This window comes from Psychrobacillus vulpis (assembly GCF_006861825.1).
GTDB classification, from domain to species: Bacteria; Bacillota; Bacilli; order Bacillales_A; family Planococcaceae; genus Psychrobacillus; species Psychrobacillus vulpis.
Genome location: NZ_VDGI01000016.1, coordinates 1 through 95,968, shown reverse-complemented (window position 1 = coordinate 95,968; position 95,968 = coordinate 1). Strand labels below are relative to the sequence as shown.

General features: G+C 36.2%; 96 protein-coding genes, 1 tRNA gene, 1 pseudogene and 2 other annotated features. Of the genes and pseudogenes, 84 read left to right on the top strand and 14 right to left on the bottom strand.

All coding sequences use genetic code 11. The features are described 5' to 3' along the window. The first annotated feature begins 1,112 nt into the window (after positions 1-1,112). From FG384_RS14335 to imm47, 5 genes are all read left to right on the top strand, one after another. Positions 1,113-2,963: a T7SS effector LXG polymorphic toxin gene (locus FG384_RS14335; RefSeq protein WP_142643289.1), complete on the top strand. Its 1,851-nt coding sequence runs from the start codon at positions 1,113-1,115 to the stop codon at positions 2,961-2,963. Between the two features lie 16 nt (positions 2,964-2,979). Next, positions 2,980-3,696 carry a PoNi-like cognate immunity protein gene (locus FG384_RS14330; protein WP_142643288.1) on the top strand — a complete coding sequence of 239 codons (717 nt, stop codon included), beginning with the start codon at positions 2,980-2,982 and terminating at the stop codon, positions 3,694-3,696. A 226-nt stretch (positions 3,697-3,922) separates the two neighbouring features. Continuing rightward, the gene (locus FG384_RS14325; RefSeq protein ID WP_166462453.1) at positions 3,923-4,765 is read left to right on the top strand and encodes a hypothetical protein; all 843 of its coding nucleotides are present in this window, start codon (positions 3,923-3,925) and stop codon (positions 4,763-4,765) included. 11 nt (positions 4,766-4,776) lie between these two features. Continuing rightward, the gene (locus FG384_RS14320; protein ID WP_142643286.1) at positions 4,777-5,196 is read left to right on the top strand and encodes a hypothetical protein; all 420 of its coding nucleotides are present in this window, start codon (positions 4,777-4,779) and stop codon (positions 5,194-5,196) included. A 422-nt stretch (positions 5,197-5,618) separates the two neighbouring features. Further along, positions 5,619-6,419 (top strand): Imm47 family immunity protein, encoded by an 801-nt coding sequence (imm47, locus tag FG384_RS14315; RefSeq protein ID WP_142643285.1) that lies wholly within the window; start codon positions 5,619-5,621, stop codon positions 6,417-6,419. 151 nt (positions 6,420-6,570) lie between these two features. On the opposite strand, the gene FG384_RS14310 is transcribed toward imm47, so the two are convergent. After that, positions 6,571-6,643: transfer RNA gene (locus tag FG384_RS14310), tRNA-Val, on the bottom strand. Positions 6,644-6,863: 220 nt separating this feature from the next. Next, positions 6,864-7,087: a binding site (T-box leader), on the top strand. Positions 7,088-7,143: 56 nt separating this feature from the next. On the opposite strand from FG384_RS14310, the gene FG384_RS14305 reads away from it, so the two are divergent. The 3 genes from FG384_RS14305 to FG384_RS14295 are packed head-to-tail and all read left to right on the top strand — an operon-like array spanning position 7,144 to position 8,925. Further along, positions 7,144-7,599: an HIT family protein gene (locus FG384_RS14305; RefSeq protein WP_142643293.1), complete on the top strand. Its 456-nt coding sequence runs from the start codon at positions 7,144-7,146 to the stop codon at positions 7,597-7,599. After that, entirely contained in the window at positions 7,589-8,404 is an 816-nt protein-coding gene (locus FG384_RS14300; protein WP_142643284.1) for a PP2C family serine/threonine-protein phosphatase, read from the top strand. Before FG384_RS14305 ends, FG384_RS14300 begins: the two co-directional genes overlap by 11 nt. 17 nt (positions 8,405-8,421) lie before the next feature. Next, positions 8,422-8,925: a GNAT family N-acetyltransferase gene (locus FG384_RS14295; protein WP_142643283.1), complete on the top strand. Its 504-nt coding sequence runs from the start codon at positions 8,422-8,424 to the stop codon at positions 8,923-8,925. A gap of 252 nt (positions 8,926-9,177) precedes the next feature. Here the strand turns inward: FG384_RS14295 and FG384_RS14290 are convergent, their stop codons facing one another. Further along, entirely contained in the window at positions 9,178-9,342 is a 165-nt protein-coding gene (locus FG384_RS14290) for an aspartyl-phosphate phosphatase Spo0E family protein (protein WP_142643282.1), read from the bottom strand. Positions 9,343-9,610: 268 nt separating this feature from the next. Between FG384_RS14290 and FG384_RS14285 the strand changes: the two genes are divergently transcribed. The 5 genes from FG384_RS14285 to FG384_RS14265 all read left to right on the top strand — a co-directional run bounded on the left by FG384_RS14285 (position 9,611) and on the right by FG384_RS14265 (position 13,529). Further along, positions 9,611-10,054: a hypothetical protein gene (locus tag FG384_RS14285; protein WP_142643281.1), complete on the top strand. Its 444-nt coding sequence runs from the start codon at positions 9,611-9,613 to the stop codon at positions 10,052-10,054. A gap of 173 nt (positions 10,055-10,227) precedes the next feature. Next, entirely contained in the window at positions 10,228-11,010 is a 783-nt protein-coding gene (locus tag FG384_RS14280) for an aminoglycoside phosphotransferase family protein (RefSeq protein WP_142643280.1), read from the top strand. A gap of 114 nt (positions 11,011-11,124) precedes the next feature. Then, on the top strand, positions 11,125-11,667 hold the full coding sequence (locus FG384_RS14275) for an NUDIX hydrolase (protein ID WP_142643279.1): 543 nt from the start codon (positions 11,125-11,127) through the stop codon (positions 11,665-11,667). 19 nt (positions 11,668-11,686) lie between these two features. Next, entirely contained in the window at positions 11,687-12,721 is a 1,035-nt protein-coding gene (locus FG384_RS14270; RefSeq protein WP_166462452.1) for an aldo/keto reductase, read from the top strand. Between the two features lie 223 nt (positions 12,722-12,944). Continuing rightward, positions 12,945-13,529 (top strand): histidine phosphatase family protein, encoded by a 585-nt coding sequence (locus FG384_RS14265; RefSeq protein WP_142643277.1) that lies wholly within the window; start codon positions 12,945-12,947, stop codon positions 13,527-13,529. A 570-nt stretch (positions 13,530-14,099) separates the two neighbouring features. On the opposite strand, the gene FG384_RS14260 is transcribed toward FG384_RS14265, so the two are convergent. Further along, the gene (locus FG384_RS14260) at positions 14,100-15,014 is read right to left on the bottom strand and encodes a tetratricopeptide repeat protein (protein WP_142643276.1); all 915 of its coding nucleotides are present in this window, start codon (positions 15,012-15,014) and stop codon (positions 14,100-14,102) included. A gap of 694 nt (positions 15,015-15,708) precedes the next feature. Between FG384_RS14260 and FG384_RS14255 the strand changes: the two genes are divergently transcribed. From FG384_RS14255 to FG384_RS14235, 6 genes are all read left to right on the top strand, one after another. Further along, positions 15,709-16,233: a hypothetical protein gene (locus tag FG384_RS14255; protein WP_142643275.1), complete on the top strand. Its 525-nt coding sequence runs from the start codon at positions 15,709-15,711 to the stop codon at positions 16,231-16,233. 17 nt (positions 16,234-16,250) lie between these two features. Beyond that, a complete protein-coding gene (locus FG384_RS14250; protein ID WP_142643274.1) occupies positions 16,251-16,688 on the top strand; it encodes a GNAT family N-acetyltransferase in 438 nt (145 codons plus the stop codon). A 43-nt stretch (positions 16,689-16,731) separates the two neighbouring features. Further along, positions 16,732-16,935, top strand: a complete 204-nt coding sequence (locus tag FG384_RS19855; RefSeq protein WP_166462451.1) for a hypothetical protein — start codon at positions 16,732-16,734, stop codon at positions 16,933-16,935. A gap of 10 nt (positions 16,936-16,945) precedes the next feature. After that, a complete protein-coding gene (locus tag FG384_RS14245; protein WP_240793440.1) occupies positions 16,946-17,482 on the top strand; it encodes a DUF1572 family protein in 537 nt (178 codons plus the stop codon). 803 nt (positions 17,483-18,285) lie between these two features. Next, entirely contained in the window at positions 18,286-19,005 is a 720-nt protein-coding gene (locus FG384_RS14240; protein WP_142643272.1) for a hypothetical protein, read from the top strand. A 92-nt stretch (positions 19,006-19,097) separates the two neighbouring features. Continuing rightward, positions 19,098-19,655 (top strand): AAA family ATPase, encoded by a 558-nt coding sequence (locus FG384_RS14235; RefSeq protein ID WP_240793439.1) that lies wholly within the window; start codon positions 19,098-19,100, stop codon positions 19,653-19,655. Positions 19,656-19,807: 152 nt separating this feature from the next. Here the strand turns inward: FG384_RS14235 and FG384_RS14230 are convergent, their stop codons facing one another. Further along, positions 19,808-20,989 carry a sigma-54 interaction domain-containing protein gene (locus tag FG384_RS14230; RefSeq protein WP_240793438.1) on the bottom strand — a complete coding sequence of 394 codons (1,182 nt, stop codon included), beginning with the start codon at positions 20,987-20,989 and terminating at the stop codon, positions 19,808-19,810. Between the two features lie 462 nt (positions 20,990-21,451). Between FG384_RS14230 and FG384_RS14225 the strand changes: the two genes are divergently transcribed. From FG384_RS14225 to paaX, 23 genes are all read left to right on the top strand, one after another. Beyond that, entirely contained in the window at positions 21,452-22,198 is a 747-nt protein-coding gene (locus tag FG384_RS14225; protein ID WP_142643270.1) for an SDR family NAD(P)-dependent oxidoreductase, read from the top strand. 420 nt (positions 22,199-22,618) lie between these two features. Beyond that, positions 22,619-23,398 (top strand): SDR family NAD(P)-dependent oxidoreductase, encoded by a 780-nt coding sequence (locus tag FG384_RS14220; protein WP_142643269.1) that lies wholly within the window; start codon positions 22,619-22,621, stop codon positions 23,396-23,398. A gap of 29 nt (positions 23,399-23,427) precedes the next feature. Continuing rightward, on the top strand, positions 23,428-24,819 hold the full coding sequence (gene gcvPA / locus FG384_RS14215; RefSeq protein WP_420849968.1) for an aminomethyl-transferring glycine dehydrogenase subunit GcvPA: 1,392 nt from the start codon (positions 23,428-23,430) through the stop codon (positions 24,817-24,819). A gap of 25 nt (positions 24,820-24,844) precedes the next feature. Continuing rightward, positions 24,845-26,422 (top strand): aminomethyl-transferring glycine dehydrogenase subunit GcvPB, encoded by a 1,578-nt coding sequence (gene gcvPB, locus FG384_RS14210; RefSeq protein ID WP_142643267.1) that lies wholly within the window; start codon positions 24,845-24,847, stop codon positions 26,420-26,422. Between the two features lie 75 nt (positions 26,423-26,497). Next, positions 26,498-27,220: an amino acid ABC transporter ATP-binding protein gene (locus FG384_RS14205; RefSeq protein WP_142643266.1), complete on the top strand. Its 723-nt coding sequence runs from the start codon at positions 26,498-26,500 to the stop codon at positions 27,218-27,220. Positions 27,221-27,264: 44 nt separating this feature from the next. Beyond that, entirely contained in the window at positions 27,265-28,074 is an 810-nt protein-coding gene (locus FG384_RS14200; RefSeq protein ID WP_142643265.1) for a transporter substrate-binding domain-containing protein, read from the top strand. A gap of 43 nt (positions 28,075-28,117) precedes the next feature. Further along, entirely contained in the window at positions 28,118-28,819 is a 702-nt protein-coding gene (locus tag FG384_RS14195; RefSeq protein ID WP_142643264.1) for an amino acid ABC transporter permease, read from the top strand. Positions 28,820-28,867: 48 nt separating this feature from the next. After that, on the top strand, positions 28,868-30,520 hold the full coding sequence (locus FG384_RS14190) for a M20/M25/M40 family metallo-hydrolase (RefSeq protein ID WP_142643263.1): 1,653 nt from the start codon (positions 28,868-28,870) through the stop codon (positions 30,518-30,520). Positions 30,521-30,939: 419 nt separating this feature from the next. Further along, the gene (locus FG384_RS14185) at positions 30,940-32,244 is read left to right on the top strand and encodes a phenylacetate--CoA ligase family protein (RefSeq protein ID WP_142643292.1); all 1,305 of its coding nucleotides are present in this window, start codon (positions 30,940-30,942) and stop codon (positions 32,242-32,244) included. A gap of 26 nt (positions 32,245-32,270) precedes the next feature. Beyond that, complete coding sequence (locus FG384_RS14180) at positions 32,271-33,290, top strand: NAD(P)/FAD-dependent oxidoreductase (protein WP_142643262.1); 1,020 nt, start codon at positions 32,271-32,273, stop codon at positions 33,288-33,290. Positions 33,291-33,312: 22 nt separating this feature from the next. Next, positions 33,313-33,552, top strand: coding sequence for a ferredoxin (locus FG384_RS14175; RefSeq protein WP_056832132.1), 240 nt, complete (start codon positions 33,313-33,315; stop codon positions 33,550-33,552). Positions 33,553-33,672: 120 nt separating this feature from the next. Next, positions 33,673-34,626 (top strand): 1,2-phenylacetyl-CoA epoxidase subunit PaaA, encoded by a 954-nt coding sequence (gene paaA, locus FG384_RS14170; RefSeq protein WP_142643261.1) that lies wholly within the window; start codon positions 33,673-33,675, stop codon positions 34,624-34,626. Positions 34,627-34,644: 18 nt separating this feature from the next. After that, on the top strand, positions 34,645-34,992 hold the full coding sequence (paaB, locus tag FG384_RS14165) for a 1,2-phenylacetyl-CoA epoxidase subunit PaaB (RefSeq protein ID WP_053589221.1): 348 nt from the start codon (positions 34,645-34,647) through the stop codon (positions 34,990-34,992). Continuing rightward, positions 34,989-35,801 carry a 1,2-phenylacetyl-CoA epoxidase subunit PaaC gene (gene paaC / locus FG384_RS14160; protein WP_142643260.1) on the top strand — a complete coding sequence of 271 codons (813 nt, stop codon included), beginning with the start codon at positions 34,989-34,991 and terminating at the stop codon, positions 35,799-35,801. Before paaB ends, paaC begins: the two co-directional genes overlap by 4 nt. A 26-nt stretch (positions 35,802-35,827) precedes the next feature. Then, positions 35,828-36,328 (top strand): 1,2-phenylacetyl-CoA epoxidase subunit PaaD, encoded by a 501-nt coding sequence (gene paaD / locus FG384_RS14155; protein WP_142643259.1) that lies wholly within the window; start codon positions 35,828-35,830, stop codon positions 36,326-36,328. A 16-nt stretch (positions 36,329-36,344) separates the two neighbouring features. Continuing rightward, positions 36,345-36,647 (top strand): EthD family reductase, encoded by a 303-nt coding sequence (locus FG384_RS14150; protein WP_056832140.1) that lies wholly within the window; start codon positions 36,345-36,347, stop codon positions 36,645-36,647. Further along, positions 36,647-37,423 carry an enoyl-CoA hydratase/isomerase family protein gene (locus FG384_RS14145; protein ID WP_142643258.1) on the top strand — a complete coding sequence of 259 codons (777 nt, stop codon included), beginning with the start codon at positions 36,647-36,649 and terminating at the stop codon, positions 37,421-37,423. Before FG384_RS14150 ends, FG384_RS14145 begins: the two co-directional genes overlap by 1 nt. 12 nt (positions 37,424-37,435) lie before the next feature. Further along, positions 37,436-38,209, top strand: coding sequence for an enoyl-CoA hydratase-related protein (locus FG384_RS14140; RefSeq protein ID WP_142643257.1), 774 nt, complete (start codon positions 37,436-37,438; stop codon positions 38,207-38,209). Positions 38,210-38,223: 14 nt separating this feature from the next. Beyond that, complete coding sequence (locus FG384_RS14135; RefSeq protein WP_142643256.1) at positions 38,224-39,741, top strand: aldehyde dehydrogenase family protein; 1,518 nt, start codon at positions 38,224-38,226, stop codon at positions 39,739-39,741. Positions 39,742-39,818: 77 nt separating this feature from the next. Continuing rightward, the gene (locus FG384_RS14130) at positions 39,819-40,691 is read left to right on the top strand and encodes a 3-hydroxyacyl-CoA dehydrogenase (protein WP_142643255.1); all 873 of its coding nucleotides are present in this window, start codon (positions 39,819-39,821) and stop codon (positions 40,689-40,691) included. After that, a complete protein-coding gene (locus FG384_RS14125; protein WP_142643254.1) occupies positions 40,688-41,893 on the top strand; it encodes an acetyl-CoA C-acyltransferase in 1,206 nt (401 codons plus the stop codon). Before FG384_RS14130 ends, FG384_RS14125 begins: the two co-directional genes overlap by 4 nt. A 159-nt stretch (positions 41,894-42,052) precedes the next feature. After that, positions 42,053-42,829, top strand: coding sequence for an enoyl-CoA hydratase-related protein (locus FG384_RS14120; RefSeq protein WP_142643253.1), 777 nt, complete (start codon positions 42,053-42,055; stop codon positions 42,827-42,829). Between the two features lie 85 nt (positions 42,830-42,914). Further along, positions 42,915-43,793: a phenylacetic acid degradation operon negative regulatory protein PaaX gene (gene paaX / locus FG384_RS14115; protein ID WP_142643252.1), complete on the top strand. Its 879-nt coding sequence runs from the start codon at positions 42,915-42,917 to the stop codon at positions 43,791-43,793. Positions 43,794-44,756: 963 nt separating this feature from the next. On the opposite strand, the pseudogene FG384_RS14110 reads toward paaX, so the two are convergent. Beyond that, positions 44,757-45,126: pseudogene (locus tag FG384_RS14110) on the bottom strand (transposase); the annotation flags it as partial. A gap of 542 nt (positions 45,127-45,668) precedes the next feature. Next, positions 45,669-46,190, bottom strand: coding sequence for a gamma carbonic anhydrase family protein (locus FG384_RS14105; RefSeq protein ID WP_142643251.1), 522 nt, complete (start codon positions 46,188-46,190; stop codon positions 45,669-45,671). Positions 46,191-46,273: 83 nt separating this feature from the next. On the opposite strand from FG384_RS14105, the gene FG384_RS14100 reads away from it, so the two are divergent. The 23 genes from FG384_RS14100 (at position 46,274) to FG384_RS13990 (ending at position 67,831) form a co-directional block, all read left to right on the top strand. Further along, complete coding sequence (locus FG384_RS14100) at positions 46,274-47,239, top strand: NAD(P)H-dependent flavin oxidoreductase (protein WP_142643250.1); 966 nt, start codon at positions 46,274-46,276, stop codon at positions 47,237-47,239. Between the two features lie 250 nt (positions 47,240-47,489). Beyond that, positions 47,490-47,915 (top strand): thioesterase family protein, encoded by a 426-nt coding sequence (locus FG384_RS14095; RefSeq protein WP_142643249.1) that lies wholly within the window; start codon positions 47,490-47,492, stop codon positions 47,913-47,915. A gap of 33 nt (positions 47,916-47,948) precedes the next feature. Then, complete coding sequence (locus tag FG384_RS14090; RefSeq protein ID WP_420849967.1) at positions 47,949-49,091, top strand: Leu/Phe/Val dehydrogenase; 1,143 nt, start codon at positions 47,949-47,951, stop codon at positions 49,089-49,091. Between the two features lie 15 nt (positions 49,092-49,106). After that, positions 49,107-50,162, top strand: a complete 1,056-nt coding sequence (gene pdhA, locus FG384_RS14085) for a pyruvate dehydrogenase (acetyl-transferring) E1 component subunit alpha (protein WP_142643247.1) — start codon at positions 49,107-49,109, stop codon at positions 50,160-50,162. A 3-nt stretch (positions 50,163-50,165) separates the two neighbouring features. Further along, positions 50,166-51,182 carry an alpha-ketoacid dehydrogenase subunit beta gene (locus FG384_RS14080; protein ID WP_142643246.1) on the top strand — a complete coding sequence of 339 codons (1,017 nt, stop codon included), beginning with the start codon at positions 50,166-50,168 and terminating at the stop codon, positions 51,180-51,182. A 12-nt stretch (positions 51,183-51,194) separates the two neighbouring features. Then, the gene (locus FG384_RS14075; protein WP_142643245.1) at positions 51,195-52,415 is read left to right on the top strand and encodes a dihydrolipoamide acetyltransferase family protein; all 1,221 of its coding nucleotides are present in this window, start codon (positions 51,195-51,197) and stop codon (positions 52,413-52,415) included. 1 nt (position 52,416) lies between these two features. Continuing rightward, positions 52,417-53,859 (top strand): dihydrolipoyl dehydrogenase family protein, encoded by a 1,443-nt coding sequence (locus tag FG384_RS14070; protein WP_142643244.1) that lies wholly within the window; start codon positions 52,417-52,419, stop codon positions 53,857-53,859. Between the two features lie 400 nt (positions 53,860-54,259). Beyond that, positions 54,260-55,234 carry an ABC transporter substrate-binding protein gene (locus FG384_RS14065; protein WP_142643243.1) on the top strand — a complete coding sequence of 325 codons (975 nt, stop codon included), beginning with the start codon at positions 54,260-54,262 and terminating at the stop codon, positions 55,232-55,234. Positions 55,235-55,251: 17 nt separating this feature from the next. Continuing rightward, on the top strand, positions 55,252-56,301 hold the full coding sequence (locus FG384_RS14060) for an ABC transporter permease (protein WP_142643242.1): 1,050 nt from the start codon (positions 55,252-55,254) through the stop codon (positions 56,299-56,301). After that, complete coding sequence (locus tag FG384_RS14055; protein ID WP_142643241.1) at positions 56,279-57,076, top strand: ABC transporter ATP-binding protein; 798 nt, start codon at positions 56,279-56,281, stop codon at positions 57,074-57,076. Before FG384_RS14060 ends, FG384_RS14055 begins: the two co-directional genes overlap by 23 nt. A 208-nt stretch (positions 57,077-57,284) precedes the next feature. After that, the gene (locus FG384_RS14050) at positions 57,285-58,076 is read left to right on the top strand and encodes a fumarylacetoacetate hydrolase family protein (RefSeq protein WP_240793437.1); all 792 of its coding nucleotides are present in this window, start codon (positions 57,285-57,287) and stop codon (positions 58,074-58,076) included. Beyond that, positions 58,073-58,831 (top strand): fumarylacetoacetate hydrolase family protein, encoded by a 759-nt coding sequence (locus tag FG384_RS14045; protein WP_142643239.1) that lies wholly within the window; start codon positions 58,073-58,075, stop codon positions 58,829-58,831. Before FG384_RS14050 ends, FG384_RS14045 begins: the two co-directional genes overlap by 4 nt. A gap of 19 nt (positions 58,832-58,850) precedes the next feature. After that, a complete protein-coding gene (locus tag FG384_RS14040) occupies positions 58,851-59,240 on the top strand; it encodes a 5-carboxymethyl-2-hydroxymuconate Delta-isomerase (protein ID WP_142643238.1) in 390 nt (129 codons plus the stop codon). 86 nt (positions 59,241-59,326) lie between these two features. Further along, positions 59,327-60,808, top strand: a complete 1,482-nt coding sequence (hpaB, locus tag FG384_RS14035; protein ID WP_142643237.1) for a 4-hydroxyphenylacetate 3-monooxygenase, oxygenase component — start codon at positions 59,327-59,329, stop codon at positions 60,806-60,808. A gap of 62 nt (positions 60,809-60,870) precedes the next feature. Next, complete coding sequence (locus FG384_RS14030) at positions 60,871-61,341, top strand: flavin reductase family protein (RefSeq protein WP_142643291.1); 471 nt, start codon at positions 60,871-60,873, stop codon at positions 61,339-61,341. Positions 61,342-61,400: 59 nt separating this feature from the next. Then, positions 61,401-62,324, top strand: coding sequence for a 2,4-dihydroxyhept-2-ene-1,7-dioic acid aldolase (hpaI, locus tag FG384_RS14025; protein WP_142643236.1), 924 nt, complete (start codon positions 61,401-61,403; stop codon positions 62,322-62,324). 40 nt (positions 62,325-62,364) lie between these two features. Then, complete coding sequence (gene hpaE / locus FG384_RS14020; protein ID WP_142643235.1) at positions 62,365-63,876, top strand: 5-carboxymethyl-2-hydroxymuconate semialdehyde dehydrogenase; 1,512 nt, start codon at positions 62,365-62,367, stop codon at positions 63,874-63,876. 20 nt (positions 63,877-63,896) lie between these two features. After that, a complete protein-coding gene (gene hpaD / locus FG384_RS14015) occupies positions 63,897-64,880 on the top strand; it encodes a 3,4-dihydroxyphenylacetate 2,3-dioxygenase (protein ID WP_142643290.1) in 984 nt (327 codons plus the stop codon). Positions 64,881-65,180: 300 nt separating this feature from the next. Then, positions 65,181-65,666: an NUDIX hydrolase gene (locus tag FG384_RS14010; protein WP_142643234.1), complete on the top strand. Its 486-nt coding sequence runs from the start codon at positions 65,181-65,183 to the stop codon at positions 65,664-65,666. Positions 65,667-65,719: 53 nt separating this feature from the next. Beyond that, positions 65,720-66,154 carry an SRPBCC domain-containing protein gene (locus FG384_RS14005; protein ID WP_142643233.1) on the top strand — a complete coding sequence of 145 codons (435 nt, stop codon included), beginning with the start codon at positions 65,720-65,722 and terminating at the stop codon, positions 66,152-66,154. A 38-nt stretch (positions 66,155-66,192) separates the two neighbouring features. Next, the gene (locus FG384_RS14000) at positions 66,193-66,738 is read left to right on the top strand and encodes a GNAT family N-acetyltransferase (RefSeq protein ID WP_142643232.1); all 546 of its coding nucleotides are present in this window, start codon (positions 66,193-66,195) and stop codon (positions 66,736-66,738) included. Between the two features lie 84 nt (positions 66,739-66,822). After that, positions 66,823-67,236: a GNAT family N-acetyltransferase gene (locus FG384_RS13995; RefSeq protein WP_142643231.1), complete on the top strand. Its 414-nt coding sequence runs from the start codon at positions 66,823-66,825 to the stop codon at positions 67,234-67,236. A 79-nt stretch (positions 67,237-67,315) separates the two neighbouring features. Continuing rightward, the gene (locus FG384_RS13990) at positions 67,316-67,831 is read left to right on the top strand and encodes a DUF6886 family protein (RefSeq protein ID WP_240793436.1); all 516 of its coding nucleotides are present in this window, start codon (positions 67,316-67,318) and stop codon (positions 67,829-67,831) included. Between the two features lie 274 nt (positions 67,832-68,105). On the opposite strand, the gene FG384_RS13985 is transcribed toward FG384_RS13990, so the two are convergent. Beyond that, the gene (locus tag FG384_RS13985; RefSeq protein WP_142643229.1) at positions 68,106-69,125 is read right to left on the bottom strand and encodes an NADH:flavin oxidoreductase/NADH oxidase; all 1,020 of its coding nucleotides are present in this window, start codon (positions 69,123-69,125) and stop codon (positions 68,106-68,108) included. 305 nt (positions 69,126-69,430) lie between these two features. Here FG384_RS13985 and FG384_RS13980 point away from each other — a divergent pair, with 305 nt between their 5' ends. Together FG384_RS13980 and argH are read left to right on the top strand one after the other, a co-directional pair. Next, positions 69,431-70,639, top strand: coding sequence for an argininosuccinate synthase (locus FG384_RS13980; protein ID WP_142643228.1), 1,209 nt, complete (start codon positions 69,431-69,433; stop codon positions 70,637-70,639). Continuing rightward, positions 70,636-72,009 carry an argininosuccinate lyase gene (gene argH / locus FG384_RS13975; protein ID WP_142643227.1) on the top strand — a complete coding sequence of 458 codons (1,374 nt, stop codon included), beginning with the start codon at positions 70,636-70,638 and terminating at the stop codon, positions 72,007-72,009. The genes FG384_RS13980 and argH overlap by 4 nt, the downstream gene beginning before the upstream one ends. Before the next feature lie 197 nt (positions 72,010-72,206). On the opposite strand, the gene FG384_RS13970 is transcribed toward argH, so the two are convergent. Beyond that, positions 72,207-72,623, bottom strand: coding sequence for a ribosomal maturation YjgA family protein (locus FG384_RS13970; protein WP_420849966.1), 417 nt, complete (start codon positions 72,621-72,623; stop codon positions 72,207-72,209). A 424-nt stretch (positions 72,624-73,047) separates the two neighbouring features. Here FG384_RS13970 and FG384_RS13965 point away from each other — a divergent pair, with 424 nt between their 5' ends. The 3 genes from FG384_RS13965 (at position 73,048) to FG384_RS13955 (ending at position 75,615) form a co-directional block, all read left to right on the top strand. Continuing rightward, positions 73,048-73,581 (top strand): GNAT family N-acetyltransferase, encoded by a 534-nt coding sequence (locus FG384_RS13965; RefSeq protein WP_142643225.1) that lies wholly within the window; start codon positions 73,048-73,050, stop codon positions 73,579-73,581. 127 nt (positions 73,582-73,708) lie between these two features. After that, positions 73,709-74,797: a metallophosphoesterase gene (locus FG384_RS13960; RefSeq protein WP_142643224.1), complete on the top strand. Its 1,089-nt coding sequence runs from the start codon at positions 73,709-73,711 to the stop codon at positions 74,795-74,797. Between the two features lie 20 nt (positions 74,798-74,817). Further along, positions 74,818-75,615: an aminoglycoside adenylyltransferase domain-containing protein gene (locus FG384_RS13955; RefSeq protein WP_142643223.1), complete on the top strand. Its 798-nt coding sequence runs from the start codon at positions 74,818-74,820 to the stop codon at positions 75,613-75,615. A 274-nt stretch (positions 75,616-75,889) separates the two neighbouring features. Here FG384_RS13955 and FG384_RS13950 read toward each other — a convergent pair whose 3' ends face one another. After that, positions 75,890-76,417 (bottom strand): GNAT family N-acetyltransferase, encoded by a 528-nt coding sequence (locus tag FG384_RS13950; RefSeq protein ID WP_142643222.1) that lies wholly within the window; start codon positions 76,415-76,417, stop codon positions 75,890-75,892. A 116-nt stretch (positions 76,418-76,533) separates the two neighbouring features. On the opposite strand from FG384_RS13950, the gene FG384_RS13945 reads away from it, so the two are divergent. From FG384_RS13945 to FG384_RS13935, 3 genes are all read left to right on the top strand, one after another. After that, positions 76,534-77,577 (top strand): ArsR/SmtB family transcription factor, encoded by a 1,044-nt coding sequence (locus FG384_RS13945; RefSeq protein ID WP_142643221.1) that lies wholly within the window; start codon positions 76,534-76,536, stop codon positions 77,575-77,577. A 13-nt stretch (positions 77,578-77,590) separates the two neighbouring features. Then, positions 77,591-78,817 carry an MFS transporter gene (locus tag FG384_RS13940; RefSeq protein ID WP_142643220.1) on the top strand — a complete coding sequence of 409 codons (1,227 nt, stop codon included), beginning with the start codon at positions 77,591-77,593 and terminating at the stop codon, positions 78,815-78,817. Between the two features lie 926 nt (positions 78,818-79,743). Further along, the gene (locus tag FG384_RS13935) at positions 79,744-80,991 is read left to right on the top strand and encodes a M48 family metallopeptidase (protein ID WP_142643219.1); all 1,248 of its coding nucleotides are present in this window, start codon (positions 79,744-79,746) and stop codon (positions 80,989-80,991) included. Positions 80,992-81,062: 71 nt separating this feature from the next. Here the strand turns inward: FG384_RS13935 and FG384_RS13930 are convergent, their stop codons facing one another. Then, a complete protein-coding gene (locus FG384_RS13930) occupies positions 81,063-81,287 on the bottom strand; it encodes a hypothetical protein (protein WP_142643218.1) in 225 nt (74 codons plus the stop codon). Between the two features lie 293 nt (positions 81,288-81,580). Then, the gene (locus FG384_RS13925) at positions 81,581-82,981 is read right to left on the bottom strand and encodes an HD domain-containing protein (protein ID WP_142643217.1); all 1,401 of its coding nucleotides are present in this window, start codon (positions 82,979-82,981) and stop codon (positions 81,581-81,583) included. A gap of 230 nt (positions 82,982-83,211) precedes the next feature. Here FG384_RS13925 and FG384_RS13920 point away from each other — a divergent pair, with 230 nt between their 5' ends. The 10 genes from FG384_RS13920 (at position 83,212) to FG384_RS13880 (ending at position 91,660) form a co-directional block, all read left to right on the top strand. After that, positions 83,212-83,511, top strand: a complete 300-nt coding sequence (locus tag FG384_RS13920) for a hypothetical protein (RefSeq protein WP_142643216.1) — start codon at positions 83,212-83,214, stop codon at positions 83,509-83,511. A 373-nt stretch (positions 83,512-83,884) separates the two neighbouring features. Then, positions 83,885-84,727: an ABC transporter permease subunit gene (locus FG384_RS13915; RefSeq protein WP_142643215.1), complete on the top strand. Its 843-nt coding sequence runs from the start codon at positions 83,885-83,887 to the stop codon at positions 84,725-84,727. Beyond that, positions 84,724-85,749, top strand: coding sequence for an ABC transporter permease (locus FG384_RS13910; RefSeq protein ID WP_142643214.1), 1,026 nt, complete (start codon positions 84,724-84,726; stop codon positions 85,747-85,749). Before FG384_RS13915 ends, FG384_RS13910 begins: the two co-directional genes overlap by 4 nt. 102 nt (positions 85,750-85,851) lie before the next feature. Next, positions 85,852-86,119, top strand: a binding site (T-box leader). 75 nt (positions 86,120-86,194) lie between these two features. Then, entirely contained in the window at positions 86,195-87,655 is a 1,461-nt protein-coding gene (gene lysS, locus FG384_RS13905; RefSeq protein ID WP_142643213.1) for a lysine--tRNA ligase, read from the top strand. A gap of 194 nt (positions 87,656-87,849) precedes the next feature. After that, positions 87,850-88,299 (top strand): GNAT family N-acetyltransferase, encoded by a 450-nt coding sequence (locus FG384_RS13900; protein WP_142643212.1) that lies wholly within the window; start codon positions 87,850-87,852, stop codon positions 88,297-88,299. Positions 88,300-88,492: 193 nt separating this feature from the next. After that, positions 88,493-88,786 (top strand): hypothetical protein, encoded by a 294-nt coding sequence (locus tag FG384_RS13895; RefSeq protein WP_142643211.1) that lies wholly within the window; start codon positions 88,493-88,495, stop codon positions 88,784-88,786. A gap of 195 nt (positions 88,787-88,981) precedes the next feature. Next, entirely contained in the window at positions 88,982-89,452 is a 471-nt protein-coding gene (locus FG384_RS13890; protein WP_142643210.1) for a DinB family protein, read from the top strand. Between the two features lie 302 nt (positions 89,453-89,754). Next, positions 89,755-89,880, top strand: coding sequence for a hypothetical protein (locus FG384_RS20335; RefSeq protein WP_276612769.1), 126 nt, complete (start codon positions 89,755-89,757; stop codon positions 89,878-89,880). Positions 89,881-90,010: 130 nt separating this feature from the next. After that, a complete protein-coding gene (locus tag FG384_RS13885; RefSeq protein WP_142643209.1) occupies positions 90,011-90,466 on the top strand; it encodes a GNAT family N-acetyltransferase in 456 nt (151 codons plus the stop codon). 306 nt (positions 90,467-90,772) lie between these two features. Then, positions 90,773-91,660, top strand: coding sequence for an alpha/beta fold hydrolase (locus tag FG384_RS13880; protein WP_142643208.1), 888 nt, complete (start codon positions 90,773-90,775; stop codon positions 91,658-91,660). Positions 91,661-92,000: 340 nt separating this feature from the next. Here FG384_RS13880 and FG384_RS13875 read toward each other — a convergent pair whose 3' ends face one another. The 3 genes from FG384_RS13875 to FG384_RS13865 all read right to left on the bottom strand — a co-directional run bounded on the left by FG384_RS13875 (position 92,001) and on the right by FG384_RS13865 (position 94,076). Beyond that, positions 92,001-92,186, bottom strand: a complete 186-nt coding sequence (locus FG384_RS13875) for a hypothetical protein (protein ID WP_142643207.1) — start codon at positions 92,184-92,186, stop codon at positions 92,001-92,003. Between the two features lie 555 nt (positions 92,187-92,741). Next, on the bottom strand, positions 92,742-93,056 hold the full coding sequence (locus tag FG384_RS13870; RefSeq protein WP_142643206.1) for an ArsR/SmtB family transcription factor: 315 nt from the start codon (positions 93,054-93,056) through the stop codon (positions 92,742-92,744). Positions 93,057-93,128: 72 nt separating this feature from the next. After that, entirely contained in the window at positions 93,129-94,076 is a 948-nt protein-coding gene (locus FG384_RS13865) for a cation diffusion facilitator family transporter (RefSeq protein ID WP_142643205.1), read from the bottom strand. A 463-nt stretch (positions 94,077-94,539) separates the two neighbouring features. On the opposite strand from FG384_RS13865, the gene FG384_RS13860 reads away from it, so the two are divergent. Then, complete coding sequence (locus FG384_RS13860) at positions 94,540-95,769, top strand: transglycosylase SLT domain-containing protein (RefSeq protein ID WP_142643204.1); 1,230 nt, start codon at positions 94,540-94,542, stop codon at positions 95,767-95,769. Positions 95,770-95,968 lie beyond the last annotated feature (199 nt).

Sequence of the window (95,968 nt, the reverse complement as noted above, 5' to 3'; positions counted from 1 at the left end):
ATCCAGCGAAAGCTGTCAAGTACGTTCTTTACTTGACTGGTTTCGCTGGATGCAGGACGCTTCATGAATGGATGCCGTTCTGAAACGGACTTAACTTTTTTGTGTCCAAGATATTGACGTAGATCCATAACATAAAGTAGTCACTATGAGAGACCAACTAAATTAAAAGGGGGTCTTTTTTTATTTGAAGGATAAATAATAAACGAGTCGAATAATGGCGTTTATTATTTATCTATAAACAAAAGCAGCATCTCTATTTTGAGATGCTGCAATCAATACTACTCTACACTTCGTAAATAAATAATAAAGAACTTGCCCACAACAACGCTATTTTAAACTAACCTTAGTCATCGAATTTTAAAGTTCCCCGAAAACATTTTATAAAGCTTGATGATCCCGACTGGGTTCGAACCAGCGACCCCCACCTTGTCGAATTTGTAACCCTTAAATAACCAGGTAAAACTGAATTCAATTTTGTTAAATAAGTCTGAATTAATAGGGTTTTGGAGACAGTTAAAGTCATTTCAGTAAATTAAAATCGGTACAAAAAATAAATTATGCGGACAAATTGCGAACAAAAGAGTGAACAGGTGGTCTGTATGACTCATTTAATGAAAAGAGGTTACTACAGTTTCAGTAATAGCTAATCGTTAAGATGGTTTAATTAAAGTATTTCCTTTGTTACATATATCTTGTAGATTTCTCCAATTAGAATCCCCGCTTAATGAATTAACAACATTCATTAGAATTCAGCACTTTCTATTACAACTTGTCCTTTTCGAATTGGCAAATTTCTCCTTAATAATGTTTATAATTAATAGAAGATAGTACTTAATTTAACTACATATTAGTTCATATCGATATAACCACTATTTTCCTTTGGTGGTAGTATAAGAGACACAAAGTAATTTATTTTTATTAATTCATAAGCATTATTTTTTGAAAATACCGACTTTTACCTTTACCTTCTTGTACTAAAATGGAATATTATAACTATCGATAGTTTACTAGAGGAGGAGAAGAATGTTCACCTGTGGGGTATTATTGTATAATCAAAAATATTGCTATTATTTTAAAGTGGTTGATTCTAAACTCTTGATGAGGCATTGTCTATGAAAGTGTTGGACGTAGATTTATTTCAAGATTGGTTACATCGAAACTTAGCTATGCTAGACAGGTTAGGAAGTGAAATAGAGGTAATCCACCGTGCAGTGTTGGGGTTAGTGCAAATGGAGGATCAATTAAAAGGAGAAGGTGGGAATGCTATTCGCTCCTTTTATGGGGAGTGTCATTTGCCATTTCTTCAATTTTTCCAGTTGTTTTCCGAACATTATAAACAAGTGCTACAACAGATGGAGGCAGCTCTTTACTCACTCGAACCTGATTCGGCAGGCTACATATTAGAGCAATTCTTAGAGGGAGAACTGGAGCAGGGACTTACGCTTATAGGCAAACTCACCGCTAATTTGACGGATGAGACAAACAATATTATGGATCAAGTGAGCGATATTGTTGGGCTACCACATCTCGACGATAGTGGAGTTCAAGAGGGAGTCATTCATTCGAAAAGGAAACGTGATGACACGGTCACGCATCTTCACGAATTTGATGCAACTCAAACAAACGCACTAAATCCCATTGAACAAGATTTGCAGGCAATGGGAACTTGGCTTACGGATATAGAGGGGCTTTTCAAAGCAGGGGTAAGGGATATAACCTTCGAGTCAAACCAGTGGGATGTCCTTACGTTTAGAAGTGAAATTAGAACGGAACTGTTCCCAAAAGTGTACTTAAATCCTAGTAACCTATGGATAGAGGAACATGAACAGCTGATCGGTACGATGATTACTGCAACCACTTTCCAAACCCTTGAAGGGAAAAAAGTGAACACTGTCGAAGAGAACTTAGATGAAAATATAAAATACCATCTATATGAAAATGGTTTACTCATTAAAGAGTATAGTGTAGGCCAAACAGTTTTCTATGAAGTTGTTTCCAAAGTTGAATATAAAGAAGAGAGTGGTCAAGCGGAGAAACCGAAGGGAAGTAATGGACTAGACCACTTCCAGACTGGATTAGATTTAGCTGGACTTATACCAGGCGTTGGAGAAATAGCGGATGGTGTAAACGGAATTATCTATTCGTTTAGAGGAGATGCAACGAATGCAGCACTTTCTTTTGGAGCGATGATCCCCTTTTTAGGCTGGGCGAGTACGGGTGGGAAATTTGCCAAAAAAGGCAACGATTTATATCAAGCAAGAAATGTTGTGAGCACGGAGAAGATGGAGTCCGTCTATTCTCCAATTTACCAAGATGTCGTCAACAGTCCACTAGGCAAAACACAAAGTCAGCTAGATGTCTTATCTAACACTCGTTACCAATTTGGCACGCCAAATGCCCTTACATTCAGCATGCCTTCAGTAAAAACTGATATCCCTACGACCATCAAGAGTGGAGATGTCGAAGTTAAGACCACAGAAGGCATTGCAAAAAATTTAAATAAAGATCAATTAAAAGTTATAGAAGACATCGAAACTGGAAGGATATCTTTAGAAACGACCAAGCATAAAGGGAATTATGGTGAAATGAAGATGGATGTCCATTTTGAAAGTCAAGGTTATACTAGAATTAGTCTTAATCGAGTTACTAGTTTAGATGATAAAATAGTTCAAGGGATAGACGGAGTTTACGAAAATTCGGGTCTTCCACCTAAATATATTATTGGCGAAGCGAAATATGGTATTTCTCAATTAAGCAACACTAAGACAGGTAAGCAGATGAGTGAGGAATGGGTGGATAGTAGGAATAGATTAGACAAAGCATTGGGGCGAGAAAAAGCTGATGAAATTAGAATGGAATTATTACTTAATCCTGAGAACATTGAAAGCGTACTCGTAAAAGTAGGTAAGGATGGCGAAGTGTCACAATTAATTCTTGATGAGTTCGGTAAAATAAAGAAATAAGAAAAGAGGCTGTACTATGAGAGATACCATAAAAAATAGCAGTTATTTTAAGGGATATTTAGAATATGAGTACGCTAGAATTGAAAAATTTGAAAAAGCGGTTAATAAAGTAATTCAAGAACGAGGAATAACAGACAGAGGCGTTCAATCGGGTCTTCGTAGCATAGAAGGCTTCTATTTTAATACTTTAAATGCTTTGTATTCTTCAGGTGCACCGCTTGAACGTATAAAAGATTTCTTTCCCAAGGTTCTTCATAGTATGAAACAGGTATGGAATTCGGATAGAGGTTATGTGGAAATGGTTTGGATGATTTCAATCGGAATTATGTTAAATATCCAAAAGGAGGAAATGCGTGAATTAGAGAAAATGGTAGCAGAAGACGGTATTAAAGACTATTTAATAGACTTCTTAATTGGTTATTATGATAAGGATTGGGAAGGAAACACCCAAAATTTTAAGTTTGAAACACCATACAAATCATTATACAGCGTTATAAACGCCCCTAATAAAGAAGAATCATTATCACGTATAAAGAACTATTTATTCAAAGAATGGTATCATGGGCATAAAGATACCGGTTGGTATGATACTCATAAAAGTAATGAGGATATCTACAGTGGTTATTGGAGTTTTGAAAGCGGGGCAATTGCAAAGATATTAGAATTGGATGATCATATATTAAAGGATGTTCCTTACTATCCATATGATATGGTTCATCATCTAAAAGATTAAAATAAATAAGAGTGGAAATAGACCAAAGACCTTATGTAATTCGAGGTCTTTTATTATTGCTAACTACTTTACACTCTAAAAGTATTGGTTTGTATCATGTGAAGGCAAAAATATACCAAGACAATTTAAGAAGGTTCGAACACCAAGGTTACATATAGACAATTTCTAGAAGGCGAACTGAAACAAGGACTTACTCTGGTTGGTCAGCTTACAGCTAGTTTGGCGGATGAGACTAACGGTATTATGGATCAAGCAATGTAACTTCCAGACTGGATTAGATTTAGCTGGACTTATACCAGGCGTTGGAGAAATAGCGGAAGGTGTAAACGGAATTATCTATTCGTTTAGAGGAGATGCAACGAATGCAGCACTTTCTTTTGGAGCGATGATCCCGTTTTTAGGCTGGGCGAGTACGGGTGGGAAATTTGCAAAAAAAGGCAACGATTTATATCAAGCAAGAAATGTTGTGAGCACGGAGAAGATGGAGTCCGTCTATTCACCAATTTACCAAGATGTCGTCAACAGTCCACTAGGCAAAACACAAAGTCAGCTAGATATCTTATCTAACACTCGTTACCAATTTGGCACGCCAAATGCCCTTACATTCAGCATGCCTTCAGTAAAAACTGATATCCCTACGACCATCAAGAGTGGAGATGCCGAAGTTAAGACTGAAATAAAAAAAGTGGAAATTGAGACTAAGGGTACGGGTAAAGCAGCTATTAAGCAAAACGAAGTTACTACTTATAAGGATTTTGTTGATAGGTCAGTTGTCGGGGATAATTTAGAAGGGCATGAAGTTTGGCAACATGCAAATTTGAAGGCGAACGGACTTGCTACTAATAGACTTTCTACTGAAGCATCGAAGAACAATCCAGTAATAGCATTAGAACGTGAACAGCACAAGCTTATAAATAAGGCACAAAGAGGTGTTGACGCTACCAATCAATTACCATTAGATAATATTACGAGTAATTCTAAAATTTTGCGAGATGCTGGTATTTCAGAAGATATTGTAAACGATATTACAAATAAAGCGTTAAATCATATGAAAAACACTCTAGAATAAGGAATGATAAGATGCAAAATGAATTGAACCAATTAATGATGAAGTTAGAAAAATCAATTATGAATGAGGATTTTATTGATGTTACTTACGATATTGTTGAAGAAATAGAAGAAAGGGAAGATGCTTTTGAAGCTATTCAACCTATTTTCAAGTTGATGGAAAAATATCCAAATATAAATTTTGGTAGACCAGGGCCTCTTGTGCATTTTGTTGAAAAGTTTTATAAAAATGGATATGAAGAAAAGCTTGTTGAATCACTTAAAAGACAACCTACACAACATACTGTTTGGATGTTAAATAGAGTTATCAATGGTTCTCAAGGGGATAGAAAAGAATATTTTATAAATGTACTGGATAGTATTATTGCGTTTCCTAACCTTGATGATGAAATTGTATCACTAGCTAGCCACTTTAAGTCTTTACATGAATAAGTATTAAGTTAAAACCTTGATTGGCTTTATGATATGCCTTTTAAGGTTTTTTACTTTAATTCATAATAAATCAGCTGATATTTGATGAGACATTAAGGAAATGATTCGTTTGAGAGTCGAGAGCTCATGATGGTAGTACCATCAAGGAGTTTGATTCTATACAGGGATAAGTGGAAATAGACCAAAGACCTTATGTAATTCGAGGCTGAAACAGGGACTTACTCTGCTTGGTCCAGATATAGCTAGTTTGGCGGATGACACTAACGGTATCATGGACCAAGCAATGTAAAGGACTAGATCACTTTCAGACAGGATTAGATAAAGAAGGGCTTATATCAGGAGTTGGAGAAATAGCGGATGGTGTAAACGGGCTCATCTAAAAATGGAAAAAGATAATTCAATGAAAGAAAGTGGGTGTATTTATGAGTGGAACAGAAAACCTTATGAATAGTATATGGTTTGGAGAAAAATCAACTCTTTCCCAATCTGAAATTAAAGAAAACATTTTAAAAGCTGTTACAGAAACGGAAGTTTTATTTAACTTAATAGAATTATATAAAATTGGGGATATTACTCAAAAACCATTATTGATTCAATTAATGAATCAGACTAAAGATGAAGCTGTTTTGAATTTATGTATTAGAGTATTTTTAGCTGTCGCAACACATGATGACTTAAGGGATTCAAATAATCTTCGATTTCTTAGTGAGGGTACAGAAGAAACGATAAACACTTTTGCGTCAGCAGCCATTACATCACTTTCTCTTCATACAATTCCTTACTTATTGGCATTACTTGAAGAGTGGGATGAAATTAGTGATACAGCTCTTATTATAAAAGACTCTATTGGTTTTTTCATTAATTTAGAGGAACAAAATGGGGAAGAAGCAACTGTGGATGAAATAGGGGATTTTTATTTTAAATATTGTGATGAGAATGACACGGAAAGTTATTACTTTCAACAAAATTTAGCTTTTCCTGGATACTTAGCTAAAAAAATAATACAGAGAGTTATGATTGCAGCAAATAATGAAGAGCCATTAAGTATGGAATTAATTCCATCTTTATTATCAATTTGGACTGGTGAAAAAGTACCTGGGGAGTACAACACTATTATTAGTGGAGGCAATTATCAAGGTTTTATTGATTATATAAATGGACTTTCAACTAAAAACTGGGAAAAGGGAAAAAAAATTTTTACGGATAAAAGCTTTAGACATTAGAAAGTGGTAACTGATATGTTCAGTTATCACTTTAATTTTTACGTGGTATATCATGATACATCTCCATGAATTGCACTATTTAGCAGCAAATATTAATTGCACAGGTGCAGTTGAATTGGCTAAATCAATGTTTACAGGATTATGGTAATAATGGTCCCGACTGGGTTCGAACCAGCGACCCCCACCTTGTCGAGGTGGTGCTCTCCCAACTGAGCTACAAGACCAAGTGAAGCATACAGTAATACTATGTTTCTAATTAAAATAGTAACACAAAGTAAGGGAATGGTACATATCTAATAAAGTCGCTACTCTGTTGAAATTATGGATCTATCTACACATATATTACATATACATTATTGCAATCGCTTTATTTTATTCGTTTTTCGTAAGTACTATTGACAGTATACTCATGTACTGGTATATTAAATAAAATTTTCCAATAATGAAAACACAGTGATTAGGAGTATTAAGGAATCTTTATTGTTTAGAGAGCTGCTGTTTGCTGCAAAGCAGTCAATAAAATTCCCCAACTCACCTAGGAGTGGTTAGGCTGATATGTAGGTCTAAACGGGTAACTTCCGTAATAAAGTAATGGAAGAAGGCTTGTTACGTTATTTTACAAGTCAAGAAGAGTGATACCACGTTAGGAATAGCCTATCGTCTCTTTAAGAGATGATAGGCTTTTTTGTATTTATTAGTTTATTTAAAAGGGGAGAATTGCATGGTGGAGGAATGTTTTATTTGTGAAAAGCATCAAGGAGTTATTCAAACAGCTGGTGTAACAATATACGAAGATGAGTATGTATTTGTTGGTCATATTGATAGAAAAGGGAAACCAAATTATTTAGGGCATATTATGATTGATTTGAAAAGGCATGTCCCTTCACTTGCAGACATGAATCCAGAGGAAGCAAAGGCATTTGGAGTAATTATGGCAAGGATAAGTAAATCTCTGAAACAAGTTGAAAAAGCTGAACATGTATATGCGCTCGTTTCTGGGAACTCAGTTCCACATCTGCATATGCACTTAGTTGCCCGTTATCCAAATACCCCTGAACAATACTGGGGACCCTTTGAAGTTTATGATGCACCGAATGCTCGAATGGGTGATAACAGTGAAGTGATTGAAGTCTGCAATAGAATTAAATACTTTTTGGAGAGTAATCCGTATGAAAATTAATAATAGTCACGAATATAGTTGGGTAGGAAGTCAAGATAATTATGTGGATGAAGTAAACATTCATGCCGTTCAACAGGTCATTTTAGGACGTTTTGGAGGTAATTCGTCTGCTGGTCAATATAAGAATGAAGATGGATGTCTTATTTGGGTTAGTGAAAAGCAAGACTGGGAGCTTGCTATATTATTAGATGCACATCAGACGGCAGAGAGTGCTGAGTTAGTAATCTCTACAATAGAATCGTTAAAAAAGGATTTTATAAGCTCGTTAAATCTATCTTTAAAGGAAGCATTTCCTCAAGTAGGTATGTTGATCATTAATGCATTTGATAGCAAGAGTTTTAAAGAAAAATGCCAAAAAATACAAGGGGAAACTGCTTTCCTATGTGTTGTAAGAAAAGGAAAATTTCTATGGTGGCTGTCAATTGGTGATTGTGTACTTCATTTATTTCATCCCGAATTGTCAGCGTTAAATGAGTATCAACAAAATCATCGCAGTTTTTACGAGTGGGTAGGAAGAAAAAACACATTTGATTTGGACGTTCCTTGTTACAGTATTGGGACAAAGGAATTAAGAAAAGGACGAAATCATATATTTCTTACGACCGATGGGCTTATTGAATGTCCGAATACGGCTTTCTCAAATCCAACAGAGATTATGAACTATTTTAGAGATGGTGAAAATGGGCAAGGTATAAGCAAATTATTATTTGAAATAAAAGAGAAAGATGTTCGAGATAGTACGACAATTGTGTCTTGGATGGTTGAAATTGAAGAAGAAGCTACACAGCCAAGTGATATGAAATAGCAAGGAGGAAATGCATTTTGATTATTAGAGAGGCAACGTTGGCAGATGCTGCGGGTATAGCGAAAGTACATGTAGATTGCTGGAGAACTACCTATAAGCATATTATTTCGAATGATTATTTAGAAAAATTGTCTTATGAGCAAAGAACAGAACTATGGATTAATAATATATCAAAAGAAGGAAACTATGTGTTTGTAGCGGAAAATAAGGATGGGCAAATAATTGGATTTGCTGGTGGTGGGAAGAGAGTAGAAAATAAAGTGGAACATTCAGGTGATGTAACCTCTATCTATATATTAAAAGAGTTTCAAGGTATGGGTATCGGAAAGAAATTGATCCGAAAATTATTCTCTAAATTTGAAGAACGTCAGTTTAATACAATATTTGTAGAGGTACTTGAAGACAATAAATCTAAACTTTTCTACGAAGCTCTTGGTGCTCAATTATTTGATTCGACAAAAATAACAATTGCAGGCTCGGAATTAAATTTATTAATATATCAATGGAAAAATATTTGCTAAGCAGATTCTGTAAAATTTTTCTTTTTTAACAATTAACAAGGAATTCTATTTACAGTTATCGAATTTATACTTTATTCACTTTTTTATCTTTTAAAATGTCCAAGACTAAGCAATTTCTTCTGTTCCGCATTTTAACAGCATTCGACTCTTGCTACATCATAAAACCGATCAGTCCCTTAAAGGGAATACTGATCGGTTTGCATATATCCAAACAGATACCATATTAAGTTGTCTAATGGATATCCATTGTGATTACGATACTTTTTCGAGGTATCTATTGAGCAACACATCCAATTCTTGACTACAGGAAACGACGAGTGGATGGGTGTATCCTAGATTTTTTGCTTTTCTGTACATTACTTTCCTCTTGATCCCGATTCGAACCAATAATGCTTTTTCGTTCAATAAACTTTTCACAAAAACTTCCTCCAAACAATATATTTAGCTTCAATTCTAGTGGAGTATATTCTCGAAGGTGGGAAGCAACTTGTCCATTGTATCCTATAAAAATCGCAAAAAATGTCATATTGTGAAAAAATACTCAATGTTCACAAATTTGTCACAAATTAAAGGAATACTTGTCGAAATAGGAAAAAAATAGGTGTAATGACAACTGTCGTTATAAGTGTACAGTTCGATAAATTTCTTCTCAGATATTTTCTAATTCTGGAAAGGGGTAAATAGATTGATCAAAAATAATTTATTAAAGAAAGAGAGTCCTACTAGTACAGTTTCATTAATTATCATATTTATTTTTGCACTAACGGTTGTTTTGTTTGATTACTTTCCAGGAGCGTACTTATTCGAGGAGAATAGCTCTAATGAACTGACAGTTATTAAAAATGGAATATTAAAAAAGGTGCTTTTCTCGGTTGATGTAACAAGTGAGAATGAACTGAAAGTTGCTTTATTAAAAAACTCTATTATTGAACTAAAAGGATTATGGTTTGCAAACTGGATTTTGCTGCCGTCTATTTATTTAATGGTCATAAATCTTAGAGAAAAATCAAAAAACTTCTTAATTTTCATGGTGATTTTTGGAATAATAGCAATTCCTCTTTCCATTTATTCATACATTACTCATATCAATTTTATTGAACATTTAATACAAGGTTTGATAGCTAGATAAGGCGACTAAATAGTGAAGTAAATCCACTATAAATAAAAATAATGAAAATTATGACGCACTAGTAATGTACTTGTTAGATAGGAAATCTATTAATCTAGCAGATGTATTTATTTTATCAGTAACTCTATTGCAAACGTTGAAGAGGTAAAGTCAGGGGAAAGGAGAATTAACATATGAAACAACTAAATATTCCAAGTGATTTCGAACAATTTGAAGCAACAGTAGGAAAAGTACTTACTATTTCATACCCAGATAAGCAAGGAGCCACTTCTAAAGTGACTTTCATACATTCGGAAAACGGACAATTTGTATGCAAAAGCGCTACGAAATCAAAGTACAAAGGGTGGCTTTCACAAGAAGCACAAATCATGAAACAACTGAATGAAGAAACATCTTTGCCTATTCCAACCTTCTATCAATTTTTGGAAAAAGAGAAAGAAAGTCATTTACTTATGAGTCTAGGAAAAGGAATTACATTACGAGAAGCTTTAAAGAAAGCTAAATCAGATGAGGAAAAATATGTACTTTGCAAAAGTTTTGGAGATCTTTTAAAACAATTACACGAAACATTGCCGCCTGCCTCATGGAGAACACAAGAATCTTGGCTCGATTTACAATTAGAAAAAGCCGCATATTATTTAGAATCGTACAATGTAGATGGGGATCAAAAGTTATTGGATCAATTGAAACAACATAAACCAACTCCATCAAAACCATGTCTTATTCACGGTGATTGTACTATTGACAATGTGCTTGTTTCCAATGGGAACGTACATACATTTATTGATTTAGGCGGAGCAACCTATGGTGATCCTCGCTATGATATTGCATTAGCGATTCGGTCCATTAAGAATAATGAAGCCATGTTGAGATCTTTTTACAAAGGGTATGAACGACAAATAATCTCAGAAGAAGAATTCAACTATTTTGATGGCGGATTATATGAGTTTTTTTAAATCTTCGATTGTGAGTAGGTCTGATATTTTATTTATTGGCTTGGCAGCTCCAAGCATATAAAAGTGTACTGTAGAAATTATGAGGTCATTAAGGGAAATGAAAGGAAGAGTAAGATGAATAGTTGGAAAACGTTAAATTCAAGTTATGTGTTTAAAACACCATTCGGGAATTTACGGAAAGATGAATGTGAACTTCCAAATGGACAAATTATTAAGAGTTACTACGTAAATGAGTATGCTGATTGGGTGAATGCCATTGCACTTACAAAGGACAAAGAGATTGTTCTAGTCAAACAGTACCGATATGCTGCACAAGACTTCTTTTTAGAAATTCCTGCTGGTAAACCCGAGGGAAATGAAGAATATGAAGATGCTATATTACGAGAATTAAGGGAGGAAACGGGCTATATTAGTGATCAGAAACCTATATTATTAGGAGAGTTTTACGTAAATCCTGCGACCCAAACAAATAAAGTAGTAACTTTTCTAATTTTAGATGCTTATAAAGCTTATGATCAAGAACTAGATCCGACTGAATTTATTGATGTACATCTAGTGGATATTAAAGAAATGGAAACAATGATTTCAACTGGTGAGATAAATCAGTTATTTACAGTGAGCGCTTATTACATGTCTAAGTCATTTTTAAAAGACTAGTAAAGTGAGAGGGATGGATATGATAAAAGGTTTTGCTACAAAAATCGGGACTAGTTTATATACGAAAAAACATGAAATTCCAAACCGAAAAACTCCTTGGTTTACTACTTCACGAATTGCACTAGGAACACATTTAGGAGATATGAATGAAAAAGATTCAGAATTGTATCGTGAATCGATAGAATTCTGTTTGGAAAATGGGATTAACTTAATTGATACTGCTATAAATTACCGTGGAATGCGCTCTGAAAGAGATGTAGGTTTTGTTTTAGAGAAGTTAATTAGTAAGAAAGGAAGTATTAAGAGAGAAGAAATTGTTATCTCTACAAAGGGAGGCATCATTCCTGGTGATATTGAAGCCAATCTTTTCCCTCAAGATTATTTAGAAAATGTTCTTCTTGAAAACAATGTAATAAAAAAATCAGATCTAAACATTGTGGATCATCTTAGACACGTGTTAACACCAAGTTATTATCAATTTGCAATTGAACAGAGTAGGAAACATTTAAATTTAGAAACGATAGATATTTATTACATACACAATCCCGAGATTTCAATGAAAGTCCTAGGTCCAGAAATATTTTATAGACAGTTAAGAAATCTATTTAGCTTTCTAGAAGAGGAAGTAGAAAATCAAAAAATAATGTTTTACGGTTTAGCGACTTGGCATGGTTTAATCTACGAACCGAATGAATCGGGCTATATTTCATTAGAGAAAGTAGTAGAAGTGGCAAAAAGTATAGCTGGTGAAAATAACCATTTTAAATTCATTCAATTCCCTTTAAATCGACAGATGGATCAAGGAGTGACAAGAAAAAATCAACAAGTAAAACATAGCTACTTTTCCGTTATAAATGCAGCACGGCAATTAGATTTAGAAGTAACAACAAGTGCTCCTTTTAACTTAGGTAAAAAGTTCGAGGAGGAGAATAATCCTGCTCAATTGTTAACGCAAATTATGGAAACAAGAGGAATTACTTCAACAATGATAGGAATGAAAAGGGTACAACATGTCGTTCAAAATATAGAAGTTATAAAAAATTTGTCATTTTAACAAGGTAAGGGATTGATACTAGCATCCGCTTGGGTGCTTTTTCTTTTAGTTATAGATAAAATTTTAATGAAACACGTTTAGTTGGAAAAAAGAGTGACTTAGTTGGAAAAATTATTGCTTTAGTTGGAAAAATCGCATCTGTAATTGGAAAAAAGTATTTAATATCAAATGTTAGAAGCACATGATTTCATTTGAAGCTACACATTAACAAGGGGGAGATGGAATGACAACATTTGGACTAATTAGACATGGCATTACTGAATGGAATGATTATGGTAAGGCACAAGGAATTTCTGATATACCTTTAAATAATATTGGTATAAAACAAGCACAAGAACTGGCAAATAGACTTTCAAAAGAGGAGGAATGGGATGTTATTATTTCAAGTGACTTATCGCGTGCCATAGAAACTGCACAAATAATATCCGATAATTTAAAACTGACAAATTGTATGATGGACGAACGAATTCGTGAAATTAATTGTGGAGAAATTGAAGGAACAACCGAAGAGGAACGGATTCAAAAGTGGGGAACAAGTTGGAGAGAATTGGACCTTGGTATGGAAAAATTTGAAGATGTAGCTATGAGAGGCATTGAATTTTTAGAGGAAGCGGTAATTACCTACAAAGATAAACGCGTGTTAATAGTAAGCCATGGTGCATTTATTGGTTTAACATTAAAAAGATTGTTACCAGAAAAGTTTACAAGTACATACATAGACAATACTTCCATAACGATTCTTCAAAATATAGAAAATAAGTGGGAATGTTCTCTATATAATTGTACGAAACATCTTAATAGAAGTTAGAAAGGAGAAAAAATAAACCAAAAAATCCATCACTTTTCTTACTCAAACATGAAATTCAAAAAAGGATTCCTTGAACGGCTTGAACCGTCACGGGATCCTCGTCATATTTCTATTTATCTAGGAAAACCGGTGAACATTTGATTTCCAAACCCGGGAAACATTTGGTTTCCAAACCCGGGAAACATTTGGTTTCCGAATCCAGGGAACATTTGGTTTCCAAACCCGGGAAACATTTGGTTTCCGAATCCAGGGAACATTTGGTTTCCGAACCTGGGAAACATTTGGTTTCCGAACCTGGGAAACATCTGGTTCTCGAACCCAGGGAAAAATTCGTTTTCAAACCGAGGAAATCTTTCATTTCCAAAACGGGGAAAAAATTCGTTTTCAAATCGAGGAAATCTTCTGTTATCAAACCGAGGAAAAAAAAATTGGGGTCTAAAAACGGGAAACATTTGGCGTCGTCCTACATTAAAAGGCATTGGATTGAACACTTTTTACCTCCTTTCTTAGGTTTAGTATAGGCTATGTTTAATTAATGAAGCGGCTTAGACTTAAACCCATGCCCAGTATTCAATCTTGGTATTCAGGATGGTTATGTCGTTTACACCCAAATAAGTAACATCCTGTATAGATGGAAGTATCAAATTTCATTATTGGGATAAAACCATTTGAGATTTGTTCTATGATGTTTTCATATTCCATTTTTTCATCAAGTAGTTTTTTGATGTGTTGTTTCTTGTCGTTTTCTGACCAATCTTCGTCACATATTTCGTTATGTGCATCAGTTATTTCTTCACTTTTTTGAAGGATTGATTGTTCCACGATTTCATGGGCTCGAGTGATAGAGTTGTTTTTAAGTAGTGAAAAAACATACAAAGTAACCCAATTAGGCTGTTTATAATAGCTTTCCCACCCCTTATCAAACCACCGTATTGCTTCATGAAAACAACCCATATCAACATATAATTCTGCAACTTCAATCTCACCGACAAATTCATCGTCTTCTTCTGAAAATGTATTTAGTTTCTTTTTCGCCTCTGTTAATTCCCCAAGTTTAACAAGACATATTATATGACTGTACATGGAGTAATCGGAGCTATTGGCACCTAAAAGGAAGAATTCCAAAGCCTCCTGAAATTCTCCAAGATGATATTTAGCAACTCCTAAATTTTTATAAGCTTCAATAGATGGTTGTATCTTAATAGACTGGAGCAAAATATTTGAAGCTTCTTGCCACATTTTTGTTTCTAAGTAGATTTCTCCTAAGAGATTATAAGGGAAGTAAGAGGATGGATTCATGCTTACTGCTTCTTTAATTAATTCAAGAGCTGTTTCATTATCCTCTTCTTCATGACGATATATCCAAGCTAGATTATTTAATGATTGAACATCTCTTGATTCACTTACAGCCTTTTGAAATAATACTAACGCTTGTTCATATTCATTTTTTTCAAGCATTTCAATAGCTTTTTGATTGGTATTCAACGGTTTTCTCCTCTTATCTTAACTAGACTATATTTAATTGTATGTTCTGTTAGAAATTATAAATTGATCTCCCTCTAAAAAGGATTTATTTACTAAGATGAAGAATAAATGTAAATATAGAAATGAATCTCTGAAAATGTCTAATCGGTAATGCACGAATAATTCACCCAAAGTAGTAGCTTGGCATAAGGTAATTGTATGTTAAAAAAAGGGGAGATTGTTAATGCTTCTAGAGTTTGTTAAGCGTATTTTAGTAGCTTTGATAGCTACTGTCTTGTTTAGCATGACATTTGCGTTTTTTTCCTAATAGAGAAACTAATTCTTATTATATTTCACTGCTCGGTTTATTTGTACTAATTTCCATTTACTCGGGACCTGTTTTTATTATTGCTGGCGTTATTTGGTCTATTATTATCGATTCGCTATGTTCTCAATATTTACATGCTTTCATTTGGTATGTAATTGCAGGAATAGTAAGCGCAATCGGCTTTATGTTTATTGTTCTAGGTGGTCCATTGGAATTAAATAAAGAAACTTTTAGTATTCTAGGATTAGGAATAATTGCGTCCCTTTTGTATTATCATATTTTAATTATTTGGAAGACTAGGTTCTTTAAAAGGTCACTTTACATGAATTAAGTAACTTCAGCGTTTTTGGATATTTCAAATGATTAAAAACCGGGGAGCTGTTGAAATTGATCAAGAAAATAGTTGTGCTTATCTTATTATTTGTGTTGTTAACTGCTTATAAGGATGAATCTGCATCTAAAACGGTAGGAAGCGAAGTTGAAAAAGCGTTGAATGTGGAAGTAAATAAACTCCAACTAGAAAATAAGCAATTAAAAAAACAAATATCTAAAATTGAAAAGGACCTTGAGGAACAAGATGATGCTTTAAGAACGACGATGAACTTAGCACTAAGAGTTTTCACTGCATTGAATAATAAAGACTTTGAGTATATTTCATCGATATCTTCTCCGAATGTTCAAGTGAAGGAAAAAGAGAGTGAAATCTACTTTAGTAATGATAACTACAGTCACAAAATTACCAATAAGGATTATCTTCTAGAAAACCTGGAGTATCGTTTTAATCAATTTGAAGACGATAAAATGACAATAGGTTTTGCTGAATACTTTTTGGAAGGACATAGTACTATTTATTTTGGATTTATCAAGCAAGATGGAGAATGGCTATTAGACTATATGGTAACGGATGCATAGTATTTGGAGGATTAATGATGAAAAATACAACAGAGAAGATTTTAGAATTAACAACAATAGAACAATGGAAAAAAGCATTCCCTATTATGAAGCAGCTTCGAACGGATTTAGAGGAAGAGACTTACCTTGCTTTACTTAATGAAATGAGGAAGGATGGATATCGCCTTTTTGCATTGATTTCAGGAGATAATATTGTCTCTCTAGCTGGGTTAAGTTTTAGAGTGAATTTTTATAGTAAACGCCACGTATTTATATATGATTTAGTAACCGATGCTTCTTCTCGTTCTTATGGATATGGGGAAACATTATTAAATTATATTCATCAATGGTCAAAGGAAAATGGAGCAGAGTATGTTGCTCTAGAATCTGGCGTTCAAAGAATAGACGCGCACAGATTTTATGAAGAAAAGCTTAGCTATGATAAATGGTGCTATTCATTCAGAAAGACCTTGTAATCATTAGCGATAAAATTAGATTAGGTGGGAGAAGAGGTACTCAATGATAAAATCTGTGAAAGGCCAATTTATCTTAGGTATAGTTACCGCTATTCTTTTTGTGTGTAGTACTTTTAATTATATTGAGTTTAGTGGTGAGAAAAAATTCCCTCAAGTGCTCTTTTATTTTGCAATGATATTTTCCGTTTATAATGCAGGATCAATCACACAAAAATATATTCAAACGAAAAGAGAAGCCAATTCTTAGGAGGGTTTTTTTGAGTCATTTCGAAAAAGAGTATCTTTCAATTATCATCCAGCAGTTTAGCCATTTTAAACAACGAGCAGAATTGGGGATTGAGCAATTATCGGAAGATGAATTACATTGGAAACCTAGTGAAGAATCCAACAGCATAGCTATTATCATGAAACATTTAAGTGGCAATATGCATTCAAGATGGGTTGATTTCTTGTCGACTGATGGAGAGAAATCATATAGGAATAGAGATAGTGAATTTATTGATGACTACCAGCCAAAAGAGAAGCTTATGCAAAATTGGGAAGAGGGATGGAATCTACTTTTCTCCACACTTGAAAATTTGAAGGAGAACGATTTACTTAGAACTGTAACACTTAGAGGTCAGCCACTCAGTGTTATACAAGCTATAGAAACGGAAGTAGCACATATTAGTTACCATTTAGGTCAAATATTATACATAGGAAAACAATTAAAAGATAAGGAATGGGTTATATTAAGTATCCCTAAAAACGTTTCAGAAAATGGCATTAGAAAATCAATACATATCAAACGATAAAGTAAAATAGGCATCCACATCCATTTTGAATTTTGTCTTCGAAATGGATTTTGTTTTGTTTTTTATTTTAGAAGGAGTTTTGAGTTTGAAAGAGAATAGTAATCTATGCTCGTATAAGATGCAGATATGCTCGGATAGAACGAGTTATTGCTCGGACGGAAAGTTTGGGCTCGTATGGAATTGCTTTATGCTCGGATAGACTGCATATATGCTCGGATAGATTGATTCATTGCTCGAACGGAAAGTTTGTGCTCGTATGCCAAGGGTTTATGCTCGTATAAGCTACAGATATGCTCGGATAGACCGAGTCATTGCTCGGACCGAAAGTTTGTGCTCGTATGCCATTGCTTTATGCTCGAAAAAACTACATTTATGCTCGGATACATCGAGTCATTGCTCGAACCGAAAGATTGTGCTCGTATGCCACGGCTTTATGCTCGTATAAACTGCATATATGCTCGGATACGTCGACTCATTGCTCGGAGCTAAAGTTTGTACTAGTATGCCACGGCTTTATGCTCGTATAAACTACAAATATGCTCGGATAGACCGAGTCATTGCTCGGACCGAAAGTTTGTGCTCGTATGCCACTGCTTTATGCTCGTATAAACTACATATATGGTCGGATAGACCGAGTCGTTGCTCGAACCGAAAGTTTGTGCTCGTATGCCATTGCTTTATGCTCGTATAGACCGAGTCATTGCTCGTAAAGAAAGTTCGCATTTGTAAATTTTTTAGAATGACTGAAGAATTTCTTCATCAAAGAAATTAGAAAACAATACATTTGTTGGGTGGTTATTTTGATGCAAACGGCGCTTCTAACAGTAACACATGATATTTCGGGAAAAAATATAGAATTATATACAGAATTAAAAAGTGAACTTGAAGGTTTGTATTCTGAAATTTTTATTACGATTAGTGATGAATCTTCTTTGGAATTGATAAAAGTAATTGAAGAAAGTAACTTTAAAGTCAAAATTATTCCAAAGAATGGTGCGGCACATGCCCGAAGAGAAGTTCTTAAGTTTGGGCTAGAGGGAAATAGTAAATATTTTCATTACTGTGATTTTGATAGAATATTAACATGGGGAAAGTACTATTTAAATGAACTAAAAACAGTTGTTTTAGATGTACCTAACTATGACTATCAAATTTTGGGAAGATCGGATAGGGCAATAAAAACACACCCAATTGAATGGATAGAAACAGAAAAAATCACTAATAAGATTTTCTCATTAGAATTTGGAAGGGACGTCGACATTACTTCTGGTTCTTGTTCATTTTCAAAAGAAAGTGCGGAATATATAAACGGTTATTCAAAAGAAAAAATGACTGATTCCGAGTGGGCAATGATAATAGCAAGAATTGCTAAACTTCAGGTGGATTATAAAACGGTAGAAGGATTAGAATATCACGAAGAAATTAATAGCGTGGATAAGGAGATAAGTGATTCGGATAAATGGTTACGTAGATTAGAACTTAGCCTAATAATAAGTAGAGCTTCCATGTATACTGGGAAATAAACAGAGGCTCAAACTATTTTCTAAAACCTTGCTTTATAGGAATATGCAGAGGAGGTGCTATTCTGAAAAGAATTCTATCAATTTAAGGTGGCATGGCTGGTGGAAAAACAACTCTAGTCAAAAGGTTAGAAGAGCATTTACTTGATGTACATTTTACATATGAAAATCCATACCCCATTGTTAGAAAAAGAGATGATTTGAATATAGATATCTTTACAGAGGAAGGATTTATAGCAAATCAAAGATTGTTCATCGAAGCTGAAATAAAACGGTATCATGAGTTGCCAGATAGTAAAATAATATTTGATAGAGGCCCAGAAGATATAGAATTTTATACTTTACATTTTCCTAAAGCTAACGGATTTGCATGGAATATAGAAGATCAATTAAAAAAAGAACTTCAAGAATTACGGCAATACCGTTCTGATATGATTTTATATTTAGATGCTAACGAAGAAACACTACAGAAGAGGATGCAGAAGGATTTAAGTAGAAGTAGAAAATCTTTTCATAACAATATGAAATTATTCCCATTTGAGAGAGACTGGTATCTTCAATTTAATACAAAGATTTTGGATGTCAATAACCGTACGCCAGAAGAAATAGAGGAATGGACAATTTGTTTTTTAAAGAGGAATAACTTTTTGTAACAATGTCAATTTATTCACTCACATAATTCTTCAAAAGGGTCTGGGGTTATAAACCCCAGACCCCTTATTTAAAACTAAAATTTACTACTAGTTAATACACAATTTATTCTGACCATATATTGGGGCTAGGCTACAAGAAACTAAATTGTTGTTCAAAATTGTATTTGTAGCTTTTCTAACTTACGATAAAGTGTACGAATACTGATTCCTAAATCTTTTGCTACCAATTGTTTTCCATTGTAGTTGTTCCCATAAAGGTTGAGTTTTTGAGATATGATTTCTCTCTCTACTCCAACCAATTCGACATTCTTTATTGCATTCTGAGTAACATTGGAATTGGCTAATAAATAGGGAGGAAGTGATTCCTCACTTAAATAATTTTCTGTTTCAAAATTCATACTATATTCAATAACATTTTCTAGTTCTCTCAAATTTCCGGGCCAGTGATAAGTTGATAATATATCCATGAACTGGTTTGTGCAGGAAATGACATACTTTCCAGATCGGTTCTTCAAGTTTTCGATCATTTCTTCAACAAATAAAGGCAAATCAATTAGTCTTTCTCTTAAAGGTGGTATTGTAATAGGGATTACATTTAAGCGGTAAAATAGATCTGGTCGAAAGTTCTTTTCATGTAATGGTTGATTTGTAGCAGCAATAATTCTAGCATTTACCTTCTTTACATTAGTCCCGCCAACTCGTTGAATAATACCATCTTGTAAAACCTTTAATAACTTCGATTGTAAGTGAATAGGAAGCTCTGCTATTTCATCTAAGAATAATGTTCCATTATCCGCTAATTCAAAATAACCTTTTTTTCCACTTTTTCTTGCATTGGTAAACGCTCCACTTTCGTATCCAAATAGTTCACTTTCAAATAAGCTCTCAGGTATACTCGCACAGTTTATTTCTACAAGAGGTCCTGTACGTACAGTGCTATTTTCATGAATATACTTTGCCAACATGCTTTTCCCTGTCCCAGTCTCTCCTGTAATGAGAACTGTGGATGTACTGTTTCTAATTTTCTCTACTAATTTAGTAATATGTTTGAATGCTTGACTGTTACCAAAAATATACTTTCCTGAAGTGTAAACAGGAGAATGATTGCTTTTAAATTCATTAGAATCCCTCAAGATTGAAATAATAATATCTTTTAAACGCGTCAACCATCCAGTGTAGAAATCTTTTTGTTCAATTAGTACATTTTCATTATGATGAGATAAGCTAACGAAAGAAAGATACCCAAATTTTTCACCATTAAACATCATATCCTGGATAAGTTCTGCTTTCGATGGACAATTATTATAAAAATGGCATCCTTCACACATCTTCATATCTCCTGGCTGATGAAGTAGAGTAATGTGGTTTCCATATATTCTATCAAAAAAGGGAGCATGCACCTTTATTCCCTTATGAGTTATATAATCCTCGGTTGCGGCTATTAATCGCCCCTCTCTATTAAAACAGGCAATGTCCACTTGCAAAAGCCCCGAAAACGCTTGTATCACTTTCGAAATAGAACTTAGCAAAATCACTTAATCACCTCTAATTATATTCCTGCTATTATAATAATGAATTATATTCCTAATGTTCAGAATAATCAATGTCAAATAAATAAGTTATAAGACACCTAACATTGCTGTAAATTTACGTCTCTTTCAGTTTGTTAAACATCTTACTTAAAGGCTTCCTATTTATACCTACAGCATTACTATGCTTTCTATTAAAGTTGGCATAGAAATTGCATTATAAAATTTGTATACAAAGATAAAAAAATAGGAAGGATGGATTCAAAGATGGGTATATATGAAGATAGCCTAAGTGGTAAACGTGTTGTTATTACTGGAGGTGCTAGTGGAATAGGATTAGCTACCGCTCTTCGATTTGTAAATGAAAATGCTATTGTCACTATCATTGATAACAACAAAGATACATTAGAAAAAATATTGAATGAGTATCAGGGAATTAAACACGGTGTAATTGCTGATGTAAGTAATCATCAAAGTGTGTGTGATGCGTTTATAGAAATTGATCAATTGACTGGTGGTATAGATATTCTTATTTCTAATGCAGGAATAAGTGTTAGATCAAATTTTTTAGACATTACTTCGGAACAATGGAATAAAGTGATTGGTGTAAACCTTAATGGCATCTTTTATACTGCTCAGGAAGCTGCAAAAAGAATGATTAAACAGGGTCATGGAGTTATATTAATGACAGCTTCTACTAACGGTTTAGTAGGTCATCCATATTATGCAGACTACAATGCTTCAAAAGCAGGTGTTAATCTTTTAGCACGAACGATGGCGTTAGAATTAGCTCCGACAATCCGTGTAAATACAGTTTGTCCAGGATACGTGCTTACTCCAATGCAAATTGCAGAATATAGCCCAGAAGCATTAGAACAAGTTAATGAAAAAATTCCATTAAAAAGGCATGCCCAACCAGAAGAAATTGCGGGATTATTTGCTTTTCTAGCATCTTCAGAAGCGAAGTATATAACTGGACAACATATCCCTATTGACGGTGGAGAACTAGCATAATTTTCAGGTTTAAAGTATCAATGCCTAAAGAATCATAAGAAGGGTATCACTAAGTCTTTTTCTACTTAGTGATATCCTTCTTATTTTTGCCAAACAGAAATTTAATAACTGAGTTTTCGCTCGAATTAGTATTGTAAAGTCTATGTTACCTTCGGAATTAATTCGATTCTATCATAGATGACGTAAATGACACAGCTGGCATACTTTTGTCATTTACGACACATGGTATTCAATTAATTACTTCCTTATATTTCAGAATTTTCTTTGTTTTTTATATATTTTTCTTTGTTTAAAAAGTTGGCACAGAAATTGCAATATTAGATTGTATAGCAGAAAAAGGAGGAGAAATTATTTTCAAGTTTTTGGGGTACCAACAGCGATGAATACAATTAGAATTTGCTTAGAAAGGTTGAGATTAATATGAATTATGAAGACTTACTAGGGATTAAAAATAAAGTTGTTGTCATTACTGGTGCTGCTTCTGGTATAGGACTTGCAACTGCAAAGTTATTTTCTCACTTAGGTGCTTCCGTAGCTTTGATTGATATTAACGAAGAGCAAGGAAAAAAAGTCACCAATGAAATAAATATAAAAGATGGGAACGCAAAATTTTACAATTGTAATGTGACATTATCGGCAGATTGTGAAGCAACTGCACAGAAAATTGAAGACGACTTTGGAAAAATTGATGTACTTTTTAATAATGCTGGAGTCATTCGAAGAAAAACAGTTGTCGATCATACAGAGGAAGAATGGGATTTAGTGCTAGATGTTTCTTTAAAAGGAGCGTTCCTACTCTCAAAATACATTATTCCTATCATGGAGAAAAATGGAGGAGGGAGCATTGTTAACACTGGATCTGGTTGGGGTTTGAAAGGTGGAGACTTGGCTGCATCCTATTGTGCTGCTAAAGCTGGTGTAGTCAATTTAACAAAAGCTATGGCCATTGATCATGGTAAGCAGAATATTCGAGTGAATTGTATTTGTCCTGGCGATACAGACACACCTCTCCTAAGAGACGAAGCAAAACAATTAAAACATGATGAGGATTCTTTTTTAGCCTCTTCAGCAGTTGACCGACCGCTAAGCCGAATTGGAACACCACTAGATATCGGGAAAGGTGTATTATTCTTGGCTAGTGATATGGCTTCTTGGGTGACAGGAACAGTCCTTACAGTTGATGGCGGAGGCCTAGCATAATAAATTAGGAGGAAATTGTTATGAAAGAATTGAAGAAAATTGCACATCCTTACATTCCGAACACAGTACCGGAAATCAAAGACCAGATGTTAAAGGAAATAGGAGTAAAGACAGTAGAAGAGCTGTTTGCTGGAATTCCAGAAGAGTTGCATTATCGTGAAGAAATGAACATTTCAAAAGCGCTTTCAGAGTATGAGCTTCGCAGATATATTAATGGAATAATGTCAAAAAATATCAGCACAACAGAGTATTTGAATTTTTTAGGTGCTGGTTGTTGGAATCATTTCGTCCCAGCCATTTGTGATGAAATCAATTCTCGTGCTGAGTTTTTGACTGGATACGCAGGTGATCCTTACGAAGACCATGGTCGCTACCAGGCTCTTTTTGAGTACCAAAGTTTAATGGCTGAGTTAGTCGATATGGATGTTGTCAATGTACCGACCTTTGACTGGGCACAAGCAGCATCTACATCAATTCGGATGGCAAGTCGAATTACTAGTCGGACAGATGTATTACTACCAAAAACAATATCTCCAGATAGGTTAAAAGTTATAAAAAACTATTGCTCACCCTATTTAACTGTCAGCTTGATTGACTTTAAAGAAGATTCTGGGCAAATTGATCTTGACGATCTGAAGAATAAACTATCTTCTAACACAGCTGCTGTCTATTTTGAAAATCCTTCCTATTTAGGATTTTTAGAAACACAAGGTCAGCAAATAAGTAAACTAGCAAAAAAACATGGAGCAATTACTATTGTGGGTGTCGATCCAAGTTCTTTAGGTATCGTTGAGCCACCTAGTCACTATGGTGCTGATATTGTTTGTGGTGACCTTCAACCATTAGGAATGCATATGAATTACGGTGGTGGTCAATCAGGGTTCATTGCAACTCATGATGATATTAAATTTGTGCAAGAATATCCATCCAGATTATTTGGAATTGCACCTACAGTATCAGAAGGCGAATATGGCTTTGGAGATGTATATTACGATAGAACTTCCTTCGCACAAAGAGAAAAAGGAAAAGAATCTGTTGGGACGCAAACGGCGCTATGGGGGATTACAGCAGGAGTATATTTATCTTTAATGGGGCCAAACGGAATGTATGAACTCGGTAAATCTATTATGCAAAAGTCACAATATGCGATGCAACAGATTGGTAGTATTCCAAATGTCGTTGCATCACGATTTGAGTCAACTAGTTTTAAAGAGTTTGTTGTTGATTTCTCTTATACGGGTAAATCAGTAAAAGTGATTAATAAATATCTTCTTGACAATGGAATTTTTGGAGGTAAGGACCTTTCCGAAGATTTTCCTGAATTACAGCAATGTGCTTTATTCTGTATTACAGAAATTCATTCTAAAGATGATATCGACCATCTCGTTTCAATGATTAAACAGTGCATAAACTCAAAATGAAATAAATAGTAAAGGATGAATGAACATGCAAAAAATTAATCGCGAACATAAAGTGCGGAATTTTCATCAGGCTAAATGGGATGAACCGATTATTTTTGAACTTCATAATAGTGGTGAAAGAGGTGTTTCACTTCCAAAGGTGGAGTGCGAAATTGTTGAGTGTGTAGGTGATGGGGTATCAGCTTTACCAGCATCATTGATCAGAAAGTCGGCACCTGAATTACCTGAAATTTCACAAAACAGAGTTCTTCGCCATTACTTAAGACTTTCTCAGGAAACACTTGGAGCAGCTTTTAACGTTGAAATAGGTCAAGGAACTTGTACCATGAAATATTCACCAAAAGTTAATGAAGAAATCGCTGCATCTCCTAAAATGACAGAGCTTCACCCTCTACAGGATGAAAGTACAGTGCAAGGTCTATTGGAAGTAACGCATAAATTAGATCTTTGTATGAGAGAAATTTCTGGTATGGATTACTTTTCGTTTCAACCGGGAAGTGGAACACAGTCATTATTTACAATGGCTTCTATAGTTCGAGCTTACCATGAAAGTAAAGGGGAAGGTGATCAGCGTGATGAAATTATCACTACTATCTTTTCGCACCCCTCACAAGCAGCAACTGCTGCTGTAAAAGGATATAAAATTATTACACTGTATCCTGATAAAGACGGTTTTCCAGACCTTGAGAAGTTAAAAGAAGTTGTCTCTGAACGTACTGCGGGCTTTGTAGTTGCGAACCCTGAGGATACAGGCATTTACAATACACGTATAAAAGAATTTACAAAGGTCGTCCACGAGGCAGGCGGGGTTTGTTATTACGATCAAGCAAATGCAAATGGTTTGTTGGGAATTACGAGAGCCAAAGAAGCAGGATTCGATATGTGCTTTTTCAATCTTCATAAAACATTCTCTACACCACACGCATGTGGAGGTCCAGCTACAGGGGCACTAGGCGTGGTTGCTAAATTAAAGCAGTTTTTACCTGGACCAATAGTTGAAAAACAAGGTAATCAATATATATTAAATAGTGATTTGAAGCACAGTATTGGAAAGGTTCGTTCTTTCCAAGGAGTACCTCAAATGATTGTTCGTGCATACGCTTGGATTCGTTCACTCGGTGCAGAAGGATTAAAGGATGTAGCAGAAATCGCTGTCTTAAATAACAATTACCTGTATCATCATATTCTAAAAATTCGTGGAGCAAGTGCCCCATATATTAAAGGGCAACGATTGGAGCAAGTGCGATATAGCTGGGAACAGTTAACACGAGAAACTGGAGTATCAACCGATGATATTTCACGAAGAATGGCTGACTTCGCACACCAATATTGGACTAGTCATCATCCATATGTTGTACCCGAGCCATTTACGCTTGAACCAACAGAGTCAACTTCTAAATCAGATTTAGATGAGTACATTGCTTCATTAACACATATTGCAAAAGAAGCATATGAAAATCCAGAAAAAGTGAAAAATGCACCTTATAATAGTTCTATTCACCGTGTAGATGAGCAAGATTACTTTGATAATCCAGAAAAATGGGCAATCACATGGCGATCATACTTAAAAAAGGTTAAAGAAGTAGAAAAGATCAGATCCTAATTTGTCTCCCCATCCATGATGAAGCTTTCTCATGGATGGGGAGTTGGTGATATTGAATCTAAGGTGGTGTCTCACATGATTAAAGTAACTAATTTAAAAAAATCATTTGGAGATTTAGAAGTTCTAAAAGATATCAATGTACAAATCAACAAAAATGAAGTTGTTGTAGTAATCGGTCCATCCGGATCAGGGAAATCAACGCTCTTGCGGTGTTTAAACAAATTAGAAGAGACAACTTCTGGAACAATTCTATTAAATAATATTGACCTCACTAATAAGAAGGTCAATATCAATAAAGTAAGAGAAGATATCGGAATGATTTTTCAGCAATTTAACCTATTTCCTCATAAGACAGTATTGGAGAATATTATTATTGCTCCAATGAAAATACGAAAAAAAAGCAGAAAAGATGCTGAAAATGCAGCATATATACTGCTTGACAAGTTAGGTTTAGTGGATAAAGCAACAGCCTATCCTGATTCCCTATCTGGAGGACAGAAACAGAGGATAGCAATTGCTAGAGCGCTAGCAATGGAACCTAAAGTAATGCTTTTTGATGAACCGACTTCTGCACTCGATCCAGAAATGGTTGGAGAAGTTCTAAATGTTATGAAACAACTTGCACATGGAGGAATGACAATGGTCGTTGTTACGCATGAAATGGGATTTGCTCGTGAAGTAGGAGATCGCGTGATTTTTATGGATGAAGGTTATGTAATTGAGGAAGCTGATCCGAAGCAATTATTTAGTAATCCTCAACACGAGCGAACAAAAGCGTTTCTATCAAAGGTTTTATAAGCAATAACAACTATTATGAAAATTAAAACTTGGAGGAAAAAATAATGAAAAAGAATCGTTTACTAGCTGTAATGTTTTTTTACACAACCCTAATAATGTTATTGGCAGGATGCGGAGGCAAGTCAGATTCATCAAGTGCGAATCCACAAAAAGCTGAAGAGGATTTGAAATTGGTGAATGAAGGGAAACTAACATTTGCGATGAGTGGGCTACTTAAACCATTAAACTACAAGGAAAACAATGAGTTAGTTGGTTTCGACGTAGAAATAGGAACTGAAATTTCAAAAAGAATCGGGCTTGAACCAAATCCAGTGACGAATCCTTGGGAAACTATACTTCAAGGATTAAAGGGGAAGAAATATGATGTCATCATTGGAAGTATGACTGCCACGGAAGAACGCTTAAAACAAGTTGATTTTTCAGATCCATATTATATTTCTGGTGCACAGATTTTCATAGCGGAAACAAACGATGCCATTCAATCGAAAGAAGATTTGCGTGATAAGTCGATTGGTGTAATGCAAGCAAGTACACATAAAGAAGTTGCAGAAACATTGTCGACCGATGTGAAAGGATACCCAAGCGAAATATTTGCTTTACAAGACTTAATACCGGGACGTATTGATGCGGTCATTACGGACAAAATTGTCGGAGTTTCTGCAATCAAGGAACAAGGTATGAAAATTAAAACGGTTGACGGTGTTCTAAATAGGGAAGAAATTGCAGTCGCAATTAATAAAGATCATCAAGCTTTACTAGACAAAATTAATGGCGCCATCGCAGAAATTATAGAAGATGGAACTTATGAAAAGATAAGCATGAAATGGTTTGGAGTAAATATCATGGAGGACTAAATATACTAGTATAAAGTTACCTTAGTAAAGGAGTTAACTTACAATGAATTTCATAGAAAGTATTGTGTCCATTATCCAAAAACATGGAACGGCCTTTTTAGAAGCAACAACTATCACTGTTTCTATCACAGCTATTTCTCTCATAATCGCAACAGTAATTGGGTTAGTTTTTGCATTCTTTAAAGTATCAAATATTTGGATACTTGCTAAATTAGCAGATATCTACATTTTTATTGTTCGTGGGCTCCCATTAATTGTGCTAATTATGTTTCTGTATTATGGAATTTCAAGTGTAATCGTTCTAAGTGATTTTATCGCAGGTGCGGTTGCATTAGGGATTCATTCCGGTGCATATTTGGCAGAAATTTTTAGGGGAGCAATCCAATCTGTTGATAGAGGTCAAAACGAGGCAGCACGCTCTCTGGGTATGACTGCTCCTTTGACAATGAGTACGATTATTCTCCCTCAAGCCTTTAAACGAGCGATTCCAGCATTAGGAAATCAGTTTATCATTGGTCTGAAAGACTCCTCCCTAGTTGCTTACATTGCTGTAACCGAGCTCTTTAGTCATGCACTAACAGCTTCGGCTGAAAACTATATGCCATTTGAGACATACCTAGTTGTAGGGTTCTATTACTTAGGGTTAGTCTTAATATTCACACTATTACTCAATTATGTTGAAAAGAGATTGAATACTGAAAACTTATATATGAAAAAACTAAAAAAGAAAACTCACTCTTTATAAATATATAATGAACCCAAAAGTAGAGTTTTTGAAAAAGGAGTATTATAAATGATTACTACAAAAAACGATGTACTGTTATTAACAGAAGAGCTTGTTCGTGTTGAGAGTATTGTTGACACTCCAGGTGAAATCGAAGCTGCTAAGAAAATATTTGAATTGATTTCTGAGATGCCCTACTTTTCAAATAGACCTGACCAAGTATTCTTATCTAAAACAAATGATGATCTATTTGAGAGATACAATGTCTTTGCATTTGTAGAAGGAACAAAAGATGAAAGTAATAAAAAAACGATTATTTTAATGGGACATCTTGATACAGTTGGAATAGAGGATTATACAAATTTAAAAGATGTAGCATGCAATCCTACTGAGTTAATGAAAAAATTACAGACTGAGCAACTCCCTGATTTAGTAAAAGAACAACTTGATTCTGGAGAATGGTATTTTGGTCGAGGTGTACTCGACATGAAAAGTGGAGTTGCTAGCCATTTGTCGCTATTGAAATTTTTTTCTGAACATCCTGAAGAATTATCTGGAAATCTCGTTTTCTTCTCAGAATGTGATGAAGAGGTTAGTTCAAAGGGAGTTTTATCAGGACTAAAGGATCTGAAAAAATGGAAAGAAGAGCGAGGCTTCGATTATGTTGGGTTAATAAATTCTGATTTCGTTGCTCCTTTATATAACGGAGATGTAAATCGATATATTTATAAAGGAACTGTAGGTAAATTACTTCCTTCATTTTTTATTACCGGTGCAGAAACGCATGTTGGATCGTCGTTCGAAGGACTGGATCCTAATTACATTGCTGCAGAATTGACAAGACAAATTAGCTATAACCCTGCACTATGTGACCGTCATTTAGGAGAAACACCCGCACCACCAATATCATTAAAACAAATGGATTTAAAACCAAACTATACTGTCCAAACAGCACTTTCAGCTTATATGTATTTCAACTTTTTTGTGCAAACATGGTCTCCTAAAGATGTTTTAACCAAACTTACTGAACAAGCACAAATAGCTTTTGAAAGCGCTATCAAAACACTGAATGAAAGATATGAAGCTTTTTGTAAACTAAGCAATCAACCTTTCAAACAATTGCCTTGGAAATCACGAGTAATAATCTATGAAGATATGACAAAATCGTTAAAGGAAGAGCATGGTGAAACGTTTGTACAGCACATGAGTAAGTTTAAATCGAATCTTATTCAGGATGAGAGCTTAGATACAAGAATGTTTGCCGCTAGGGTTGTAGAAGAAGAATGGAAATGGATGAAGGATCAAAGCCCAGCAATTATTTTACTTTATTCATCACTTTATTCTCCTTGCCTTGAGCTTTCTGGGAAAAATAAACAGGAAGAAAATCTTATTTCTGCTTTAAATAAAGCAATAGAAAAAATTCAACCAAGATACAAATATCCTATTGTTTCTAAAAATTACTTTCCTTACATTTGTGACATGAGCTGTGTTTCTTTAAAAGATGATGATGAATCCATTCAGACGGTGATAGAAAATAATCCTGCTTGGGGAACAAAGCATTATGTGAATTACCAAGATATTAGAGAAATCAATGTACCTGCCATTAATATTGGACCTTATGGATATGATGGACACAAACGCTATGAACGTATGGAGATTGAATATTCCACCGAGGTTGTTCCAGAAATCACTAAAGAGATTATCCTAACGCTTATTGGCTAATTGCTTTTCGCATTTAATTCAAATCAATAATTTCATTTAATTACATTAATTCTCTAGAAAAAAAGATATAGCTATCCTTGCTATATCTTTTTTTACTTCAACATTTGCTCCTGTCCGAAACTGCTGTGAGCACTTCACTTTATCCTTTAGACAACGGAATTCAAAGGTTTACGTAGTTGGGCTCCGTCGTATTGATATTAGTTTGATTAAGAAATAAGTAGTGTAAATACTGTAATTAAGTTATTAATTTTCTGAATTTTGTGTTGACTTATACGATTCGAACTATTAATCTAATATCATATTACTGTATATTATATCTCCGTTTTTTATTTGTTATATACAAAGGATGTTGATAACTCCATTCCATAAAGAAAGAAAACTAGGGGGAATGATGTTTGTATAATCCATTAATTGAAACGATGCAGCGTAAAGAAATGGAAAGCCTACAGCTAGATCGACTCCGTAGTACAGTTAAGAACGTTTATGATCATGTTGCATTTTATCGAAAGAAATTTGATGAGCTTGGAATTAAGCCGGAAGATATTCAAAGTTTAGAAGATTTAACGAAGCTGCCATTTACAATAAAACAAGATTTGCGAGAACATTATCCTTTTGGATTATTTGCAGTATCACAAGAAGAGGTTGTTCGGATTCATGGATCTTCGGGAACGAGTGGGAAACCAACAATTGTTGGATATACAGCAGAGGATATAGAAATGTGGGCTGAAGTTGTAGCGCGTTCAATTGTGGCGGCAGGTGGTAAAAAGACAGATATTTTCCATAATGCCTATGGCTATGGTTTATTTACAGGGGGAATCGGGCTCCATTATGGTGCGGAAGTTCTCGGAGCAACCGTTGTGCCAATGTCAGGTGGAAACACGGAAAGACAGATTACATTAATAGAAGATTTTAAACCGAGAGGCATATGCGGGACGCCTTCATACATGTTGAACATAGCGGAGAAAATGAAAGAGAAGGGTATAGATCCGAGGCAATCGTCGATGGAATATGGAATTTTCGGAGCGGAGCCATGGTCGGAAGAAATGAGAAAAAGGCTAGAGCAAACTTTCCATTTGAAAGCAGTTGACATTTACGGATTGAGCGAGATTATTGGACCAGGTGTCTCCGTTGAATGTTATGAAGTTCAAAATGGTCTACATGTGCAAGAAGATCATTTTTACATCGAGGTAATTGATCCTAAATCACTTGAACCAGTTGCTGAAGGGGAAGAAGGAGAGTTAGTTTTTACAAGTTTAACGAAGAAAGCGCTTCCAATTATTCGATACCGCACAGGTGACATCTCATCCATAACACGCGAGAAGTGTAAATGCGGCAGGACTTTGACGAGAATGTCGAGGGTGAAAGGTCGTACAGATGATATGTTAATTATACGTGGAGTGAATGTCTTTCCAACGGAAGTAGAACGGGTTCTTTTACAGGTGGAAAATCTTGTCCCTCATTATCAAATTCATTTAATTAGAAAAGACGTGATGGACATCGCGGAACTACATGTAGAAATAGATAATAATCTCTATGAAAAAATCAATGGTGATTTAAACGATTCACAAGTAACCCAACTGAAATTAGAAATTCAAAGTTCATTAAAATCGAGCTGTTTAGTGTCTATGGATATTGTTTTCAATAGTCCTAAAACGATACCAAGATCTGAAGGAAAAGCGATTCGAGTTATAGATTATCGAGATAAAAATGTAATAGGTGTGTAATTCATACTCAGAAGGAGGAAGTCTGTTTGTCACACAACGAGGAAATTTTTGATGTAACCATTATTGGGGGAGGACCAGTTGGCTTATTTACTGCGTTTTATGCTGGCCTTCGAAATATGTCTTGTAAAATAATTGAAAGCCTTCCGCAGCTAGGTGGACAATTATCCGCTTTATATCCTGAAAAGTATATTTACGATGTTGCAGGTTTCCCTAAAATAACAGCGCAAGATCTCATCGATAGATTAAAGAAGCAAATGGAGCAATTTGAACAAACAGTTTGTTTGAATGAAGCAGTGGAAGAGATAGAAAGACAGCCTAACAATTCTTTTAAACTATTGACGAACAAAGGGACCCATTTTACTAAAACAATCATTATTACTGCAGGAAACGGGGCATTCCATCCGAAAAAACTGGATCTTGTAAATTCTTCAAAATTTGAAGAAACTAATCTTCATTATTTTATTAATGATTTACAAAAATTTGAGGGAAAAAAAGTTCAGTTGTTCGGTGGTGGTGATTCTGCAGTAGACTGGGCTCTTATGCTAGAACCAATTGCAGAAAAAGTAACATTGGCTCATCGTCGTGATAAGTTTCGAGCACATGAACATACTGTGGAAATGTTGAAGAATTCAACTGTACATGTATTAACTCCATTTGTTCCTTCTGCATTTATAGGAGAAAAACGAATTAAACAAGTAGAGTTAATAGATGTGAAAGGCAATGAAACAATGATTATCGATGTTGATGATGTAATTGTAAATTATGGTTTCGTGTCCTCTCTTGGTCCAATCAAAAATTGGGGATTTAATTTGGATAAAAACAGCATTGTCGTAAATTCAAAAATGGAAACAAATATTGAAGGAATTTACGCTGCCGGTGATATTTGCACATATGAAGGAAAAGTGAAGTTAATCGCGAGTGGATTTGGTGAGGCGCCGACTGCAATTAGCAATGCAAAAGTATTTATCGATCCAACCTCTAAAGTTCAGCCTCTTCACAGCACAAGTGTTATGGATAAACCGAAGAGACAGGCTGAAAAAGTCTGATAAACATAGGAAGGAAGACATTATGCCAAAGTATACAATTGTTGATCAAGAAACATGTATTGCATGTGGATCTTGTGGAGCCAGTGCACCAGACATCTTCGATTATGATGATGAAGGACTTGCGTATGTAATTCTTGATGAAAATAAAGGGACAGCTGAAGTACCTCTAGAATTGCAAGAAGATTTAGAAGATGCGTTTGATGGATGTCCTACAGATTCAATAAAAATCGCTACCAGCCCAATAATAATAGAAATGGTTTAAAGTGGGCTAATTTTTATAGACTAACATCATTCTTAAATATATAACGTTATATTGTTATAACGTCATTAAATCGTTATATGCAATCATTTAAAGGCATAACTTTATTAAGGGGGGTTAGATATGACCAATTTGCAAAATGCGGCAGAAGAAGAACAATTGGCTCATTTCATGCAGCGAATTGAACGTGGCGACAAGATTGAAGCAGATGATTGGATGCCAGAAGAATACAGACTGACATTGATTAGATTGATTTCAATGCATGGCATTAGTGAAATAATGGGGGCACTTCCTGAGAAAGAATGGGTACCTAAAGCTCCTTCATTAAATAGAAAGCTTGGCATTATGGCAAAAGTGCAAGATGAAATGGGTCATGGCCAGTTGCTTTTGCGGGTAACGGAAGACTTACTTGTTCCTTATGGAAAAAATCGTGGAGATATAATGCAAGACTTATTTAATGGGGATTTGAAATTCCATAACGTTTTCCATATGGAAACGAAAACTTGGGCGGACGCTGGAATTATAGGTTGGCTCGTTGATGGAGCTGCTATTATTACACAAACAAATATGCTTGGGGCTTCTTACGGACCGTATGCAAGAGCACTACAGAGAATTTGTGCAGAAGAGGTGTTCCATGCTCAACATGGTGAATCGATTATCATGGCTCTCGCTGAAGGTACAGATGAGCAAAAGGCAATGATTCAGGAATCTCTCAATCGCTGGTGGGAAGCTCTACTAATGTTCTTTGGACCGGCAAGCAAAGAGACGACAGGATCTTCGAAACAAGACTTGACGATTAAATATAAAATTCGCACTAAAACAAACGAAGAATTTAGACAACTCTTTTTTGATAAATACATTCCGCGTATTTTATCACTTGGTTTGACCATTCCGGATCCGACAATCCGTTTTGATGAAGAGAGTAAGCTTTGGTCTTATAAACAGCCGGATTGGAATGAATTTAAGAAAATCATAAAAAACGGGGGACCACGTTCACATGCACGTCTGAACTTACGAAGGTCATCTTACGAAAATAATGCATGGGTGCGCGATGCACTGAGCGTGAAAGTCACCTAGCGAAAGGAGGCAGAATAAATGACCGAAGAGAAAACATTTTATCAAGAATATGAAGTCTTTAGCAAGCGAACGCCAAGTTCTGCTTTCCAACACCAATTTAGCTTATTAGCTCCAAATGAAGATATGGCATTTATTTTGGCACAGGAAAACTTCATGAGACGTGAACCGGTTGCTGACATTTGGATTGTGAATCGAAAGAATATTCGAAAGATGGATGTAGAAGAGAAGATGACGCTTGGCAGACTTGACAATAAGGATTATCGGACAACAAAAGGCTATGGTTACTTAAAGAAAAAATGGCGTCAGTACGAGCAGCAAATATTGGATGAAAAAGAGATTCTATCATGGGGAGGAGAGCGTAAATGAATGAAAATGAAACAGTCATGAGCCAGGAGTATAAAGAAGCAATAACGAGCTTATTATTTCAACTTGCCGATGATGATTTCTTGTACGCCTATCGTGGATCTGAATGGCTCGGACTCGCTCCCCATATAGAAGAAGACGTCGCTTCTTCTTCCATTAGCCAAGACAGCATGGGTCATGCAGCTATGTTCTATAAATTACTCGAAGATTTAGGAGTAGGAAATGCGGATGATCTTGCCCATTCACGTCCTGCACTGGACAGAAAAAACAGCGTTTTGATGGAGCGAGTGAACGGTGAAGGCTATTATATGGAAACCCCCTTATATGATTGGGCATATCAAGTTGTCAGAAGTTATTTTTACACACAGGCGAAAAAGATAAAAATCGATTCTTTATGTGAAAGCTCGTATAGCCCACTTGCAGACACTGCAGTAAAAGTGAGAATGGAGCTTTATTATCACAGGCTTCATTGGGAAACGTGGTTTAAGCAATTACTTAGCTCTACAGATGTTGCGAAAAAGAAAATGGACGAAGCTATCAAAAAGGTTATGGATGATTTTGGTGATGTGTTCTCTTATGGAAACGAAAAATTATTAATCGAAAAAAGTAGATTAATAAGTAGTGAAGAGAGTTTGAGAGATAAATGGAATGCAAGTATCGAACCAGTATTTGCAGCGCTTCAAATGGAAGTACCAAAGATATCGGATAAGCCTACAAAAAACGGACGAAACGGTGAACATACGCAAGACTTGGTAGAAGCACTACACACACTTTCGGAAGTTTACAAGTTCGATCCAATAGCAACTTGGTAATTCGAAAATGGAAAGAGGTGACTTGCATGGAAGCATCCTTAGAAATTTCTCCTGGGCGCGTATATGAAGTACTTGAAGGAGTAAAAGACCCGGAAATTGATTCCATTAGCATTATGGACCTAGGTATGGTGGTGGAAGTCACTACTGTGGGAAATAATGTAAAGGTTGTTTTGCTCCCTACTTTTTTAGGATGTCCAGCACTCGAAATTATTAAAAAGAATACGATCAATGCTGTAAAAGAATTACCGGAAGTGAAAGATGTCCAAGTGGAATTCGTCTTTCACCCACCGTGGACATCAGATCGAATAACGGAACGAGGACATGTGAATCTTAGGAAATTCGGAATTGCACCACCACCAAGACAGATTGAAGCAGACGGCTCGTGGCATATAGAATGCGCTTACTGCGGATCTACGTATGTCACGATGGAAAATGTTTTCGGTCCGACTGCATGCAGAAGCATTTTGTACTGTAAGAGTTGTAAAAACGTATTTGAAGCTATGAAACCTGTTTCTACATTAATGTAAAGCGAGGAGAAGAAAAATGGCAAAGTTAATCGCGTTGTACAAACACCCTGAAAACAAAGAGGCTTTTGATGCACATTATTTTAACGTGCATGCACCACTAACAGCGAAGATCCCAGGGCTTCGTGAGATGAAAGTAACGAAAGTAACAGGATCTCCGATGGGGGGAGATGGAAAATACTATCTCACATGTGAAATGCATTATGATAGTTTGGATGCACTGCAGGAGGGCTTACGTTCACCGGAAGGAAGAGCTTCTGGCAAAGATTTAATGGGATTTGCAGGTGATCTTGTCACATTAATGATTGGTGAGGAAGCGTAATGAATCGTTTCGAATTCATTGAAACATCTTTAAAGAGAAATATAGCAGTTATTGAGCTGAATCGACCTCGACAGTTAAACTCATTAAATCGAAAAATGGTCAATGAAATTGTCGTAGCGATGGAGGAATTTGACCGAGATGAAAACGTTCGTGTAATAGTGCTTACTGGTAAAGGACGGTCTTTTTCAGCAGGTGCCGACATTGACGAAATGATGGATGATAATCCAGTAAGCCTAGAACAACTAAATCAATTTGCTGATTGGGACCGTTTTGCGCTCATTAAAAAGCCTATACTCGGTGCGGTAAAAGGGTTTGTCTTCGGTGGTGGATTTGAGCTTGCGCTTTGCTGTGATCTTTTAATCGCTAGTATCGGTACTGAATTTTCATTTCCAGAAGTAGGACTTGGCGTAATGCCAGGTGCAGGAGGAACGCAAAGGTTAACAAAACTAGTGGGTCGTACGAAAGCCCTCGAATGGCTTTGGACGGGGGAGCGTATTTCTGCGGAAACTGCTCTCAAACATGGAGTTATTAACAAAATCGTTGCACCTGAACTACTAATGGAAGAAACAATGAAATTGGCAGAGCGTCTTGCTAATCAGCCGCTTCTTTCAGTGCGGCTAATAAAAGATTCAGTTAATAAAGCTGTCGATTATCCTTTATATGAAGGAATGCAATATGAGAGAAAAAACTTCTATCTACTTTTCGCTTCACAAGACCAAAAAGAAGGTATGAACGCATTTGTTGAAAAAAGAAAACCGAATTACAAAGGGAAGTAAGGAGGTCGTTGCATGTTCGAAACGATTCGTTATGATGTCAAAGATGGAATTGCATGGCTCTATTTAAATAGACCTGACAAATTAAATGCATTTATCGCACAAATGAACCGAGAAGTGAAAGATGCGATCAAAGCTGCTACATTTGATGAACAAGTTCGCTGCATAGTCATTTCAGGTGAAGGAAGGGCTTTTTGTTCTGGACAAGATTTGGCAGAAGTCGATGAGAATATGGATCATGGCCAAGTTTTAAGAGATCACTATGGACCGATGATAAAGCAAATTAGACAATGTGAAAAACCGATTGTCGCAGCAGTAAATGGAGTTGCGGCTGGTGCAGGGTTCAGCCTAGCACTTGCTTGTGATTTTAGAATTGTATCGGAACGCGCCAGTTTTTTGAATGCTTTCATACATGTTGGCCTCATTCCTGACTCGGGTAATCTGTATTATTTAACCAAGTTAGTCGGTCATGCTAAAGCTTTGGAATTATCCATTCTTGGAGAAAAGGTGTCGGCTACTGATGCAGTCGCATTAGGTCTAGCGAATAGACTTATTCCGTTAGATTTATGGGATGAAGAGGTGTCGGCATTTGCAGCAAATCTTTCTACTTTACCAACAAAGGCGATTGGTTTGATTAAACGATCATTGAAATTCGCTACAGAGCTTACTTTTGAAGACTATCTTGAGCAAGAAGCACAAGCACAACGGATTGCTGGTTTAACAATTGATCACCGCGAAGGTATTCATGCATTTATGGAAAAAAGAAAACCTGTTTTTTCAGGACAATAGGGAGAGCTGAGCACATGACAACAATTCGGGATAATGATATCGAGCAAGAGGCAATGAAACGATCGTTTTATCATTTGATTGTAAATGGAGAAAAAATAAAAAGTAGTACAGGTGAAACGATAAAAACTTACAATCCAGCAACAGGTGAGTTAGTTGCGGAAGTTGCAAAAGCGTCCAAAGAAGATGTTGAAAAAGCCATTGCAAGTGCACGAGATGCATTTGACAATGGTAAATGGAAAATGTATCCGGTTGGTCGTCGAGCGCAAGTATTGAACAAAATTGCTGCAATAATGCGTTCTCGTTTTAATGAGCTAGTTGAATTGGAAATTCTCGATACTGGTAAAACGCTTCATGCAGCGCAAGGTCAAGTTTCTCAAGCGATTGAAGATTTTGAGTTTTATGCAGGTGCAATTGTAGGTCACCGAGGAGTCGTCAACAATGTTCCTGGCCAATTCCATAACTATACAGAGAAAGAGCCAGTTGGAGTCTGTGCACAAATCATTCCGTGGAATTATCCACTTATGATGGCTGCTTGGAAAGTGGCACCTGCTATTGCAGTAGGTTGCTCGGTAATTGTAAAGCCGGCATCCCTCACACCATTAACTGCCATAATCCTAGGGGAAATTTGTCTTGAAGCAGGTGTTCCTGCTGGTGTGGTGAACGTCCTTCCAGGTTCTGGATCTGATATTGGTAACTTTTTAGTGGAGCATCCTCAAGTGGATAAAGTAGCTTTCACTGGCTCAACGCCTATCGGTAAAGACATTATGGGGAAAGCATCTCAATCGTTAAAACGTGTAACATTGGAGCTTGGTGGAAAATCTCCTAATCTTGTATTTGAAGATGCAGATATTGACGCTGCAGTAGATGGTTCACTATTTGGTATATTCTATAATTCAGGTCAATCTTGTGAAGCTCGATCTCGTTTATACGTACATGAGGACATTTACGAGGAATTTTTGAATAAGTTTGTTGAAAAAACGAAAAAATTACATCTAGGCAACCCATTTGATAAAGGAACACATGTTGGAGCAATCATTGATCAAGTCCAACTTGATACAATTGATAGTTATGTACAATCTGCTCGGAAAGAAGGAGCGGAAATTCTTGTTGGTGGTAATGTTACGAAACCAAATGGTTATGAAAATGGATTCTGGTATGAGCCAACGATTATTGCAAACGTAAATCACGATATGACAGTTGTAAAAGAAGAAATTTTTGGTCCAGTTGTTGTATTGATGAAATTTAAAGATGAAAAAGAAGCAATCCGACTTGCAAACGATACAGAGTTCGGGTTAGGCTCAGCCATTTGGTCAAAAGATGGTGCACGTGCGACGCGTGTTGCAAATCAGATCCAAGCAGGCATTGTCATGGTAAACTGCCCATTCTCAGCATTTCCTGGGACACCATTTGGAGGATATAAGCAATCAGGGTTCGGACGTGAGCTATGTATTGAAACGCTAGACCTCTATACGGAAACGAAAAGCATTTTATCTTACTACGGCAGTCGACCACTGAATCCATTCGGACTGTAAAAATAAACTGAAAATACGGACAGGGAAAAATTCAAACCCTGTCCGTATTCTTTCATTAACATAAGGGGAGTAGAATAATGATCAACCGTATTGTTATCATAGGTGCAGGTATTATGGGAAGAGGGATTGCTTATGTAGGAGCAGTTGGTGGCTATGCAGTGACAGTTGTCGACAATCATAATTCTGCATTACTAAACGCGAAGAAAGACATGGATAGTATGTTTGAAAAAGGACTTGTGCACGGAAAGATTACATCGGTACAGGTTGAACAAGCACGACTTAATTTAAGCTATGAAAGCGACCTTCCAAAAGCAGTAAGTACTGCTGATTTAATTATTGAAGCTGTACCTGAAATAACAGCTATAAAAAAAGAAGTGTTTGAAACGATAGAAGAACATGCACCTTCTCATTGTTATTTTGCTACAAATACTTCGACGATGAGCCCAACAGAAATCGCTTCTTTTGGAAAACGCCCAGAAAAAACAATTGCGATGCATTTTTTTAATCCTGTACATAAAATGCCTTTAGTCGAAATTGTACGAGGGTTGGAAACAAGTGATGAAACGGCCGAAAGAATTAAAGAAGTAGCTATAAAAATGGGAAAAGAAACTGTTGTCATTAATGAATTTCCAGGGTTCGTAACGAGCCGAATTAGCGCACTTGTTGGTAACGAAGCGTTTTACATGCTTCAAGAAGGGTTAGGCACACCAGAAGAAATTGATAAAGCGATTAAGCTAGGATTAAATTACCCAATGGGACCATTCGAATTAGTAGATTTAGTAGGACTTGATACACGATTAAATAATTTGAAATATTTACATGAAAAGCTTGGGGAAAAGTATCGTCCTGCACCTCTTTTAGAACAATATGTCAAAGCAGGGCGTCTAGGACGAAAGAGTGGAAAAGGTGTGTACGACTATTCTATTGATGAAGAGTTGGTTTCGAAATGAGAGAAGTAGTTATAGTAGATGCTGTCCGTACGCCAATCGGAAGATATAACGGATCACTAAGAGAAGTTCGACCAGATGATTTAGGAGCTATTGTTATTAAAGCACTTGTTGAACGTAATCCGAACCTCCCCGTAAACGAAATTGAAGAAGTTGTTTTCGGAAATGCAAACCAAGCAGGTGAAGATAACCGCAACGTTGCAAGAATGTCGGCATTGTTAGCTGGTCTACCTGTCGAAGTAGCAGGAACAACTATAAACCGACTCTGTGGTTCTGGACTTGACGCTGTTATGTACGCTGCAAGAGCAATATCAGTTGGCGAAGGCGATATTTACATCGCTGGTGGCACTGAAAGCATGACGCGAGCACCGTTTGTCATGGCAAAGCCAGATAAAGAGTTCCCACGAGGAAATATGGAACTGCAAGATACAACAATCGGGTGGCGTTTTACAAATAAAAAACTGAAAGAGATGTACGGTGTAGATACGATGCCAGAAACTGCCGAAAATGTTGCAAAGCGATTTCATATAACGCGTGAGGATCAGGATTTATTTGCATTCGAGAGCCAGCAACGTGCTAAAAAAGCTTTGGCGGAAAATCGATTTGCGGAAGAAATCGTTCCGGTTATGTATAAGGACCGGAAAGGGAAGGAAATCATTATCGACCAAGATGAGCATCCAAGACCAAATACAACGTTACATCAGCTTGAGAAACTAAAACCATTATTTGAAGGTGGCACGGTTACACCTGGTAATGCTTCGGGAGTCAATGACGGTGCATCTGCTTTACTTCTTATGAGTGCGGAGAAAGCAAAAGAATTGAATGTGAAGCCATTAGCAAAATATGTTACAGGTGCTACAGCGGGACTTGAACCAGCTGTTATGGGGCTTGGTCCTATTTTCGCTTCAAAAAAAGCACTACAACGTGCAGGGTTGAAAACAACTGACCTTGGTCTTGTAGAATTGAATGAAGCTTTTGCTTCACAATCTCTGGAGTGCATTCGCCAACTGGAACTAGAAAGTGAAAAAGTGAATGTCAATGGAGGAGCAATAGCTTTTGGGCACCCTCTAGGTGCAAGTGGTGCTCGGATAGTAACGACTCTTTTATATGAAATGAAGAAAAGAAATGTCCAATTCGGTTTGGCAACAATGTGTATCGGTGTAGGTCAAGGGATTGCAACTATATTTGAGAATGTATCAGAGTAGGTACTACAATTTTGCTGTCCTTCAAGCGTCAAAGCTCTTTAAAAGAAGAGTAACGACGAGAGAAGGGCATTTTTATAACCAATACAATAGATTGTTCTTGGAACGAAAACAAAGCGACAGGAGAAATTCAATATAGTTGTTCGAATAGGAGATGTCATAATGACGAATATTTTATTAAGAAAAGAAAACAACATTGCATATATCACCATTAATCGCGAAGAAGCTCTGAACTGTTTTAATTACGATACATTGCATCAGCTTCAACAAGTAGTAGATGCTATCTCAATTGATCCGGAAGTGAAAGTGATTATATTTACTGGAGCAGGGGATAGATCTTTTAGTGCTGGTGCCGATTTGAAAGAGCGGAAAACATTAAAAGAATCAGAAGTTAGAAGAAACGTGAAAGCGATACGAGATGTGTTCAACAGTATTGCAAATCTACCACAGCCAACTATAGCTGCAGTAAATGGGTATGCATTTGGCGGCGGCTTCGAGCTGATGATTGCGTGTGATTTTTCCATTGCAGCTGAAGGAGTGAAAATGGGTCTAACTGAAACAAGCTGGGCAATCATACCAGGGGCAGGAGGGACGCAAAGACTACCAAGACTAGTAGGGGAAATGAGAGCGAAAGAGCTGATTTTCACTGCAAGAAAATTCACGGCAGAAGAAGGGGTACAGCTTGGAGTGGTATTAAAAGTAGTCCAAATAGAAAACCTTCTGAATTCTTGTGAACAACTAGCAAATGAAATAATGAAAAATGGTCCTGTAGCAATTAAACAAGCGAAGTATGCAATTACACAAGGGATGAATACGGACTTACAAACGGGGCTTGCAATCGAGTCTAAGGCATACGAATTAACGATCCCTACTGAGGATCGAATGGAAGCGTTACTTGCATTCAGTGAGAAAAGGAAACCAGTCTTTTTAGGGAAATAATTAGTAAACTCTAATAACAAAATAATGAAAGAAGGGAAGAAACGTGTTATATTGGTAATCAGGGAAAAAGAAAGAGTGAGTTTACATGTCGAATACACAATCAATGATATTTACAATTTACGGTGATTATATCCGTCATTACGGTAATAAAATATGGATTGGAAGCTTAATCCGACTGTTAAAAGAGTTTGGACATAATGAACAGTCGGTGCGCGTAGCAGTTTCAAGAATGATGAAACAAGGTTGGCTCGAGTCCGAGAAGGAAGGGAATAAAAGTTATTACTTTTTGACGACTCGTGGAGAAGCTCGGATGGAAGAAGCTGCCATTAGGATTTTTAAATTAATGCCAAACGACTGGGATGGAAAATGGCGTATGCTAATGTATACGATTCCAGAAGAAAAAAGACAAGTTCGAGATGAACTACGAAAAGAGCTCCTATGGAGTGGATTCGGCAGTTTTTCTAGTGGATGCTGGATATCACCGAACAATCTTGAAAAAGAAGTTGAATTTCTTATAGAAAAATATGGTATACAAAATTATGTAGATTTCTTCGTAGCAGACTACAAAGGTCCTCAAGCAAACAGAGCTCTTGTTGAAAAAAGTTGGCCGCTTCAAGAAATTGAAGGAAAATATCAAGATTTTATCTCTACCTACAGCAAACAATATATAATCCATCAGAGCATGATGAACGATGGAAGAATGTCGGATGCAGAATGTTTTGTTGAACGAACAAATCTTGTACATGAATACCGTAAGTTTCTATTTACAGATCCTGGTCTTCCAAAGGAATTGTTACCTGAAATATGGAGTGGGAACCATGCAGCTCTTTTATTTGAGCAATATTATAAATTGCTTGCACAGCCAGCAAATCATTTTTTCGAAGAAGTATTCCAAGAAGATAATGATATGCGTCGTAAAGACAAAGCATATGATGCAGATGATCATCCACTACTTATGGACTAACGTTTTTGTCAATCAGAAAAATACTTTGTTTGTAAACACATATCGGAATATAGTAAATCACAAGGTTTTGGGAATGTTGGACATTTCCTAAACCTTGTGATTTTTTATATGTTTGCAAACATCAATAGGTAATGGAAAAAGCCGCGAGACTTCTACGGAAAAACGGAGCTTCCAAGACCCCGCACGAGCGTAGGGAGGGCACTGAAAAAGTCACTATAATTCGAATTTACCACATAGGGTTGTCCAATGTTCCAATAAAAAAGAAAATCGTTGAAACGGCTCCCTTTCCGGAGGCCACTGAAAAAGTCACTTTTTTTCAAAAAATAAAAACGAAATCCCATAATTCCTTCACTTTTTAGGGTGTTTATGGGGACGTCATGCCAATTTTGATACAAATATACTTCTCAAGTGGTGACTTTATTTTCTGAATTTTGGTTTTTCAGTGGCCTCCCTTTCCGCGGGCGTTGCCTCAGCCTCCTCGCTTCAAGGGCACTGAAAAAGTGTTATTCTAATAAATTTTCTATCAAATAGTCGTTAAGAGAATTTATCACTTTGGCATTCGCTTTCCGCGGGCGAGCGACGAGCCTCCTCCTTCGCTCTGCTTCGTGCGGGGTCTCGTCTATCTCGCTTTCCCGCAGGAGTCTCATGCGTCGCGCTAAATTCTCTTAAATAAATACAGCAAATAGTTCCTACAAAAATACTAATTCGAGTTTTTCAGTGCCCTCCTCGCTACGCTGCGGGGTCTTCGACTAACGCTATTCCCGCAGGAGTGTCGCCTTTTTCAACGGTTTTCTATAAATGAAAAAGTAATTTTTCTAATAACAGACAGTTTTTCAATGCTCACAGTGATGGGAGAATAGCTTGGCGATTCGTCCGCGGAAAGCGAGTAGCTTTTCCGGACTCAATTAGTTTTGATTGGAATTTATAAAAAAAATATTATCCTCTCTAGCTTTGATGCACTGCAATAAGTAAATCTAATAAGCTTACGTCTTGGAGACGAAGCCTGCGAAATTTAGTGAGTGAACTTGGGTCTATCACGGGATCTTCTGGTGCCAGATCTAAGAAATACTTGAACGACATGTCGTATTTGGACCGTTCTACTAAATCCACATCGGATACATCAAAAATTGCCTTTAATAGTAAGTACTTGAACATTCGAATTGGGGAATTGCATTCCGACCATTATCTAAACAATATTTTGTTTTCAACTCCTCTAAAACGAAGGAGAAGTCTACCAATTCATTTATTTGATGAAGTATATTATCTTTAGGAACGACCAAATCATAAATCGCCATGATGGGCTTAAATTAAGGGTTTCTTGGTTAGAAACCATTTTGCACACCACCATTAGTTAGTCTCTCTATTATAAACGAAGAAGGTTTTTAGAAGAATAGGTGGATGCTAGTTGATTGGAGGGGAAGGCGGCGACTCCAGCCGGAATAGTATGAGCTGAAGACCCTGGACTAGCGTAGCGAGGGAAGCGGCTGAAGCCATGCCGGCGGAAAGCGTCCGCCTGGAACGGAAATCAACGATTTCCCAATAAAAAGAGAGTATGTGAACAACTTGTCATTCACCATACTCTCTATGAAATCTCTTGGAGGACTTTTTCAGTGCCCTCAGCGTAGGCGTTTCGTCCGCGGAAAGCGAGTGGCTTTTCCGTACTCAACTAGTCTTAATTATGTAAAGTGTATTAACTAGTTATAGGAGTGTATGGGCGAGCTCCTTATTACTTTTTAATGGGCACTCTATTGTTAGATGATAAAAGTTCCTATCTCAAGAAATAATGGTCATGAATTCACTTGCGAATAGATGACCATTTTATTTTGTTTCATTAAATTTTATAGAGTAGTTACTTTTTTATCTGAAGTAGCAGGACTATTCTTCTTTTTCAAAAATTTCTCGATAATCGTATCCTTTTTGAACATACGTATCAATAGAAAGCTGAATAATATCGAAATCTTTTTCGTTTAATTCTCGCACTACCTTTCCTGGTGAACCGACGACTAGTGAGCGTGGGGGAATTTTCTTTCCAGGCGGAATTAACGTATTAGCACCGATAATGCACTCTTCTCCAATTTCAGCATGATCTAGAATTGTAGATCCCATTCCAATAATAGAGCGTTTTCCAACCTTACATCCATGAAGGATAACATTATGTCCAACAGTAACTTCGTCTTCTATTACAACTGGCGCATCTTCATATAAATGAATGGTTGAATTATCTTGGATACTGCATCTTTTTCCAATTGAAATTAAACCTTCATCTCCGCGCAGAACTGTATTAAACCATATAGTAGATTCTTCTCCAACTAGTACCTCTCCGATAACTTTTGCACCTGGAGCAACAAAAACAGTAGGATCTAACTCAGGTTTTTTCCCTTTAAAAGTGATAATCATAAATTTACCCCCATTTTTCAAATAATCTCAATTGTCATTCTATTAATTTTACTATAACATATTTTTATAGGGGTGGATAAAAAATGATATATATTTGTGAAAAGTTGCAAATAACCTATCCAATTATTCAAGGAGGAATGGGGAATATTAGCAATGCACAGCTCGCTGCAGCTGTCTCAGAAGCAGGGGGCCTTGGCACGATCGGGTGCGGAACAATGTCTCCAGAGGAAGTAGAGAACATAATATTAGAAACAAAAGCGTTAACAAATAAGAACTTCGCTATAAACATTGCAATTAGTGTCACACCTTTTACAGATGAATTAATTGATCTTGTTATCAAACATAAAGTACCAATTATTTCGTTATCAGCGGGAAACCCAGCACCATATATTCCTCTACTGCATGAACATGGAGTAATAGTAATAGCTCTAGTAGCTTCTGTAAAACATGCGCAAAAAGCGGAAGCTGCTGGGGCAGACATACTCGTGGCAGAAGGGTTTGAAGCGGCTGGTATAAACTCAAACTTAGAACTAACTACTTTCACACTCATTCCGCAAATTGTGAAACACGTTAAAATTCCCGTACTTGCAGCTGGAGGAATTGGAGATGGCAAAGGATTGGCAGCTGCACTTATGCTTGGTGCAAGTGGTGTCCAAATCGGTACGCGTTTAATCGCAACAAAGGAAGCACCTTTTCACGATGTTTATAAGGAAAATTTATTGAAGGCCAGTGACACGGAAACATTAATCGTCGGTCGAAGTGTAGGAAGACTGAGAAGAATCTTAAAGACACCTTATGCTATGAGGCTCTATGAGCTGGATAGAGCAGGGATGACACTAAATCAATATAGTGAATTGACCTCGGAAAAACAACATCTAAAAGGTGCATTAGAAGGCGATATCGAAAATGGTTTTATGAATAGTGGACAAATTGCGGGACTTATTGAAGATATTCCAACAGTAAAAGAACTAATTGATGAAATGGTGGAAGAAGCAGAAAATCGTATGATTAAATCTGCAAAAGAATTTAAGAGAATACTAGAGTTGTAAAAAGTAGTGGGGACCTTACTCACTACTTTTTTTGTATGAATCAGTCAATTTTGAATTGATAGATTTTTCTAATTACTATATTGACTATCGTATTACAAATTGATACGATTACGTTGTAATAGTGTTATGTTATGTGAAATATAATTGTATATGTAAGCGTTTACATCATTATGTGTAATGGTGAATAGAAATACCCAAACACCATTCAGTATTAAGAAGATTCGAGCATATAGTAAGTAGAGGTGTTGTAATGAGAAGCGGAATGGAAATAGGCAGAGAAGAGACTATACAAATATCAGTAACAGAGGATATGTTTGCATCTTTTGAAGGGAAAATAGTTCATCCTGTCTATTCAACGGTAACAATGACATATCATATGGAGTGGGTTTCCAGGAAAATTATTCTTCCATTTTTAGAAGACCATGAAGAAGGAATGGGAGCATCCGTAAAGCTAAGTCATATTGCGCCTTCCCCACTCGGTACGGTAGTTACGCTAACTGCAACTTTAGTTGAAGTAAAGGACAATGTAGTACTGACAAAAATTGTGGCATCCAACCAATTAGGTATTATTGGTAAAGGTGAAGTGAAACAAGTTATTTTACCTAAAAAAACAATAGCTGAAAAACTTAGAAATGCTTCAATATTTCCAGAGAAAAAAGAAACTATTTTAGACTAGAAAGTAATTCCTTAGGGGGTATAAAGTGTGATAATGGCTGAAAAAATGGCAATAACAAAAGAATTTGATCTTTTCGAGAAGATGGCGAAGCATGAACAAGTGGTTTTTTGTAACGATCCATCTACTGGATTGCGTGCAATTATTGCAATCCATAATACAACGCTTGGCCCAGCACTTGGTGGATGTCGTATGCAGCCATATAGTAGTGTGGATGAAGCGCTAGAAGATGCTCTTCGTCTTTCAAAAGGAATGACTTATAAATGCGCAGCTGCTGATGTCGATTTCGGGGGCGGGAAAGCAGTAATTATTGGTGATCCTAAAACTGATAAATCACCGGAACTATTCCGCGCATTCGGCCAATTTGTAAACTCTCTAGGTGGACGTTTTTATACGGGTACCGATATGGGGACGACAATGGATGATTTCATTCATGCGATGAAAGAAACGAATTTCATTAACGGACTTCCAGAAGAATATGGTGGAGGTGGTGATTCTTCTATACCAACTGCCGCTGGTGTTTTGTACGGCATCAAAGCAACCAATCAATTGTTGTATGGAAATGATGACTTAGGTCAACATAGTTATGCGATTCAGGGATTAGGTAAGGTCGGGTTTAAAGTTGCAAAAGGACTTCTGGAAGCTGGTGCTCGCATTTTCGTAACAGATATTAATAAAGATAGCCTTCGAGCAATCGAAGAAGTAGCTGCAAAAACAACTGGCAAAGTTCAGTTTGTTGAAAATGATGATATTTATTCCCAAGAAGCAGATATATTCGTTCCATGTGCATTTGGAGGGATTATTAACGACACTACAATTCCTCATTTTAAAGTAAAAGCAATTGTAGGTTCAGCTAACAATCAATTATTAGAAGATAGACATGGAAGATTATTGAGAGATAATGGGATTTTGTATGCTCCGGATTACATTGTCAATTCTGGTGGTCTTATTCAAGTGGCAGATGAATTGTACGGTATAAATCATGAACGTGTACTTGCGAAAACGAAACATATTTACGATGTAATGTTGGAAGTGTATAAAGATGCAGCGAGCAACGGAAAAACAACAGAGGAATCAGCGAATGCAATGTGTGAGAAAAGAATAACAGATAGAAGCAAACGGAATAGCTTTTACTCAGCACCAGCGAAACCAAAATGGTCGTTTAGCAAACTATCCTAATGGGAGGCGAGTTAAGTGGAAGATAACTACCCTATAAAAAGAATCATAGACGATCAAGGATATCTTGTTGATACGGGATTTGAAAAACAAATAGATGAGCAATTGGTTCAAGACCTTTACTATCACATGTTACGAATTCGTACTTTTGATAGAAAAGCGATTAACTTGCAACGACAAGGACGTTTAGGTACTTATGCCCCTTTTGAAGGACAGGAAGCTGCTCAAGTTGGTAGCGCACTCGCATTAAAAACTGGAGACTGGGTTTTCCCAACTTATCGAGATCATGGTGCGACAATTACATTCGGAAAAAGTATGGCTAGAACGTTTTTGTATTGGAATGGTAGAGTAGAGGGCTGTGTAGCACCGCAAGATAGAAATATATTCCCACCCGCTGTTCCTATTGCTACTCAACTACCTCATGCAGCAGGTGCTGCTTGGGCTGAACAGAGAAGAGGGACACAAAATGCAGCAATTGCTTATTTTGGGGACGGTGCAACTTCGGAAGGTGATTTTCACGAAGGTTTGAATTTTGCGAGTGTATTCAAAGTACCAGTTGTCTTTTTTAACCAAAATAATAGATATGCGATTTCAGTCCCGATTGAAAAACAAATGAATTCTGAGACGATAGCTCAAAAATCAGTTGCCTATGGTATACCAGGGGTACGAATCGATGGAAATGATTGTTTCGCAGTATATTTTGAAACGAAAAAAGCTTTTGACAATGCACGAGCTGGAAATGGCCCAACATTGATAGAAGCAGTTACGTGGCGAAAAGGTGCACACACGACTGCTGATGATCCGTCAAAATACCGTCCTGAAAAACAAGGGGAGGATATTGTTGACCCATTAGCAAGATTAGAACTGTTTATGAAAAATTACGGTTACTGGAATGCTGAATGGATCCAAGCAACTAAAGATAAAACGAGCAGTGAAGTTGATGCGGCTGTTGAAGAAATGGAAAAATATCCTCCGCCAAACTTAGAAGACGTTTTTAATCATGTATACGCTGAGATGCCAGCTCAACTTGTTGAACAAAAAGAATCGTACCTTGCACATTTAGGGAGGCGGTAATGAATGGCACAAATAAAAGAGTCAGTTACAAAGAATGAAACGACAAAGCAGTTGACTTTAATTCAAGCTATTAATGATGGTATGCGACTCCTGTTAGAAGAGGATGATCGAACCATCATTCTTGGAGAAGATATCGGTAAGAACGGCGGGGTATTCCGAGCGACAGAAGGACTACAAGAAACTTTTGGTGATGATAGAGTAGTAGACACTCCACTGTCAGAAGCAGGGATTATCGGAACGTCAATTGGTCTAGCGGTTAACGGTTTTAGACCGATTGCTGAAATTCAATTTCTCGGTTTTATTTATCCTGCTTACGAGCAGATCATGACACATGTCTCACGAATTCGAATGCGTTCGATGTCCCGTTTTACAGTGCCAATGGTTATTCGAGCACCATACGGGGCTGGAATACGCGCACCCGAGATACATTCTGATAGTACTGAAACCTTATTCACACATATGCCTGGCATTAAGGTCGTCTGCCCTTCAAATCCTTACGATGCAAAAGGATTGTTAATTGCTGCCATGGAAGATCCTGATCCAGTATTGGTTTTGGAGCCTATGAAAAACTATCGTTCGAAGAGAGAAGAAGTACCTGTTGGAAAATATACGGTGGAAATTGGTAAAGGAAAAATTGTGCGTGAAGGTACGGATGTAACACTAATTGCTTGGGGAGCGATGATATCGATTGCAGAGAAAGCAGCTGAATTGGCTGCCCAAAAGGGAATTAGTTGTGAAATTATTGATCTACGAACATTGTATCCAATTGATCGTGACATAATAGTTAACTCTGTGAAAAAGACAACAAGAGCAGTTATTATTCATGAAGCTCAAAATACTGGAGGATTAGGTAATGATATCGTGTCGATTATTAACGATACAGCCTTCCTTTATTTACGAGCTCCAATTGAAAGAATTACGGGATTTGACGTACCGGTTCCATTCTTTGCATTAGAAGAACATTATCTACCAACACCGGCAAGAGTCGTTGAGGGAATTGAAAAAGTGGTTCATTTTTAAGGAGGATATGGAATGCTCGAAGTAAAGCTGCATGATGTCGGGGAAGGAATGACCGAAGGAGAAGTACTTCATTACTTAGTGAAGGTCGGAGATTCGGTTATGACTGATCAACCACTTGTAGAAGTACAAACAGACAAAATGGTTGCTGAACTTACTTCTCCTTGCTCAGGCATCGTTAAAGAAATTCGTATTGATGAAGGTGAAGTTGTACAGGTCGGAACAAGTTTACTCTACATTGAATCCGATGAATCTGTACGGACGGAACAAAAATTACATGTAGAAATGAATCCAGTTTCAGAAATGAAAGGGAAGTCTATGAATAACAATGAAGAAAAAGCTCTTCCGATGACTTATAAACGAGTGCTTGCTACTCCATACACACGCAAAATTGCACGCGACAATAACATTAATATTGAAGACGTCCGTGCTACAGATCCATCTGGAAGAGTAACAGAGGAAGATGTTTTTCGATTCTTGAAAGGAATACAATCAACTGAGGAATCAGTAAAGGATGAAAAGCAAACAGTATTTTCTCAAGAAATACCCGATGAAATTCCTTTTAAAGGGATTCGGAAAAAGATTGCAGAAAAGATGTCGAAATCACTCTTTACAATTCCCCATGTCACTCATTTTGACGAAGTCAATATGACAAACTTACTTGAATTGAAAGAGCAAATGAAAGCATCTGGAGAATCAATCAGTATCCCAGCATTTCTTATTAAAGCACTTGTTATTTCATTAAAGGAATTCCCTATATTCAATGCGGAACTTGATGAAGAAAATAGCAGGATACTACTAAAGAAAAACTATCATATCGGTATCGCGACAAACACAGAAAGTGGTTTAATGGTCCCGGTTATTCATCATGTCGATAAGAAATCAATTAAACAGATTAACAAAGAGGTTAAAGGGTTAACAGAAAGAGCGATTGCAGGTAAACTACAACCATTTGAAATGCAAAATAGTACCTTTACCGTGAGTAATGTTGGACCTCTAGGTAGTACAGGAGCGACGCCAATTATCAACTATCCTGAAACCGCTCTGATTGCTTTTCACAAAACGAAAAAACAACCAATTGTCAATTCTCATGATGAAATCGTAATAGGCCATATTATGACATTTTCTATGGCGTTTGACCACCGTGTAGCAGATGGCGCTACGGCAGTTGAATTTACGAACCGCTTTGCAGGTTTGATTGAACAGCCACATAAACTAATGTTGGAGTTGATATAAAATGGTTGTTGGGGAAATCAGTCAAGAGCGGAATCTTATAATTATTGGGGGAGGGCCAGGGGGCTACAGTGCTGCCATACGGGCTGCACAGCTTGGTCTTACGGTCACGTTAATTGAACAGGCTGATATGGGGGGGGGCTGTTTGAATAATGGTTGTATCCCCTCCAAAGTTTTTGCACATGCAGCCGCAAAACTATCAGAAACCGCTCATCTAAACAGCCTTGGAATTGGAAGTTCGGAAATGATCTTCGATTTTCAAAAGTTAAGCTCTTATAAAACGAATATTATTAATCAGCTTAGGTCAGGTGTAGAAAGTTTGTGTAAGGAAAATAAAATTGAAATAATACGTGGAAAAGCTACATTCCTATCTGTTGATAAAATCGGAGTAGAAAATGGACATCAATTCGATATTTATACATTTGAGCAACTTATTATCGCAACTGGTAGTAACCCGATAACACCAGATGTTAGGAAAGAGAAAGATCCAAGGTTTTTATTGTCGCATGAAATATATAAGATGGATAAGATTCCAGAGCACCTCATTGTAAGAGGGCAGGATTATATTGCACTTGAGATTGCTTCTAGCTTTGCGGTATTAGGGGCTCATGTCAGTGTTGTAATAGATGGTAAAATAGGTCTCCCTTTCGATGAATCTCTAAATAAAGAATTAACTCGCTTGTTTAAAAAGCGAAAAATAAAAATGTATAAAGAAGTGGATTTCATTGCAAAACATGAGACTGAAGAAGATATTACTATTACCTTTATATCGGATAGAAATGAAGTAGAGACAATAAGTGGATCTCATCTATTTGTTTCCGAAAAAAGGAAGCCTAATTTGGAGGAGCTAGGAATAATCCGCTTTGGAATCGAACTTACCGAAGAAGGATTTATTAAGATTGACAAAGATATGCAATCATCGATCCCTTCTATATATGCAATTGGTGATATAACTGGTGGTCCAATGCTCGCAGGAAAAGCTATAAAACAAGGAAAAGCTGCAGCTGCATCCATTGTTGGAACACAAACAGAAGTTGATCTGACATTTATGCCAGTTGTTGCGCATACCATTCCACCAGTCGTTTCAGTGGGGCTAACGGAACAAAATGCGCGTGATATAGGCCTAGATATTCGTGTTAGCCAATTTGCTCTTGGTGGCAATGGTTATGCAACAATTACTGGGAAAAAGGATGGATTTATTAAAGTTATTTCAGATTCAACAACTGAAATAATACAAGGCATTCATATGATAGGAGAAGGGGCAGTTGAAATGTCTGGCTCCTTTGTCCAGTTGCTTGAAATGGCAGCCAAAGAAGAAGATATTATTTTTCCACACTATGCGCATCCGGGATACAATGAAGGACTACTTGAAGTAGTAGAGGGGTTAGTTGGACAAGCAATTCATACTTCACCAATGAAAAAGAAAGACTTAACGAAGATTTCATGAGAGCTACTAACCGTTTTGTGAAAACAAAAGACTGAATATTGTAATTCTTCATATTTGAGTCAATTTATTACCATTTCATTTATAAAGTGAAATTTTATATAAAAAAATGTTATTGCTAGTAAATGCGAAGTTTTATTTTTGTTGATTGAAGCGGAAGGCGGTGACTCCAGCGGGAAAAGCTTGAGCTGAAGACCTGGACTGAGCGTAGCGAGGGAAGCGGCTGAAGCCAAGCCCGCGGAGAGCTTCCGACTGTAGCGTAAATCAAGCTTGTTCGGATTCTAAGGCTATATTCTTGTTTGTGAAATTGATTGTATATTGAGTCAGTTCCACATTTTCACGTTTTTTTACATTAGATTCAAATAAATACTAAATAAAATGGAGTAAAAGAGGGGGAAATGTAATGAAGAACGGTTGGAAAAAAATGTTGGCTGTTATTTTTAGTTCCACACTAATACTAGCGGCATGTAGCGATGGTGGGGAAAAAGAAGCATCTTCGAAGAAATATAAAATAGGCGTTACTCAGATAGTAGAACACCCGTCACTAAATGCAGCTTTTGATGGCTTTAAAAAGGCTTTAGAAGATGCAGGAATCAATGCTGAATATGAGGTTCAAAATGCTCAAGGTGATAACAGTAACAACACGACTATAGCGACGAATCTTGTTAGTGCAAATGTAGATCTTATTTTTGCAAACTCAACACCGAGTGCTCAAGCGGTAGCTAGTGCTACATCAGAAATCCCTATCGTTTTCACTTCAGTAACAGATGCAGTTGGAGCTGAGCTTGTAGACTCTATGGAAAAACCTGGTGGTAATGTAACTGGCACGATTGATGCTCATCCTGATGCAATTACCAATACTATGAAGTTCCTTAAAGACGAATTGGGAGCAAAAAATGTTGGAATGGTGTTTAACTCTGGAGAGCAAAATTCTCGCGCTCAAGTAGATGCAGTAAAAGAAATGTTGAAAGATATGAATATGTCTGTAGTGGAAGCTTCTGTAGCAACATCTGCAGACGTGAAACAAGCTACAGAATCATTGATTGGTAAAGTAGACTCGATGTATATCATTACAGATAACACAGTAGTTTCCGCACTTGAATCTGTAATTTCAGTAGCAAATGAAAATAAAATTCCAATGATGGTAGGCGAATTTGACTCCGTTAAACGAGGAGGACTTGCAGCATACGGCTTTGAATATTTTGACATTGGATACGAAGCAGGACAAATGGCTGTCAAAATCTTAAAAGGGGAAAGTAAACCAGCTGACTTGCCTGTTCAAATTCCTCAAAAGCTTAAATTAATAATGAATAAAGATACAGCTTCTACTTTAGGACTTGACGTAAAAGACGAATGGAAAGCCGAGTTTAGTGAATAAATAGGAGTTGATTCTACATGTTTTTAGCAATGTTTGGCTCAGTGGAGCAAGGAATCATCTATGCAATAATGGCGCTTGGTGTATATTTATCATTCCGAGTTTTAGATTTTCCAGATTTAACAGTTGACGGGAGTTTTGTAACAGGAGCTGGAGTTGCTGCCACGATGATTGTCTTAGGATATCATCCGGCAGCTGCTACGGCAGTTGCTATAGTTATCGGATTTCTTGCTGGATGTGTAACCGGCTTCCTACATACAAAAGGAAAAATAAATGCACTACTATCTGGAATATTGATGATGATTGCTTTGTATTCTATTAATCTACGCATAATGGGGCTGACTTCTACAAATTCCATTGGTCGTCCGAATATACCTTTATTAAATGCCGAAACAATATTTATTCAGTTCCAAACTTTTTGGAGTTCTTTAGGTATCGATAGTAGCATTAATCATTTTTTCAGCATGATGGGAGTTCAATACTTACCTTCTACTTGGGGTACATTGTTCATCATGATCATTATCGTTTTACTCATTAAGTTTATCGTCGACTGGTTTTTAAAAACCGAAGTGGGTCTTGCAATTAGAGCTACTGGTGATAACAAGAAAATGATTCGAAGTTTATCTGCTAATACTGACACACTTGTAATTGTTGGTCTTGGATTTTCAAATGCACTAGTTGCTTTTTCAGGCGCTCTTATTGCTCAATATGCAAAGTTTGCGGACATCGGAATGGGAATCGGAATGATTATTATCGGACTTGCTTCAGTCATTATTGGTGAGGCGGTATTTGGTACGAAAACAATATTTCGAACAACCTTTGCAGTAATTGCGGGAGCTATTATTTATAGAATTGTACTAGGTCTCGCACTTAGAGTGGATTTACTTGATACAGGAGATATGAAATTAATTACTGCTGTTATTGTAATTTGCGCGTTGATTTTACCGCAATACTTTGAAAAGAGGCGGGAAAAAAATAGAAAAGCTAAACGCCATGCGGAACGGCAAATGGAACATGAACACGTGCTCTTGAGGGAGGGAAATGCCATTGCTAAAGCTCAGTCAGATTAATAAATTATTTAATGAGGCAACACCAGATGAAAAAATTGCTTTAGATCAAATTAATCTAACGTTAAACCCTGGAGATTTCATGACTGTGATTGGTAGCAATGGTGCTGGAAAATCGACGATGCTGAATATGATTTCAGGCGCTCTTACTCCTGATTTTGGTGAAATTGAAATAGCGAATAAAAACGTTACAAAAATGCCGGAATATAAACGCTCACAAATGATAGGAAGGGTATTTCAAGACCCGATGGCTGGAACTGCACCTACGATGACCATCGAGGAAAACTTGGCGATGGCTTATTCGCGAAACAAAAAACGTAGATTAAAAAATGGGGTTGACAAGAAGCGACGAGAGTTGTTCCGAACATCACTTGAAACTCTTCATTTAAACCTGGAAAATCGGTTGAATGCAAAAGTAGGAATGCTTTCTGGAGGGGAGAGGCAAGCGCTTTCTCTATTGATGGCTACATTTACGCAACCATCTATTTTACTTCTGGACGAACATACTGCAGCACTAGACCCATCCCGAGCGGAACTAATTACGAATTTAACAAAGCAGCTTGTTGAAAAGGATCAACTTACTACGCTAATGATCACACATAATATGCAACAAGCGTTAGACCTCGGGAACAGGCTTATTATGATGGATAAAGGACAGATCATTCTAGAAATTGAAGCGGAGGAAAAGAAAAAACTAACCATTGCTAAACTAATGGATGAATTCCAACGTATTCGTGGAGAGAAATTAACTAGTGATAAAGCATTGTTATCCGTTTAATAATCTGTTTCTGTGTTTCGAAGCTTAAGGCGCTTTTCCACTAGTTTGCGGTTTCAGGACCTCGTCGTACAAGAAAAGGGCCTTTTTTAATTTCTATCTGTAAATACTCCAATGCAAAGCTTTAGTAGACTTAGAAGCTTACGTTTTTCATATAGTATTTCTTAGGAAATAAATTGTTGTTAGCAAGATGGAAAAAGGAGTGAAGCGTTTGAGCCGAGCTAGTTTTAGAGTGTTGGGGGAACCCGTATTAATAAAAGCGGAAGTGAATACACGTAAGAATACTGTTGTGATAGAGGACTACGAGTTAATTTCGAATGAAATCCAGTTTGACAACCCGATAACAGGAACTGTTTATGGGACATTGCTGAATTTTAAAGGTGAACTTGAAAGATTAGGAGATGATGTAAATAACGAACCATATTTTTCGCCTCCAATCGCTCCTGTCCTTTATATAAAGCCTGTGAATACGTTCAATTGTTATGGTGGTTCAATACCGATGCCAGTAGGGATATCGAAATTAGAAATGGGAGCGGCTCTCGGAATAGTAATAGGTAAGAAAGCAGTAGCTGTGGATGAATCTACAGCATTATCTTATGTTGCAGGGTACACGATCGTGAACGATGTTCGAATACCGCATGATAGCTTATATCGGCCAGCGATTCATTTTCAAGCACGGGATGGTTTCTGTCCAATTGGGCCATGGATAATCGATCGTCATGGAGTAGAAAACCCAGATAACGTATCAATCCGCGTATACATTAATGATAAACTCCAGCAAGAAAATTCAACATCCAATTTAGTTCGTTCTGTCTCACGGTTACTTGCGGATGTGACTGAGTTTATGACATTAAGTCCAGGAGATGTGTTACTCGTAGGTGTCCCTGAAGACGCACCACAAGCAAGTGTAGGAGATAAAATTCGAATTGAAATTGACGGTATTGGCAGCTTAGAAAACGTAATTGTTGATGAAAGCGAGTCAAAATGGAGGAAACTGATATGAGAAGAGCCCGAGTAGCATATGGGGGTGTCATCCATGAAGCAATTGAATGGGGAAATCAACTCAAATTAGCGGATGGTCGAGTAGTCGGAGAAGACGAAATAATGTGGCTTACGCCGATAGAGCCTCGAACAGTGTTTGCATTAGGGCTTAACTATGCGGATCATGCAGCAGAACTTTCATTTGATGCACCATCAGACCCCCTTGTCTTTTTGAAAGGACCAAATACGTTGATAGGTCACCAAGCATATACACGTCGTCCAGCAGATGTCACTTATATGCATTATGAGTGTGAATTAGCTGTAATTATCGGTGAAACAGCTCGAAATGTCCAAAAAGAAGATGCCTATAAATATGTAAAAGGCTACAGTGTCGCCAATGATTATGCGATAAGAGATTATTTAGAAAACTACTACCGTCCCAACTTGCGAGTGAAAAATCGAGATACATGTACACCATTAGGACCATGGTTAGTCGACGTAATGGATATTGCCGATCCGATGAATCTAAGATTAACAACACATGTTAATAGCGAATTAGTCCAAGAAGGAACAACAGCAGATATGATTTTTGATATTCCATCGATTATTGAGTATTTAAGTAGCTTTATGACGTTGAATGAAAATGATGTCATTCTAACAGGTACTCCTAAAGGATCGGTTAATACAGTAGTCGGAGATGTTGTCGTCACAGAAATAGAAGGAATTGGTCGCTTGGTAAATACGATTATCGGGGAAGAGGCCTTTACAAATCGATAGTGCGAAAAGGAGGGTCTATATGCCACATTTTATTGTCGAGTATACGGATAATATTAAGGATGAGGCGCATCTTGGAAAGTTGTTTGAGGAAGTTCATAAAGTGCTCATTACACAAAATAATGTTTTTCCAATTGGTGGAATTCGTTCAAGAGCGATTGAACTAAATGAGTATAGAGTGGCTGATGGTACGGAAGATGATGCTTTCGTTCATGCAGTCTTAAAAATTGGTGCCGGTCGTTCAGAGGAATTAAAAAAAGAAGTGTGTTCTACAATATTTGAAATAATGAAAGAACATTTCTCCCGATTGATGGAAAAGAGGTATCTAGCCTTGTCCATGGAACTGATCGAATTTAGTGAAGCCGGTACTTATAAACATAATAATATTCACGCTAGATTTACAAATAAGTAGCAATCGTCTAGTTCAATAGAGTGAAGTAACTAGAATAAAAATGAAGGTAAATTGGAAATGTTTATCCGAAAATAGGAGGGAATAGGATGGGTGCACGAACTGGAAAAGAATATATAGAAGGTATAAAAAATCGGAAAACGGAAGTATGGATTCACGGAGAGAAAGTTGACGACGTAACGACACACCCAGCATTTAAAAATGTTGTAGAAAGCGTAGCAGGTCTTTACGACTTGCAACACGAGAAACAAGAAAAAATGCTATATACCTCACCTACATCCGGAAAAAAAGTTGGGCTTTCATTCATTACTCCTAAAACGAAAGAAGATCTGTTCAAAAGACGTGAAATGCATACCGAATGGGCAACTTTTTCAGGTGGAATGATGGGACGTTCTCCAGATTATTTAAATACAAGTATTATGGCATTTGGTACTGCTAACCAATTTTTTGCTCAAGAAGGTGGAGGAAGTGACCAATTTGCTAAAAATGCAGCAGACTACTATGAATATGCTCGTGAAAACGACATTAGTTTAACTCATACATTAATTCACCCACAAGTGAATCGATCCATGTTAACGCAGTCTGAACAAAAAGATCCTTATCTTTCCGCGCGTATTACGAAAAAGACTCCAGACGGAATAATCGTAAATGGCTGTCGACTTTTGGCAACATTAGGCGGGATTACGGATGAGATCGTTGTATTCCCTTCTACTATAAATAGAACACCTGGAACGATAGACGATCCATTTGCATTTGCATTTGCAATTCCAAATAATACTCCTGGTTTAAAATTCCTATCCCGTGAATCCTTTGACTATGGTAAAAGCAAATGGGATCATCCACTAGGTGCTAGATTTGATGAAAGTGACGCTATCATTTCATTTGAAGATGTACTTGTCCCGTGGGAAAGAATTTTTGTGTGTGAGAGTACTGATATATGCAACCGTACGTATGCCGAGACTAATGCAGTTATCCATATGACACATCAAGTTATATCTAAAAATGTCGTAAAAACAGAGTTCATTTTAGGTGTAGTCATCAGTATGATGGAGGCAATTGGTATTGATAAATTCATGCATGTAAAAGAAAAAGCAAGTGAAATCATGGTTATTTTAGAAGTGTTACGCTCTCATTTATATAAGTCTGAGCACAATGCAAAAATTGATCAATATGGCAATATGACTCCAGATTTTGAACCATTGAATGCCGCACGCAACTGGTTCCCGAAAATGTATCAGCGTATGCATGAAATCATTAAAATTTTAGGTGCATCAGGATTAATGGCGCTTCCAACTGAATCAGATTTCAGCAATACAGATGTTGGTCCATTAGTACATCGTTACACACAGGGTGCAAATATCAATGGTGAAGAAAAAGTACAACTATTCCGTTTAGCTTGGGATATTTCCATAAGTGCATTCGGTAACCGTCAAGCACTTTATGAATATTATTTCTTTGGAGATCCAGTGAGAATGTCAAATGCTTATTATGATGGATTTGATAAACAACCTTATAAAGACATGGTTACAAACTTTTTAAATAAAACGAAAAAAGAAGCCGGAATATTTTAAGCTTTTCAGGCTCTTCATATTAGTTGAAAGGAGAAGGAATGATGCAGCAAATAAACAAAGAAATAGATGATCGTCTGTACCGAAATGTGATGGGCAGTTTTGCAACAGGTGTAACAGTTATTACTACAAAAGTTGCTGATGTTGTGCATGGCATGACTGCAAATGCATTTATGTCGGTTTCCTTAAATCCGAAGCTTATCGCAGTCAGTATTGGAGCAAATGCAAAGATGCACCAGCATATAAAAGATTCGAAGAAATTTGCTATTAACATTTTATCGTCAAATCAACTAAATGAATCGAAGCAATTTTCGGGTCAGCTTCAATCAGAAACTGAAATAACCTTCGTTACTTATAATGGATTGCCGATTTTAGAAGATACATTAGCTGTTGTTACATGCGAACTGCATAGCGAATATGTAGTAGGTGACCATACGATTTTTATCGGTCAGGTTACTGGAGTTAAGATTGAACAAAAAGATCCACTATTATTTAGTCAAGGGAAGTATAGGGAACTAAAAGAATTACAGGAATAACAATGGTTGGTACCTAGACTATATAGATGAAAAAAGTTACTTAAAAGGAGCAGATTCTATTGGCATACGAAGAAGCTAAAAAGAAGTTAAGAGGGTCCATTTGTCCTGTCGTTACACCTTTTACGGAAAGTGGCGAGATTGACGAAAAGGCATTCATTGATCTAATTGAATGGCAAATTGAAAGTGGAAGTCATGGGATTTCTGTTACAGGAACAAGTGGTGAACCAAGTTCACTAACAATCGAAGAAAGAAAAAGAGTGATGGCTCTAGCGAAAGAAACGATTGGTGGTAGGGTATTTTTTGCACCTGGCACTGGCTCTACTAATCATGATGAAACAATGGAGTTAACAAAGTATGCAGAAGAATTAGGTGCTGATGCTGCTATGGTTATCGTCCCTTACTACAATAGGCCAAACCAAGAAGCGCTTTATCAACATTTTAAAACAGTAGCTGATTCCGTTAAAATCCCTATTATTATCTATAATATACCAGGTCGATCAGCGGTAAATATGGAAGTTAGTACGATGAAACGTTTAGTAGTAGATTGTCCAAATATTATTGGAGTAAAAGAAGCAAATAAAGACTTCGAACACGTAAACCGAGTACTCCTAAACTGTGGTAGAGACTTCCTTCTGTTCTCTGGAATTGAACTACTTTGCTACCCTATGCTAGCAATTGGCGGTGCTGGATTTATTAGTGCCACAGCAAATGTAGAGCCAGTAAAAGTAGCAGAACTATACAACGCATGGGAAACAGGAGACGTTAAAAAAGCACAAGATCTTCATTTCGAATTAATGCCATTAAATGACGTACTTTTCAAAGACACTAATCCAGCTCCAGCTAAAGTAGCACTAGGTATGATGGGGAAAATCACGCCGAAACTTCGATTACCTTTAGGATTACCTTCAACTGAAATACAAGAGGAAGTACGTAAAACACTTATAGAACTTGATATTTTGCCGAAGGAAGCAGCTGTAAAATAAATCACTACAAAATTATCTTAAGAAAATAGGTGATGATAGTATGGTATCCTCCCATGAGTTAATTTCTTTGAAACACGAAACACAAAAGGATATATCTCTATATATAAATGGAGAATTCACTTCCGCATTAAGAGGAAGTACATTTAAAAATATGAATCCATTTACTAATGAACAAATTAATGAAGTTGCTGAAGGTCAAACGGATGACATAAATAAAGCAGTTGCAGCTGCGCGCGAAGCCTTTGATCACGGGCCTTGGAAAACAATGAAATTAAGTAAAAGACTATCGTACATTTATCGTATTGCAGATTTGATTGATGAAGAAATAGAAAGAATTGCTTATTTAGAAGCACTTGATACGGGTCTTCCCATTAGTCAAACTAGAAAAATGGTGAGCCGTGCATCAGAAAACTTTAGATTTTATGCGCGTATGGTGGAAAATCGCTTAGTTGGAGATGCCTATCAAGTAGATGATGAATTTATCAACTACACAATTAATGTACCTGTAGGAGTTGCAGGATTGATCACACCATGGAACGCTCCTTTCATGTTAGAAACATGGAAAGTGGCGCCGGCATTAGCAACTGGTAATACTGTTGTGTTAAAGCCAGCAGAACTTTCTCCACTTTCAGCAAATCTATTAGCTGAAGTGATTCACAAGGCTGATCTTCCAAAAGGTGTTTTCAATGTTGTTCATGGCTTTGGCGAAATAGCAGGTGATGCGCTTGTTAAACATCCTGATGTTCAGCTTATTTCATTCACTGGTGAAACAAAAACTGGTTCTACTATCATTAAAAATAGTGCCGATACACTTAAAAGCTGCTCAATGGAACTTGGTGGTAAATCGCCAATTATCGTATTTGAAGATGCCGATTTCGATCGTGCTTTAGATGCTTGTGTGTGGGGAATCTATTCTTTTAACGGTGAAAGATGTACTGCGAACTCACGGTTATTTTTACAAGAAAGTATTAAAGATAAATTCATTGATGCATTAAAAACACGTGTTTCTAATATTAGAGTTGGTGACCCGTTAGATGAAAATACGGAAGTAGGCCCACTGATTGATAAAGGGCATTATAGTAAAGTGAAAAGCTACTTAGAAATTGCAAAAGAAGAAGGCACTGATGTTGTAACTGGTGACATCCCAATGGAGTTTGCTAGAGGGAACTTTGTAGCACCGACGATTATACTAAATGCTAAAAACAACATGCGTGTTGCTCAAGAAGAAATTTTCGGACCGGTACTAACTGTATTGACATTTAAAGATGAGGAAGAAGCCATTAAGTTAGCAAACGAAGTCGAATATGGACTTGCCGGCTATGTATGGACGAATGATATTAAGCGAGGACATCGTGTTGCGCATAGGGTCGAAGCTGGAATGCTTTGGGTGAATGCACAGAACGTTCGTGATTTAAGAACACCTTTTGGCGGTTCCAAATCCTCTGGAATCGGACGTGAAGGTGGACATTACGGTTTCGGTTTTTATACGGAACAGAAAATTATTCATATTTCCATTGCTGATCATCATATACAGCAATTCGGGAAAAGATAGAGGAAGGAATGGTGAAAACGATGGATTTTTCAATCATTCGTATCGCGAGAACTGTTCTTCATGTAGTGGACTTGGAAGTATCAAGAAAGTTCTATGTAGATGGATTAGGCATGATTGAAACAGAAAGCGATGAAAATCATATATACTTAAGAGGTTTAGAAGAGCACTCACATCATAGTTTACTTTTGAAAAAAGCGGATAAAGCAGTAGTAGAAGTACTTAGTTATAAGGTTGAAAAAGAAGAGGATCTGGATGAAATTGAAAAGCTTTTCATTTCTAAGGGCTTGAAAACAAAATGGATGGAGAAGGGAAAACAACATGCAATGGGTAGAACCCTTCGAGTCCATGATATATCAGGCATCCCACTAGAATTTTTTGCCGAAATGACTACCGTTGACCGAATGCTGCAACGCTATGACCTTTATCATGGGGCAAAAATTCAGCGAATAGATCATGTAAATTGTGCAGTACCCCATGTTCAAACAGCCTATGATTTCTATGTGAAGGACTTAGGTTTTTCATGCTCTGAGTATACGGATACAGAAGACGGGAATTTGTGGGCTGCATGGCTATATCGAAAACCTACAGTTCATGACCAAGCATTTATGAGTGGTCCTGGACCAAAATTACACCATTTCGCATACACACTAACCGATCGATTAAGCGTGCTTGATTGCTGTGATGTATTAGCGAGTATGGGTTATGCTAATTCGATTGAACGAGGACCTGGTCGACACGGTTTATCCAATGCTTTCTTCTTGTATTTGAGAGATCCAGATGGTCATCGTATAGAGCTTTATACAGGTGATTATTTAACTAGTGACCCAGATCTAAAGCCGAAACGTTGGGATTTAAATGATCCACTTCGTCAAACGTTCTGGGGACATAAAGCACCAGACCAATGGTTTAATGAAACAAGTACATTTATCGATATTGAAACGGGCGAAGAAATAGAAAGTAAAGAACCGTTTTTAGAACAAAGAAAACCAAAAATAATGGCTTAAGGACATAGCTCCATTAAATAATAAAAACAATATAAACCACCTATGAAAATGGTACCTTATCATTTTCATAGGTGGTTTTCTCCGTATGTTTAATATCAGACACGAATTCAGCCATGTGTATCATGCAATTTTGGATAAAATCTATCAAAATTCAAGGGATTTTAGAGTATGTTATAGAATTGATTGTATAGAACATAAAAAATATAATCGTTCGTTACTTAATTTCATCCTTATATTGTATTTCGTTTATTCATAAATAAAGAATAATGTGATAAAAATTCAAGTAGAGGAAGTTAAAATATGACAACATCATACGTGAATTGGGGAAAAGGAAGAGTAAAATTAACTTGGAAGCAGTCTGACCAACTACCTGTACATGACTTCATTACTAGCGTGCATGGATTCTGTTTTTATGAAAATAAGTTGCTATTAGTAGATTTAAATCATCGAGGATGGGATATCCCAGGTGGACATCTTGAATCACAAGAAACAGCTGAACAATGTTTTAAGCGTGAAGTAATGGAGGAAGGATATGTAAGTGGAGAGTCTCAGCTTTTAGGTTACATAATTGTAGATCATAGTGAAAATTTAACTTGGGATGAAAAGAGTCCCTATCCAAAAGTGGGATATCAAGTATTCTATCGTATGGAAATTGATGAAATATTTTCTTTTGATGCAAATTATGAGTCAGCACGTAGAATTTTTATTAAGGCTGAGGAAGTTTCCAATTATTATCATGACTGGAATGAAATTTATCAAGAAATACTAAACTGCGCTTTGAATTGATGGAATAATGAAAATTAGGGTTAATAAAAATACGAAAAGAGAGTGGATTTTGAATGAAAAACGTAACGAAATTTAATATATTTAGACCAGCAAATGAACTATTTGAAGCATTTGTTGACCCTTCAAATATCGGGAACTTTTGGTTCTCTTCAAGTTCTGAAAGATGGGAAGAAGGAAAGACAATCCTATTAAAGTATGATCTATATGATGCAGAAGCAGAGATCAAAATTGTAGAAATTGAGCAAAATAAACGAATTATATTCAAATGGGGACCAGTTGAAGAAGAACATGTTGTCACAATTTCATTTACTGAGTTAGAAAAAATGGGTACAGCTATAGAAGTTATTGAAGAAGGTTTTATCGAAGACGATGAAGAGCTCATACACAAATTAGTAGACAATAAAGAAGGCTGGGTTTTTATGTTGACCTGTTTAAAAGGATATTTAGAATTTGGTGTTACAGGGTTAAGAGGAGGAATAGCGAAATAATTATAGAAAATAGATTTTAATTTAGATTGGAGAACATCATGATAATTAACAACAAAGATTGTTACGTTAATGGAATAAATTATACTGTTAGATCTGCGATAGTAGAAGATGCAATGGTACTCTCTGAATTAAGACTACAGATTGATGGAGAGACCGAAAATTTGGATAGAGAAAAAGGGGAGGCTTTCATCGATATTCCTGGTTTTGAACAGATTATAAAAACGGACTCCGAGAATCCTAAAAACTTATTTCTAGTTGCAGTAGTGCAGGAGCGGATTATCGGTTTTTCAAGATGCGAAGGAAATCATTTGATTAGATTCTCTCATAAAATAGAATTCGGAGTATGCGTGTTAAAAGAATATTGGGGATATAGTATTGGAAAGAATCTATTAAAGGAATCAATTTTATGGGCCGACACCAGTGGAATAAAAAAAATCACTTTGAATGTTTTAGAAACTAATGATAAAGCCATTAAACTGTATGAAAAGCTTGGATTTGAAATAGAAGGCATCTTAAGAAAAGATAAACTCCTTTCTGACGGTAATTACTATAACACTTTAATGATGGGAAGATTTAATGAGTGATGCATAGTCTACTATAGTTCCTACATAGAAGAATGGTTGCAGCTTAAAAGTATAGGAACATTTATATAAAGGAGATATGAGACCGTGAATTATAGGACTGTGGAAGAACTAGAGGAGAATCATTTAAATGATTTATTGAACTTATTTAAAAATGAATGGTGGACGCAAAATCGGCAACTTTCAGATATTCGGAAAATGGTGGATAACAGTACAGTAGTGATCGGGTTAGTTCATAATGAGACCGAAGAATTGTTTGGATTTGCAAGGGTAATGACAGATACTGTTTATAGAGCTTTAATATTTGACGTAATAGCTAAAGAGAACTATAGAAACAAAGGTGTAGGGGCAATCTTGATGAATGCAATTTTAGAACATCCATACGTTCGAGATGTTGAGCGAGTTGAACTATATTGTCCAGATAGATTAGTTGGCTATTATGAGAAATTTGGTTTTTCAACAGATGTAAATGGTAGTAATTTAATGAGATTGAAAAAATAATGTAGTTTCTTTCAACTAGAAAGTACGATATTTTATTGGAAAAATTACATAATAGGAGGGGTATATGAGGCTCTTTCATGTGAGTGAAGAAAGTAATATCGAATTGTTTGAACCACGAATTCCTACACGGGTAGATTTAGATCCTACTAAAGGACTTGTATGGGCTATAAATGAAAAATGCTTACCAAATTTTTTAACACCAAGAAACTGTCCTCGCGTTTGTTTTCATGTTGGAGCAAATACTTCAGAGACAGACAAGAGAAGATATTTTTCATCAGAGTCATGTGTCCATGTAGTAGTAATAGAGAATAAATGGTTTGAAGCGATGAAAAATACTACACTATATTTATATGAATTTGATTCCACTGAATTTAGTCTTTTAGATGAAAATGCAGGCTATTTCACAAGTGCTAAAAAACAGATTCCGATAAATAAAATCGAAACAACTGATCTATTTCAAGAGCAGTTTAGAAGGAATGTTGAATTGCGATTAGTTGATAACTTATGGGATATATTCAACGAAATCCAGAATACAACATTAAATTGGTCAATGTGTAGAATGGGCTTTGCTCAGCCGAAATTGGAGACCCACTAAGTAAACAAATCATATAAGGAGAATGCTCTTTTAAAGTTCGCTGAGCTGCGTAGGCGGCTCTTTTTTTATTCAATTAAAGGTGAAGGTTTGTTGAATAAGAAATACATAGTTACCTTTAATAGAAAATGATAATAACAGATAAATAGGTGGAGAAAAACGATTCGTTTTTCTCTACCCTGATTTATTTTCGGGACTTATTAACGACAACTCAATGAGCTACATTTTACTGTTCGATTTGATATTTTTTCATTTATTTATAGTTTAGAAGTAGTTGTTAAAATCCTCTTTTATAAGGTGTTGGTGGCACTGTTTTTCCAGTAATCACTTCTTCTGCATGAAGCGCCCAATATGGGTCATTTAACATTCCACGTCCAATTGCTACTAAATCTGCCTCGCCAGTTACAAGAGTTTTTTGTGCAAGATTTGGATCTTTTAGATTTCCTACTGTAATTACTGGTACATCTAATGCTTCCTTATATGCTCGAGCAAATGGAACTTGGTATCCAGGAGTGTTCGCCGGTTTAATTTTGCCAGGAGGAGCTTCACCACCACTTGATACGTGAAACATATCTACGCCAGCCTCTTTATATTTTTTGGCAATCTCTATGGAGTATGCTAAATCATATCCATCATCCATATATTCAATAGCGGATATGCGGAAAAGTAGCGGCATATCTTCCGGCAAAACACTACGGACTGCTTGAATAACTTCTACTCCAAATTTAGATAAGTCTTCACCATATTCATCAGTACGGTTGTTTATCGCTGGTGAGTGAAACTGATGGATTAAATAACCATGAGCCCCGTGGAGTTCAATTGTATCAAATCCTGCTGCTACTGCTCTTCTTGCTGCTTCTTTATATTTAACAACCATTTCTTTCACTTCTTCAGTTGTAAGTGCTCGTGGTTGCTTCCATTTTTCTGTAACTGGTATGTTCGAAGCGCCAACGGGTGGATTCGCATCCTCTGCTTTTCTCCCCGCATGCGCTATTTGTATTCCTATTTTAGTACCGTATTTATGTACGGCATTTACGATTCTTTCATAAGCGGGAATATGATCATCAGACCATAAGCCTAAATCGAAATCTGTAATTCTCCCATCAGGCTCCACATCTGTCATTTCTACAATGATGAGTCCTGTACCTCCTACAGCGCGCGAAACATAATGGACAAAATGCCAATCATTTGGAATGCCGTCTTTTGCAACAACAGAATATTGACACATAGGTGGCATTACGATTCGATTTTTTAGTTCCATCCCTTTTAGTTTAAATGAAGAAAATAAATGGGTCATTTTAACACACTCCTTTTGTCTATTATCCTGTTTTACCTAATATGAATCAATTCATTTGTTTTTGTTCATATTAATAAAATATTCAATTGGCGAAATAAACCGATAATTATTATATACAGCGCTCATTTCCCTTCTCTAACTGGATAGTGTAAGGAATAATTATATAAAAGAAAGACATCAGTCCTTAAGGAAACGAATAAATTCCGTTTATTTATAAATTTGTTGTTGTATTTATGCAATGACGGTGATATATTATGTATATTAATACTTAATTAACGCATAAACATACAACGGGGGAATATAAAATGAGTAAAAAAGTAGTTTTAGCATATTCAGGTGGACTTGATACATCGGTTGCAATTACATGGTTGAAAGAGCAAGGGTATGAAGTAGTAGCAGTATGCCTGGACGTTGGCGAAGGAAAAGATCTAGAATTCGTAAAAAATAAAGCGTTGCAAGTTGGCGCAGTAGAAAGCTATATGATTGATGCAAGAGAAGAATTTGCAAATGAATATGCTTTAATTTCTTTACAAGCTCATACTTGGTACGAAAGTAAATATCCACTTGTTTCCGCATTATCTCGTCCATTAATTTCTAAAAAGTTAGTGGAAATTGCAGAGCAAACTGGTGCAACAGCAGTAGCACATGGATGTACAGGAAAAGGAAATGACCAAGTTCGTTTTGAAGTTTCTATTAATGCATTAAATCCTAATCTAGAAGTAATTGCACCTGTACGTGAGTGGAGCTGGAGCCGTGAAGAGGAGATTGCATATGCAAAAGAGAAAAATATTCCGATTCCGATTAACTTAGACAGCCCATTCTCAATTGACCAAAACCTTTGGGGCCGTGCAAACGAATGTGGTATTTTAGAAGACCCATGGCAAGCACCACCAGCAGATGCTTATGAACTAACAGTTGCACTAGAAGATGCACCTGATACTGCAGACGTTATTGAAATTGAATTTGAACAAGGCGTACCTGTTTCGATCGATGGCGTTAAATATCCATTGTATGAATTAATATTAAAACTAAATGATTTAGCTGGTAAACACGGGGTTGGACGTATCGATCACGTAGAAAACCGTCTTGTTGGTATTAAATCACGTGAAGTATATGAAATTCCTGGTGCTCATACATTATTACTTGCACATAAAGAATTAGAAGATATTACGTTAGTAAAAGAATTAGCTCACTTCAAACCAGTAATCGAGAAAAAGTTAACAGAGCTAATTTATGAAGGACTTTGGTTCTCTCCACTTAGAACTGCTTTAGAAGCGTTCTTAAAAGAAACGCAAGTATATGTAAACGGAACAGTTCGTGTGAAATTATTCAAAGGTCATGCGATTGTAGAAGGACGTAAATCTCCTAACTCTTTATACAACGAAAAACTCGCTACTTACACAGCAGAAGACGAATTTAACCATGCATCAGCAGTTGGATTTATCGAACTATGGGGACTTCCAACAAAAGTTCATGCAATGGTGAATCAAGGAGCAGAGAAGGTGAAAGCATGACCAAGCTTTGGGGTGGGAGATTTCAAAAATCTGCCGAGCAATGGGTAGATGAATTTGGAGCTTCCATAGGTTTCGACCAAGCATTAGTAATGGAAGATCTAGACGGAAGTATTGCACACGTTAAAATGCTTGGGGCATGTCATATTTTGCCCCAAGAAGACGTGCAACAAATTCTTGGCGGTTTAGAGCAATTAAAGAAACTAGCTGCAGATAATGCACTACAATTTTTAGTTGCAAATGAAGATATTCATTTAAATTTAGAAAAAATGCTGATAGATTTGATCGGTCCAGTTGGTGGAAAACTACATACAGGGCGTAGTCGTAACGATCAAGTTGCAACAGATATGCATCTATTTTTAAAAAATAGAGTGAATGAAATCATCGAGTTAATCGAGTTATTCCAACAAACACTAGTAACTCAAGCAGAAGCACATGTGGAAACCCTTGCTCCTGGATACACACACTTGCAACGAGCACAACCAATTTCTTTTGCCCATCATTTAATGGCATATTTCTGGATGTTGGACCGAGACAAAGATCGTTTTAAAGATTCGATGAAACGTATTGATATTTCTCCACTAGGAGCAGGTGCACTTGCTGGTACTACTTTCCCGATTGATCGAAAACTTTCGGCAGAGTATTTAGGCTTTTCAAGTGTATATGCAAATAGCATGGACGCGGTAAGTGATAGAGATTTTATCGTAGAATTTTTAAGTAATTCTTCGATGCTCATGGCGCATTTATCTCGTTTTGCAGAAGAAATTATTCTTTGGTCAAGTTCTGAATTCAATTTTATTGAGTTAGATGATTCATTCTCTACTGGCTCAAGTATTATGCCTCAAAAGAAAAATCCGGATATGGCTGAGTTGATCCGAGGAAAAACTGGTCGAGTGTACGGGAATTTAATGGGCTTACTAACTGTAATTAAAGGATTACCGCTTACTTATAACAAAGACATGCAAGAAGATAAGGAAGGTATGTTCGACACTGTACATACAATCGTTGGATCGCTGAAAATTTTTGAAGGTATGGTTCGTACAATGACTGTTCATACAGAGCGTCTACACGATACGGTACACCAAGACTTTTCCAATGCGACAGAACTTGCTGACTATCTTGCTGCCAAAGGGCTTCCGTTTCGTGAAGCGCATGAAGTAACTGGGAAACTAGTATTCCTTTGCATTCAACGTGGCTATTTCTTGTTAGATCTACCACTGGAAGATTTACAAGAAGCAAGCAGCCTTATCGAGTCTGATATTTACGATGTCTTATCACCTCTTGCTGCTGTGAAAAGAAGAAACTCTCTAGGTGGAACAGGTTTTGAACAAGTTGTCATCCAAATAGAGGAAGCTAAAAAGCGTTTAGTATAACAAAAACTGTAGACACTGAGTGAATTGCACCCAAATTGTTGGACACAACTAACAATTCGAGGTACAGTTCAGAGCTGTCTACAGTTTTTTTGAGGTTTTACGAACAATACTAGTCTTTTGAGAAGAGGTAGTTGGAAAATAAGAGAGTTAAGTTGGAAAAATTGCAAGTTTAGTTGGAAAAACGTCTATGGCAGTGTTTATCTGCGGAGAGTGAACTTGAGTACCACCTTATCTAATACAGTGGCAATTACAATTCCTACAATATATCGAAACAAATCCACAGCAAGAAAACCTTTGCCAAGGACTAAAGCCCCGAGGGTTGTCGCACGAATTTGATTGATCCAGTCTTCCTGATACAGTTGACTAAATTCGATACCAAAGCAAAACATTAAACTAAGGCAAGTTGCTGAAAGTGGGCTCTTACCCACAAGTAAAAAACGGAACCCGAAATAGACCATCATAGCCCACAGCATATCTCCTGCGTTCTGTGCTACAAATAATGGAAGCAGGAAGCTCCATTTTCTAGAAGCTAGGCCTAATAATACAGTTGTTACAACAGCTGTAATATAAGCTAACCTCCAATTTCTGTAATGCAAGTTAGATGTTTTATTTATAAAAGTCAATAGAATCACTCTTTGGCATAATTTTTTATTCACTAAATTTCATTATAAACTAATATTAGTTAAATTTAGGTGAAATAGAAAAAATATATTACATTAAATAAAATATTGTGAAAATTATTTCAGTCTGCTAAAATTGTCTATATTAAAACAGAAGGGGGTACCGTAATATGAAGAAAAGATCTTTGGAATCTTTGTCAAAAGGCATTGGGTACTCGACTGCTGTTTTTTTTGCTTTTGCTAATCATGGGAGAAGTCTGTCTAATTTTAGATTAAAACGACTGAAATCCTTTGATTAGATTTTTCTAATTAAAGAAATGGTATGAAATACCACAGGTCGTTTTCCTGTGGAGTGAAAGAATAAATTTCTCAAACCACAGGAGTTCCTGTGGTTTTTTATTTTGGAGGAGGAATAATAATGGAGAAAAAACAAGAGATATTTATTAGATTATTGAGAGTTTCAGATGCGGAGGAATTACTTCTGCTAGAGGTGGAGAATCGAGATTTTTTTCAACTTTATTCACCGTTAAAAGATGACCGTTTTTATAGTATCGAGGGGCAAGTGGAGCGTATTGAAAATAGTATTTCACGTTCTGAGCAAGACACTTTTTATTCTTTTGGTATTTTTATTACTGAAAATGAACAGCTAATTGGCAATGTTACATTATCAGAAATCGTAAGAGGTGATTTACAGAGTTGTTGGATTGGATACTATTTAGATAAAAGGCAAAATGGGAAAGGATATATGACAGAAGCTGTAAAACTTGCAGTTGACTATGGCTTTAAAGAACTAAAGTTACATCGTATTGAAGCGGGGGTTATGCCGCATAATAAAGCTTCTATTAAAGTGTTAGAAAAAGCAGGTTTTCATAAAGAAGGAATTGCAAAGGAGAATGTACGAATTAACGGGAAATGGGAAGATCATCAAACATTAGCTATTATAAATAAATAAGACTGTATGACTCTAGATGATTTTTGCAAAATTCTACGGTCTTTTTTTCAAGGTTCAACTCACTGAACAACACCTATTTGATTTGGTATAATATTCATAAAAATGAGTACATTCTGGAGTTGATTTTATGATTGAAGTAAGAAGACTGCAATTAGATAATACTAAACGTACGATTGTCATTTCAGACATCCATGCAAATTTAAAGCTTTTTCAAGAACTATTAAACAAATTGCAATATACAGAGGAAGATTATTTATTCATCAATGGTGATCTATGCGAAAAAGGAACAAATAGTTTAGAAGTAGTTGAATATGTTAGGAACTTGTCTGAACAATCTAGTCAAGTGTATATAACTAAAGGGAATTGTGATGTTGTACACCGATATGTTTTTTCTGGGTCTGAAGGAATCATTCCATATATGAATAAGCAAAAGAATTCTATTTTAAATGAAATGATTGCAGATCAAGATAAAACTATTCACGATTTCACCGATTTAAATGAACTATCTAATTTTTATCGCCATCATTTTCTTGAGGAAATACAATGGCTAGAAGCACGACCTATCGCTTATGAAACAGATGATTTTATTATTATACATGCAGGTCTTGAAAACATAGAAGATTGGCATCAAACAGAAGAAAAAGTTGCTTTATATACTCAATCATTTTATGAGCAAGAACACCAAGCTGATAAAACAGTCATTGTAGGACACTGGCCAGTCGTTAATTATCGAGCGAACCAAATAAGTTCACATAATCCGATAATTGACTTAGATAAAAAAATTATAGCGCTGGACGGCGGAAATCAAATCAAAAAAGACGGTCAACTTAATGCTCTAATTATCCAATATAATAAATATTCATATACATACGTTGATGAATTAACGAACGATCAGATTGTACAGAAAGCTCATACTGATACATCAAAAAGAAAAGGAACGGTCACATATCCAAATTACAATATGCGAGTTATAAAGCAAGAGGATTTCTTTACTCTTTGTGAAAATACTAATCTTGGAATAGAACAATGGATTAAAAATGAATATTTAATAGTTGATGAATTAACACGTTGTAAAACAGATCTAAGTACAACTTTTTTATCTGTTAAACAAGGCGAAAAAGTATCGATTGTTGATAATGAATGTGATGGATATACACTTGTTAAGAGAACAAATGGGGAAGTGGGTTGGATTCCAAAAGACAGTTTTACAAGTTAATGCTAAATGGGGTGTATAGAATGGATGTTCAATGGTCAAATGCATCACCTGATATACAAAGATTTGTATATGAGCTATTGGATAAAACAAAGGAAATTATAGGTGAAGAGTTAGAAGGCTTTTATATTCACGGATCTTTGGCAATGGGAGGGTTTAAGCGTAAAAGTAGCGATATCGATATTTTAGTTATTACTACAACTCCATTAACTATGGAGAGTAAAAAAATATTTGCAAAGCTCTTTTTAGAATATTCCAATCAGCCATTTCCTGTTGAGGTCAGCTTTTTGAATATAGAACAATTGAAATTTTGGAAGCATCCATCGCCTTTTGACTTCCATTATAGTGAACTATGGATAAAAAGGTATGAAGACGAATTATCGGTTGGTATAACTAGCTGCTTAAACTGGGAAGATATGACAGATCCTGACATTGCTGCACATCTTACTATTACATATCATAGAGGAATTTGCTTATTTGGAAAACCAATTAAAGTAGTATTTCCTTTAATACCTAAAGCACACTATATATCTTCAATTATTAGTGATTTTGAAGACTGTTTAGAAAATATTGAACGAGACCCAATATATTGTACATTAAACTTAATTAGAGTATTTTGGTTCTTGAAAGAAGGAATTATTTGTTCCAAACAAGAAGCTGCAATATGGGGATTGGCTAATCTACCAAAAAAGTTTAACTCCATAATTGAGCAAATTGTAAATGGTTTTGAAACCAACGAACACCAATATGCTTTTGAAAAGAAGGAATTATTAACAATGAGAGATTATATAAAACGGGAGGTGGAAGGATTGTTAAAATAGCTGGGCTTCGATTTTAATGTTTTTTCTCATAAATGTGTAGTTGAAGATATAGAGGAGAATATAATAACGAAGAATGTAAGGAAACAACTATTTGGTATAGTTGTTTTTCAGAATCTCTTATTAACTATCAGGATGGCATTAATCCACTTCAGAATGAAACTGTAGGCACTCAATTCCATTAGATTGAACTGCCCCGTAAATGTTAGACACAAAACTAACATTTACGGGGTGTTTTTATATGATATTTTATAAAAATGAAAAATTCCAGAACCGCTTAAACAAATTTGTACATAAGAATATCATCTATGTATTCATTGTCGCTTAACTTGAATTCTTTAATTTTTCGTCCTTCCTCAACAAAACCCATACTTTTGTATAAATTTATCGCTCTTTGATTTGTAGAGAAAACGCCTAAGCAAACCTTTTCTATAAGTGGATTTTGCTCTGCCCATGCTAACAACTCTTTTAACAATAGCTTACCTACTCCCATACTTCTATGTTCTTTTTTTATCATCATTGTGATAGAACCAGTATGCGATAATCTTATTAGTTTTTGAGTTGAGAACACTATCAATCCGACAACTTCACCATCTATTTCAGCTATTAACATTGTATCTCTTTCATTCTTTATTAAATTCTGAACCCATTCTATTTGTTCTTCAAGCGTTTTCTTGTACTCCTCTGAAACAGCAATAAAGAATTCTCCTTCATCCACAATTTCCCGTTGCAAAGCTAATATTGCTGTTGCATCCTCTACACAAACAGTACGAATGCTGAATTTATCTTTGTTTTTTACTGTCATTATTTCACCCCTCTATTATATTAATTCTACGCCTTATCAATATTTTCCTTTTTATGTTGATTCGATAATTATCAAATGGTATATTCTAAACATATAGAATGCAGAGGGGTGACAATATGGAAGTGTTAAATCTTACAAGTAGGAAGAGGGAAACGTATCAAATACAACTTACGTATTCGATTTTGTGGGAATGTGCATTGGGGATAGCGGCAATTACGAATACACCTATTATTAATACGTTAGAGAGACCAGTAGATTATTGGCAAGGTATTAAAAAATCGTTACCTATTGAACTATTAGAAGACTTAGATTATGTGGAACAGAATAACACTTGGAAAGCTTTACTACAGCTACTACATAAAAAAGATTTCTTAAATATATCGGAATTTACTTCTTATATTTATGAACTGGCAATTGCGGATCTAAAGTTTATATGTTTACCGTTTGTAGGAAATAAATATAATGAATTGAGAGAAAAAGCTTCATTAGGAGATGATTCTTCTATTACTAAAATGAAAGAAGTAACAAGCTCCAATCCATTTTTCCCACGCTATATTGAATTCATTTGCAATGCAAATGGAGAACAATTAAAAGAGCATCTTATACGTGTGATCACAGGTTGGTATGAAGAGGTTATAAAGAAAGACTTGGAGCACATTCAACTAATTTTGCAAACAGATTATGAAATGAAGAATAAGATGAAATCTAATATGTCTTCAGAGGAGTTTGTAGAATGGGCAACAGGGGGGATAGCATACTTACCAGAACCTAGTGTAAATAATGTATTGTTAATTCCTCAATACATTTATCGTCCTTGGAATATAGAAGCAGATATAGAAGGAACTAAAGTTTTTTATTATCCCATTGCAAATGAAAGTATAACGCCAAATGATCGATTTACACCAAATAACTTTTTAGTATTAAAGCATAAAGCATTAGGTGATGAGGTCCGCCTACGAATAGTTAAGATGCTTTTTGAGCAGGACCGTACATTGCAGGATATAACAGAGCAATTAAATATTGGCAAGTCTACTATTCATCATCATCTTAAAATATTGAGAGCTGCTAAATTAGTAGAGATTTCAGATGCAAAGTATTCCCTTAAAAGAAAAGCAGTTGAAATGTTATCGAAAGAATTGGATCTTTATTTTGATCAATGATGAGGTGGGGAGTATGAATAGAAGTTTATTTAAGAATCGGCCATTTCTGTTTGTTTGGGTTGGGAATGTTATCTCAGAGTTAGGGGGAGCTTTTGGTACTTTTTGCAACTCTATTCTAATTTATCAGCTGACCAATTCAACTATGGCATTGGGAAGTATGTGGTTATTATACTTTATACCATCCCTAATTCTACAATTGTTTATTGGCCCCTTTATCGACAGGTGGAGTAGAAAGTGGATCATGGTATTTTCTCAGTGGACAAGGGGGGTAATCTTTCTTATTCCACTTGTAACACTAGCAACTGGTAACCTAGAAGTTTGGCATATTTACGCAGTACAAATAATAGTGGGTTTAATTACACCAATATATACGCCAGCTAATCAAGCAATTACACCCACTATTGTTCATAAAGATCAATTAGCTCCTGCTAATGCTTACATAGACGGTACGGTAAGATTAATGACTTTCCTTGCACCTATTTCGGGTGGCGTTGTGATTGAGTATATAGGAGTTGTGCCTACGCTAATTTTTGTATGCGGAATACTTATGACTAGTGGTGCATTGTTAGTTTTCATTCAAGAAAAGAGAGACTCTCAAAATGTAAGGAAATCATGGTTGGAACAATTTATGGAAGGAATTTCTTATTTCTTTAAACAACGACTTATTGTTTGGCTTGGAATTTTTTTAGCTTTCGTTCAGTTTGGGGTAGGCGTGACGATGGTTGTTACTTTGCCATATGTAACAAAAGAATTATCTGGGTCTTATGCGGAATATGGTTATTTTATGGCCAGCTTTCCACTAGGGTATGTAATAGGGTCAATATTAATAGGGAAAATTAAATATAAGAGTCGTAGAGTATTAATGTTAGGTGCATTAGTAATTGGTGGTTTAACTTTTATTGCGTTAGGCTTTAACTACAGTATCATTTTTGCAATTATGACGGAGATAATTGCTGGAATAGCAATGGCTTTCTTCGGTGTCCATAATATAACGATTTTTCAACAATCCGTTCCAAATGAATTGATGGGTAAAGTGGCATCTGTTCGACTTTTTATTATTCGAGGGGCTATGCCATTAGGTGTACTTGTTGGAGGGATTTTAAGTGAACAGTGGGGAATACGTCCACTATACTTTTTGATTGGATCCATTATTTGTGCCGTGTCATTACTCGGAATATTTCTTCCATATTTCAAGTTTATGGATGATCCATCTAGCGGAGAAAATAATAGCCGGATATAAGATAGTACAATTCAAGTAATATTGTAAATATGTGAACTATGAGGTCGTTGCTTTAGGATACAAGTAAGTAAAACTCTTAAAGATTAATATAATATTTTGTTTTCTTTGTATAATGTAATGTACAATTCAACAATCAAAGTTTTTAGTTGAAATCTAATGGGGGCAGTCCAATACGTTAGAAAATCGTTGCAACGGCTCCCTTTCCCGAGCGCACTGAAAAAGTGTCATTCATATAAATTATCTATCAAATAGTCCTAAGAGAATTTAGCGCTTTGGCATTCGCTTTCCGCGGGCGAGCGACGAGCCTCCTCCTACGCTTCGCTTCGTGCGGGGTCTCGTCTGTCTCGCTTTCCCGCAGGAGTCTCATGCGTCGCGCTAAATTCTTTAAATGATATACAGCAAATAGTTCCTATAAAAATAATAATTTTGAGTTTTTCAGTGGCCTGCCTTTCCGCGGGCGTTGCCTCAGCCTCCTCGCTTCGCTACGGGGTCTTCGACTAACGCTATTCCTGCAGGAGTGTCGCCTTTTTCAACGATTTTCTAGAAATGAAAAAGTATTTACATACAGGATGACTAACATCTTTTTATCTGTCTACAAATATGTGTTATTAAAGTATGATTTTAGACAAATAGGAATGAAATTGAATGGCAATGTAATTTGTAAGTACAAGTGAGTAGAGAAGGTCAAAGCTTAGAGATTCAATTACAAGCGATTGAAAAGGATGCAAAGGAAATGAGATTTAACTGAGCATGTATTTGGAGAAAATATTGAGTAGTAAAGAATATTCGATAGATTTGAAAAGTGCGATGATGATAACGACAAGTTGATAAATAGTAGGAATAAAGCATATTGATAAAAGTGGTTCTATCTTTTCCGTTTTTGATTACACTTATTGTAAGAAAGAGTGAATGGAGGTGATGAGGATTTGGCGAAAAAATGGGGAATTAGGGCCCTTTTAGTATTTGGGGTGTATGCTTTAGTGATGTATGTATATATCTTCCATAGTAATAGTGGAGGTATTCCAGGTGCTTTGAAAGGGACTGTTGCAGATCCGTCCGTATTTATGTCCGAGCGTGAATTGTACCTTAGTGAGGAGTATTCAAAAATAAAGAATTTCCTCTTTTTTGTAGCAACACCGTTTGAATGGCTTGTCTATTTATTTATACTAATTACTGGGCTATCCCAAGCGTTTGAAAGATGGATTCCTTTGCGAAAAAAACGGGCATTCGTACAAAATGCAGTATACTTATTTTTACTTTCACTTCTTATGTTTATCGTGTTATTTCCTTTAGACTATTACAGATATTCCTTAAGTAAGAGCTATGGGATTAGTACCCAAATGTTCAATTCTTGGATGAGGGATAATGTCATTGATTTTTGGGTTAACTTCGGAACTACTGTAGTAATTGTGACCGTTCTTTATTGGCTGATTAATAAAAGTCCAAAGAAATGGTGGCTAAGTGCTTGGTTATTAATGATTCCTTTCTCCATTTTCCTCATGTTTATTCAACCAGTATTAATCGACCCATTGTATAATGATTTCTATCCATTAACAAATAAAGAATTAGAGACGAAAATTCTCACGTTAGCTGAGCAAGCAAATATACCAACAGAGCATGTGTATGAAGTGAATATGGCGGAAAAGACAAACGCTCTAAATGCCTATGTGACAGGGATTGGGAGTAATTCTAGGATCGTATTATGGGATACAACTTTAAACCGTTTATCAGAAAATGAAATTCTCTTCATTATGGCACATGAAATGGGGCATTACGTAGAGAAGCATATCTATTTCGGAATAGCTGGCTATATTATAACCTCTTTTTTGGGCCTTTGGATAATATCAAAACTAATGCCCCGGATCATCGCTCGCTTTGGACGTGGGTTGAAAATTGAACGAATGAATGCTATTCATTCGCTGCCATTACTTTTACTTATTTCTTCTTTTCTATTATTTGTTTCAAGTCCACTTTCAAATTATATTTCTAGATACCAGGAAACTAGAGCTGATGAGTATGCGCTAGAGTTAGTAGCTGACCCGGAAGCGGCTGTCAGTACTTTTCAAGAACTTACGAGGGTTGGATTAAATGAAGTGAATCCTCCACTACTTGTTAAATGGTTTCGATATGCCCATCCGACCATGTTAGAAAGAATAAATAATGTTGCCAAGTGAACTATGCACTATGGTAATATAAAAGACTTGTCCCAAAAAAGACAAGTCTCTTTAGTTTCTTATAATGAAAATTACCTTCTTCTCTTCTTACTTAGATCTTTTGCAGATGCTAGATTTTTTTCAACTATTTTTTCAAATTCTACATGGACATGAAATATATTTTCTTCAATCTGCTCCACTCTAGTAACTTTTCCTTTACGACCTTTAATTTTTAGGTCCTCATCAACAGAAGGAATATTTCTTAACGCTTGAGTTAATACGATCGACTTATTCTCATAAAAATGAACGGCAAACATATTTTTCTCCCCTTTATCCTAAAATTTTATTTCTTAAAGTTAGAATCATCTCATTTTATGATTTCCATAGAGATATAGAACTTTAGAAATAAATAATAAAGAATTAGGAGAGAGTATAATGTTCTGCAAAATAGTTAGTATTACATATTTCTTAAAATCCAGTAACTATCACTTGGACGATTTCTTGTGCAATCCCAATAATACAAGCAGCCCCAACCAATTGAAAAATACCAAAAGATCCTACAGTCCTTTTTTACTTTTTCACGCTGTTTTTATTCGAAGTGAATTAGAATCTACTTATTTTTTTCAATCACATCTATTATTTCTTTAATCGCCCTTGATGTTTGTACATGGTGTAACCACTTGGGGTTCGCCATAATTTTATTACTTGTATGGATTTCAACAATGTCCATATCATGAAGTGCTGTTTGAGGAGATTGTACTTCACCGTTTACTTTAGCAAAGGCCATTTTACTTGCTAGTGATGAATTTAAGGCGTAAGCAAAATCAATAATATTGGAGTTTTCCGGTAACTTAATCACATCCATTTTTGGAGTGAACACAGTTATTTCTTTTTGAAGTAGTTCAAATGAAACTAACTCACAAAATGCGATTGAACTTTGTGCGATTGATTTTACGGAATAGACGGATTCACCAAATAAGGACACACTTAGATTTTGTATATTGGATTCTTGTAATTTATCAAAGATTCCATTTTCATAGTAGTTCTGCGTTTTTTCATCTTGAATTATCACATGGTTGATCTGATCATCTATTCTAACCTTCGTTTTTAGATATTTTAAGAATGGATGTTTTTCTATTGCTATTTGATCAATAAATTGATGTGGTACTGGTTCGAACAATGAATGTATAACTCCAAGAGCAGTGTAGCAATTAGATGTTGTTTTGGTTGTAACGTGAATAGTAAGAAGGTCTAGGAAATGATGTCCTTCGCTTATTAGATTATACGATTTAAAGAGAGGAGGCTTCTGCCACTCTGTATGAATAATGATGGTATTTGAATCGCTTACCTGTAGTTTATGAACAAATTTATGATAAGTGTTGGAAAAGACTTGCGTATAATCTTCCATTATCTTTTTAAATCGTGCATATCGTTGTGGATTTAAGTAGTAGAATCCTAATTCTTCTAATTCTTCTTGCAGCTTATACAACCCTATTTTTTCGGCAAGTGGAGAGAAGAATAGGAGGGTTTCATTGGCATAAGGTATTTTCTTTTCGATTCTTTTTACTGCGAGGGTTCTCATATTGTGTAGGCGATCTGCTAATTTAATGACCGCTACACGGATGTCAATCATAGCGGTTGAGAGAAGTTTTTCTGTGTTAATGGCACTATATTCTTCCTTTTCAAATGTCCCCTTTTCGAACTTTGTTAAACCGTTAACAATAATAGCGACTTGTATACCAAAGTGAGTTTCAATTTCAGAAAGAGAAACATCTGTATCTTCAACGACATCATGAAGTAAGGCGCATACTAAAGAAGTCAAATCTGCTTCATACTCTAATAATATGAAACAAACTTCAAATGGATGGATAATGTATGGTTCACCCGTTGCTCTTGTTTGCCCTATATGTGTTTGCTCTGCAAATTCCATTGCCTGTTGTAATTGTATTGTTTCAGCCTCTGATAAGTAGTTGCACTTTTTCAACAGCACTTTTTTTACTTCATTAATCAACGATTTCACCCCGGTGAAAATAAAATTAAACAAATACTTAAAGCCATAAAAATATGTCGAGCTTCTGTTCGTTTATACATATTTCTCCCCCCATACACTCAAAAAACCACTTAACTTCCATATTAAGATATTTATACCATTTTTAATTCTATTTGAATAATCGAATAAATTAAATGAAACCCCCTTCATAGCTTGTTATTTTTTTTGGACCGCTTATAGTGGGGGAGACATTGTATTATGAAAGAAGCGTTTGGCTTATTCATATACCTAAGATTAACTTTATACTTTGGGGAATTGCAATGTTTTTGCTAATCGGTGGCTTTACCGTTCTTTGGCTTATGAATATTAAGAAGTTATCAATCATTCTCTCTATTTTGTGTACTTTTGCTTGTGCGGTTCTATTATATGGGGGATCATTTTCGTATGTAATATTATCGGAAGAAGCCATCGACTTGGGTAAAGCATTTTCTAAAGATAAGCAAAGTTATAATTGGGAAAACATTGAACGTATTCACTATTATGATGACTAGGAGAATGAAGATGTTATTCCATTTTACGTGTTTTATTTTCCAGATGGAGAGGAAATGCAACTTAAGAAAAATGGACTCTTAACGGAAGAAATTCGAATTGGAATTGATCATAAAATCCGAGGGTTTGACATTCCATTTGAGAGAATTCATGAATGGTGAGGAACCATATTGAGGGAAGCAAAATGCTATCCGGTCAGAACTATATATAACCCCTTGAAAAAGGGAATGTTAGACTGCCACATTCATAACGAATGTGTTTTTTTCTGCCTTTAAAAAGAATTAATGTATGAATCTACTAAAAATTCTTTTTTTTAAAAGAATTACTATGTTATGATAATTCCATCTTTATTTTCACACTGTAGGGGGATTTTTTATGAAAGGTTTTTCAAAATGGCTGCTCCAATTGGTAGTTGGATTCATTGGCATTTTGCTAATCAGTGGATTACCTATTTTGATCATGGGTTTTCAGCAAGGGGAATTTAGGTGGAAGGAATATGGAGAGCATTTAGTTATTTTATTTCCCCTATCCGATTTCCTTGATGCGAATTACGGTCCGCATATTGGACAGTATATCATTTATTCTTTAGAAATATTATTTCTCGCGCTTATTGTTGCGACTGGTTTGGCAATTCTTTTTACTATTTTAACAATGCTATGCAAAGAAAGGACAAGACAACGTATTAAAACAGTCTTTTTCTTTTTGGAATCGTTACCAGACATATTAATTATTTTGCTCGTACAGTTGACTGTTATTATGATTCATAAAAATACAGGCATTTTTGTATCAAAAATCGCAGTCACTGGTGGAGAGAAACTTTACTTTTTACCTGTTTTTTGTTTGATGATTTTACCAATGATTCAGCTGTATCGTCTAAGCATGCTAACTTTTGAAGCAGAGGAACGGAAGATGTACGTGGAGCTTGCAAAGTCTCTTGGGTTTAAGAAATTGATCATTTTACTAGTACATATTTTTCGAAATGCTATTATTAGTATATTTTTTCAATCGAAAAAGACAATGTGGTTTATGCTGTCGAATTTGTTCATCTTAGAGCTCATGTTCAATATGCCAGGAATTATGCTTCATTTAAGAGATAACATATCAGGGGAAGTGTTTTTGATTACAGTTTGTAGCTTTTTCTTACCTGTTTTCCTATTGTATAGTTTTGGCGAGTGGTACTTTGTTCGTCGGTTGAACAGAGGAGGTGCTTTCGAATGAAATCTGTTTGGAAACAACCGTATTTTGTCATAGGATTTGTTATACTTGCCTTCTTTTTAGTGGGGAGCTTTGTGTTTGAATGGGTGTTTGGTTCAGATCCGAAACAAACTTATTTTATCTATGAAAATGGTCGTGTTGTCCAGGCTGCTCCTCTTCCTCCAAGTTGGATGCATCCATTTGGAACCGATCAATTCGGATATGACATGCTAGCAAAAATTATGCTTGGTGCAAAATATACGATTATCGCCGCAATGGGAGTTGCAGCAGTTCGTATGTTTATTGCGGTGCCAATTGGATTTGCAATAGGTACGTATTGGCAAAAAAGACGTTTATTAATTAATAGTTTTATAGACCCTCTACATTATGTACCGATGACTATTTTTGCGTATCTTATGTTGTATCCAGTGTTATGGGAGCCTATGGAAGGCTTTTCCACTACTGTGTGGGAGCGCATAATTATTCAAGTAGTGTTAATGGCGATTATTACTGTCCCGATTGTCTCTTCTTTAATTGGCAATGAAGCCAATTTGCTTTACCATGAGGAATATATTTTAGCATCAAGAACACTTGGTGCTAGTCGTCTACGCATCATTACTCGACATCTATTTCCAATGATGCGGGAGAAATTATTTGTTTTATATGGTCAGCAAGTTGTCGAAACACTAGTTGTATTCACGCATTTAGGACTTCTTTATCTATTTATTGGTGGAACGGAAGTTAGCTATGATCCGATGTTTGGAGATCCACCAAAATCGATAGCTTATGAATGGGCAGGACTATTTGGTTCTTCGTTTCGTTATTTGCAAGGTGTTCCATGGCTTCCACTTGTCCCTGCAATCTGTTTTGCACTTGTCATTTTAGCGGTTGCAGCAATGATTGAAGGGTATACTAGAGCAGTAAGTGGTAAAGTGAAAATTCCAAAACGCAAGAAAGTTGCACTTGTGTCAGATGATACGATTAAATGGAATCAACAGCAGTTAAAAGAAAAACTGCAAGTCCTTCGTGAAAATGAAATACGTTAAAGCTTTATGTCTCAAGTTATGACTGAAATTATGGATATTAAAACAAATATTGACAAAGACAATTCATTAAACTACAATAATTTTTAATTATTAAATACGGAATAGACAGCGATGAAGAGAAGAGTAATTTTGATTAATTATTTCTAGAGAGCTCCAGTAGGTGGAAAGGAGCAATAATTATCTTAATGAAAAAAGACTTGGAGCTTCGCACGGATCTAAGATAGTATTCTTAGTGATAATGCGACGGGTTCTCCCGTTAAAGAGATAGGGTATAATCAGTTATTTTAATTGCCGTACCTGAAGAGATTGATATGGCAACATATCAATAAACTGGGGTGGTACCACGAAGTTAATAACTCTCGTCCTCAAGATTAATAATCTTGGGGGTGGGAGTTTTTTTGTTGTCTAAAAGTAATAAACTATTAAAAAGTCTGGAGTGAAAAAAATGGTTAATGAACAAACAACTCGAAGAATAGAAAAGTTAGATGCCATAAAATCTCAAGGAATTCAAGCGTATCCTGAAAGGTATTCTACAAATTATGAACTTGATGAAGCTGCATTACTTGAAGATGGTACTACTGGTATCCGCGTAGCGGGAAGAATAATAGGCATTAGGAAATTTAGTAAATTTAGTTTTATTACCATATCAAACATTCAAGGAAGCTTGCAACTTCTGTTGAACAGGGAAGAAGTTGGCGAAGTCCCTTTTAATCAATTTCATGATTTACTGGACATTGGAGATTTTATCGGTGTTGAAGGACAGATGTACACAACCAAAACTAAGGAGAAAACAATACGGATTGAGAGTTATGTGTTTCTTGGAAAAGCATTACGGTCTCTTCCTGAGAAATGGCATGGGTTAAGTAACATTGAAGTGCGATATAGACAGCGTTATTTAGATTTAATAATGACAAAAGATACTCAAAATCGTTTGTTAGCAAGAACAACAATGGTTCGTTCTATTAGGAGGTTTTTTGAAGATCAAAACTTCTTAGAAGTGGAAACTCCAGTTTTACAGCATACATCATCTGGTGCAATCGCTAAACCTTTTAAAACCTATCATAATTCATTGGATGCTCACCTAAATTTACGAATTGCACCAGAAACCTATTTGAAGAGATTAATTGTAGGTGGTTTTACAAAAGTATTTGAATTTGCAAAGTGTTTTAGAAATGAAGGCATCAGTCCTCAACATCTTCAAGAGTTTACCATGGTTGAAGGGTACGCTGCATATTGGAACTATGAGGATACTATGAAATTAATGCGCGAAATGGTTCTGTACGTTCTGGATAAAACGTTTAATACAACTTCAATTGTTATACAAGGTCAAACGATTGATTTTTCATTAAAATGGGACATTGTATCATTCAGAGATTTAATTTTAAAAGATACAGGGATTGATATAGATCTTTTTCCTGACTTTGAAGCTTTATATCAAGAAACTAAGAGAAAAAACATTGATTTAGAACATTCTGATATTGAATCTTTAGGTAGAGGTAATTTCATTGATCTTTTATATAAGAAAAAATGCCGACCTCAAATTATAAAACCGACTTTTTTAATACAACACCCAATTGACTTGTCCCCACTAGCTAGAGCCAATGATATTAACCATACCATTACAGATCGTTTCCAATTAGTAGTTAACGGAGCGGAAATCATAAATGCTTATTCAGAGTTAGTGGACCCACTTGAACAAAGAAAAAGATTAGAGGAACAAGCTTTCCTTAAGAGTAATGGAGATTTGGAAGCAATGGAGATGGATGAAGAATATCTAACTGCTATGGAATATGGAATGCCTCCAATATCAGGTTGGGGATTTGGAATCGAACGTTTGTTAATGGTTCTAACAGATAGTGATACTATTAAAGATTGTGTTTTTTTCCCATTGACGAAAAAACTTTAGGACTGATAAAAAATTTAGTAGTATGATATGATTAAAAAGTCTAAAGATTCATTCATGGAATTAATTGACAAGATTTGTTGAAGGAGGCGTTCATTATGACAAACAAAAGAAATAATATCGATAATAATTTTAAGGGGATAACGCCTAATTAATAAAGTTGTTAGCGTTTCCCTATAACGAAAAGGGGAAATCTTGTGAGTAATGTTAAACTTGTAGAATTAAATTTAGAAAACTGGTATGAATGCTGTAAATTAGAGGTATCATCAGAACAAGCAGAATACATTGAATCAAATGCTATTTCAATAGCTCAGTCAAAGTTCGAGCCTACACTAAAACCATATGCTATATATTTTGAAGAAAAAGTAGTCGGCTTTTTAATGTACAATTCTGTTCAAGAGGAACTTGATGGTCATTGGGTATATAGAATAATGGTGGACAAGGAATTCCAAGGCAAAGGTATAGGTAAAGCCGCAACTAATTTAATGATTTCAGAGATGGCTAAATTACCAAATGTGAAAAAAATTGTTGTAGGTTATCATCCAGAAAATTTGGGAGCACATAACTTATATTCAAGTTTAAGTTTTATTGATAATGGTGATAGGTTTGGTAACGAAATGGCAGTTATTAAACATTTAAATGAGTGATAAATTGTCGATAAAATTATATCAATAAGAAAGAGGACCATTTTTTGGTCCTCTTTCTTATTGTGCAAAAGTAGTACAGAAATGGCTGTCTGGTTGAAATGCAGGTATTTTCGGAAGGACGCCGAAATAGTAAACATAGGGGGAGGTACTTGAATTAAAGAACATTTTTATATGCATTTTTACCATCACTTTAATGTTGATATTAGTCTCTTGTGAAAAAAATAGTGGTCTTTCATTCAAAGGGGAAGGTAATAATTGGAGTGTTGAACTAATTACTAAACATGATCTTTGGGGAAATGAGATTCAGAGTTTAAAGATTACTTACAAAAGTGAAAACCTTGAACAACTAAGCGCACCTGATTTATTTGTAGAAAGTCCTGACTTCTTGGGGTGGGGTGTAGGAGAAATAGAAATAGATGAAAAAGGTATTTATTATAGTGGAGATGTGGCTGGATTGGATGTAAAACTCCATCCTCGTCTAAAATAATCCTAACGATAGAATGTGAAGAGTCTGAAACTATAACATTAAGTTCAAGGTCATAAAACTTAGTTTTTTCTTTTTCATAAGAAGAATGCAAAATTAAAGGAATATATAATAGAATGGATGTATTTATTTTCTGGGTTTTTGTCACTAATAAGTCCTTTTATAAGAAAGTCTTGTAAAAAGTAGGAGGGTGTTTAAATGGAAGAGTTGATTAAAGAGTATGGTCGCGGATACAGGATGCTAAGGGAAGCCATCGAAGGATTGTCTGAGGAAGAGCTTCGATACAAGCCCTCACCGGACAAATGGAGCATCCATCAGATTCTAATCCATGTAGCAGATTCAGAGATATTGTCGACACAACGGCTAAAAAAAGTTTTGTCTGAGGATGAGCCACTTCTAATGTCGTTTGACCAGGACGCTTGGGCGAATGGGTTGGGGTATGATCGGTTAGACCGAGAGCATCACTTGCTTCTATTCCAATTGTTGCGTGCTAGTATGCTTCCGATGCTGGAACAACTAACAAACGAACAAGGCGAGCGAGTGGGAGTGTATCCTGACGCCGAGCGTTTCACCTTTAAAGAATTGCTAGAATATCGCGTTGATCATGTCCGTGGACATCTCGCTCAGATCGAGCGGGTGAGGAATGCGTATAGGAAGAGCCATGAATAAACGATGAATAAATTTAGCCGATTCGTCAGTTCTAGTAATAGTGTTAAACCTCGATTAAGGAAAAAAGAGCCTAATTTCTCGGTTAAAACACTGAGAATTAGGCTTTATTTATTAAAACACGTGTGGAAAAAGTTTTGTATATAAGTGACTCAATCATCGAAGTTAATATAAGGGAGTTATTCAAGTAAAGAGAAGGAAAATCATAAAGGGGGAATACTGTGACGGCAGGTTAGTTGAACAAGGAAATATAATGTAGTTTAAATAAGAGTACAATCCGATGATTTAGGAGGAATTTTTTTACTATGTCGTATCCATATATACAATTTGGAAATACGCCTCTATGGTCAGTTATAAAAAAAGGAATGAAGGACTTTGTAGAAAATAAGGATATTCAAGAAAGTACACAAAGAGAATACATCGTTGGCTAACTTTGTAAGTTAGTAACAGAATTAGAAACGGATAATCACTAATGCTTATTGTACTAACGGGGCAGGTTAGTTGAAGAAGGAATTAAATGATTCTTTGTAGAAGTTAATGGATAAGGGGGAGAATAAGGTAATGGTTAAATTAATATTAATGAATTCATATGAGTATCAAGAATATATTACTTCAGCAATTGAAGGATATGCGAAAGAAAAAGTTTTGTCGGGAAATTGGAATGAGGAAGAGTCAATAAGTAAAGCAAAAGATGAATATACAAAGCTTCTGCCAAAAGGTGAGAAAACTAAAAATAATTTCTTATACACTATTCTAAAAGAGGACAAGGCAATTGGAGTTATATGGCTAGCACAAAAATCCGAAGAAGAAGGATTTATATATGATATTAATATATTAAAAGAATACCAAGGATTTGGGTATTCTAAGGAAGCAATGAAGCAAATAGAGAGTGTTGGGAAAAAACTTGGAATGATTAAAATAGGTCTTCATGTTTTTGGTCATAACAAGGTCGCAAGAGGATTATATGAGAAATTAGGTTATCAGACTACAAATGTTTTGATGGAAAAAGAAATTTAATCTTGCTTATATTGAATTAGTTGGGGTGTTACTTAATGGGTAACGCCCTTTTCTTCTTGAACTAAAGGGGCAGGATAATTGAATATCAATTACGTTGAGCCGTACCATATTGGTGGTTGGGGTCAGGGTTATAACAATTGCTTTTTCCTACAAATTGTTATTTTCACCGTTTGGAATCAGTACGGTTATTTCAGTTTCTCCACCGTTCTCTCTTGCGGCTTTTTTCGTCGTATCGAGTATGGGAACCTCTCAAAAGCAGTGGGCATAAGCTGATATTATATGTCGATTTGAGAGGATGTCTTGTACATGTTTCCTTATCTCCAAGAAATTCATCAATACCCCTATCCCGATTATAGGTTTATGCCCCGCGGTTATTATAACTCCCCTTATTCTGAAGGATGGTGGCTCTGGAGCAATGGTGCCCTCGAATCGGATGAAAGATACCGTTTACCCGCACAGCAACGCCTTACCTTCGTGCTTGTGCATGGCTCTTGGGCTGACGCTCACTTCTGGGACGGCATAGCGGCAGTGCTGCGCAGTCAAGGGCATGTCGTCTATACGCCGGAATACGCAGGTCACGGCAAAGATCCGAACAAAGATGTCACGCATGCGATGATTACGAAGTCCGTCGTTGATTTTATAACGAAGCTGAACCTACGCAACTTCGTTCTCGTCGGGCACAGCTTCGGCGGAACTGTCATCCAAAAGGTTGCAGAACAGGTACCGGATCGCATCAAGCGCCTCGTCTTCTGGGATGCGTTCGTACTGAAAGATGGCGAATCTGTTGCCGACGAGTTACCGCCCCAAACGAGACAAGGTTTCGAGCAACTCAGAGCCGGCTCGAAGGATGATACGATCATGCTTCCGTTTCCACTGTTTCGGGATATGTTCGTCAATACGGCCACATTGGAGGAAGCCAAACGAATGTATACAGGCGTCACTCCGGAACCGGCTAGACCGCTTTTCGAGAAGCTGGATCTTAAAGCGTTCTATGAGTTGCCTATACCAAAAAGTTATGTATATTTTTTCCAAGACAATGCATTGCCACAAGGAGAGGGTTACGGCTGGAATCCGCATATGTCCACACGGCTCGGTCAGTTCCGCCTTATCGTCGGCGACGGGGACCACTTTACGGATACTCGCACAAGGCCGGACATGGTGGCGCAGAAGTTTTACGAGGCGGGACGGGACTGACGTGCTGTAAGAGCATTTTATTGTGTGGCCAGAGCAAGATCGATCCGTAATCCGCCAAGATTCGTGAGTTGATCGAAAATGAAACAAGAGGTGTATAAAAAAGGCTACCTTTGCATGGTGCCCCTTTAAGTACTTCAATATAGAATTAACGGAAGTAGTAGGAACAAGTAGGCGGTGATTATACCCGTAATTAAGCTAACGGGGCAGTTTAGTTGAATAAGGGGCTATGTATGAACAGCCTTTAATTTAGTACCTAAAGAATATTTAGTCATAGAAAAACTACACCTCCAAATGTTAAATGTGTTCAAACAATTGGGGTGTAGTTAATGTTAACTTCTTTTTATTTCCCCAGTAGTGCCATTAATCCTTTAAATATTAGGAAAAGAGAGAAAATTACAATAGCTAAAATACCGATTAAGTTAGTTATTGGCTCTAATCCTGCTAAGAAAGTACCTGCTAAAGGAACTTTTAATAATGCAAAACCAGCAAGTATACAAGCTAACATTAAAAGAATAAATCGATCCATTCTGTTACGCCTCCTCTCAATACATTATATGAACAAGTGAAAGGTAAGTTGAACCAAAGCTACACCCTTGTTCAACTAAAGGGACAGATTACTTGAAGAGGAGGGCACTGAAAAACTCGAATTAGTATTTTTGTAGGAACAATTTGCTGTATTTATTTAAGAGAATTTAGCGCGACGCATGAGACTCCTGCGGGAAAGCGAGACAGACGAGACCCCGCACGAAGGAGGAGGCTCGTCGCTCGCCCGCGGAAAGCGAATGCCAAAGCGATAAATTCTCTTAACGACTATTTGATAGAAAATTTATTAGAATAATACTTTTTCAGTGGCCTTCTTGAAGAGTGGGAGGGGTAGCCAAGGAGTATTTCTTAAACTAACGGGGGTGATATAGTGGTATAAGGATGGATTTTTATATGACAATTACTTTTTTGTTATTTTTCAATACGAAGGCTATTTCTTACATATCGTAATTAAAACTAAAATAATCTATAAGTAAAAATAGAGTTGCACAAAAATTTTTGAACCAACTCTATTTCAATTCGAAATATATAATGTATTTTAATGCTTTGCATGACCAATCGCTTGATGCAACAGATTCATAATATGGTCATCATCGCTTGAATAATACAAAGTTGTCCCTTCACGTCGAAATTTTACTAAACGTAAATTTTTCAAAAAACGGAGCTGATGAGATACCGTGGACTGACCTAAATTAAGCGCCTCTGCAATATCATTCACAGAGTGCTCGTCGCAACAAAGTAAATTTAATATACGAATACGTGTTGGATCACTTAACGCTTTAAACGTCTGGGATACGACAAATAGTGTTTCTTCATCTAATTCATGTGTAATAGTTTGTACTTCTTCCGCCATACTTTTCAACACCTCCTGTAATAACAATCTTATTAGTTCACTATTTTACTATTGGTAGTCCTAATACACCAGTTAGTGATGGTGGTGTGCATGTGCAGCTGAGACATCTGCTTTTGCTGTACATAAAATAGAATTATCACATTTATGAGCTGCAGATTCCAACTGAATCGTCACATGCTGGATATTTTTATGCTCTAAATCATGTTCCATTTTACGTAGTAGCTTTTCGCCTTCCTCAATCGTCATTTGTTCCTCGACCACCACATGGCAAGAAAGTGCATTTAAACCACTTGTAATGGACCAAATGTGTAAATCATGAACGCCTAGGATTCCCTTTGTCTGTTCAATTGTTTTAACGATGTCGCTTACACTTACATTGGGAGGCGTGCCCTCCATCAATACATGCAGCGAAGCTTTCGTTACATAATAGCCACTGCGTAAAACTAGTGCTGCGACGATGACACTTGCTAATGGGTCAGCCCAACCCCAACCAAAGAACATAATCAGTAATGCTGCAATAATAGCGCCAACTGATCCTAGCATATCGCTAATCACATGGAGAAATGCCCCACGCATATTCAAATTTTCTTTCGTATCACTGCCACGCATCATTATCCAAGCCACAAGGATATTCACAGCTAATCCAATAATGCTAATAACAAGCATACCGTTTGTTGCCACTTCTGGCGGATTTGCAAAACATTCAATTGCTTCATAAAAAATAAAAAAAGCAATTAAAATAAGCGTCACACCGTTTAAGACAGCTGCTAAAATTTCAAAACGTTTATAGCCATAGGTTTTACTAGCATTTGCTGCTTTTTCACTAAATGTAAATGCTAATAGGGCAATCCCAAGGGATACGGCATCGCTTAGCATATGCCCTGCATCAGAAAGAAGAGCAAGACTGTTTGTAATATAACCCCCTACAGCTTCTACAAGCATATAGCTGGTAATGATAAAAAACGAAATCAGTAATACTTTTTTATTTTCACCATGTGCATGATTGTGACTATTGGCCATAAAAATCCCTCCTTCTAATTTGCATTTAACTCCTAAACTTAATATATGATTATATACTCATATATACATATTATATTCCTAATTATCTATTGTCAACAATTAAACAGGGACAATTTTTAAAGTTCATCATGTGAAATAACCTAATTTACTAATGGGGAAAATATCAAATTATATAATGAAAATCAAAAATCGTCTTTAGTAGAAATTAATCTCTTTAACATAGTCAAATAAAAAACTGGGGAGTATACCTAACCAGTTTTCCCTCGTCCAACAGCTTTACTAACCAAATCCTTAAAATAGAGGATAAACTTGTTGGTCTCTTTTAGCACAAATTGTATTCTTATATTCTTGTGAGAGTTTAATAGAGTGATCCATTTTATTCCTAAAAATCATTTCTTCATTCATCTTTCATGGTAAAATATACTAATAAATATAAAATATTAAATGAATGGAGAATGAATGCATGAAATCTATCAAAATGAGAGCAGGATTCTTAACCTGTTTAATGCTCCTAGGTTGCTCTAATGAAGAAGCTTTCGCTGAGTCAACATTGACATCTAAATGTTCATCATATGGTGAAATTAAGCCAAACCAAAATCCCTCTTTTCAGCATATGAACTGCTTACTTACGAATGCGGCTTTAGCGGCAAAAATCCCTCCCGAAGTTGTAAAAGCTGTGGCTTCAAGAGAAAATGGTGGTTGGAAACAATTTGATGAGAATGGCCAGCCTGTAATCTCAAAAGATAAAGGGATCGGTCTAATGCAAATTACCAATAAACCAGGCTATGATCAAGAGAAATTGAAATACGATATCAACTACAATATTCAGGCAGGCGTCGAAATTCTTAGCAGTATGTATCAACGTACCGATCTGCCTAAAATAAAAGAGACAGGACCAGAAGTGATCGAAAATTGGTACTTTCCCGTCATGGCTTATAACGGTACAAAGCCTGTTAACAGTCCTCTTTATCAGTCCAGTGGATTGAAGAATACAGAGGCCTATCAAGAAAAAGTCTTTACGTTTATTGAAAAAGACAGTTACATAAACAATACGAAACTAGGGCAGTTTCCTTTCAATATAGGTGACTTTGAATATGACACTAACAGCAGTGGAAATATTGTATTCAGAAAGATGGAATATACTTTAACGGATCAGATGCATACTTCTGCATATCAATTTCAAGTAGGAGATAAAGTATTGATAACAGAGGACGCTGTAAAATTAAGGTCACAACCTAGTACTTCTTCAGCTGCAAAATCCTTAGCTAAAAATACTACCTTAATTATCGATGGAAATTTCTTATATGATCAATCTTCGACAAGTATAAACCAATTTGTATGGTACCCAGTTAAAACTGAGGATAAAAAGTTAGCAGGTTTTATTTCCTCTGCTTACATTACGAAAAAGTTAGATGTACCTCCTGTAAAAGTTATGTGGGGAAAAACGGAACTAAAATTAGGGCAAATCGGTAAAGTTACGATTCTATCTAATACAAACTTGGTCAAAATGGAGAGCAACGGTTCATTGACTACGGTCCGTACTTTGAAAAAAGGCGAAGAATACCGAGTTTATAACTATAACAGTAATCATGGAGGTTTATATGGAGTTGGTGGTGGAAATTACGTTCAGAAGTCCACAAAAGTAAAATACGAAACACCATCTAAAAGCAAGTTAGCATTACTTGCACAATAACCAGTAATTACGATTTATTTTTAATTTGCATATAAGAATTCTTACCAATAAGTTCTTCAACTAACGAGGGCTTGTGCGGCCGAGCCTAGGTCGTATCATATAGCGGGTGGGATTCCCGTCGAGAAAGAACTAGCCATTCACTCGTAGCGAGTCTTGGAGGGCTAATGGTAACATTAGCCTTTAAGCGTAGACAGTTAGG

What these genes read in the sequence shown, in the direction of transcription:
- imm47 (WP_142643285.1), top strand. Translation starts at nt 5,619, where the DNA reads ATGAGTGGAACAGAAAACCTTATGAATAGTATATGGTTTGGAGAAAAA.
- FG384_RS20335 (WP_276612769.1), top strand. Translation starts at nt 89,755, where the DNA reads ATGTCGTATCCATATATACAATTTGGAAATACGCCTCTATGGTCAGTT.
- FG384_RS14240 (WP_142643272.1), top strand. Translation starts at nt 18,286, where the DNA reads ATGCAAACGGCGCTTCTAACAGTAACACATGATATTTCGGGAAAAAAT.
- FG384_RS14330 (WP_142643288.1), top strand. Translation starts at nt 2,980, where the DNA reads ATGAGAGATACCATAAAAAATAGCAGTTATTTTAAGGGATATTTAGAA.
- FG384_RS14135 (WP_142643256.1), top strand. Translation starts at nt 38,224, where the DNA reads ATGACAACAATTCGGGATAATGATATCGAGCAAGAGGCAATGAAACGA.
- FG384_RS14005 (WP_142643233.1), top strand. Translation starts at nt 65,720, where the DNA reads ATGAAAAACGTAACGAAATTTAATATATTTAGACCAGCAAATGAACTA.
- FG384_RS13980 (WP_142643228.1), top strand. Translation starts at nt 69,431, where the DNA reads ATGAGTAAAAAAGTAGTTTTAGCATATTCAGGTGGACTTGATACATCG.
- FG384_RS14220 (WP_142643269.1), top strand. Translation starts at nt 22,619, where the DNA reads ATGAATTATGAAGACTTACTAGGGATTAAAAATAAAGTTGTTGTCATT.
- FG384_RS14275 (WP_142643279.1), top strand. Translation starts at nt 11,125, where the DNA reads ATGAATAGTTGGAAAACGTTAAATTCAAGTTATGTGTTTAAAACACCA.
- FG384_RS14140 (WP_142643257.1), top strand. Translation starts at nt 37,436, where the DNA reads ATGTTCGAAACGATTCGTTATGATGTCAAAGATGGAATTGCATGGCTC.
- FG384_RS19855 (WP_166462451.1), top strand. Translation starts at nt 16,732, where the DNA reads ATGATAAAATCTGTGAAAGGCCAATTTATCTTAGGTATAGTTACCGCT.
- FG384_RS14040 (WP_142643238.1), top strand. Translation starts at nt 58,851, where the DNA reads ATGCCACATTTTATTGTCGAGTATACGGATAATATTAAGGATGAGGCG.
- paaX (WP_142643252.1), top strand. Translation starts at nt 42,915, where the DNA reads ATGTCGAATACACAATCAATGATATTTACAATTTACGGTGATTATATC.
- FG384_RS13985 (WP_142643229.1), bottom strand. Translation starts at nt 69,125, where the DNA reads ATGACCCATTTATTTTCTTCATTTAAACTAAAAGGGATGGAACTAAAA.
- FG384_RS14100 (WP_142643250.1), top strand. Translation starts at nt 46,274, where the DNA reads ATGATATATATTTGTGAAAAGTTGCAAATAACCTATCCAATTATTCAA.
- FG384_RS13960 (WP_142643224.1), top strand. Translation starts at nt 73,709, where the DNA reads ATGATTGAAGTAAGAAGACTGCAATTAGATAATACTAAACGTACGATT.
- FG384_RS13910 (WP_142643214.1), top strand. Translation starts at nt 84,724, where the DNA reads ATGAAATCTGTTTGGAAACAACCGTATTTTGTCATAGGATTTGTTATA.
- FG384_RS14125 (WP_142643254.1), top strand. Translation starts at nt 40,688, where the DNA reads ATGAGAGAAGTAGTTATAGTAGATGCTGTCCGTACGCCAATCGGAAGA.
- FG384_RS14150 (WP_056832140.1), top strand. Translation starts at nt 36,345, where the DNA reads ATGGCAAAGTTAATCGCGTTGTACAAACACCCTGAAAACAAAGAGGCT.
- FG384_RS14080 (WP_142643246.1), top strand. Translation starts at nt 50,166, where the DNA reads ATGGCACAAATAAAAGAGTCAGTTACAAAGAATGAAACGACAAAGCAG.
- FG384_RS13930 (WP_142643218.1), bottom strand. Translation starts at nt 81,287, where the DNA reads ATGTTTGCCGTTCATTTTTATGAGAATAAGTCGATCGTATTAACTCAA.
- FG384_RS14195 (WP_142643264.1), top strand. Translation starts at nt 28,118, where the DNA reads ATGAATTTCATAGAAAGTATTGTGTCCATTATCCAAAAACATGGAACG.
- FG384_RS14095 (WP_142643249.1), top strand. Translation starts at nt 47,490, where the DNA reads ATGAGAAGCGGAATGGAAATAGGCAGAGAAGAGACTATACAAATATCA.
- FG384_RS14250 (WP_142643274.1), top strand. Translation starts at nt 16,251, where the DNA reads ATGAAAAATACAACAGAGAAGATTTTAGAATTAACAACAATAGAACAA.
- FG384_RS13940 (WP_142643220.1), top strand. Translation starts at nt 77,591, where the DNA reads ATGAATAGAAGTTTATTTAAGAATCGGCCATTTCTGTTTGTTTGGGTT.
- paaA (WP_142643261.1), top strand. Translation starts at nt 33,673, where the DNA reads ATGACCAATTTGCAAAATGCGGCAGAAGAAGAACAATTGGCTCATTTC.
- FG384_RS14120 (WP_142643253.1), top strand. Translation starts at nt 42,053, where the DNA reads ATGACGAATATTTTATTAAGAAAAGAAAACAACATTGCATATATCACC.
- FG384_RS14225 (WP_142643270.1), top strand. Translation starts at nt 21,452, where the DNA reads ATGGGTATATATGAAGATAGCCTAAGTGGTAAACGTGTTGTTATTACT.
- FG384_RS14065 (WP_142643243.1), top strand. Translation starts at nt 54,260, where the DNA reads ATGAAGAACGGTTGGAAAAAAATGTTGGCTGTTATTTTTAGTTCCACA.
- FG384_RS13895 (WP_142643211.1), top strand. Translation starts at nt 88,493, where the DNA reads ATGTTGATATTAGTCTCTTGTGAAAAAAATAGTGGTCTTTCATTCAAA.
- FG384_RS14090 (WP_420849967.1), top strand. Translation starts at nt 47,949, where the DNA reads ATGGCTGAAAAAATGGCAATAACAAAAGAATTTGATCTTTTCGAGAAG.
- FG384_RS13885 (WP_142643209.1), top strand. Translation starts at nt 90,011, where the DNA reads ATGGTTAAATTAATATTAATGAATTCATATGAGTATCAAGAATATATT.
- FG384_RS13955 (WP_142643223.1), top strand. Translation starts at nt 74,818, where the DNA reads ATGGATGTTCAATGGTCAAATGCATCACCTGATATACAAAGATTTGTA.
- FG384_RS14075 (WP_142643245.1), top strand. Translation starts at nt 51,195, where the DNA reads ATGCTCGAAGTAAAGCTGCATGATGTCGGGGAAGGAATGACCGAAGGA.
- FG384_RS14335 (WP_142643289.1), top strand. Translation starts at nt 1,113, where the DNA reads ATGAAAGTGTTGGACGTAGATTTATTTCAAGATTGGTTACATCGAAAC.
- FG384_RS13870 (WP_142643206.1), bottom strand. Translation starts at nt 93,056, where the DNA reads ATGGCGGAAGAAGTACAAACTATTACACATGAATTAGATGAAGAAACA.
- FG384_RS13890 (WP_142643210.1), top strand. Translation starts at nt 88,982, where the DNA reads ATGGAAGAGTTGATTAAAGAGTATGGTCGCGGATACAGGATGCTAAGG.
- hpaD (WP_142643290.1), top strand. Translation starts at nt 63,897, where the DNA reads ATGGATTTTTCAATCATTCGTATCGCGAGAACTGTTCTTCATGTAGTG.
- FG384_RS14230 (WP_240793438.1), bottom strand. Translation starts at nt 20,989, where the DNA reads ATGAAGATGTGTGAAGGATGCCATTTTTATAATAATTGTCCATCGAAA.
- FG384_RS13915 (WP_142643215.1), top strand. Translation starts at nt 83,885, where the DNA reads ATGAAAGGTTTTTCAAAATGGCTGCTCCAATTGGTAGTTGGATTCATT.
- hpaE (WP_142643235.1), top strand. Translation starts at nt 62,365, where the DNA reads ATGGTATCCTCCCATGAGTTAATTTCTTTGAAACACGAAACACAAAAG.
- FG384_RS13965 (WP_142643225.1), top strand. Translation starts at nt 73,048, where the DNA reads ATGGAGAAAAAACAAGAGATATTTATTAGATTATTGAGAGTTTCAGAT.
- FG384_RS14010 (WP_142643234.1), top strand. Translation starts at nt 65,181, where the DNA reads ATGACAACATCATACGTGAATTGGGGAAAAGGAAGAGTAAAATTAACT.
- FG384_RS14105 (WP_142643251.1), bottom strand. Translation starts at nt 46,190, where the DNA reads ATGATTATCACTTTTAAAGGGAAAAAACCTGAGTTAGATCCTACTGTT.
- FG384_RS14130 (WP_142643255.1), top strand. Translation starts at nt 39,819, where the DNA reads ATGATCAACCGTATTGTTATCATAGGTGCAGGTATTATGGGAAGAGGG.
- FG384_RS14265 (WP_142643277.1), top strand. Translation starts at nt 12,945, where the DNA reads ATGACAACATTTGGACTAATTAGACATGGCATTACTGAATGGAATGAT.
- paaB (WP_053589221.1), top strand. Translation starts at nt 34,645, where the DNA reads ATGACCGAAGAGAAAACATTTTATCAAGAATATGAAGTCTTTAGCAAG.
- FG384_RS14200 (WP_142643265.1), top strand. Translation starts at nt 27,265, where the DNA reads ATGAAAAAGAATCGTTTACTAGCTGTAATGTTTTTTTACACAACCCTA.
- FG384_RS13880 (WP_142643208.1), top strand. Translation starts at nt 90,773, where the DNA reads ATGTTTCCTTATCTCCAAGAAATTCATCAATACCCCTATCCCGATTAT.
- paaD (WP_142643259.1), top strand. Translation starts at nt 35,828, where the DNA reads ATGGAAGCATCCTTAGAAATTTCTCCTGGGCGCGTATATGAAGTACTT.
- FG384_RS13865 (WP_142643205.1), bottom strand. Translation starts at nt 94,076, where the DNA reads ATGGCCAATAGTCACAATCATGCACATGGTGAAAATAAAAAAGTATTA.
- FG384_RS13950 (WP_142643222.1), bottom strand. Translation starts at nt 76,417, where the DNA reads ATGACAGTAAAAAACAAAGATAAATTCAGCATTCGTACTGTTTGTGTA.
- argH (WP_142643227.1), top strand. Translation starts at nt 70,636, where the DNA reads ATGACCAAGCTTTGGGGTGGGAGATTTCAAAAATCTGCCGAGCAATGG.
- FG384_RS13860 (WP_142643204.1), top strand. Translation starts at nt 94,540, where the DNA reads ATGAAATCTATCAAAATGAGAGCAGGATTCTTAACCTGTTTAATGCTC.
- FG384_RS14325 (WP_166462453.1), top strand. Translation starts at nt 3,923, where the DNA reads ATGAGACTAACGGTATTATGGATCAAGCAATGTAACTTCCAGACTGGA.
- FG384_RS14000 (WP_142643232.1), top strand. Translation starts at nt 66,193, where the DNA reads ATGATAATTAACAACAAAGATTGTTACGTTAATGGAATAAATTATACT.
- FG384_RS13945 (WP_142643221.1), top strand. Translation starts at nt 76,534, where the DNA reads ATGGAAGTGTTAAATCTTACAAGTAGGAAGAGGGAAACGTATCAAATA.
- FG384_RS14320 (WP_142643286.1), top strand. Translation starts at nt 4,777, where the DNA reads ATGCAAAATGAATTGAACCAATTAATGATGAAGTTAGAAAAATCAATT.
- FG384_RS14235 (WP_240793439.1), top strand. Translation starts at nt 19,098, where the DNA reads ATGGCTGGTGGAAAAACAACTCTAGTCAAAAGGTTAGAAGAGCATTTA.
- FG384_RS14300 (WP_142643284.1), top strand. Translation starts at nt 7,589, where the DNA reads ATGAAAATTAATAATAGTCACGAATATAGTTGGGTAGGAAGTCAAGAT.
- FG384_RS14205 (WP_142643266.1), top strand. Translation starts at nt 26,498, where the DNA reads ATGATTAAAGTAACTAATTTAAAAAAATCATTTGGAGATTTAGAAGTT.
- FG384_RS14070 (WP_142643244.1), top strand. Translation starts at nt 52,417, where the DNA reads ATGGTTGTTGGGGAAATCAGTCAAGAGCGGAATCTTATAATTATTGGG.
- FG384_RS14270 (WP_166462452.1), top strand. Translation starts at nt 11,687, where the DNA reads ATGATAAAAGGTTTTGCTACAAAAATCGGGACTAGTTTATATACGAAA.
- FG384_RS14045 (WP_142643239.1), top strand. Translation starts at nt 58,073, where the DNA reads ATGAGAAGAGCCCGAGTAGCATATGGGGGTGTCATCCATGAAGCAATT.
- FG384_RS13875 (WP_142643207.1), bottom strand. Translation starts at nt 92,186, where the DNA reads ATGGATCGATTTATTCTTTTAATGTTAGCTTGTATACTTGCTGGTTTT.
- FG384_RS14280 (WP_142643280.1), top strand. Translation starts at nt 10,228, where the DNA reads ATGAAACAACTAAATATTCCAAGTGATTTCGAACAATTTGAAGCAACA.
- FG384_RS14175 (WP_056832132.1), top strand. Translation starts at nt 33,313, where the DNA reads ATGCCAAAGTATACAATTGTTGATCAAGAAACATGTATTGCATGTGGA.
- FG384_RS14060 (WP_142643242.1), top strand. Translation starts at nt 55,252, where the DNA reads ATGTTTTTAGCAATGTTTGGCTCAGTGGAGCAAGGAATCATCTATGCA.
- FG384_RS14190 (WP_142643263.1), top strand. Translation starts at nt 28,868, where the DNA reads ATGATTACTACAAAAAACGATGTACTGTTATTAACAGAAGAGCTTGTT.
- FG384_RS14145 (WP_142643258.1), top strand. Translation starts at nt 36,647, where the DNA reads ATGAATCGTTTCGAATTCATTGAAACATCTTTAAAGAGAAATATAGCA.
- FG384_RS14185 (WP_142643292.1), top strand. Translation starts at nt 30,940, where the DNA reads ATGCAGCGTAAAGAAATGGAAAGCCTACAGCTAGATCGACTCCGTAGT.
- paaC (WP_142643260.1), top strand. Translation starts at nt 34,989, where the DNA reads ATGAATGAAAATGAAACAGTCATGAGCCAGGAGTATAAAGAAGCAATA.
- gcvPB (WP_142643267.1), top strand. Translation starts at nt 24,845, where the DNA reads ATGCAAAAAATTAATCGCGAACATAAAGTGCGGAATTTTCATCAGGCT.
- lysS (WP_142643213.1), top strand. Translation starts at nt 86,195, where the DNA reads ATGGTTAATGAACAAACAACTCGAAGAATAGAAAAGTTAGATGCCATA.
- hpaB (WP_142643237.1), top strand. Translation starts at nt 59,327, where the DNA reads ATGGGTGCACGAACTGGAAAAGAATATATAGAAGGTATAAAAAATCGG.